The sequence below is a fragment of the Chryseobacterium sp. II3a genome, from assembly GCF_057815135.1.
In genome coordinates this window covers 288,358-403,700 of the sequence record NZ_JBYPZJ010000003.1, presented here as the reverse complement: position 1 = coordinate 403,700, position 115,343 = coordinate 288,358, and the positions used below count along the sequence as shown (strand labels likewise).

Here is a 115,343-nt window from a genome sequence, read left to right as displayed (position 1 = left end):
ACGATTATTATGAAAAATATTATGATAAGCTCTCTTTTAGCATTGGTACTCATGAACTGTACATCAGATGATGTGAATGATGATCCGAATGTAGCCTACAATATGGCCCCTGAGCCTCTCCTTACGTACGCAGAAAAAGAACTGAGCGATTATATGACCACCCCAAGTGTTAATGAAAACAATTTCCGTCTTACCATGCAATACTGGCAGGAAGTGACTTATGTGAGTGAAAGTAATTATAATTTTACGGCAAGAAATGTCTCCAATAACGTATGGACAGACAATTACGTGAATGTCTTGAACAATCTGAATAAGGCTAAAGAGCTTATAGAGCAATATCAGCCCACCGCTTCAGAACAGAACGCATGGCCCGTAAAAAAACAGAATCAATTAGCAATTATTGATATACTGTCAGTATATACTTTTCAAACCATCGTTGATACTTTCGGTGATGTTCCTTACAGCCAGGCTCTTAATTATGAAAAATATCCTCTTCCTATCTATGATGATGATACACAGATTTACGAAAAATTAATTACCCGTCTAAAAACAAATATTCATAACCTGGAAGAAGGAGAAGGCAGTTTCGGTTCGGGAGATATTATTTATAGAGGAGATATAGGAAAATGGAAAAAGTTTGCAAATTCATTGCTTTTAAAATTAGGAATTGCTTTATCAGATGTTAATCCATCATTGGCTCAATCTACTATTAATGATGCCATTAGTGGAGGTGTTATTACCGACGAAACAGATAATGCTAATTTCAGATATCAGGAAGAAACGCCGAACTTTAATCCATTGTTTGAAAATATTGCCAATAGCGGGCGGAATGATTTTTTTGGAGGAAAGCCTTTTATAGATTTTCTGAATGCAACTTCCGATCCCAGAAGGCCTCAATATTTTAAGGATGTACATGGTGAATTTATCGGGCAGGCAATTGGCGTACCTGGTGTTTTCTCAGATTTTTCCGCTCCGGGAATTTTTGCTTATATACCTATTACTCCTGGAAAAATAATGACCAGTACTGAAGTTGCTTTTTACCTTACAGAAGCCGCCGCAAGATTCGGAATTGGCGGAAACCCTGATACGCTTTACCAGAATGCTGTACAGGCCTCTTTTTTGGAATGGGGACTTTCTGCTCAGCAGGCACAGACTTATCTCTCAAATCACCCGTATGATGCTTCCAACTGGAAAAAATCTATCGGAGAGCAGGCTTGGGTTGCCATGTATAACCACCCTGTAATATCCTGGAACTTCTATCGCAGATTAGATTATCCGATTTTACAGGCTCCCCCAACTGCTGTTGCCAATGCGGGCGGAAAAGTTCCTGTAAGACTTCAATACCCAACGTTAGAAGCGACTACCAATGGAACTAATTATGCGAAAGCTTCAACGGCCATTGGCGGTGATAAGCTCACAACAAAAATCTTTTGGGATATCCAGTAAAAAAGTTTTTTTAATTTTTTCATATCAATTATTTTGTACACACTGCAAGCCTGTAATTTTTATACAGGCTTTTTATTGAATCCCTAAGAGCATTGATAGACCATAATTCTCCTTTCATAGACGTTTTTTCCTGGTTATTGTTCATTTGATCACCTTTGAAGTAAATAATAAATGATTAAAATTATGAATGTAAATGGAATTCAAAGACTGGTAAGTGTTTGTGTTGTAATGGTACTAATAGGAGGCTTATTTTTGAGTTGTAAGAACAGTGATGATAATGATGATCCTACACCCACTTCCGGACAGAGTATAGATCCGGTAGTGGGAACATTTAAAGGAACCATACGAATCGCTACTCAGGATTATTATAATGCTATTGTTGTAGTTTCAAAAGTGGATGCCTCTCATATTAAGGTTCAGCCTAAATCCGGTGAAGTGTATTCTGGTGCTACTCCTAAAGTTCTAACGGCCCAAAACCCTGTAGGTGTAGGAGTGGGGGGAAATGATCCAGAAGGAAGTGTTAATTACCTTATTTCAACCAAAGCTTTACAGATCAGTACGAAAAAGACAGCTGCCAGTGATGTAGAATTTTATTACGAGGGCACTAAACAATAATAATATAATGTGGTTGGTTTATTATTCGAATATTGAATAATGGTTTGGCTTAATGATTAGTGATAATCTTAAGCCATTTTTATTTAAAAGATCAGGTATGAATGTAGTAAATATTTTATATCAAATCTAAGTATGGATATCCGGAATATTGATACCTTTAAACAAGCAAAATAAGAACAGAACCATTTTATGTCTTCCCAATATGTTAACAGATATCATTACTTCTAACCTCGATGTTATTTTTTGTGGAATTAATCCCGGTTTGAAATCATCCAATGATGGTCATCATTTTTCAGGAAGAAGCAACCGCTTTTGGAAAGTCCTGCATCAATCCGGATTTACGCCTTACGAAATTGAGGCCGTTAATGATACTGTTATACTAGACTTCAGATGTGGCTTAACAACCGCCGTTGCCAGGGCAACGTCCCGTGCTGACGAACTTTCAAAAGATGAATTTGATGAAGCTCTTGAAGCTTTTATAACCAAAATAACGAAATTTCAACCTCAATACGTAGCTTTTCTGGGCAAGGCTGCCTATAAAGCATTCTCTAAAAAGAAGGAAATTCAATGGGGACAGCAATCAGAGGAATTTTGTGGTGCTAAAATATGGGTTTTACCTAATACCAGCGGCTTGAATCGTGGATTTTCTCTGGATGATCTTGTTGGGTATTATAAAGAATTTTATCAGGCTATTCATCCATAGTAAACCCTATATTTTATTAGGTTTACTTACATATTTATTCCCATTCACAAAAAATCTCCAGGGTAACAGAGCGTCTTCCTGTGCATAAGCTACACCTATACGAGGCCCTGCAGCAATAGTATCAGAAGGATAGTGAATCCCATGATCTTCAATCCAGATTTCACTTCCGTTCAGGTCTTTTTTATTGAAGGAACGATCAATCCCCAATGCTTTAGCAGCAGATCCAGGGCCGGCAGAAATGGCTGCTTTGGAAGCCGGCATATTTCTCCTGAATTCCATAATTTCTTTTCCTATTAATGGCTCAACAGCTCTTATCAGAACTGCATGAGGTTCATCTTCTAAAGAAGTCACAACATTGAAAAGGTGATGAATGCCATAACATAAGTACACATAGGAAATCCCGCCCTGACTATATAAAGTCTCAGTTCTGTCTGTACGCCTGCCACCATAAGCATGAGAAGCTTTGTCTGACACTCCATTGTAAGCTTCAGTCTCTACAATGATTCCTGCTGTTATTTCACCATCAATATCTGTAAAAAGCACTTTACCGATAAGATCCTGAGCCAGGAAAAGAACATCTTGATTAGAATAGTAGGAGCGTGGTAGTTTCAATTGGGTGGGTTTTAGTAGTTCATCACTCTAAATTAATAATAATTTGTTAAATGAAAGGCTGGAAGCTGGAAGAGGGAGGTTGGAAGTTACTATTTCGTTTATAACTTCTGAATGGCATTTTAAATTTCAGTAAGGCAATATTTAAATGCAATAAAAAAATAGAATTGCCCCTTGACTACAAGCACTTCCAGCTCCCGGCCCCCGGCCCCCATCTTCCTTACTTCAACAAAAAAGCCCCACATTTCTGTGAGACTTTCATTCATTATCTATCTTCCTCCCGGAGGACAGTGTTCTTTTAAATATTTCGTAAACATTGTGGCTAAGTGCAGCGATGTTCCTTCTCCTTCACTGATAGAGTGGGTTCTGTTAGGATAAGACATCAGTTGGAACTGTTTGTTGTATTTTACCAGCTCATTAATATACACTTCCGTATTCTGGTAATGTACGTTATCATCACCTGTTCCGTGAACCAATAGAAGGTTTCCTTTCAGGTTTTTAGCATAAGCCAGTGGTGAACCATTGACAAAATCTTCTCTGTTTTCCTGTGGAAGTCCCATATAACGTTCCTGATAAATATTGTCGTAGAACAATTGGTTGGCTACCGGTGCAATCGCAATTCCGGTTTGGTAGATATCAGGATATTGCCCTAAAAGGTTTAATGTAGAAGAACCACCACCGCTCCAGCCCCATACAGCTACTCTGGAAGTATCTACATAAGACCATTTTGCAAATAAAGCTTTAGCGCCCATCGCCTGATCGCGAATATTAAGCTGCCCTATTTTACGGTAGATGGATTTTCTCCATTCACGGCCTTTAAGAGCTGGTGTTCCACGGTTTTCAAGAGAAACATATAAATACCCATCCTGAGCCATATCTCCGATATATAAACCATTTTTCCCAGTATAGAAATTATCCGTTACCGTCTGTGAGCCTGGTTCACCATAGACCATGAAAACAATGGGATATTTTTTGTTGGGATCGAAATCTTTAGGTTTTACAACCCATCCGTCTAATGTAACACCATCCTGTGTGGTGATTTGGAAAAATTCTGTTTTAGCACTTGCCGGATTTGCTTTTGACACACTCTTCGCCGCCACAAGTTCCTTATGTTCCGGCAATGATACAACAGCTCCTACTGAACGAGCATTAACACTGCTGTTGCTGAACATTGCGATTTTCCCATTGGGAGAAATCATATATTGATTGGATCCCGTGTACGCTTCAGGAGTAAGTCTTTGAGCTTTTCCTCCCTGCATACTTACTTTATAGAGATATTTCTGAGTGGCATTACCAGGCGAAGCTAAAAAATAGATCTGCTTATTTGGAATATCAAAAAACTCTGGCTTTATTACATCAAAAGCATCTTTGGTAAGCAAAGTTTCTTTTCCGTTCATATCTATTTTATAAATATGTCTCCAACCATCTTTTTCTGACAGCCATAAAAATTCTTTGCCATTGTTGATCCAGTCCCAGCCGCTTGGATCATTATCATTCCATCTGGATTTGATATCAATCCATGCCGGATCTGTCTCCGTATGAATGGTTTTGCTAATTCCCGACTGAGCGTCTGCTAAAATAATTTTACTTTGGTTCTGTTTTCTGTTCAATTGCTGCAGAATAATAGATTTAGAATCTAATACCCATTCCATTCGGGGAATATAATGCTGTACTTCATCACCTGCAATATCTGCTTTTTTAGAAGATTTTGAAGCAAGATCATAGAACCAGATGCTGCATCCGGAAGGATTTTCACCCACTTTCGGATATTCTACAGGAACTGTAAATGAGTACAAACTGTCTGTATTATTAATCATCAGGAAGTTTTTAGTACCTCTGGCATCCAACTTCCAGTAAGCAATTTTGCTTCCATCAGGAGACCATCTGAAACCATCCTGAGTACCGAATTCTTCTTCATAAGCCCAATCGAAAGTACCGTTAATCATTCTGTCTGTACCATCATTGGTTATTTTAGTAAGCTGGTTATTGGAAAGATCTTCAATATAAATATTGTGCTTAGATACATAAGCTACCTTTTTCCCGTCAGGGGAGAATTTAGCAAACATTAATGAAGACGCTGGAAGATCTTTTCCAAGCTGGGTAAGTTTCTTCGTGTTCTTATCAAAGATCCAATAATCTCCACGGGTATTATCCCGCCATACTTTCTTGGTATTCGTGAAAAGCAGCAAACTTTTGCTATCAGGAGAAACCTGGAAACTCTGTACTTCTAAAGCCGTAGAACTTCCGGAAGGAATCAATTCATTATTGCTTAAAAAAGCCTGATCTTTTCCGGGATTCAGCACATCTATAATCCCAACACCATTTTGGGTAAATGAGTAATAAGCATTCCCATCAGGAGTCCATTGTGTTTTTTGCGCAGACAATGGCGACAGGCACAAAAAGTATAAGGCAATAGCCGTTATTTTTTTTATATTCTTCATACCAGATCTCTTAAGCTAAATGTTCTGCTCTGTAGGTTTCAATTTCATCAACAGTAGTAATCAATCCGTTTCCAAGAAGCCTGTACCCATCATCTGTAATCAGGAAATCGTCTTCTACACGAACACCGCCGAAGTTTCGGTATTCATTCACTTTATCGTAATTAATGAATGCTGCATTTTTATTTTCAGCCTGCCAGATATCAATAAGCTCAGGAATCATGTAAATACCCGGTTCTACCGTTACTACATAACCAGACTCCAAAGCTTTTCCTAAACGTAAAGATTTAAGACCGAATGTTTTGGTATCTTTTGGTTCTTCTTCTGTATAACCAATATACTGCTCTCCAAGATCTTCCATATCATGTACATCCAATCCCATCATATGACCTAATCCACATTGGAAGAATAGAGTATGGGCATTATTTTTAACCGCTTCTTCAGGATTTCCTTTCATTAATCCCAAATCAACAAGACCTTCTACCAGATATTCAGAAGCTTTCAGGTAAATATCTTTAAACTTAACACCAGGTTTCAAAAGATGATGAACATTATTAAATGAATTCAGAACAATCTCATAGATTTCCTTTTGTTTTGTACTGAAAGTTTTGCTTACAGGAAATGTTCTGGTTAAGTCACCTGCATATCCCATCGCCGTCTCAGCACCGGAATCATTCAGGAAAAGATCTCCTTCTTTCAACGTATTGAGACGGTAATGATTGTGAAGGATGCCTCCATTTATGGTAACAATCGGGGGATAAGACATCTGGCATTCTTTGTTAGCTGCAAGATACTGAATCGCATTGGCAATTTCATATTCTTTAACACCCGGTTTAGCCATTCTCATCGCCAGCAGATGCATTTCATTGGAAACATTCACAGCTTCTTCAATCTGTACAATTTCCTGAGCTTCTTTTACGGAACGTTGTTTTACAACCGCTTTAATCATCTCTACAGAAGGCTGTAATTCGATAATTTTAATTCCTAAAAGGTTCGACAATAAGATTTTATTGGAAGACTGATAGGGTGGAAGATAATGTACTTTTCTTCCTGATGTCTGTGCTTTTATAATATATTGGGCAAGTTCAGCATACGGGAAAGTTTCCTGTACGCCAGACTTTTGGCTCTTTTCTTTCAATGTTTCCTGTCTTCCCATCCAGACAATATCATCAATACTCAGTTCATCCCCGAAAATAATAGTCTTATTTTCATCAATATCAATAATAGCAGCAATCTTTGGCTCTTGGATTCCGAAATAATACAGGAAAGTACTGTCCTGACGAAAATAATAAGGATTATGCTCAAAATTCACAGGATTTTCTATATTTCCTAAGAATAATAGAATTCCACTGGCCACATTGCTTTGTAATACGGCTCTTCTGTCTTGATAAGTCTGTGCTGAAAACATATGTTTATGAATAGTTTTTATTTTAAAAAGTTAAAGTTACGATTTTGTACTATTTGAAGCCCTTTATTCATTAAAATTATAGAGATGTAAAGTTTGGATTTTAATATGATACTTAATGTTCATATTTTGCTTAAATTCGGCAATATTTTAACCTCCCTATTCATTTAATCCCATAAAGTATTGATTGTATGAAGAGTCTTCAGTTTTCAGTTCCTGCCGACACCAACAAAAGTATCCGTATTCAGGAAGATATTATGCCTAATTTCTATCCTTATTTCCATCGGCATACTGAAACACAAATCATGTGGATCCTTAAAGGACATGGTACTCTTGCTATAGAACAGAACCTTTTCACTTTTGAACCCGGAGATATTTTCTATCTGGGAGCCAATCAATCCCACGTTTTTAAAGGTGATTTTGCTGAAAACGAAAAACAAAAAGTTCATGCGATCTCTATTTTCTTTGATCCTGATAAAAAAATATCCGCTTTTTTTGATCTACCGGAATTTGAAGAGCTTAAAAACTTCATCGAACATTCTAAAGTGGGATTCCAGGTTGCTTCAAAATTAAAATCAAGCGTAGGAGAAAGCATGTCAGCCCTGCAAAAGACACAAGGGGTAGAACAAATCATAGATTTTATCAAGATCTTAAATCACCTCATGCAAAACAGGCATCTGCATATTCCACTATCTTCAGAAAAGAACCTTCCTAATCATATTTCCGATAATGACCAACGGATTATAGATGCCCAATCCTATATTAAGAAGAATTTCACCCAGCATAAACTTACCCTTGATGCCATCGCCAAAAAAGCATGTATGACGCCTCAGGCATTTTGCAGATCCTTTAAAAAACACACTAGGATTACTTATATCCAGTATCTTAATGAATTACGGGTACAGAGAGCCTGCAGATTATTAACCTCCAGCAGTATGTACAGCATCTCTTCTGTTGCTTTTAACAGCGGATTCAATAGTTTAACCAATTTCAACCGGGTCTTTAAATCCATTATGAAATACTCTCCCAAAGAATACCTGAAGCATTATAAAGAAGCTACTTTTGACCACGAATAACTACATGTTAAAATACGGTTAGAATACATTAAAATATTAACATTTACCGTTTTAAAATTCACTTAGTTTTGAATAAATATTATTTGATATGAGTACAAAACTAAACTGGGAAGGGATTTATCCTGCTGTATTAACTCCTTTTACAAAAGAAGGAAAGATTGATTTTGAAATGTTTGCTGTTAATACAGAAGCCCAGATTAAAGCCGGAGTTCATGGAATTATCCTTGCCGGGACATTAGGAGAAGCCAGTGCGTTGGAAACTGAAGAAAAGTTTGAACTTCTTCAATATGCAAAAAAAATTACACAAGGTAGAATTCCAGTTATTCTTAACCTTTCTGAAAATACAACCAAAAATGCGGTAAACTTTGCCCAAAAAGCAAAAGAATCAGGAGCTGACGGATTAATGTTACTTCCTCCAATGCGTTACAAGGCAGATAGCCGTGAAGTGGTAGAATATTTCAAAGCGGTTGCCACAGCTACAGATCTTCCTATCCTTATCTATAACAACCCTGTTGATTACGGAATTTATGTAACCCTGGAAATGTTTGATGAGCTTATTGAGTATCCAACCATTCAGGCGGTTAAAGAATCTACAAGAGACCTTGCCAATGTAACCAGAATGATTAACCGTTTCGGAAAAAGAATCAAAATTCTTGGTGGAGTAGATACTATTTGCCTTGAAACTTTAATGCTTGGAGCTGATGGATTGGTAGCAGGACTTGTAGATGCCTTTCCTAATGAGACCATGGCCATGTATAACTATGCCAAAGCAGGAGAATATGGTAAAGCAGTTGCCATTTACAGATGGTTTATGCCATTATTAGAGTTAGATATTCATCCAAAGCTTATTCAGTATATCAAACTGGCTGCTACTGCTGAAGGAATCAGTAATCCATACGTAAGAGCACCACGCCTTGAACTTCAGGGTGAAGAAGCCCAAAAAGTCAATAAGATTATTGAAGAGGGCAGAGCGAGCCGTCCAACATTAGATTAACACCAGAACAAAAGCTATGATTGAAGAAACATCAAAAGAAAATATTGAGGTAAGGATTAAGATGGCTTCCGAAGCCTATCAGTTCCTAAAAAATACAACCATAAAACAACGGGCAGCATTCATGAATACTGTTGCCAATGAAATTGAAGCTTTAGGAGAAGAACTTTTAGCTACTGCTCATGCGGAAACTTCATTACCTCTGGCAAGACTTACCGGTGAAAAAGCCAGAACGATAGGCCAATGGAGAAGTTATGCAAAAGCTGTAGCCTCAGGAATCTACATTGAGCCAAGAATTGATCTTGCCCAGCCTGAAAAGCAGAAAGGAGATCTCAGAAAATATAATATAGGATTAGGACCTGTGGTGGTTTTCGGAGCCAGTAATTTTCCTTTTGCTTTTTCCACAGCAGGAGGTGATACAGCAAGTGCTATAGGAGCAGGCTGCCCTGTTATTGTAAAAGCGCATCCGGCACATCCTAAGACCTCTCAGATGATGGCTGATACTATAATAAGTGCAGTAAAAAAAATTGGATGGCCTGAAGGAATCTTCAGCCATATTACTGGAAACTCTTATGAAACAGGAGCTTATTTAACGCAACACAAAGATATTCAGGCAGTAGCATTTACAGGTTCTTTCAGTGGTGGAAAAGCCTTATTTGACATCGCCAATCGCCGTGAAAACCCTATTCCCGTATTTGCTGAAATGGGAAGCATTAATCCGGTATTTGCACTTAAAAACTTGATTGAAAATAAAGCAGAGGCTTTAGCTAAAGAATACATCGGCTCATTAACATTAGGAGTAGGACAGTTCTGTACCAATCCGGGAGTATTTATTGCTGTTAAAGGAGAATCCCTGAATCGTTTTATCACTGCAGTTAAAAAGGAAATTCAGGAAGTTACCCCTGCTAATATGCTCCACAATGGTATATATGAAAGCTTTGAAAAGCATAAAGCAAATACAATAACACAACCTGACATTGAAGTAATCGCTTCAAGAGAACCTGAAGAAGGAAAAGGAAGTCCAGCCATTATCAAAACCAATGCTCAAAACTTCCTCAACAATCCTGTATTAAGTGAAGAAGTATTTGGACCTTTTGGAATCATTGTCACTTGTGAAAACAAGGAAGAGCTTATACAGATTGCTCAAAACTTAAAAGGGCAGTTAACCATTACTGTAGCAGCTACTTCTGATGATGTTCGTGAGAACTCTGAACTCATTCACCTTTTGAAAGATAAGTGTGGAAGACTGTTATTCAACGGAATGCCAACCGGAGTAGAAGTTGTTTATGCCATGCAGCATGGTGGACCATTTCCATCTACCACAGATGCTCGTTTTACATCTGTAGGGCCGGATGCTGTTAAACGATTTGTTCGCCCTATTTCTTTTCAAAACTGGCCGGATGAATTCTTACCGGAAGAGCTAAAGAATGAAAACCCCTTGCAGATCAGCAGAATCGTAGATGGAGAAGTGAATTCAGGATCATTAAAATTAGAAACCGTATGAACAGAACATTTTTTTGCGTAGACTCCCACACCTGTGGCTGCCCTGTACGTCTTGTTGCAGGTGGTGGACCTATTTTGAATGGAAACTCTATGATGGAACGCAGGCTTCACTTTATGAAAGAATACGACTGGATCCGAAAAGGATTAATGTTTGAACCCCGCGGACATGATATGATGAGCGGAAGCATTCTTTATCCACCTATTGATGAAGCAAATGATATCGGAGTTTTATACATTGAAACCAGCGGCTGCCTTCCGATGTGTGGACACGGAACCATAGGAACAGTTACCATTGCCATAGAAGAAGGCTTGGTTGTTCCTAAAATACCAGGAAAATTACGATTGGAAACACCTGCAGGACTTATCCTTATAGATTATATTCAGGAAGGCAAAAAAGTAAAATCTGTAAAACTGACCAATGTAAAATCCTTTCTTTATGCTGAAAATCTTGAAGTGGAATGCCCGGATCTGGGATTGATAACAGCTGATGTTGCTTATGGTGGAAATTTTTACGCCATTATTGATCCTCAGAAAAATTTCAGAGATATTTCTGATTTCTCGGCAAGCCAGCTTATTCATTATGGAAAAATCATCAGAAGACTGCTTAATGAAAAATATGAGTTTATCCATCCTGAAAATGAGCATATTTCCGGATTAAGCCACATTCAATGGACAGGAAACCCTACTGATCCTAAAGCTAGCGGAAGAAATGCAGTATTAGTAGGTGAAAATGCTTTAGACCGTTCTCCTTGTGGCACAGGAACTTCGGCAAGAATGGCTCAATGGTATACAAAAGGAAAGTTAAAAGAAGGTGAGGAATTTATCCACGAAAGCTATATTGGTTCTCAGTTTATCGGGAGAATTGAAGGTACTGCTACCATTGATGGTAAACCGGCTATTATTCCTTCAGTAGAAGGCTGGGCGAGAATTACCGGCTACAATCAGATTATTATTGATGATGAAGATCCTTACTGGCAAGGATTTCAGGTAATGTAAATTTTGTAACGAGTTATGACACAAAATAAAGGCAAAGCACTGATTATAGGTGCCGGAATCGCAGGATTAAGCTCAGCATATTATCTTTTACAGAAAGGCTGGCAGGTAGAAATTCTGGAACAAAATGACCTTAGTAACAATTGCTCTTATGGCAATGCTGGTATGATTGTACCCAGCCATTTTACCCCTTTGGCTGCTCCCGGAGTAGTCGCACAGGGAATCCGTTGGATGTTCGACAGTAAAAGTCCATTTTATGTGAAACCCTCGCTCAGTACTCAATTACTATCCTGGGGATTAAAATTCCTGAAACATTCCAATCAGAACCATGTAGACCGCTCAGCAGCAACCATCAGAGATCTTAATTTGGCAAGCAGCAGTCTTTACAATGAAATTGCCCAAAACCCTGAATTTGATTTTGAACTGAATCAAAACGGAATTCTGATGCTTTATAAAACAGACAAAGTAGCCGAAGAGGAAACAGAACTTGCTCATAAAGCCACCAGTTTAGGATTAACAGTTGATATTCTGGATAAAAAGGGAATTCAGAAACTGGAACCCAATGCTCAACTGGATGTCATCGGAGGAGTCAATTACAGATGTGACGGCCATATGAATCCGGTAAAATTGATGAAGCAAATGATCTCTTACCTTCAAAACAATGGTGTTATTTTCCACACACAGCACAAGGTAACAGGATATGAAATTGCAGGGAACACCATAAATGCGATCATAGCGAATGGTAAAAAGTTTTCAGCAGACCATTTTGTAATGACTGGAGGTTCATTTTTGCCGGAACTTGCCCAAAAAGCAGGGATTAAAATTCAATTGATGCCAGGAAAGGGTTATTCTTTTATGCATACTCCTGAAAACCTAATTCATAGGTTGGAACATGCTGCATTGTTATTAGAAGCAAGAGTAGCGGTAACCCCCATGAATGGACAAATCCGTTTTGGAGGCACCATGGAGCTGGCTTCCCATCAGAATAAAATTAATATGAAAAGGGTAGAGGGAATCGTACAATCTATTCCCAAATATTTGCCAGATTTTCAGGTTAAATTACCCAAAGAATCGGAAATCTGGTTTGGTTACAGACCTTGTGCTCCGGATGGGCTTCCTTACCTGGGGCAGTCTTCCAAACTAAAAAACCTGATTATTGCAGGTGGTGGCGGAATGATGGGCTTAAGTCTCGGACCTATTTTCGGAAAAACAGTTTCTGAGCTTGCCAATGACCAAAAGCCAACGGTTGAGATAAAGATATTTAACCCTGAAAGATTTAATTAGAAAACATCACATAACACACAAAATTATTATTTATGAAAACAGTAACTCTTGCAATACATTCTATGATGAAGATTGCATTTTTTAACGGGTTCTTATTTTGCTATTCCTGTGAAAGCAAAGAATCAGAACCATTGGAGATGGTAAAGTTGTTGACAAAAACATGAGAAAAATCGACTATTCAAATAATTTATTAACAAACAAATCCAAAAAATCATGAAAAAATTTAAATTACTACTACTTGTTTCCCTATTTCCAATAATAGGTTTTGCTCAGGAAAACAGACCTCATGAGTGTAAAGCAGATGAAATGATGAAAAAACATTTCGAACGGCACCCTGAATCTAAGGCTGAATATGAAAAATTTGAAAAATTCACCAAAGATTTTGTGAAAAAAATGGAATCAAACAAAACTCCATTGAATAAAAAGGCCAGCAATCCCACCTACATCATCCCTGTGGTTTTTCATGTGTATGGAGAGTCTCAGAGTAATGTAAAAGTAAATTACCAAAAAGTAGTTGACTTGCTGCAACAAATCAACTTAAATTTCAATGGAATCAATACCGATTCAAACACTATAGACCCTTACTTCCAGCCGATTAGGGGCACATTAAGTATTGAATTCCGCTTAGCTAAAATTGACCCAACCGGAAAAGCAACAAGTGGAGTGGTATTTCACCCTTTCAAAAGTGGATATGGCAACGGAGGCGGATATGATACACAAATTGGCGCAGATGCATGGGATAATACAAAGTATATGAATGTGTATATACAAAATGATCTATATGCTAATAAAGATTTATATCAATCGGGAGTTGCCTGGTACCCGGATTCGTACATGTCTTCAGTAAATACTGCAAGAGTTGTTTATAATGGCCGTTATATATATGATGCTGCAGGAACTGTGGCTTCAAACGAGTTTTCTGATACATTCACTCACGAATTTGGACATTGGTTAAATCTTCAACACACATTCAATGTTCTTTGTTCAACTTCGAACCCTGGTAATGATGGTGACGGAGTTGCTGACACCCCTGTAGAAAATAATTCTTCCGGATTAGGATGTACAACTGGAAACAATTGTCTTGGACAAAAAGTGAACGTTGAAAACTATATGGGATACAACGGTTCCGCTGGGTGTTATAAAATGTTTACCAATGGACAGGTTAACAGAATGTTAGCCGCATTAAATCACCCGTCAAGAATAAATTTATGGCAGCCTGCCAACTTAGCTGCAACCGGAGTTGCCAATACTCTGCCTAAATTAACCCTTAGCAACAGTACCTTTACAGAGAACTTAAACAATAATGGAGCCGTGTCATTAGATGGAACAGTAGCATCTGCTCCTACATCAACCATTACCCTAAACGGAGCCACATTTGCCGTACCAAATGGAACAACTCTTATTTCAGGAACACATTTCACTTCTTCATTACCAGCAGGACTAACAGCAACTATAGCAGTTACAAGCCCTACTACTGCTACACTTACCATAAATGGTGCGGCAACCAGCCATCTTAAAAGTCAGGTCCTGAATTCATCAATTACATTCTTAAATCCGGCTATAACAGGAGGCGTAACTTCATTAGGATCAACCACATCTTTGGCATTAACTTTTTCTTACAAAGATCCCTATAAAATAGTTACAGGAACTCCTCTGGAAAGTTATGCCAATCCAACACCAACAACAGTAACAACCAACTCCGGAGCACCTTGGAAATATTTTATCATTAACCCGGAGCTTAGTGATGATGCAGGGTATGGCGCTTGGTACTATGGAGCCAATCAATTAAAATTGGAAACCTATTGGAAAGGATTAGTATGTGGAGTAGGGACAAGAAATATTAGTTTAATTCCATCTTGCACCACTATAAGTAATGCAAATAATATAGGTTATCCAACGGGTACTCCCGGACAACTTGACGTGTACACCCCTACATATACTACCTGGTCTGGCCAAACCGCTTATGTTGGTTTTAGAAACCAATTCGAAGGCTACAATATTAACGGTTATTTCAAACTGAATGTTGGGGCCAATGGTTCAGGTTATTCTGTAACTGAGTTTGCATATAATACACAACCAAATGGCAGTATTACAACGCCTTGCGCATTACCATTATCATCATTATCCACTTCAGACGTTAATACAACAAATTCAGAAACATCCATCTATCCAAATCCAGTTTCTGATGTATTGAATATTAAAACAAAAGGGGAAATTAAATCAATTTCTGTTTACGATATGTCTGGAAGAAAAATGGATGCTAAAGTTATTGGGGATAAGGTTGATGTTAAACACTTCCTAGGCGGAACTTATTTAATTGATATTGAAACTTCTTTAGGGAAATCTTCCCAGAAATTCATTAAAAAATAGGATAAAACATACATTTAATGAAATAATTTAGTAGTGATATGTTAGTATTCACTTGTTGAATAAAAAATGGGCTTAATTTTTTAAGCCCATTTTTACTTTATGACGAATATTGTCAGGTTTTATCGGCAATTGTGAGTTTATTTACGTAATTTTATGTATCAATTTCAAACGTAAATTATTCTTATGTACTATAAAAACGATACGATCATTATACGAGAGTTCACTCCGCAAGAACTCAATTTATTCCTAGACCTGTTTAAAAATGAAAATGTTACCCGCTATCTGCCTTACAAATCTCCTGAAGAATTTAAAGAAATGTTTGAAAAAGCATTATCAGATTATAAAGAAGGGCCGTTCAGCAGATGGGGAATATTTAATGCTCAGAATGATGATTTTGTAGGAATTTGTTTGGCAAGAGCCTTCCATCATCATCCCGACAGCACAGAAATCGGGTATATCCTTGGAGAAAACTATTGGGGAAAAGGAATCGGAACCCAGATATGCCAGGCACTTGTGGGTCATTGCCTATCAACAGACGAAAAAAGAGATATTGTTGCCGTAACAGATCTTGATAATATCGGTTCTCAAAAAGTACTTCTCAAATGTGGATTTAACCGAAATGAAAATCTGATAGAAGAAAACAGAGAACTCGCTTATTTTTTATATTCAAAAGAATCAGAATAGAGTAAGAAACTGAAAGAAAGTAAACCAAAAGGACCTTCCGGTTTACTTTCTCTTTTATTATTTATTATTTCTTTCCAGAGAGAGAGCATTATCATCTATTCTGGAAATCAGGATATAAAACAATCCCGCATAGATCATCTGAATTCCCATAGCTTCCCAGTTTTCAACTGTACTACTGCCAAATAATAACAGTATAATTAACGAAGCGCCTGCCATCGCTGCAATTCTTGTCTTAAAACCAATGATAAGCAGTAATCCGACAATAAATTCTAAAAAGGGAAGTGTCGTACTGAACATATGTACAAACAGTTGAGGGAGCCAGCTTTTTTCAAAGCTTTTGGTCATTCCTTCAGCAAAATCATGAAGCTTGGTTAATCTTACCAATCCATGTCCCAAAAAATTGATCCCCATTGATAAACGAAGGAAAAAATAGGCAGTATTCTTATTCATAAAAGTAGGGTTGAATGTTTATTTTAATTTGAAAAATCACTTGTTAATTATTGAATTGTGCTTCACTGCTATCAACCGGAGTATCAGGATCATTCATCACCATTTTAGCAATATCATCTTTTCTCATAAAGACCACACCTTGTTTTTCTTTTGTATATTTGATAAATTCTTCCATAGCATGAACCATTGCAGGAGTTCCGCCTATTCTGTCATGGAAACTGATGCTCATCATTCTTCTTTTGGTGGCTCCTTCCTCATAAAGCCTGTCAAATTCAAACTTAAGCTGGGCAAGAAACTGATCCGGACTCCAGTGTTTTCCTTCAATATTCACAATATCATTATTCCTAAGCGTGTAAGGAATCACTACAAAATTTTTCCCCTTTACTCTGGTAATAAAAGGCTCATCATGGCTGAGATCATCAATATGATAAAGAAATCCAAGTTCTTGTAATACTTTCAGAGTATTCGGGCTTCTTCTCAACCAGTTGCAGTTGTAACCCACAGCTTTCTGTCCTGTAATTTTTGCTACGGCATCCACTCCCTGTTTTACAAACTGTAATTCTTCATCATAACTTTTATTCCACTGATTGTCCCATGAAATCCCATGAGCTGCAATCTCATGACCACCATTAGCAATAGCTTTTGCAATGTCCGGATATTTCTCAGCAGCAGTTCCTACTACATGAGAGGTTACTTTGATATTATATTTTTTCCATAAATCCAGCATCCGGTAAATCCCTTCATTTCCACCATAGCGATACCAGCTTTCTGCAGGAAGATCCCGATAACCTTTAGGAAGTGGAGTATTACTAAAAGGACTTTCCGCCCCTTCGGGCTGGCCACCTGTTTCAAACTGCATGGATACAGAAATGACCAATTGGGCACCATTAGGCCAATATTTTTTAGTTACAGGAAGTTTTTCTTCTTTTGGACTTCTTTTTCCAACATCATCATTGGCTTTAAATCCGGATACTAAAAATACTGTTGCAGCAAGCACCATTACCGATTGTTTTATATATTTCATTTTGTATGTATTTATACTGCAAAATTCACTCATAAATCATTGATTATTATTGTAAAAATTAATCTTAAATTTGTAAAAATCCATTATCAATGAAAAGAATTGTCAACTTCAATTCCTTTAACGTTTTCAGCATCGAAAAAGAGAGCTGGGACATAGAATATCACAATCATAACTTCTATGAACTGATTATCGTTCAAAATGGAAAAGGTACCCATCACCTGAATGGCATTACATTTCATTATCAAAAAGGAGATATATTTCTCCTCAGACCCAGTGATGCTCATGAATTCACCATTCAAAGCAAAACCAGATTCATCTATATAAAATTTACTGAAGGATATCTCTGGGAAAACCTTTTGATGAATAAGAAAAGTGAACTTAAAAAAATTATTCAGTTATTGATGGAAGATCGCTCTTTTGTGTATGAATCAGTGATTAAAAGTAAAACAGACAGAGAGCATCTTCTTCAGCTTTCCCATATTCTTTTGCATGAATTCACCCATAAAACTTTATACAATAAAGAAATTGCAGCAGATCTCTTTTCAACTATTTTTACCATTCTCACCAGAAATACCATGAACAATGCTAACAGTAAAAAATGGGTTTCTCAAAACTTAAGCAGAATCGACAGAATATTATACTACATCAACGTCAATTTTCTGGATGCCGACAAAATGAAAATTGAAAACCTGGCTAAAGAATTTATGCTTTCGCCAAATTACATCAGTATTTATATTAAAAAAGAAACGGGATTTTCCATCCAACAGCATATCATCCAGTATAAAGTGAAAGGTGCTGAAAAACTTCTGCTTCAAAGTAATTATAACATCAGTGAAATTGCAGATAAACTTGGTTTTAATGACGTTAGCCATTTCAATAAAATATTCAAAACCTATAAAAGCAAGTCTCCGTCTGCCTTTAAAAAAGAAAATAAAACTTTATAGGGGTTTTGAACTTCAGTTCCTTAATTGCTAACCAGGGTTTTCATTCCGTAAAAACATTTCGATAATCAGATAATTTGTTATACCTTGCGTAGATTATGATGTCCAAACGTTGCAAATACGCGCTGAAAGCAATGGTCAGATTAGCAAGAAATTACAATCAAGGCTATCTGTCCACTTCTGTTATTGCACAGGATGAGAACATTCCCAAAAAATTTCTGGAGCAAATCCTTCTTGAGCTTAAAAGAACCAAACTTGTTAACAGCAAACAAGGAAAAGTAGGAGGGTATTACCTTTTAAAATCACCCGATGAAGTATCATTGGCGGATATCTACCGTATTTTTGACGGGCCTATTGCCTTAACTCCCTGTGTGTCCCTAAACTTCTATGAAGCATGTGACGATTGTGTAGATGAAGCAGAATGTTACCTTAGAAATGAATTAATTATTGTTCGTGAAAAAACCAGAAAAAGCATGATGGAGACCACTCTGACCTCGTTTATCAACAAAAAATAATTTTTTTTCATTTAAATTCTACTATTTTGATAGGAGTTATAGAATTTTATATATATTTGCATCAACAAATTGGAATGGAAATGGAAAACAGTCTGAAAAGCGATTTCGAAAAATTGAAGGAAGAAACCTCCGGGATATCTTCTGAACAACATATTTTACAATTATTGACAGAAAGATTTCCGGGTGGAGTAGTATTTTCAACAAGCTTCAGCTATGAAGATCAGGTCATCACTCATCTGATAAAAAATCTGAACGTTGATATTTTCACTCTGGATACAGGAAGACTTTTCGAGCATACTTACGAAACCTGGGCTTCCACAAAAGCTTTCTTCAAAAAAGAGATTAAAGCTTACTATCCGGATACTGAAGAACTGAAAAAATTTGTATCAGAAAACGGACCCAATTCTTTTTATCAGTCCGTAGAACAGAGAAAAGCCTGTTGTAGTATCAGAAAAGTACATCCTTTGAAATCTGCTTTAAAAGGATATAAAATATGGATCACCGGTTTAAGGGCAGAACATTCCCCAAACAGGCAGAATATGCCGGCACTGGAATGGGATGAAGATAATCAGATCATTAAGTTTCACCCACTTCTTCACTGGAGTACAGAGCAGGTGACAGATTACGTTAAAACCCATCAACTTCCTTACAATTATCTTCATAAAAAAGGATTTGTAAGCATTGGATGTGAGCCATGTACCAGAGCGATCCAGGAAGGAGAAGATTTCAGAGCAGGCCGATGGTGGTGGGAAGATGCCAATAAAAAAGAATGCGGTCTGCATATTCATCAATAAAAAAGAAAAAATATGTCAACATATCATTTAGATTACCTGGATCAGTTGGAAGCTGAATCTATTTATATTTTAAGGGAAGTAGCAGGACAGTTTGAACGTCCGGCACTGCTGTTCAGCGGTGGAAAGGATAGTATTGTGCTGGCTCATTTAGCCTCAAAAGCTTTCCGTTACGGAAAAATTCCTTTCAAGTTTGTTCATGTAGATACTGGACATAACTTTCCTGAGGTATTGAACTTTAGAGATGAGCTTGTTAATCAGCTAGAAGTTGATCTGGTAGTTCGTAAAGTAGAAGATACGATCAAAAAGAAAAGCTTAACAGAGCCTAAAGGAAAATTCCCAAGCAGAAACTGGTTACAGACCTTTACTTTACTGGATACCATAGAAGAATTTGAATTTGATGCCTGTATCGGAGGCGCCCGCAGAGACGAAGAAAAAGCCCGGGCTAAGGAAAGAATCTTCTCAGTTCGTGATGAATTCGGGCAATGGGATCCAAAATTACAACGTCCTGAATTATGGAGCATCTTCAACGGAAAAATCCAGAAAGGAGAAAATGTAAGAGTTTTCCCAATCAGCAACTGGACAGAACTCGATATCTGGAATTATATCCGAAGAGAAAAAATTGAACTCCCTTCCATTTACTTCTCGCATGACAGGGAAGTGGTAGACCTTAACGGACAATGGATTGCCAACTCTCATCATGCAACATTAGAAACGGATGATGTAATTACCATCAAAAAGATAAGATACAGAACGGTAGGAGATATGACCTGTACCGCAGCCGTAGAATCAAAAGCAACAACCATTGACGCTGTGATTGAAGAAATTGTAGCCACCAGAATTTCTGAACGCGGAGAAACCAGAATTGATGACCGCGTGACAGAAGCGGCGATGGAAGACCGTAAAAAAGGAGGCTATTTTTAGATTAATAATCAGCAATGAGTAATAAGTAATTAGATTGACAGCTTTTTACTTATGATATTCACCATTACTCATTGCCCATTATTCATTACTCATAAACAAAACAGATGGATATATTAAGATTTATAACAGCAGGAAGCGTAGATGACGGTAAAAGTACTCTGATCGGAAGACTGCTATACGATAGTAAAAGTATTTTACAGGACCAGTTAGAAGTACTGGAAAAACATTCTAAAAACAAAAATGATGACGGCGTAGACCTTGCCCTTCTTACAGACGGATTACGTGCTGAAAGAGAGCAGGGGATCACCATTGATGTTGCTTACAGGTATTTTTCAACCTCGAAGAGAAAATTCATCATTGCTGATGCTCCAGGCCATGTACAATATACCAGAAACATGATTACCGGAGCTTCCAACTCTGATCTGATGGTCATTCTGATCGATGCCAGACAAGGAGTGATTGAACAAACCAGAAGACACTCTATCATTGCTTCATTATTAAAACTGAAAAAAGTAGCGGTAGCTATCAATAAAATGGATATGGTGGATTATTCGCAGGAAGTATTTGAAACCATCAAAGCAGATTACGCTAAAATTGCGGAAAATCTTGGAATAAATGAGGTAAGCTATTTCCCGATCTCTGCACTGAAAGGAGACAATATTGTTTCAAAATCATCTCAGACAGATTGGTATCAGGGACCTTCACTTTTAGAATATCTGGAAAATGTGACACTGAATGAAGAATTGAATACCGGAAGCCGTTTCCAGGTTCAGTATGTCATTCGTCCTCAGACTGAAGAATTACATGACTACAGAGGATATGCAGGGCAGGTTTTAAGCGGAAAATTTCAGAAAGGAGACAAAATCCACATTCTTCCCGCAGGTATTACCAGCGAAATTGCTAAAATCGAGATCAATGGGATTGAAAAAAAAGAAGCTTTTGAAGGACAACCCGTGGTTATCCATGTAACAGATGATGTGGACATCAGCAGGGGCGATATTTTTGCTACGGAAGAACAGCTTCCTGTCATTGAAAAAGACCTTGAAGTTTTGCTATGCTGGCTGGATCAAAAATCATTACAACCGGGTAATAAATATCTCTTACAGCAAAACAGCAGACTGATAAGAGCCGTCGTAAAAGAGATTGATTACAAGATTGATGTGAATACGCTTACCCAGGAAAAAGCAGAAGGCGATATTAAGCTGAACGAAGTGGTAAAAGTAACCCTCCGAACGGCACAGCCTTTGGTCTATGATAGTTTTATCAATAACAAAAGAACAGGTTCTGCAATTTTGGTAGATGAAACATCCAATTCAACGGTTGCAGCCTGCATAATTCAGTAAAGAAAATGTCAGTTTCAAACCAATTTATAGAAAGAATTCAACAGAGTAAAGAGCATAAAACCCATGGATTCTTCGACAGAGCAAGAGTAAAGGCTTTTGTAAAAGAATTGTATAAAGTATTGTTTCTTCCACAGCAAGTCAATACTCCCGATCAGCTGAAACAGGATTTTGCCCAACTGCAGGATCATCTTTCAATCCTGATTAACACAATAACAAGAGACCAAGATCTTACCGAAGTACAGGTGAATGCTTTTTTTGAGGCTTTGCCCCAGATCTACAGCCATCTCGTTCAGGATGCACAGTCCATCCTTGAATTTGATCCGGCAGCAGCCTCGCTAGAAGAAATATACCTTGCATACCCGGGATATTTTGCAACCTATGTTTACAGAATTTCCCATCAACTCTGGAACCAGGAAATACCGGTTTTACCTCGTGTCATTTCAGAATATGCACACAGCAAAACTGGAATAGACATTCATCCCGGCGCAATAATCGGAGAATACTTTTTCATCGATCATGGAACCGGAATTGTCATTGGAGAAACCACCATTATTGGCGATCATGTCAAAATATACCAGGGAGTAACCCTTGGTGCATTGAATGTCTCCAAAGAAAAAGCCAACCAGAAAAGGCATCCCAATATTGAGGACCATGTCATTATTTATTCGGGAGCAACCATTTTAGGTGGAAATACAACCATAGGCAGGGACAGTATTATTGGTGGAAATGTGTGGATCACACAGGATGTACCACCCAATTCACTTGTCTATAACAAAAGTGAAATAAGAATAAAGGATAACAATCCGTTACCGGAATCATTAACCTTTGTAATATAAAAACAGAAAAAACAAAAAATTGTATTGATATGAAATTTCAGAACGCACTAGAAACCATTGGAAATACACCAGTCGTAAAGATCAATAACTTATTCAATTCAGACCATGAAATCTGGATTAAATTAGAAAAAAGCAACCCAGGCGGAAGCATCAAGGACAGAATTGCCTTAGCCATGATTGAAGATGCGGAAACTAAAGGATTATTAAATAAAGACAGTACCATCATTGAACCTACCAGTGGAAATACAGGAATAGGATTGGCATTGGTAGCTGCAGTAAAAGGATATAAGCTTATTCTGGTAATGCCGGAAAGCATGAGTATAGAACGTCGTAAAATCATGGAAGCCTATGGAGCTGAATTTGTGCTTACGCCAAGAGAAAAAGGAATGAAAGGAGCTATCGAAAAAGCTAACGAATTAACAGAAGAAACTTCCAATTCATGGATCCCGAGACAGTTTGATAATCCTGCTAATGTAAAAATACACGTAGAAACTACAGCACAGGAAATTCTACAAGATTTCCCGGAAGGGTTGGATTATGTGATTACCGGAGTAGGAACCGGCGGACATATCACAGGAATTGCTAAAGCATTAAAGGAAAAATATCCTAACCTTAAAGTGATTGCAGTAGAGCCGGAATTATCTCCTGTGTTAAGCGGCGGAAGTCCTGCACCACATCCATTGCAAGGTTTAGGAGCTGGTTTTGTACCTTCCATATTAGATATTACCCTTTTAGATGGAGTGATTACAGTAGGGAAGGATGAAGCGTATGAATATGCCATTAACGCTGCTAAAAAAGAAGGACTTTTTGTGGGAGTTTCCACAGGAGCCGCCTTAGCCGCTATTGCAAAACATTTACCGCAAATACAGCCTGGAGCAAAAATTCTTACCATTAATTACGACACCGGAGAAAGGTATCTTTCTCTTGAGGGACTCTTCTAAAATCCTTTAACTAACACCGATTTCAATGAATCCAACTATAAAATCACCTAAGGTTTACCTTATCGGTGCAGGGCCCGGCAACCCTGATTTAATCACAGTAAAAGCCGTAAAAGCCATCGCCAAAGCAGATGTTGTTCTGGCAGACCGTCTCGTAAGTCCTGAAATTTTAGAAACTTACGTCAACAAGGACACAGAGCTTATTTATGTAGGCAAAGAATGCAGCAAAAATGCATCTACACCTCAGTCTCTTATCAATACTTTAATGGTTGATTATGCTTTGCAGAACAAAACCGTTGTAAGACTTAAAGGCGGAGATGTTTCTATTTTCTCTAATATTCTGGATGAATTACAGGCCTTGAAGGAAAATCATATTCCTTTTGAAATTATTCCGGGGATTACAGCTGCTTTGGGAGCTGCTGCTTATGCGGGAATGCCTTTAACAGCCAGAGGATATTCAACATCTGTTCGTTTTCTTACGTATTATAAGTCTGAAATTCTTACTGAAGACTATTGGAAAGATCTTGCCAACACTCAGGATACCCTTGTATTCTATATGTCTAAAGGAAACCTGACCAGTCTTGTAGAAAAATTCATTGACCTGAATGTTTCAAACGAGAAAAAAATCGCTGTGATTGAACAGGCTACCACACCTTACCAGAAAGTGTATACCTCGTCTTTTGAGGATTTCAGCAAAACACTGGGTGACAAATCCTTCGCCTCACCCTCATTGGTGGTGATAGGAAAAGTTGTGAATCTTCATGAAGAATTCTCCTGGCTTGAAAATGCCGAGCAGGAAGGTCTTTATTTTAAATCAGTTGAAAACGGAAGCTTAGTCCCTAAAACTCAAAATTTCTTCGAATATGCTGTCTGAAACTAAATTAAATATCCTTAAACAAATCTCCAGCGATTTTTCCAGAGATGAATCCATCTGGGCAAGCGGATATCTTGCAGGATTGGCAGGATCACCGCTTACCGCTGTACAGCCACCTTTACAGGTAACTCTTCCGGAACAGAATACCGTGAAGAAAATTACCTTAGCTTATGGTACAGAAACCGGAAACAGTAAAAAATTAGCCACATCACTTGCTGGAATCATCAAAAAGAAAGGAATTCAGGTGAAATTAGCAGATCTTTCTCAGTATAAACCTAAAGATCTTTCAAAAGAAGAGTTTTTCTTTGTGGTCATCAGTACTCAGGGAGAAGGAGATCCACCGGTATTGGCCAAGAAGTTTTATGATTATATTTATGAAAATGAAATCAATCTTAGCGCTTTAAAATTTGGAGTGCTTGCGTTAGGAGATACCAGCTATCCTTTATTCTGCAAAACAGGAGAAGACGTAGATTCCCGTTTTGAACTCCTGGGAGCACAGCGTATTATTCCACTAAAAAAATGTGATATTGATTATGAGCAGGATGCTCAAAACTGGATAGAACATGTTTTTGAAGCGGTAAATAAAACCTCAGCCGGCAGTACACCTGTTCAAAAGGCTTCAGCAGGAAGGAAAAAATACCAGGGAAAAGTATCAGCCATCATCAATCTGAATGATATTACGTCTGAAAAGGAAACCTATCACATTGAAATAGAAACGGAAGATGCTTTAAACTATCGACCTGGTGCAGCATTGGGAATTATCCCTTTCAATTCTAAATCTGTGGTAGATGAAATTATTGCCGTAACAGGAATTGATCCTAAAAAACAGCTCGAAACCACAAAAGTTACAGACACCGTAGAAGAGCTTTTACACAAACATCTTAATATTAGCTATTTATTGAAAACCGTTGTGGCTCAATATGCTAAGATTACAGGACATTCTATTTCGGAAGTTCGTTTAAGCCTTTTGGATCTTTTAAGAATTTATCCTGTGAAAAATGCAGATGAATTTGAAGAAGTAGTTCAAATATTAACCATACAAGCACCACGTTTATATTCCATCTCATCTTCTCCGGAAGCCCATGGCGAAAATGAGATCCATATTACCGTTGCCAGATCGGAATTCTTTATTGACCACCAGAAATACAACGGTCTGTGCAGCGGTTACCTCAGCGAATTCTCTGAAGGCAGTGACGTTGAATTCTACATTCAGGATGCAGGGCATTTCCGATTACCGGAACCAGATAAAGATATTATCATGATTGGTCCGGGAACCGGGATTGCTCCTTTCAGATCATTCCTTTGGGAGCGTGATGCCCTGGGTGCAGAAGGAAAGAACTGGCTGTTCTTTGGAGACAGGAATTTTGTATCAGACTTTATTTATCAGGCTGAGCTTCAGGATTTCCTTAAAACAGGAAGCTTAACTCATCTGGATCTTGCCTTTTCAAGAGATACTGCTGAAAAAGTATATGTACAGCACAAACTGGAGCAAAAAGCACAGGAAGTCTTTTACTGGCTTGAAAACGGAGCTTCAGTGTATGTATGTGGCACAAAAGATCCTATGAGCCGCGATGTAGAAAATACACTGCTCAATATTATTCAACAACATGGAAAACGCAGTCAGGAAGAAGCTGTTCATTATCTGGAAGAAATGGAGCTCAACGGCCGATATGCCAAAGATGTTTATTAAAAACCCACACCCTTAAAAGAAAACAATTATGAGCCACAAAGATAATCTTTCCCCAGTTGAAAGAATTAAAACCCAAAGCAACGGACTCAGAGGAACATTAAAGGAAAGCCTCGCGGATGATTTTACCGGAGCCATAAGAGAAGACGATCAGACCTTAATCAAATTCCATGGAATGTACCAGCAGGATGACAGGGACAGAAGGGAAGAGCGTGTAGCTAAAAAATTAGAATGGCTGTATTCCTACATGATAAGACTAAGGCTTCCGGGGGGATTTTTAACATCTGACCAATGGATTGGAGTGAATGATATTGCGAATGACCATTCTACGGGAACCATCAAAATAACAACCCGACAGACGCTTCAATTGCATGGCATTTTAAAATCCCATCTAAGACCTACCATTCAAAGTTTCAACCTGAATCATTTGGATTCTATTGCAGCTTGTGGTGATGTAAACAGAAATGTGACCTGTACGGCAAACCCTTCAGAATCTCCACTACACCAACAGACTTATGAGCTGGCAGGTAAAATAAGTGAAATGTGTCTCCCAAAAACCAAATCCTATTATGATGTATGGATTGATGATGAATTGCTTGTAGACCGAAAAACAGAAGAAGATCCTTTATATCAGGACAGATATCTTCCCAGAAAGCTAAAGATCGGAATTGCCGTTCCACCCAATAATGATGTAGATGTATTCATTAATGATATTGCTTTGATCGCCATCATTGAAAATAATCAGATTGTAGGATATAATATTGCTGCGGGAGGCGGATTAGGAGCTACCCATGGTAATGAAGCCACTTATGCAAGATTAGCTTCTGTGCTTGGATTTGTAGATTCTGAAGAAAAAGCTTTGCAAGCAGTCTATGAAATTATTACTGTACAGCGTGATTTCGGGAATAGAAGTGACAGAAAGCTTTCAAGATTAAAATATACCATTGATAAACTTGGCATCGATCAGTACAGAACCGAAGTAGAAAAAAGAACCGGATTCAGGTTTGAACCTGCCAGAGAATTTAAATTTGAACAGAGAAAAGACCGTTATGGCTGGACTCAAAATCATGAAGGGAAATGGTTTTACACCGTGTTTGTAGAACATGGAAGAGTACTTGATATTGAAGGCTATCCTTTAAAATCCGGATTGTTAAAGATTGCTCAGACAGCACCCGTAAATTTCAGGTTTACCTGTAACCAGAACCTGATTGTTGCGGATATCGATGAAAAAGATAAAACAGCTATAGAAAGTCTTTTACAAGAATATGGAATTTCAGAGGCTACTGAAAAAGCAAGTGCCCTGCGCAAAAACTCCGTTGCCTGCGTTGCCTTGAATACCTGTTCACTGGCTTTAGCAGAAGCACAGCGATATTTACCTTCGTTAGTAACCAAAATAGAACCTATTCTTGAAAAACATGGTCTTAGAGAAGATGATATTACCATCAGAATGACCGGATGCCCTAACGGATGCGGAAGATCTCCCAACGCTGAAATCGGGTTTGTAGGAACAGCTTATGGAAAGTATAATCTTCACATTGGAGGAGACCGCTTGGGAATGAGATTAAATACAAAATACAGAGAAAACATTGGTGAAGAAGAAATTCTGACTACTCTGGATGAACTTTTCGGAATCTATGTCCAGGAAAAACAGTCAGAAGAAACCTTTGGTGATTTTTCATACCGTTACTTACAAACCTTAAATTGAAAATATGACTAGCCTTTTTTATAACCCTAAAAAACTAAAAAAACATCAACCATTTCTTCCAGGTGAACGAATGTGTATGTGCTGTTGATTTTAAATACGGACAACATATACAAGCTGTTTGAATTCTATTTAAACCACAAAAGTCACAAAAGCTCTAAAAACTTAAGTCTTTTGAAGTAACAAGCTTTGCGGGGATGAAGTACACTTTAGCACTATGAAAATCATAGATTTTCATCTTATGTGAACTTTTATACCACAGCATTTTAAACTTTCTTAAGTGTACTAAATAATAACTTTTGTGCCTTTTGTGGTTAAGAAATAAAAGTTTCCAAAAAACATATTAGTTTCAAACAGCTCCATTCTTACTCACCTAAAATAGAAGAACAATGAAAAACAAAAGACAGGGCTATTTCCTGCCTAAAACAGGAGTTATACTATTCACATTTTTATTCTGCAATCTGGCAGAAGCACAGCAGCTTATAGAATTAAGCGGAATTATCAGAAATACAGGAACCCAGAAAGGACTTGATGCTGTAAAGGTTCAGGTGGAAAACACACAGGACACCGCATCAACAGATCAACTTGGAAATTTCAAAATAAGAACAAGAGTCACAATCCCTTTCCGGTTGATTATCAATAAAGACGGATTCTCCAGCCAAACGGTAGAGATTCTTTCTCTTTCCAATAAACTTACCATCGGACTTAATCCTCAGAATACCATTATTGATGATGTGGTGATTTCTGCATCCCGTATTCCGGAAAAAATACTGAAATCTCCAATCGCTATTGAAAAGATTGATATTAAAACGATCAGGGAAAGTCCGGCTGCATCTTTTTATGAAACGCTGGAAAATGTAAAAGGACTACAGCTCCTAACTTCCAGTCTTACACTGAAAATACCTAACTCCAGAGGATTTAACTCGCCTAACAATTTCAGATTTATGCAGTTGGTAGATGGAGTAGATGTACAATCTGCCACCTTAGGAGTTCCACTGGGAAATGCCATTGGCCCTACAGAATTGGATATTCAATCTATGGAAGTTACTCCAGGAGCCGCTTCCGCATTGTATGGAATGAATGCCATCAATGGACTGGCAAGTCTCCAGACCAAAGATCCCTTTACTTCTGAAGGAATAAGCGTTTACTTCCGTGGCGGCGTGAATCATGTAGATAATTACAATCACAAAATAAGTTCTTTGGGTGAAAGTGCCATCAGATTTGCCAAGGTATTCAATAAAAATTTCGCAGTTAAAGTGAACGCTTCCTATTTTACAGGAACAGACTGGATTTCAAATAATCAGACTGATCAGAATCCTAATTCATTAATCACTGCCAATCCTAATTTTTCTTTAGCCAATAACCCAGCAGAAGACCTTTGGAACAAATACGGCGATGAAAGAAACAACAGGGTAGCGGTAAAAGTAGATTATAACGGAAAACCTACAACCTTCAATGTATCCAGAACAGGATATCTGGAAAAAGATCTCGTAAGCCCAGAAGTAAAAAATATAAAATTTGATGCCGGATTATACTACCGTTTCGGAGATCAGTGGAAAGCTTCTTACGTGTACCGTTACGGATTGCTTGACGGAACTTTTCAAAGAGGAAATAAAATCCGTTTACAAAATGCTACCGTTCAAAACCATAAAGTAGAACTTACCGGCAAAGAATTGACGTTCAGAGCATATGTCTCTATAGAAAATACAGGAGATTCCTATAATCTGAAACCTCTGGCAGATAACCTGGACCTAACCAATCTTTCCAACAATAATTGGAAAAACATTTTCCAGACTACATTACAAAATACTCTCAATGCGGGCACCAATCTAAATGATGCTCTTACTCTTGCCCGTCGTGAAGCTGATAAAAATAGAGCAGTACCTGGAACAGCAGCCTTTGAACAGTTAAAAAATACCATTATCGGAATCAATAATTGGGATTCTGCCAATGCAGGAATCGCCGGAGCTCCCGCAACAGGAGGAGCAAAACTGGAACAGAAATCCAGATTTTACCAGGGAGAGCTTACTTATGACTTCAGCAGATTTGTAAAGATTTTTAACCTTTTAGCCGGTATTGATTATCGCTTATACAGCATAACACCTGATGGAAACAACTTCGTAGATTTCAACAGACCGGTTACTGAAAGAAATATTCCTTTATCTGATGGTACTTTCGGGAAAGATGTTATCTATCAAAAATATGGAGCTTTTGCCCAGGTTACTAAGCTTTTCTTTGATGAAAAACTAAAAATTAATGCAGCACTCCGCATCGACAGAAACCCTGAATTTGAAGCCAAGCTGAATCCGAGAATCAGCATTGTCTATTCTCCTGTGAAACAGCACAATTTCAGAGCCTCTTTTCAAAACGGATATCGTTTTCCATCTTTGTTTGAAGCCCTTTCCTTTGTCAATAACGGAAATGTAAGAAGAGTAGGTGGACTGACAAAAGTAAATGATGGATTAGGCTATCTGGAAAACTCCTACACTTTAGCATCAATCGATAGGTTTACATCAGCAGTAAATGCTGATGTAGACAGTGGAAAAAGTCAGAACCAGGCTGCACAGGACAATAAACAGCTTTTAGCCGTTGCCAATCTGCAGAAATTACAGCCGGAAAAGATCAATTCCTTTGAAATAGGCTATAAATCTGTGTTCTTTAATAATAAACTGGCCCTGGACTGGGATTTTTACTACAATATTTATGAAGGCTTCCTGGGGCAAGTGGAAGTAGCCGTTCCTAAAAACAGCCAGATAGGAAGCAATACAGCCGTTCTTGCCATGCTTGACAGAAGCAAACAGGACAGATACAGAGTGTATACCAATAGCAACAGTACTTACAAAAGCTATGGAACTTCCTTTGGAATCCGATATAATGTTGTTAAAAACTATAATGTAAACGCCAATGTATCTTATAACGATCTGGCTTCCAACAACACTTCAGATCTGTTTATTACGGCATTCAATACCCCAAAATGGATGGTGAATGTAAGCGTAGGAAACAGGGAAATTATTAAGAATATTGGATTTACAGTAGTAGCCAGATGGCAGAATGCTTTTGATTGGGAAAGTCCATTAGCTTCAGGAAAAATTCCTGCTTATTACACCATAGATGCCCAGGCTAGCTGGAAGATTCCTGAAATTCACGCCAATGTAAAAATTGGAGCAACTAATCTCCTGAACAGACGTTACTTCCAATATGCAGCAGGGCCTGAAATTGGAGGTTTATATTATCTCGCTTTTACGTATGATTTAAAACTGTAATCAAGATGAGCAATTCTTTATATCCCGTATTTTTAAAACTTGAAACTTTATCGTTACTCATCATCGGAGGTGGAAAAATTGCCCTTGAAAAACTGGAATCAGTATTGGGTAATTCTCCTGAAACCTCTATAAGACTTGTAGCCAAGGAAATTAGTTCTGAAGTTAGAGCCTTACAGAGTCAGTATTCAAATATAAGATTATACGAAAGAGCCTATCATGATGATGATTTTAATGATACCGATGTGGCCATTATCGCTGTAAATGATATTGAATTAGCTGCACAGATTCGTGAAAACGCTCATCAGAAGAATGTATTGGTCAATATTGCAGACAAGCCCGAACTCTGTGATTTTTACTTAGGTTCCATTGTGAAAAAAGGAAGTCTTAAAATCGCCATTTCTACGAATGGAAAATCACCAACCATTGCCAAGAGACTCAGAGAAACCTTTACAGAAACCATTCCGGATGAAATGGACCTTGTGCTGGATAATATGCAGAGTATACGCAACCAGTTAAAAGGAGACTTCAATCATAAAGTAACGGAACTTAACAAGATTACAACTCAATATCTGTCTGATGGAAAAATAACTCCTGCAAAACAAGATTTGGAGATAGAAAAACTCATCAGTATTACTAAAATTGCCCAGAGAAAAGCCAATATTTATCTTGCCATCATAGGAGTTCTGCTTATTTTGGGAATTTTTGGTGTTGTGGTATATCAGTTTGATCTGGCTGGTGATATTCAGGGTTTCCTCAGTAAAGATGGCCATATTTTTTACTGGATGCTGTTTGCCGGTTTCATGGCTGAAATTGTTGCCGGATCAATGGGAATGGGATATGGCGTTATCTGTACCACTATATTGCTGCTGCTGAACGTTCCGCCGCCTGTTGTAAGCGCAAGTATTCATTCGGCAGAGTCTTTTACAACAGCTGCCGGAGGATTTAGCCATTACAAGTTGGGAAATGTCAATAAAAAAATGGTTTGGGTATTATTTCCGCTGGCGATCGTAGGGTCTATCATTGGAGCATTAACCCTGTCTCATTACGGAGAGCATTATGCACATATTGTAAAGCCCATCATTGCCTGTTATACTTTGTATTTAGGAGTAAATATTCTCAGAAATGCTTTTAAAGACAAAAACAAAAGCCGTATCAAAACCAAAAAAAGAACCAATCTGAGAGTACTGGGACTTGTGGGAGGATTTATAGACTCCTTTGCTGGAGGCGGTTGGGGTCCATTAGTTACTGGAACGTTAATTAAAGAAGGCAGAATTCCCCGTTATGTTGTGGGAAGCTCCACAGTGGCCAAGTTTTTGTTGACAGTAACCAGTGCCATCACTTTTATTTTTACCATTGGAATTCATCACTGGAATATTGTTTTGGGACTTCTGTTAGGTGGAGTTTTTACCGCTCCGTTTTCCGCTATGCTTACCTCCAAACTTCCTACAAAGAAGATGTTTGTGGTGGTTGGTATAGTTGTTATTCTGATGAGCCTGGTAACTATTGTCAAATCTTTTCTAAAGTAAGGAAGCCTGAAGCTGGAAGAGGGAAGTTATTAAAGCCGGAAAAACACTTGATATAGGAAAAAATAGATCGAAGTGTCTATAATCGACGCAAACGTAGAGATATTTATCTTCTGAAATTCAAATTGATTTGTTCAATTACGTACACATTGAATTGAACCCCTAAGAGAATAAATCAAAAAGATTATAAACCACAGTTTTATCTTTTCAAAAAACAACGTAAAAGAATTGAGACACTTTTCTCATAACTTTTTGATCAATTTATGATTAGACGCAATTATGTAAAGAGTTTTGAAGGCTTTAAAACCAGATCATTAGCTAAAATGACAACTTTAAACATTTGTAATTTATAAACAATGTTTACTTCAATAAAATATTAATAACTTAAAAGTAAATATTATTTAAAATGTACAATGTTTTTTAGTAATAAAGATACCTATTATAAACAACCTGCTTAATGGCTCGCTCATCAACATTGTCATATATATAAACAATTGTAGGATTACTGTGTTCATCATAATTTTTTGAAACCTGTATCAGGTATCTCGTCAAGATTTCTCCATCTCTGTTTTCAGTAATCTTGCTTTTAATTTTTTGTATTTTATCGTTTTTGGAAGTGTATTCCAGCTCCTCGGTTACCTGCAATTTATCTTTATTTTTCAAAACACTTTTTATCAATAGATAATTTTTATCCAGCGTAATGCTAGTGGTGTAACCGCTGTTGTTCTGCGGTGTAATAGTACAATGGTAATTATCCGCCCAAACGTATTTATAGCTGCTTTCGTCTGCGGGATTATTGTCACAAGTTAAAATATCTTTATAAGAGATACTTTTCCCTTTCCCTGAAAACAGGCCTCTATACGTGCACGACTGGATACTGCCGCTCACGTCCATCCTAATTATTTTATTAGTCTCCAGAGCATTGCCAGCATTATCAAAAGTCTTGGTATATTTTACCATATAGCCGCTTGAATCTTTCGGAATTTTATCATCCTTTACATCGCAGAAATAGGATGTCATTTGTTTTACTTCGCCTTTCAGTCCGCATTCAGCTTTTGCAGAATAAGTTGCAGGTTTGCCACAAGAACATATTGTTTGCAAAATGATAAAGGTTACTAAAAGTTTTTTCATTGTATTTTATTTTGGTTCAATATTTTTAAAATCAATCGGATTTTCTGTACCATTAACGTCTAATCAAATACATTTACAACGGAATCTCAAGTATAAAACTTATAACAGCAGTAAGACTTTAGCCTATTGAATTTTGTCTAATTCCTATATTATAAAACAAAAGTATTAAATACTATAAGTAAAATATATCCCCGATAACAGGGTTTTTATCCGTGTTATTTGCTTTATGCTTATTGATTTTATTCTTAATATATCATAGGTGAAAGCTTCAAAACCTTTAACACTTTTCTGTAAGATTAAGTAAAACTACTGTATGGTCTTCATAAAAGGATAGTTACCTTTGATCTGTTCATACATTGAATAACCCGTATGATCCAAATGAAAACAATAACTTTTTAAAACGAAGACCATGAAAAAATTAAACAGAAAAGCATTAAAAAACATTGCCGGGGAGATTGGCATTGAGATTAATTTACCTCTTCCTGTAGGTATCTGTATTGGAAATCTTATTGGATTGTGCCCACCCAATACCCATTGCAGAGCAGATGAAAAATGTTATCCGGATGTTGCAGGACCTTGCATAAATGGAATGTGTCCTTCAGGATATCAATGCCGTTCCGGAGAATGCGTAAGATAAAATTATTTAAATACAGAACCTTTATCCAGTATTGATAAAGGTTTTTTTGTATCAATTTCCATTGAATAAATGGGTACAATAATACATCCGCCTCATCCAATCGATTGAAAATCGCTTATCTATTTGCTCACTTAAAATTCAGCTACAATAAGAATAATCGTTGCGTTTAAAAAAAAGATCTTATATATTTTGAATTTGCCGCAAAGGTTTTATAAACTAAAACATTCATCTATGTATCCATGCGGTAAAATAAAAATCTTTCAAAACCACAAAGGGCACATAGTTTTTTATGTAAAAAAATGATGAAAAACAAAAACCTGGATAAGAATAACCGGATTTATATATTGATGTTTTAAGGAATAGATAGGTTATTTTCTATCCTTTATCCCGATCAGCTTCAACGCGCTTGAAGTTAAAAAAATATCGTCAAAAACAGTCAAAGATTCCACATCATTGAAACCTGTAGGAATCAGGTCGTTTTTATTGAATGACAATTCTATGGAAGTATCATAAGAAGCCACAATTCTTACTTTTGAATAGCCGTTATAATCTACTCTGAAACCTTCAAACATACAATTACGTTCAGCTTTCTGATATTCGCCATATTCTTCAAAACCTGCCATATCTGTTCTTTCGTCATCACTGTCATTATGCTCCAATGATTTCCATGAAACATAATTTTTCGGTTCCTTTAGTACATTTCCATTAGGGTCTACAGGAACAAACATTCCCAAAGTAAGGGATCGTTTTAAAAAATTAGCATAATTATTCATCAAACTCAGGGTTTGAAGATCGGCATATCCTTCGTGGGCATAATATTCAAGCACGAAGGTAGTCATCGGAATCAGCTTATGAGAAGCATCAGTCGGCATACTTGGTCTTTTCTTTTTAGCCGATAAAAATAGTATTTTTATTTACGTTTCCCAACGTTACCTGAGCAATCCAACGGTATTTATACCCATTCTGAATAACAATAAGGAAAGATTGCCATGCATTTTTCGTAACTTCGTCCCATAACAGGAATAATGATAGTGAATACTTCTTTACAGGATATGGAGGCGGTCCTTAGCTTATACAAAATGGCTTCCGATTTTAAGAAAACCGTGTCTGGTATACAATGGCCAGAATTTGATCGCAACATGATTGAAACCGAAATCAATGAAAGCCGTCATTTTAAAATTACAGTGGATGAGCAGGTAGCCTGTGTCTGGAGTATCACTTTTGACGACCACCAGGTTTGGGCAGAAAAGAATGAAGATCCTGCCATTTATATACACAGAATTGCTACCAATCCTAACTTCCGCGGACAAAAGTTTGTTGAACAGATTGTAGAGTGGGCCAAAGAATATGCTCCTCAGCATAATAAGTTATATGTAAGAATGGATACTACCGCTGGAAATCAAAGGTTAACGGATTATTATGTAAAATGTGGTTTTACTTATCTGGGAGACAAGAAAATGACTGATACAGAAGGCCGTCCGGATCATTATCATAATGCTACGATGGGGCTTTTCCAGCTGGCAATATAAACTTCTAGGATTTTACATACTCTTAATATAAACCTTTCTGTTAATACAATAAAACTCGGATTGCATTAAACCTTTTTCAGAATTATTGACAATTTTCACAAAAATCTCTATACAGAGAATTAAAAAAATAAAAGCAATACTCTAAAAACCAAATCAATAGCAATGATCTAGGTCATTGTTAGGAATAAAAAATGTATTTTTTTAATAAAAGACTGTTTATAACTAAAAAATGACATATTATTTGATAAATTTGTTTTAATAATTACTTATGAAACCAAATTACACAAAAATATTCATTGTGGAAGATGATATGTTTTTTAGTGAAATGTTAAAATATCATCTCTCCCTTAATCCTGATCATGAAATCATTGCATTTGATACAGCCAAGGATTGTTTGTCAAGCTTATATCTCAATCCGGATATTATCTGTATTGATTTTGGCCTGCCTGATCTGAAAGGAGATGTTCTGTTTAAAAAGCTCAAGGAAGCACAGCCCTCTGTCCCAATCATTATTATTAGCGGCCAGGACGATATAGAGACGGCAATCAATTTTCTGAAATCAGGTGCTCATGATTATATTGTGAAAAATGAACACACCAAAGAAATGTTATGGAACAGCATTCTCAAGGTGAAAGAAACTATTTCTTTAAAAAAAGAAGTAGAGGAGCTGAAAGAAGAACTTGAAAAAAAATATTCTTTTGAAAAAAACATTATAGGTCAAAGTGATGCCATAAAGGAGGTTTTCAAAAAGATCAGTAAAGCTGTAAAAACCAATATTAATGTATCTATTACAGGTGAAACCGGCACCGGAAAAGAAGTAGTGGCCAAAACCATTCATTATAATTCTGACCGTAAAAATAAACCCTTTGTTGCCATCAATATGGCCGCCATTCCGAAAGAACTTATTGAGAGTGAATTTTTTGGACATGAAAAAGGAGCTTTTACAGGAGCTTTATCCAAAAGTTCCGGAAAATTTGAACAGGCAGATGGAGGGACTATTTTCCTCGATGAAATTGCAGAATTGGACATTAACCTCCAAAGCAAATTACTAAGAGCTTTACAGGAAAGAGAAGTGACAAGAATAGGAGGAACACAGAAAATAAAATTCGATGCCCGACTTATTATTGCGACTCATAAAAACCTAGCAGAAGAAGTAAAAAAAGGAAACTTTCGTGAGGATCTTTACTATAGAATTGTAGGTTTACCTATAGAATTACCTCCTCTCCGTGACAGAGATCAGGATATTATTATTCTGGCCAGACATTTCATCAAATTATTTGCTAAAGAAAACGGAATGAATCCCTTTGCACTTAGTAGCGAAGCAATGAACAAGCTTACAAAATATCCGTTTCCTGGAAATGTCCGTGAGCTTAAATCTGTTATTGATCTGGCTTGTGTAATGGCAGATGACAATGAAATACAACCCCAGGACATTCATTTTAATCCCATAGGAAATAAAGAAGACCTTTTCATTTCTGCAGAAAAAACGCTTAAGCAATTTACTACAGAGATTATTCTTTACCACCTTAAGAAAAACAATAATGATGTTATGAAAACTGCACAGGTTTTAGATATTGGCAAATCAACCATTTATAATCTTTTACAGAACAAATAATCTTTGCACTCAAGATCATGATTTTCTAACAGTATAACCAATCCCCAAAAGACATCATGGAATTTCATCAATTACTTGAAAGTCAAATAAAAATGTATCTTACACAAGATCATCTTTCAGATCCGGATCTTACTCGGTTTATTCAGGCTGTTAATCTATCTTATCAATCTTTCGATAAGGATAATACAGCAACTGAAAAAGATATCCCGCAGGAGTCTATTGAATATATTTATAAGGAAACAGAACATTTAGATAAAGATATTAAAGCCATTTCTTTACGTAATAGCTCCCAGCTTATTGATTATATTTCCCGCCAGATCCAGGCAAAAAAAGAAATAATGGCAACGCTGACTGAGCAGAATAAACTGAAAAAGCTATTGATGGAGATTTCATCAGACTATATCAATATTTCTTTCGAAATGATAGATACTGCCATGAACAGGTCGCTCAAAGAAATGGCAGACTTTGTAAAAGCTGACAGAGCCTATATATTCAGTTATAATTTTGAAGCAGGAACATGCTCTAATACCTATGAATACTGTTCTTCCGGAACTATACCTCAGATGGATGATCTGCAGAATGTACCTCTTGAAGCAATTCCAGAATGGGTAGAAGCCAATAGGGAAGGAAAAAGCATTACAATACCCAATGTAAAGAATTTAAATGACGGAAACCTTAAAGAGCTTCTTTCTTCACAGGATATCAAAAGTCTTATGGTAATACCCATGATGTCAAAAGAAGCATGTACAGGATTTATTGGCTTTGACTGGGTAAGAAAACTTCATCATTTCAGTGATACCGAAACAGAACTACTTACTCTTTTTTCAAAAGTTCTGGTGAATGCTCAGGAAAGGTTTACAATTAAAAGCAACCTTACCCAGACTCTGGAGCTTCTCAAAACCTTTATTTCTAATCTTCAATATGGAATATTGATGGAGGATCCCCAAGGACATATTCTTTTCACCAATGATCTTTTCTGTAAAATATTTAAAATCAACCGAACTCCTTCAGAAATTATAGGCAAAAAACTGTCTGAAATAAAAATAAATGACCACTTCAAAGAAGATGATCTTTTAGAAAAAATAATTGCAGAAAGCCAAGATCAAAAGGTCATGGGAAGACTTGCTGAAACATGGGACGGAAGGTTTTTAGAAATTGATCATTTTAATTTTGAGACTAGAAATAAACAGGATGGCCATATCTGGAAATTTGGAGATGTTACAGAAAAAATAACTAACCAGAACCTTTTACAGCAGAGTGAACAAAGAAGCCGACTGATTATGGATTCTGCTATTAATGCCATTATCACCATAAACTCTGTTGGTGAAATTATATTCTGGAATAAAAGCGCAGAAACCATATTTGGCTGGCAGAAAAATGAAGTCATAGGCAGAAATATTTTTGAGACCATTATTCCGCAAAAACATATAGAGAACTATAAAAACTATGTAGCAGACAAAAAGAACTCGGTTCTTAACAGACAGATTGAGCTTCCGGCTATCAGAAAATCCGGCGAAGAATTTCCTATGGAAATATCCATCATTTCATTTCAACAGGAGGAACAAGAGTTCTATTGTTCTTTTATTCAGGATATTTCAGAAAGAAAAAGAGTTGAACATACTATGAAGCTTCAGGAGCAGAAATACCGGAATATGATTGCCAATATGAACCTGGGACTTCTTGAGGTAGATATGAATGAGGTTATACAATATGCTAATCAGAGCTTCTGTAATGTCTCCGGTTATGAAATAGAGGAAATTCTGGGCAGAAACCCTGCAGATCTTTTTATACATCATGAAAAGGATGTAGAATTGGTAAAAAAACAAATCCAGCTGCGAAGAAGCGGAGTTTCCAGTGTATATCAGGTACCCGTAAAAAATAAAGCGGGAGAACTGAGATGGTGGGCAATAAGCGGAGCTCCTAATTATGATGATAAAGGCAATCTTATAGGTTCTATAGGAATACACCTGGACATCACAGATCAGAAAAGACTGGAAGAAGACCTTCAAAAGCAAAAAGATAAAGCTCAGGAAGCCTCAAAAGCCAAGGAAGTATTTCTTGCTACGATGAGCCATGAAATCAGAACACCACTTAATGCCATTATCGGATTTTTACGTGAACTGGAAAGGCAAAAGTTATCTTCATCTCAGGCTGTCCTGGTAGAAAACAGTACCCAGGCTTCCCGACATCTTTTATCAATTATTAATAACATCCTAGATATTTCTAAAATTGAATCAGGCGAAATGTCCCTCGAGGTGAAAGATTTTTCTTTAAAAGACTCTGTTAACAATATTATTAATATACTCAGTCCTAAAGCAAAACAAAAAAAATTAAAACTCTATTCACAATATTCACCGGATATGGCTTCTGCTTTCAAAGGAGATCCGCTAAGAATAGAACAAATCCTTTTCAACCTGGTCGGAAACTCGTTAAAGTTTACCCAGAAAGGTGAAATCAAAGTAGAATGTAGGGTATTGGAAGATCACCCATCCACGCAGAAAATTAGCTTGACTGTTTCTGACACCGGAATTGGAATGAGCAAAGGCTTTGCCGACAAAATTTTCAAAAAATTCTATCAGGAAGATGAAAGTATTGCAAGAAGATTTGGTGGAACCGGCCTTGGAATGGCTATTACCCAGGAATTGGTAAAGCTAATGCATGGAAAAATAAATATTGAAAGTGAAAAAAATAAAGGTACCATCATACAAATTACTTTATCTCTCTATAAAGGGTTTCTTGAGCACACTACTGATAAAAAAGAAAATTACCCTGCCACTTCTGTTGCCGGGATTAAAGTTCTGCTCGTAGAAGATAATGAGATGAACAGGGTAGTAGCCCAAAATACACTCCAGAATTTTAAATGTAATGTAACGGAAGCTGAAAATGGTAACCAGGCAATACAGATCTTAAAGAAAGAAAAGTTTGATATTATTCTGATGGATATTCAGATGCCGGAGCTTGACGGAATAGAAACCACTCAAATCCTTAGAAAAAAATACCTTTTAACCACCCCCATTATTGCCCTTACAGCCAATGCATTTAAAACAGAAATTGAAAAATGTAAATCAGCAGGCATGAATGACTATGTTACCAAACCGTTTTCGGAAGAAATACTTCTGGAAGTGCTTTATAAGTATACTAAGCTTTCAAAAGCCTCGGGCTATAAAAATAAAACTACGGAAACTTCAGATTCTCATCTTTATGATCTTGGCGGCATTCGTACCTTAAGCAGAGGTGATGAGGAATTTGTAAAAAAAATGATTTCCATATTCATTAGCCAGACCGAAAATGCCATTACACAGATGCATACCTGCTTTCAATCGGGAAATTATCATGAAATGGCTAAATTGATGCATAAAATAAGACCTGGTGTAGAAGCTATGGGCATTCATTCCATTGTTGAAGATATCAGAACACTCGAAACAAAAGCAAAAGAGGAAGATTTAACCTCTGAATTACTTTTAGAAATACAACAACTTTCTGATACAATAGAAAAAACTCTTTCTGAAGTTATAAAGCTTTTAAAAGCAAATGAATAATTAACTATTCCCAAAAGCAATACAAGCCTCATGTAATAAAAACATGAGGCTTTTTTGTTGATTTCATTCTTATTATTTTTTTCCAAAAATCAGCTTATTTTCCATAAAATGGAAATAGTAAAAATACAAACAACTGATATTCAAATAATTAAATCGAGGCATTGTATATGATTTTATATTTAAAAATTATACACAATGAATCCTAATCAATTAAAATTCTTTATTGTAGACGATGATCTGTTCTGTGCAAATGCGTATGAGCAGTATCTCAAAAACCTTAATTATACTGACATTCTCTACTTCGGTACAGGAGACGAATGTCTGAATAGTCTTGATCTTAAACCTGATATCATCTTTCTGGATCATAGTATGGATGACATGAATGGTTTTGAAACTCTTAAAAAAATTAAAAGGTATAATCCTAATATTTATGTCATTATGGTTTCCGGACAAAAGGAAATCAATATTGCAGTAGACGCTCTGAAATACGGAGCTTTTGATTATCTGGTCAAAGATAACACTGTATGTCAGAAAATGCAGAGTGCAATCAGCAGAATTCTAAAGATACAGGAAGAAATTGATAAAGGCAACAGGAACAATGGCATCTTCCGTCTCTTTTCTATGTTTTTTTAAAAAATTAGTTATGAAAACCAGAATCAGCATCCATCCGGTTATTTTACTTTTCCTGCTCTTATTGCTTTCTGCATGCAAGACACAAAACCTTTTTGAAGAAAAGAGACCTACTGAAAATAAAGCAGACTTTAAGTATCAGGATACATATCAGTATCAGATCAGAAAAGATGATAAAATTACGCTTTCTGTCTGGGGGCAGGACGACCTGAGTGTAGGCTCTGTATATGGCATTTACAATTCCAATGAAGTATATGGAAAATGGCTTCTGGTAGATAAAAACGGAAATATAGAATTGCCAAGATTAGGAACCACTTATGTTGTAGGAAAAACAATCCCTGAGCTGAAAGAGGAAATAAAGGATAAACTAAAAAGATGGCTGGTAACTCCTATTGTTGATATAAAGGTTGTGAATAAAGAAATTACAGTCCTTGGAGAGGTTAAAAGCCCTGCTGTAATACATGTAGATAAAGATCAGAATACCCTGATGGAAATTATATCTAAATCAGGCGGATTTGAATCTTATGCCAATCTGAAATCGGTAAAGATTCTCCGTCAGGAAGGTGAAAATGTAAGAGTTACCAATATAGATATGACCACTCCCGGAGACTTCAGTTATCAGAATACCCAACTTCATCCCGGAGACTTTGTGATTGTACCTTCTAAGAAAAGTAAAGACTTTGATAAACGTATTTCTACGATTATTCCTTTTGCTACAGCTGCTACAGCCGCTACACTTCTGATAGGACTTCTTTAAAAACTAAAAAAATGAACGAGAACATTAGATTTATAAGACCATTGTATAGAGGGCTTCCCTTTATTATTCTGGCCATAGTACTGTCTGTACTGGCAGCGAAAAAATATCTTGGATATGTTACTCCCATTTATGAGAGTACAGCCATGCTTAAACTTGCAGATACTCAGGAAGGAGTTCCAAGCGCCAATTTATTTAAAGATTTCGACGTTTTTGCGTCTGCCAATAAAATCAATACAGAAATTGAAGTTCTCAAATCCTCATCACTTATTGAGAAAACACTTTCAAAACTTCCATTTTCCACAGAGATTTACAGAAAAGGAGATCTGCATTCAGCAGAATTGTTCAAAAATACTCCCTTTTTTGTAGAAGGGACCTTCAGTTCAGATAAAAATTATGATAAAAAATTCTCCCTGAAAATTCTTTCACATAACAAATTTCAACTTACTCTTCCTGGAAAAGAAACCGCTGTAGAAGGAAATTTTGGAGAACCTATTACTATTTCAGGAGGGAAATTACTCATTACTCTTAATAAAAATTTTATTCTTTCTAAACCGGAACTCAAGATGATTGATGAATATGAATTTGAATTTCTAAGTCATGAAAAACTTCTGGAGAAAATCAATAAAAATCTGGACATTGTTTCTGTAGATAAAGATGTACCGGTTATCAGAATCAATTTTAAAAGTAATGTGCCTAAAAAAGCAGAATTATTTGTTAATACCCTTGCTGAAACCTACATTCAGGATTATATCGAGAGTAAATATAAAGCAGCAGATACCACCACGGTTTTCCTTAAAAATGAAATTAAAGAGGCAAGGTCTAAGCTTACCAGTACAGAAAACCAGATTCAGAATTACAGAGATCACAACAATATCATTAATATTCCTCAGGAAACAGAAACAGATCTCAGAAAAATTTCCCAGCTGAAAATTCAACAAAGCAATATAAAAATGAATCTGGACGCCGCTAATTATCTCAACAGTTACATTTCACAAGGGAAAAGTAATTATCTTGAACTGGCCCCAAACTTTGAAGCATTCAACGACTTACTTTCTACAGAAATGGTAAAGAATATGAAAAATTTACAGGCTGAGAAAAAAGAATTATTGCTTACCTATACTCCAGAACATGAAAAAGTAAAAATAATTGATGCTAAGCTGAAAGATCTTACGGATTATCAGACCGAAAGCATCAAAAATACCGCTAAAAATTTACAGATCAAATATAGAGATATCAATAGAGATATCGGAGTTGCAGAGCAGGCTTTTGTAGGACTGCCTGAGAAAGAAAGAATCCTCAATGTATTGAACAGAGAGTTTAATCTTTACGAAAAGAATTATAATTTCCTGAATGAGAAACGCATTGATGCGGAAATAGCAAAATCTGCAAAAATTTCCTTCCACAAAGTAATTACTCCCGGAGAAGTTCCTAAAAGTCCTGTATCACCTGTACGATCTATCATCATTATTGTAGCAGCAATTATAGGTATGATTACATCCATTGCAGCTATTTATTTGGTACATTATGCAAAAGCAAAGGTAAATGATGTGTATACCATAGAAAAAAACAGCAGCATTCCTATAGCATTTACCACCCCTTACATCAAGAATAAAAGCGAAAATATTTCACGCCTTTTGCAAAATATTACTGAAATGGAGCTTAAAGGTATTCTTAAAGATCATAATACCATTACTGTGACTTCCTATGATAAAGAAAAAGATCACCTTTTTCTCATAGAAAACACAATGAAAGCTCTTGAAAAGCAACACCGAAAAGTGATTCTGATTGATATTGCAGGAAACTTTCCTTATCAGTCTGATCACATCATTGATCTTTCCGGAAATGAAATCCTTTTTCAGCCTAGAAAACAGCTTGAACATTTCATTCATGAAGCATCTCAAGGATACGAATTATGTATCATCAATAATGTTGCAGTTAAAAAAAATACACTCGCTCTTCTTTTGATGAGCCTGGCCAATCAAAATCTTTTTATTCTGGATAGCAGAAAAACAGCAGAAAAAAGAATATTGGAAGTTGAGATACTCAATGAAGAATATCAATTTCCAAAGCTATGGTTTGTACTGAATAAAGCAGGCTACACCCCAAGTATCATCAAATATCTCATAAAGTGTATCACTTCATTGAAAAACAAATGAAATCATTAGCCACCATAAGAAAATCCAGTGTCATGGTCTTTACAGATCAGGCCCTATATAGCGGAAGCAATTTCCTGCTCACTTTTCTCTTGGCCAGAACTCTGAATATACAGGAATTTGGGATGTACTCTTATGTTTTGATAGGATCTTATTTTATTCTGAATATAGGGAACGCACTCATCATACAGCCTTACCAGATCATGGTATCCAAAAACCCGCACAGTGAATCATTAGGCTTTATCAGTAAAGTATCAGCCGGATTTTTATTGTTTCTCATTATTCTGCTGAGCCTGATTTATCTTTACTTAAAATTTCTTCAAAAACCAGTGCTATCTTTAGAAAATTCAGAATTCTTTGCAGCACATTATGGAGAAGCGGCTATTTTTATTCTTGGTTATTTTATTCAGGATTTTTTCAGAAAATCATTGCTGGCTATACAGGAACTTTCTACTGTACTTTGTATTGATCTTCTCTTTTTATGTGTATTTCCTCTTATTATCTGTACATCGCTCGCATTGGGAAAGGCGTTATTAATTATTGGAATGGGTAATCTCTTATCTTCACTTCCAGGGGTTTTGTACTTCTTAAAAAATGCAGTATTCCCTGTTTCGGATAAGCCCTATCTGCAATACTATAAAAGCAATGGGAAATGGTTTTTATATTCAGCTTTACTCCAATGGTTTTCAGGAAATTTCCTTGTACTGATTTCAGGTTTATATTTAGGATTAGAGGCATTAGCCGCCTTAAGACTGGCACAGTCTTTCTTTGGAGTTTTTAATGTTATCCTACAGACTGTGGAGAATTTTTTTCTTCCTAAAACAGCCCGTCTTTATCACAAAGATACAACTGAAGCCAAAGAATTTTTACTCTCCATCAGACGTTATGGCTTTTTCATTTTAGCACCTGTTCTCCTTGTAATATTTATTTTTTCAGAGGAAATCATGATTCTTTTTGGGGGTACTCAATACCAGCATTTCGGATATGTAATTAAGCTGATGTCTCTGCTTTATCTGCTGATCTTTTGGGGATATCCGGTACGGATTGCTGTGAGAGTAACGGAGCTCAATAAAATATTCTTCTACGGCTATATTTTTTCAACGGTATTTATTCTGACTATATTTCATTTTCTTTTAAAATATACCGCATTATACGGTGCTATTACAGGACTTATGATGAGTCAGATCATCCTCATCCTGTATTGGAAACTACAACTTCGTAAAAACAATTCTTCATTATGGAAATAATACATATCATATTGGGAAAGGCTAATCCTGAACGGATGAACGGGGTGAATAAAGTCGTACATCAGCTTGCCTCCAAACAGGCTGCTGCAGGTATAAAAGTATCCGTATGGGGTATTACAGATACCTTGGAAAAAAATTATCCTGAAAGAAATTTTGAAACATTACTTTTCAAAAAAAGTATGAACCCTTTTCACCTTAATGAGCAATTAAAAACAGAAATTCTGATGAAAAACAAACAAACTATCTTTCATCTTCATGGAGGCTGGCTTCCGTTGTATTCCTCATTAGGGAATTTTCTATCCAGCAACAAGAGAAAGTTTCTCATCACAGCTCATGGCGCTTACAACACAATTGCCATGCAAAAAAGCCATTATCTGAAAAAAATATACTTCCATTTTTTTGAAAAAAAACTTCTTGAAAATGCAGGCAGAATTCACTGTATTGGAAACTCAGAAATCTATGGACTCCAGAATATGTATGAAAATAACAAAACGGTACTCATTCCTTACGGTTTTGATTCTGAAAGCATGAATTCCCACAAAAAAAATGATAATGCAAGAATAATATTCGGTTTTCTAGGAAGATTAGATATTTATACTAAAGGACTCGATCTGATGATTGACGCTTTTGATAATTTTCAGAAAGAAGTTCCCGATTCAGAACTCTGGATAGCTGGCAGCAGTAACCAGGCCAAACAAATTGAAAAGACCATCAGAACTAAAAAGCTACAGAATAAAATACAACTATTAGGACCCAAATTTGGTGCAGAAAAAAATGAAATTCTTCAGCAGATGGATATTTTCCTCCATCCTTCCCGCAACGAAGGACTTCCTGCGGCTGTACTGGAAGCAGCAAGCTTCGGAAAACCCTGTATTGTGAGTACCAATACCAATATTGGCGAACAAGTTGAAAAATATAATGCTGGAATTGTTTTTTCTCAAATGACTCCCCAAAAACTCACCCTCGCCATGCATCAGATCTATAAAACATGGCTTGATAAAGAACTTTTCCACGAAATGGAAAGTCAGGCCATTAAAATGGTAAAGTATGAATTTGATTGGGACATCATTTTAAACCGATTAAATACGGAACTCTATGAAAACATCTAATCTTTCTATCGAGAACAGACATCAGAGGTTTCTAAAAAACACCAACCTATTTCTTTTTATCATTCTTCTGCTGATGATTGCCGGATTCTTTACCTGGAGCGAAAATATTATCATTACCAGAATCATAAAAGTAGTAGGAAGAATGGGAGTTATGTTTTCATCAGTTTTCATTTACTACCGTATTCTCAGATACGGTGCAGCATCTACCCTTGGATATAAAAATATATTCTCTCCCGTTTTTTATCTGGGCTATCTTATATTGGGATTAGCATCCTTTGCATGGAGTACCAATCCGGGTTTTAGTGCATTGCAATGGCTGATGGTTTTTCAAAGCTTTGTCTTCGCTTATTTTTTTATCAAAAGCCTTACTACACTGGATATTTATTTTCAAGGGCATCCTATCCGGCTGTATAACCTTCTGGGAAATGTTGTATTCATTTTACAGACGGTATTTGTTGTGGGAATGTGGGTGGATCCCGAGACTTTTTTCAGACTTACCAACGGTGGTGAAGAAGCACGCCTGGGAGGAATCATCATGAATCCTAACGAATTGGGAATGCTGGCAGGAGTGGGTATTGCATGTCTGATCTTTGATTTGTACCGGAAAAAAAATAAGCTTTGGATCATCATAAAAATTGCTGTCATTTTTTATGCTCTGTTTATGACCGGCTCCCGTTCCTCGTTAATAGGTGTACTGATTATTATATTTTTTCATATCAATCAAACTAAAAGAAAAGGTCTCAAAGCCATCATTATTATGGCAGTGCTGGCAGTAGCTCCATTTGCGGTCTATCAGGTTATTTTAAAAGGTGGAGACAAAGACAGACTTGAGGAAATTATGAGCCTTACCGGAAGACTTCCTTTCTGGAAAGCTCTCATCACTGAGGGATTACCCAGAGAACCATTATTCGGATTTGGTTTTATGAGAATTGATTATGGAGAATTCTTTAAAAGTACCCACACTTATCCGGGAAAAATGACTCACAATACTTTTATGCAGGTATTAATGAATCTAGGTTTTGTAGGTCTTATCATTGTTATTGGCCAGGTATTCTTTACCATAAGGGCTATTATTGCTCAAAAAAAAGAACAAAAACTGATGCTGATCGGAATTCTTATCCCCGTTCTTATCAATTCTTTTACAGAGTTTGGAATTTTTGGGGAAAGTAATTATGGAATTCTGTTCTTTCAAATCATTATTTTCTCTATAGCATTTGAAAACAGGAAATATCTTACCTCATTTCAAAGGATAAAACTCTACAGAAAACGGCCGGATTTATTCCAGAAATAAAATTCTCATTCCAGAATTTGGAATAAAAGCATAAGTAAAAAATATTTAAAATACTAATAATCAATGTTTTAAAAATTAGGTTCAATTTTATCTTATACTTTGGTACAGACAACTTATTATCATGGAAAATGTATTTAAAAATTTAGGATATCAGGTTTCTCTACATCCGGATGAATACCAAAAAAAAATAACCGTATTGTCTATCAAAAATACAGATGGAACATTGCGATGGATTTGGAATGCTAAAAATGTAAATCCTTTATTTCTGAAATTTTACTCCACATCTTCTTTCTCTTCATTATTAACAGCAGCATTAATCAGACTAGTTTTCTTTATGAAATTACAGCATATTCTGTTCAAAAAAGTAAAGCTGTATTATGATGATCCTATCCTTGCTCCCATTTGTAACCTTCAGAAAGAATGGGCTCTATTTACAGGGACAGCCGGACCTAATAATAAGCTTATTTTATATTATCAAAAATATTTTTATAAAATAGCAAATTCAGAGACATCCCATCAGCTTATTCAGCAGGAATGGGAGATATTAAAGACATTACCGGCAGGAAAGTTTTACGAAATCCCTATGGCCAGTCTTCTAAATGATAGAGTCTTAAAGACTGGTGATATCTGTAAAAAACAAAATCAGACTGCAGCTTTGGGAATATTGCATATAAAAGCTCTTAAAGAATTGGATTCTTTTTTTTCAGGGAAAATAAAAATAGGAGAGTGGAAACTGCTTAAAGATTTGAAAAAGCAGTTTTATGAAACTCAGGATAAAAGGTTTTCTCCGAATTTTTTCCAAAAGGTCAAAGATATTTTAAATTCTTTACCTGAACAGGAAGAAATCAACCTAAGATTCTCACACGGTGATTTTACAGCATGGAATACTAATATCGGAAATGAAAAACTGGGAATTTATGACTGGGAACTGGCTGCTTTTAATCGCCCGCAAGGTTTTGATTATTTCCACTTTATCATTCAAAACAATATTTTGATTGGAAAAAAATGCTGGAAAGAAATCTACAGAGAAATAACGATCAAAAACAACTCTGTATTCAATTTTGAAATAGAAACCCTTCATAAATATTTAAAATTATACCTTCTGATCAACATCCTGCAACATATCACTATCTATTCGGAACAGAAAAAATGGCATCAACAGGTATACTGGCTGCTCTCCGTATGGAACGAATCTCTGAATACATTTCTGGAAGACCAATACAGCCACAGAGAACTCATCATTTTAGACCTTTTCAGTAGAATTAATCATAAAGAGTATGCTGCATTGAAATTTCCTGATCAATCTCCGGAAAAACTTCCTGAATATTCAGATATTGATCTTATCTGCAGTAAATCTGTAGCACAGGATCTCTATTCCTACTTCAGCCATCATATATTCACTCACAAAATTATTCTGGAAAAAAAATCATTCTTAACCCATATAAAAATTATTACCAAAGATTATGAAATTCTGTCTATTGACTGTATCCACCAGCTAAAATGGAAAAACATTCAGATACTTGATGCTAAAAAGCTCATTTCAAACAGCTATATCAACAACTTTGGAATCAAGAAAGTTTCAGAAGAAGACACTGCCAAATATATCCTCCTGTTTTATAAATTAAACAAATCTGACGTCCCTAAAAAACACAATTCTATTATAAATATCAACTTCAATCAAACGTCAGAAAATAATGTAGACAAAGTATGGTTTGGCCTTTTATACAATGATGAAAAAGTAATAATAAAAGCTTTAAAAAAAGAAAAGTCCAATAAAGGATTAAGTTATTTCCTCAACACCATCCACTATTTTATGGATCTGTTTTCTGGAAAAGGATTTATTATTACACTAAGCGGGGTAGATGGTGCCGGGAAATCTACGGTCATCTCGGATTTATCCTTAATTATCGAGAAAAAATTGAGAAAGCCCTCGGTAATATTGCGTCATCGCCCCTCTTTTTTACCCATTCTCAGTGTATGGACAAAAGGGAAAGAAAAAGCACATAAAGAAGTTATAGAATCTTTACCCAGACAGGGAAAAAACAGAAGTTTTATGTCTTCATTATTCAGATTTGGATATTATTATACAGATTATCTTCTGGGACAATTCATTATATATTTCAAATATATTCTGAGAGGGTATGTGGTGATCTACGATCGATATTATTTTGACTTTATTATCGATGGGAAAAGAAGCAATATCATTCTTCCTGAAAAGATTTTCAGAGCAGGCTATTTTTTCCTTCTGAAACCCGATTATAATGTTTTCCTATACGAAGACTCACAAGTCATTCTGCAAAGAAAAAAAGAACTTTCAAAGGATACCATAGAATTTCTAACCCAAGAATACAAAAAATTATTTGAAGTATTGGCAGAAAGAAAAAGAAAGAACATCTACACCTCATTAAAGAACAGCGATCTTTCTATCACACTCCAGACATTAACACACATGATTCTAACTACACAATGAAAAAGTTTATTTTAAAAATTTTACAAAAGAGAAATCCCTCTTTCTCTTTTGATAAAGATCTAAGTTCCCGCATCATTCTACAATTTATTCTCATTCAGGGAATGAGCTTTTTACGGGGGATGAAAGTACTCTTCTCATTAAGAAAAAGCAAAGGATTGTTACTTGGAAGGCAGGTTCATTTTTTCTGCCTTTCAAGAATAACCTGGGGCCGGTTTCTCCGGCTGGGAGACAACGTTTATATTTCTGCATTGGGCAGAGACGGCGTTCATTTAGGTAACAATGTATCCATCGGGGCATTCAGTAGAATTATCATTTCTACCTCACTCAATCATATGGGAAAAGGGATAAAGATCGGAAATAATGTAGGTATTGGTGAATATGCCTACTTAGGAGGAGCCGGAGGGCTGGAAATAGGAGATGACTGCATAACAGGTCAGTACCTGAGCTGCCATCCTGAAAATCATAATTATGAAGATCTCACTTCTCCCATAAGGCTTCAGGGTGTGAACAGAAAAGGAATAAGAATAGGAAAAAACTGTTGGATTGGCAGTAAAGTAACCATTCTGGATGGTGTTGAAATTGGAGATGGCTGCATCATTGCTGCCGGAAGTGTAGTCAACAGAAGCTTTCCTGAAAATTCTGTCATAGGAGGTGTTCCTGCAAAAATTATTAAAACAAGAGATGGCCATGAAAACAACAACCATTTTAGCAACCTGCTATGCCGTAAATCCGTATAAAGGATCGGAAGATGCTATGGGATGGAATTTTGTATGTCAGATTGCAAAGTTCCGAAAAGTAATCGCCATTACCAGAGAAAACAACCGTTCTTCCATTGAAAAATACATGAACGAAAATCCTGATGAAATTTTTGAAAATATACAGTTTCTTTATTTTGATCTTCCTTATTGGGCAAGATTCTGGAAGAAAGGCAGTAGAGGAGCCATGTTTTATTTTTACCTGTGGCAGAGAAATATAATTGGTTTTATTAAAAGTAAACAACTTGATTTTGATATTGTCCATAATCTCAATTTCCATAACGACTGGACTCCCACATTTTTGTGGAAACTTCATAAACCTCTTGTTTGGGGACCTGTAGGGCATCATCCTAAAATTCCTAAACAATATCTCAGATTTTATAGTTTCAGAACTCTTCTGAATGACAGACTAAAATGGATTATTAAAAAGATCTCTTGGAAGTTTTCTCCAGCCCTGAAAAATTCTGTGAAAAATGCAAACCATATCTGGTGTATGAATTCCAGTGTTCCAGAGTCTCTGCCATTGAGCAAATCACATTATTCTATTTATCCTTCCGTAGCTACAGAAGATTTTTTCGAAGGTTTCAAACCTAAAAAGAGTTTTCAGATTCTTAGTGTAGGAAGATTTGTTCCATTAAAGGGCTTTGATCTCACTATCAATGCATTTGCTGAATTTTTAAAACATATCCCTGAGAAAAGCCGTGCTTCCTGCAGATTAACACTTGTGGGAACCGGTCCGGAGAAAAAGCTTTATCAACAGTTGATCTCAAAGCATCACATTGAACCTTACGTACAAATTATAGAATGGATTGACCGTAAAGAACTTATGAATATCTATAAAGAATCTTCCGCTTTTCTATTTCCCTCTCATGAAGGAGCAGGGATGGTAGTTGCAGAAGCTTTATCATTTGGACTTCCTGTGATAGCACTGAACAATGTAGGTCCTGGCGAATATATTCATTCAGAATTCGGATTTACGGTGAGTGAAAGTTCTTACAATACAACTGTAGATACCCTCTGCTATGATTTATTAAAACTATTTCTTGAACCTTCTCTGACAGAAAAAATGAGTAGAGAAGCCAGAAAATATTATGAAGAAAAGTTTTCATGGGATAAGAGAGGTGATTATCTGAATACCATTTATCAAAACTTTGAGCCATGAGAATAATAGCCGTACACTTATTAAACGATTACAGCGGAAGCCCAAAAGTACTTATGCAGCTGTTGAAAATATGGGCAAAGAACGGAAAAGAAACCCATCTTTTTATCGGTGGAAAAAATAAAGGTTTTCTTTCCGGTATTCCAGGTATACATTATCATCAATATGAATACCGTTTTTCAGGATATCCAATAATCAGACTTTTATTTTTTATCATCAGTCAGTTTGCATTAGCCATCCGGTTATTATTTTTTCTGAAAAAGCAGGATATTGTTTATATCAATACTGTATTGCCTTTTGGTGCTGCGATTATTGCAAAATTAAAAGGCTGCAGGGTAATCTACCATGTGCATGAAACTTCCGTAAAACCTCAAATATTGAAAAGATTCCTATTTGGAATAGCTTCTGTAACTGCTTCTGAAGTAAAATATGTATCTCAATTTCTTGCTTTACAAGAACCAATCTGTAAAAAATCAGAAATTATTTACAATGTTCTGGAAGAGGACTTTATTAAGAAGGCAGTTCCAAAAAACCTACAAGCCAATGAACGAAAAATAGTCCTGATGTTATGTTCTTTAAAAAAATACAAGGGAGTAGATGAGTTTGTGACACTATCAGAGCAAAACCCTGAATTTATCTTCAAGCTTGTCCTGAATGCGTCAGTGTATGATATTCATTCCTATTTTGAAAAAAAACAGCTTCCTGAAAACTTATATATTTATCCTACCCAGCAAGACACACATCGGTTTTACAAAGAAGCGGATGTGATCCTGAATCTTTCTGATACAAAACTTTGGGTAGAAACATTTGGGCTTACCATTCTCGAAGGTATGGCTTATGGCCTGCCTGCTATTGTACCACCGGTAGGAGGTGTAACAGAATTAATAGATGATGGTAAAAACGGTTTCTGTATCAATTCTAAGGAAATTACTGTGATCTCACAGAAACTGAAATTATTGCTTAATAATCCCAACCTTTACCAACAATTCAGTCTGTATGCCCAGCAAAAAAGGAACCTTTTTTCTATCGATAACTTTGAGAAACAATCCCTTCAGATATTTTCCAAATTCCATCAATAATTCCATAATCTGGAAATCACAAAGCAAATAAAACAACATAAATATTTGATTATCAACGATTAAAAACAAAGGCACACCGGTGGATTTATCTTTTAAAAATTAAAAAAATGAAAACAAAAATAGCCATTATCGGAACGGTTGGACTTCCTGCTAATTATGGAGGTTTTGAAACCTTAACTGAACATCTTATAGAAGAATTATCGGATCAGTTTGATTTTACGGTATATTGCTCTTCAAAACGATATAAAAAAGAAGAAAGAAAGCCTCTTTATAAAGGAGCAGAACTGAAATACATTCCTCTAAATGCCAATGGAATACAAAGTATCCCTTATGATACGCTCAGTATTATCCATGCACTATTTTTCAGTAAAGTTTTAATTATATTGGGAGTTGCCGGATCATGGATCCTCCCTTTTGTAAGACTTTTTACCAACAGAAAAATTATCATTTCTATTGATGGAATTGAATGGAAAAGAGAAAAATGGAGCCTCCCTGCAAAACTGTATCTCTGGTGGGCTGAAAAAATTGCCGTCAAATTTTCTCATATTGATATTTCAGATAACGAAGCCATACAGGATTACACAGCATTACGATATGGAACACTGAGCAGAATTATCGAATATGGTGCTGATCATGCCACTCCGGATGGAATCATAACCCGCGAAGACCTCGATAGATATCCTTTTCTTACAAGCCCATATGCGGTAAAAGTTTGCCGAATAGAACCCGAAAATAATGTTCATAAAATATTGGAAGTTTTTCATGCCGTTCAGCACAAAACTCTTGTGATTATAGGAAACTGGCAAAACAGTGAATACGGAAGAAACCTCAAGGCTCAGTATAAAGATTCCCCTAATATCTGTATTCTGGATCCTGTTTATCAGCAAAGAGAAATTGATCTCATCAGAAGCAATGCCGAAATGTATATTCATGGTCATTCTGCCGGAGGAACCAATCCTTCATTAGTAGAAGCAATGTATTTGAAACTGCCTGTTTTTGCATTTGATGTATCATATAATAGAGTTACGACAGAAAATGCCGCATTTTATTTCCATGATACAGAGACTCTTACTTCTTTACTTCTTACTACAACTTCTTCAGAATTGGAGACCTGTTCCTTGGCGCTCCGAAAAATTGCTGAAAGAAAATACATCTGGAAAAAGATTGCAGGTAGATACAGAAACCTGATCCGGGAATCCTGTGAGATTAATGCCAAGCAAGGAATATTTTCCCAGGCATCTGCACTTAAAGAAAAAGTTCTGTCAGAATATGAGGCCGTTCATCTCAAAAACAATCAGATTTTTCAATCAAAATATTAAAGCTATGAGAGCCATTTTAGAATTTTTTATAGGTGGAGTACTGGCATATGTATTGTCTGTTATTGTAACTCCTTTGGTGTCTAAACTTTCTGTTAAGTTACATTTGGTTGATTATCCTAATTACAGAAAGGTACATCGTAATCCTATCCCTTTAATTGGAGGAATTGTTATTGTATGCATTTCTATCCTTACAGGTTGTATCATGCAGGCTGTATTCGATAAAGAAATATTTATTATAATGACTGGAGCTGTTATCTTATTTATTCTGGGAGCTATTGATGATAAAAAAGATGTAAAAGCACAACACAAATTGCTTATCCAGCTTTGTATAAGCTTCGTAATGGCTCTGTACGGCATCAGAATCACTTCATTATTTGGTTTTTTAGGAATATATGAACTTCCGGTTTATGGGCAGTATGTGATTACTGTGCTTTTAATTACCGGAGCTGTGAATTCATTTAACTTAATGGATGGAGTAGACGGGCTTGCCGGAATCATAGCATTATCAGGCTTTACTTTCTTACTATTCAGCAGCCTTTACAGTCACCATATAATGCTGGCTAAAATGAGCATCATCCTTATCGGCTGCCTTATCAGTTTTCTTAAATATAATTTTTCTGAACATCAGAAAATATTTCTGGGGGATTCCGGTAGCCTGTTTCTTGGATTTCTCCTTGTCAGTCTTGGAATTTACTGTCTCAGATACAATTTTGAGAAAGAGCAGAAAACACAAGTCCTGTATTTTCTATTTGTTTTTTTGCTTCCCGTTTTTGACTTTATACGGGTCTGTATCGGAAGAATGATCAAAAGAATATCACCTTTTACTGCTGACAGAACTCATCTTCATCACTATATGACAGAAATTGGATTAACCCCTAAGAAGATTGGATTTTCTGTTCTTTTAATTCATCTCAGTCTTCTGGCTACAGCTTATTTATTAGGTTCCTTTAATCTCAATTTAGTTTTCATCATTTGTATTGCTGCGGTTTTATCCTATTATAAAATTCTGCATATGATAAGAACTTTTAACATCTGGAAACACAAAATAAAAGAAATGGAAACTTCATTTTAATCCAGGTCTCCCAACCTGAATGAAATTTACATTTTCACCTTCATTAACCATTAAAAATACGATCATGAAAAAAATTAGCTTACTTATCAGCGTTATGTATGCTGTTCTTTTATCAGCTCAAGTAGGGATAGGAACTACAACTCCTGATCTGAACTCTGATCTTACCTTAGGATCTTCCAACAAAGGTTTGCTTTTGAACAAGGTAGCCCTTACCTCCACCACAGCCAGTGTATACAGTGAAGGAATGTTTCTTTATAATACTGCCACTACCAATGATGTAACACCCGGCATCTATCTAAGTAATGGTACTTCATGGAGTAAAGTAATTGATGCCCCTACTTTAAACGCAATACTATCTACCAGTTGGAAGACAACAGGTAATAATCTATCTGCTGCAGACTTTATAGGAAGTACCAATGCACAGCCTTTCGTTTTAAAAACCAATAATAATGAAAGAGTAAGAATAGATTCGGATGGAAAAGTTGGAATCGGAACCAATTCCCCACAAGGAATTGTTGATATCAATTCGGCAAATTCAACACTCATACTACCCAGAAATGCCAATCCGCCAGCCAATATAACCAATCCTGTAGCAGGCATGATTATATACGACTCTTCCAATAAAACACTACGTTATTATAACGGAAGCCAATGGAGTACAATGATCTCCTCACAAACGCTTACAACAGCCAATGAAGGGGTTGTAAAAATGAACAGTGGGGCAGGAATAAAACCTTCATTTGCCTTTAGAACCTCAGGAGGAGTTTCTTTAAACAATTATCAAAATATCATCTATCAGACTCCTGTTAATATTGTAACAGATTTTTCACCAACACCAGCCACAAGCTGGCCAGAGAACATAGCTTCTCCAACCGTAGCCAATATATATGATCAGAGTAATGGTAAGTTTCTTGATAATTCAGTAGCAGGGCAGGTTCATACCTGGAGAATCATTGCCAAGTATGAAAACAAAAATAATGGTTCGGTAGCATTTGTAACGGTTAATATGTCTAATATGAATAATACATTTTCAATAGATCAGACGGCCGTTGCACCTAACGGAGTTACGACGGGAAATCTTGTTTTCTATCTCACCACTGTGGCAGATTCCTCTTCCTTTACTAATGGATATACTATTAAAATCAAATCAGATACAGCAATGGACGTTATTATTGATAATATTACAAGGGTTTCACAGGCAAAAGACTAAATAACAGACACTTCCATAAGGGCCTGATGCCGAGAAAATGTAAGTTTGGATAAAAAAGACTATCTTTACAGTAACCAAACAAAATATTCTTAATATGTCAGTAACACCAGAAGGAGCCAGGAAGGCTCAGTTATCTTTATCTGAAAGGGCGCCTGTAGCTCACGCTGTTCTTTCAGGAGCAGAAAATATTTCGAAGTACAGTAACGGAGTATGCCATGATGTGGTTGCTTATGCCCTTTACATGAGAGGAGCCAGCATCAGTCCTGATCAATTAGCAGGGTCAGCAGGTCAGAAATGGTTAGAAACCTTCAACTATACCGGAGGAAAAAAATGGGATGGATATTCTCCTATTCCTAAAGGAAAAGCCATTGGTTTCTACAGACCTATTGACAAAACATGGTTTCATTCAGCCATTACCACAGGAAATGGTAATGAAATCAGGTCTGTTAACGGATTTGCATTAGGCTCTGCATGGTCTGTTCCGGTAGATATGAAATGGGTACTTGGAAAAATCAATTCCGATGGAACGTTCAACTATGACGGAACTAAAATAGAAGTGTATATATCTCCTTTATAGCGGATATAAAAAAATAAAGCCTCCTTAAAACAACTTTAAGGAGGCTTTTTTATGGTCTGCAAATATATTTCTATTATTAATATTCTGCCCTCATCAGATGAGTAGAGTTAGTATTGAGTTCAATTCCTTTTTCACTGCCAACAATTACAGTTCCGCCGATATTGGCAAGATGATTTCCAAAAGCACAATTGGGTTCAAAGGCAAAGCACATCCCTTCCTGTAGGACTAAATCTCTACCAGGGTTAGGCAGTCTACCAACATTTCCGTATCGGGCAGCTTGTGGCAATTTTTCAATTCCCGGAGCGGTTCCAAATCCAATCGGGCCATAAGGATTTATACTATGTATCAAAGGATGTACATGCCATCCACCAGCTTCTAAAAGTGGTTTTTCCATGACATCAACAACTTCTCCAAATGTTTTTCCCGATTTCAAAACATCAACACCTGCTTCATAACACTCGCGGGCAACAAGAGCTGCACGTTCAAGATCCGGATGTATATTTCCAACTGCTACTGCTGCCTGATGCTGAGTTTCATACATTCCATACAGCGCAAAGATCTCAGACAAAACAATATCTCCTTCTTTAATGATTCTAGGAGGTTGTGACCGGTATTGCCAAGCCGGCGGCCCCCAGCCAATATATTCAGGTCCTGATCCCATTAATATTTCAGCCGTAAATCCTCCCATTGAAATACAGGTCGAAGTAATCACTGCAGCTACTTCAGCTTCACTTACTCCAGGCTTAATTGTCATTCGCATCGCTTCACTCATTGCTTCCCCGATGTGGGCCGCATGTCTGATTAAAGCCAGTTCTTCATCACTTTTGGGAGCAGTCAGTTTGAAAAAATCCATATATACAGGCTTTAATTCGGCGTTTGGAAAGGCTTCCATGATGCCTTTCCAAGTGCGATAGGGAAGTGCTCCGTCAAAATAGAAGGGTGGATAAGGCTCTAGCCCGATTATTCCAATCCTGGGTGTATTTGAAAGTCCCATTTTCTTAAGGATATTTCCAATACCGGCTCCGGTTTTACCAACATAGATTTGCTCAGGCTCAATCCATTGCTGATCTCCACGATGGGAAGCCTGCATATGGTCGGCCACCATCATTGAAGCAAAAGTTACAACAATTGGCTTTTCTTCTTTGTGAAATATCACCACAGATCCAAGTCTGTCATTGGTAAAATAATGATCAATACAAAACGGAGCTGGTGCTGCAGATTCTCTGTCTCCATAGATAACAAGAGTGTCCAGTTCATTTTTTCTCATGATAGTGCGTGCAATATCCCAACGACGGTCACGCTCTTTTAACGATAGAGGTAATGGTATTTCCATTTTTGTTTTCATAACTCATTCTTTATTAATTATTAAAGCTGATGCAAAGTAAGTAGATCGGTGAGCGAAGGATATTATCCCAAAAGAATAATAAATGTGCAATACGTTTGTTTTGCTAAAAAATAAGTATCTTGTTTATCTTTAAATTTAATTTACAGGATGAAAACCATGGAAGATGTTGAAAGTTACAGTATACCTTATGTATCTGAGAAGATAGGATTACAAAATGTAGAAGGAATTGTGGTGAACAGAGCAGAAGATTCTGTACGAAAGGGATTAACAAATTATCCACATACTGTTAATGGTTTTATCTGTGCCATCTGTATCAAAGGAAGAGCAGAACTGAAAATAAATTTTCAGAAAAGATTGTTGGAACCCCATACCCTGATGGTTGTACTTCCCGGTTCTATGATGGAGCCGATAGAAATATCAGAAGATCTGCATATAGATACTGTTTTTTTCGATCCTGATTGTATTTCCAGCAATTCTCTTTCCAATAACTACATGCTTTTCCATGAAATAAGACAAATACCATGTATCAGGCTGAATAATACCGGTTTTGAAATCTTTAGCCAACATCATACAAATATTTCTATGCATTATCATAGAGAAGAAAGCAGGAGTAAGACAGATATACTTCAGTTCCTCTTATTAGCTCTTTTAGCAGAAATAAAAGATGTATATAATACGAATAATGAACAGGTTCAAAAACATACAAGGGCAGCAGAATTAACTACTATTTTTTTTGATTTATTATATCAGCATCATAAAGAAGAAAGAAGCGTTTCCTTTTATGCACAGAAAATGCATCTTACCAGTAAATATTTAACAACAATAATCCGTAAACAGACAGGGAAGTCTATCCTGATTTGGATCAATGAAGCAGTTATAGCACAATCTAAATCTTTATTGAAAACAACCAATCTTTCAGTCATGGAAATTACTGATGTACTAAATTTTGCTGAATCATCCCTCTTTTGTCGGTTTTTCAAACGATACACCGGTATGACGCCTTCTGCTTACAGAGGAAATTAAAAATGAATCTGGAAGCTTATTTATGCCTTTATCGTACATTTTGGGCACACTCCGCTGATAATAAAGTTATATTCTTCCGCAATAAAATGCTCCGGTAAGCTAATTTCAGGGATTTCATTCTCAATACATGTCACTGAATGGCATTTTTTACAGTTAAAATGCACATGATTATGAAAATGTTGTTCATGACTACATTTTCCACTGCATTTCGCAAAATTTACGACACCATCCACATTAACAATCCTGTGAATAGCTCCCTCATTTTCAAGACGTTCTAAAACCCTGTAAATCGTAACTCTATTACATAGCTCTCCTAATTTCTTCTGAATATCAGAATGGCTCAATGCTACCTCAGAGCCATTAATAAGGTTTAAAATTTCAGTTTTGGCGTGGGTATTTCTAACCTGTTTCATATTTTTAATGCAACAAAGTTGCGTTATTTGATTTTTTATATATACATTTGCAACAAAGTTACAATAACAATTTTAAATCCTAATCTTTTTATGAAGTCAAAAATTCTTGATGCAGTAGGAATATCAGCCGCCGTTCTGTGCCTGGTTCATTGTATTATTTTCCCTTTGTTGCTTATTATTCCTTTAGGGATATCACATAATCCTTATATCGACCTTGCATTCCTTATTATCGGAACCTTTGTGGTATACAGGCAAACAAGACATATGACCAATAATTGGTTACGAATTTTATTCTGGGCTTCCATTGGATGCATTGCTATTTCAATATTGATTGACTTTCTGTTTGAAATTCATTTGCCCTTCATCTATGCAGGTGCAGCAGGACTGATTACAGCACACCTTATCAACTTTAAAAATCATAAACATTAAGAAGGTATGAAAAAGAAACTCCCTGTAACAGTACTCAGCGGTTTTTTAGGGGCTGGAAAAACGACTTTACTAAACCATATTCTGCATAATAAACAAGGCTTAAAAGTAGCAGTCATTGTCAATGATATGAGTGAAGTTAATATTGACGCCCGATTGGTTGAAAATCAGAATACCCTTTCAAGAACAGAAGAAAAGCTGGTTGAAATGAGCAATGGATGCATCTGCTGTACCTTAAGAGAAGATCTTATGATAGAAGTGGAACGCTTGGCGCATGAGGATCGTTTCGACTATCTTTTAATTGAAAGCACCGGCATCAGTGAACCTATTCCTGTAGCACAAACCTTCACGTATATAGATGAAGAAAGCGGAATAGACCTTTCCCGTTTCAGCTATGTAGATACTATGGTAACTGTAGTGGACAGTTTCAATTTCATGAAAGATTTCGCTTCGAATGAACGATTAATGGATCGCAGCCTTACTGATATTGACGGGGATTACCGTACCATTGTCAACCTTCTTACGGACCAGATTGAGTTTGCCAATGTCATTATTCTAAATAAAGCCGATCTGATTGATCCGGAAACGCTTGGATTTTTGAAATCTGCTATTAAAAAACTCAACCCGGAAGCCAGTATCCTGGAATCAGAATTCGGTAAAATTGATCCAAAACAGATCTTAAACACCAAACTTTTTGATTTTGATAAAGCCCAACATTCTGCAGGCTGGCAAAAAGAACTACAATCAGAACATCATACCCCTGAAACAGAAGAATATGGAATAAGCTCTGTGGTATTCAGAAACAAACGTCCATTTCATCCGGAAAGGTTATGGGAGTATCTTAATCAGTATCCTGAAGGCATATTAAGAGCCAAAGGACTTTTCTGGCTAGCTTCCAGATCAAGCGATGCCCTTAACTTTTCTCAGGCAGGGGGTTCATTTCGTTTGGAGAAAGCAGGAGTCTGGTGGGGCAGTATGCCAATGAGCCATAGGGTACAATATCCTTCTTTTTTAGAAAATCAGGAATTTATTGAGAGCAGATGGGATAAAAACTGGGGTGACAGAATTAATGAATTGGTTTTTATTGGCCAACATCTCAACAAGGAGCAAATCTTACAGGACCTTACAGATTGCTTAATCAATGACTATGAAAAAGAATTATTCGATAGAAAAGCAAATTTTGAAGACCCTTTTCCTGAACATATCTAAAATTAACTTTCAATTAACGCAACTAAGTTTCATTAATTGAAAATATGTAATAATTTAGTGCTTTATTGATACAATATATGGATAGAAGAAAATTTTTAAAAGGTTCAGCATTGCTGTCAGGTTTATTATCCCTATCACCATCTGAACTTTGGAGCTCCAGGAGGAATATTGAATCTCATGAAAACGGTAAAGCCAAAAACATTATATTCATGATCAGTGATGGAATGAGCTTGGGAACTCTTTCAATGGCCGATCTTTATTCAAGAAATATATTGGGGAAAGATAGCCATTGGCTCAGTTTATATCATCACAAAAAAGTTTCACGGGCATTAATGGATACAGCTTCTGCAAGCTCAATTGTTACAGACTCCGCAGCAGCCAGTTCAGCTTTTGGAGGCGGAATAAGAGTGCAGAACGGAGTATTAAATATGGGGGCTAATGGTGAAAGCCATGTTCCAATATGGCAGAAATATAAAAAAGCAGGAAAAAAGGTGGGCTGCGTTACAACTGTTACTGTTACCCACGCTACACCTGCGGGATTTTGTGTGAATTCCTCAAAAAGAAATGCTGAGCCCCAAATTGCTGAAATGTATGCAGAGCTGGGAATAGATGTTCTGATGGGAGGAGGAGATGAGTTTTTTAATCCATTAAAAAGAGAAGATCAGAAAGACCTCTATTCTGCTTATAGAAAAAGAAATTATCAAATTATAAACAATCGTGCAGAACTCAAAAGTTTCAATAAGGGAGACAAGATTTTAGGAATCTTCACTACAGGAGCTTTGCCTTATAGTATTGACAGAGCTCACCTGCCTGAGCTTAGGGATACACCTACACTGGCAGAGATGGCCAACGCTGCTATTGACCAGATGAAAGAACATCCGGAAGGTTTTGTTCTTCAGATAGAAGGCGGAAAAGTAGACTGGGCCGCTCACGCCAACGATATAGCCGCATTGATTCATGATCAGCTGGCATTTGATGAAGCTGTGAAGACTGTAATGGACTTTGCTGAAAAAGATGGAAATACCTTAGTTATTATCACTACAGATCATGGAAATGCCAATCCAGGAACCATTTATGGAACTGATGCCACTAAGAACTTCAATAGCATTTCAAACTATCAATATACCAATGAATATATTCTGAATAAAATTCATAAAGATCATTCTGCAAAAGATATTAAAGACTGGATATTTGAAGCGAACAAGCTTGTTTTAAGTGATGATGAAGCCAAACATTTGCAAAGTTTTTATAACAGGCTTGAAAAAGAAGAAGGGCTTTATAATTATAAAAAATTACCATTCAGACTGTATTCAGAAATTCAAAAAAGTAGAAATTCTGTAGGCTGGATCAGTATGGATCACTCAGGAGATTATGTAGAAGTAGCTGCTTATGGACCTGGAAGCCAGCTGCTACACCCTTACATTAAAAATACGGACCTGCATCACCTTATGCTGAATGCAGCTCATTTATAAACAAAACGTGTTTTCATATCATATTTTTATTTGGTTTTAAAACAGGCTCTCCAAATGATTTGAAGAGCCTGTTTATTTTGTACCACGAAATATAATATCCCTCTTATTGTGAAGACTTTCTACGGCGTGTAGAAACCTTTTTATCCAATTCTTTGATATCCTTTCTCAGCTCCCTGAACATTTCTTTGAAATTGTAACTTTCATAATCTCCCGGTTCAAAATCTTCCGGGAAAATACCTGAAGCATATTGCCAGATCTCTACAATATCCTCAAACGGAATATCATAAGGTTCATAGAAGGAATTATCTGCAGTTACACAAATCGCATTTCCTTTATTTTCTTTAAAACGCTTATAAGTAATCCCATCATTTTGGGTGATAAAAACATAAGTTTTTCCTGGTCTCAATTCATCAATTCCCTCTACATATTTTCCTACAATATAGGAACCGTTCCTAAATGGTGGCATTGAATCTCCGTCTGCAGGAAATGCTCTGTATTTTCCATTATTCAGAAAGGGCAGGGCAATACGCTGGAGACTTTCAATATATCCAACATCACTATACCCTTCAAGATATCCCATAGAAGCTTTCTGTGGAATAATTTCAATGGTATCATTTCCAAGGTCATCCACTGCTACAGGAAGAACAATTCTATTGTCCGGAAGTTTCAGCATATCTTCTGTTGAATATTTCTGAAGATCTACAGATAATAAAAGATCTATGCTCACGTGAAAGTATTTTGAAATCTTGATTAGAAGCTCAATAGGAGGTTCTGAAATTCCGTTTTCATATTTAGAATATCTCACTCGCGAGATGGTAAGGTCATCAGCTACATTTTGTTGAGAAAGCTTTCTCTTGGCTCTCAGTGAGCGTATATTATTTGAAAAAATTGACATTGATAGAAGTATGTCCACAAAAATACGAATTTTGCTTTCTCTTATCAATAATAGAAAGGTCTTTTACCATAAAATTTGGAGAATTTTATCATTTCTTAACTAAAGTGATGAATACAGGTCAATAACACCCTCATTTTTTCTCATTTTACCCTTAGATTTTCCCCAATAAACCCAGGTTTTAACAAGATTTTAATATTAACCATAAAAAACTTCGTTTATCTTAAAAATATTAACTCTAATATTTAAAATTTGAAATATGTTTTTTAAAATTTAGTAAATCAAACAGATACAAAGTGAAAATGATTTTCATATTATTATACATTTATATTAACGAAATATTAAATAATAAAATTGTTTAATTATTTTTTTGAAAACAATATGAGTTTATTATTATTTATCATATATTTGTGATGTATTAATCATATAAAATTTTAATCATGAAAAATTTCAAAAAACTAGACAGAAACGAACTAAAATCTATTTCAGGAGAAGGATTACTTGATCCAATCGGAAACTTATTAGGAGGTCTAGGTGGCGTTGTTGGTGGCGTTGTCGGAGGAGTAGGTACTATCGTTGGTGGTGTTATCGGCGGTGTAGGTTCTACAGTAGGTGGTGTTATCGGCGGTGTAGGTACCGTTGTAGGAAACGCTTTATGCCAAACACAGTGTGTAGTTAATGGTGTAATCCACATCAAATTATTAGAGTGTGGTTCTACTTGCTAATCAGCAGCTCCATTAAAAGTTAAAAAAGTATGCCGCTCTTTTCAGAGCGGCTTTTTTATGATGTGATACTAAGCACCTACAACCTAACGGATTTTTGAAACCTGTTAGGTTTAGTTCAATACCATCATTTTCAATAAAAACATTTCTATAAAGTCAATCCGTGATTATTCTTTACTTCAGCCATCACAAAGGTACTATGTGTACTTCCTATAGAATCTACAGATCCAAGTTTATTGAATACAAAATCCTGATAATGCTTCATATCCCGAACCTGAACTTTCAATAAAAAATCAAAATCCCCAGAAATATTATAGCATTCAGCCACTTCTGGAATTTCCAGGATTTCTTTTACAAAATCATAGCCCACAGAACGGTCATGAATCTTTAATTTAATCTGGCAGAATACCGTAAACCCACGATTAAGTTTTTCAGCATCCAAAATTGCCGCATATCTCTTCACAAAACCTTCCTGTTCCAGCCTTTTTACTCTTTCAAAAACAGGAGAAGGAGACAGATTGATTTCCTTAGCAAGTTCTTTAACGGTTAGTTTTGCATTGTTCTGAAGCAGTTTAAGCAGTTTTACATCCTTATCATCAAGTTGTTCCACAGAATATTATTCTTTTATAATTTATAATCTTCCAAATTTACAGAATTATATTCTGTAAAATAATATGTGAAAAGCTTAATTTATCAAATACCATACACTTTGTTGATTATTTATTCTGTATGATTAATTTTACACAAAATTAAAATCTTTTACAAAGCTATTTTTGTTAAAAGATCAGTTCTTTACAATCTTCATCAAACAGCAAAGGTTTTACTTAAGGTAGATTAATAGGGAATCGTGTGAGAATCACGAGCTGTCGCGCAACTGTAAGTAACACACCAAAGGTTTCTGTCCTTGAATATCCACTGCAAAAAGCGGGAAGGATGACGGAAACTGTTACAAGTCAGGAGACCTGCCTTTACTGAATGGACGATGCTTTCGCGGTCTGAAGCTTTTGAGTCATACAGATGATATATTGCAGTACATTTTTATCTCCGGATGAAACTGTACCATCTGCTTATATCATTGATTTCAAAAAATTCTATTCCAAATCAGCATTCTGAAGCTTTAAAAGAGCATTTAAAATAAGTTTAATTTAAAATTTGTAAAAATGCAAACTCACATTCTGGGCTATCCGCGTATTGGTAGCAAAAGAGAACTTAAAAAAGCCTGCGAACAGTATTGGTCAGGTAAAATCGTTTTGGAAGAACTTCTTACCGTAGGCAGAACTATCTGCAGCCAAAACTGGAGCCTTCAGAAAGAAGCAGGAATAGATCTTATTCCGTGTAATGATTTTTCTTATTATGATCAGGTATTGGATATGAGCCTTGTAGTAGGCGTTATTCCTACACGCTATCATGAAGTTGCTCTTAAAAAGAACAATTCTGAACTGGACCTTTATTTTGCCATGGCAAGAGGTTATCAGAAAGACGGATTGGATATCACCGCTATGGAAATGACCAAATGGTTTGACACCAATTACCATTATATTGTTCCTGAATTTTATAAAAACCAGCAATTCAAACTTACTTCAGATAAGATATTCAATGAATTTTCCGGTGCAAAACAGGCGGGAATCAATGCAAAGCCTGTGATTATCGGCTTGGTTTCCTATTTATTGTTAGGAAAGGAAAAAGAAGAAGGATTTGATAAACTGGATCTTGCCCATCATCTTCTTCCTGTTTATATGGAGATCTTATCAAAGCTACAAAGCCAGGATGCTGAATGGATTCAGTTTGATGAACCTTTCCTAGCTTTAGACATTACTGAAAAAGCAAAAGAAGTATATACTTTTGTCTATGCTGAACTTAGAAGATTGTTTCCAAAGCTTAAGTTTATTGTAACCACCTATTTTGAAGGTTTAAAAAATAATGCGTCTTTTGCCGCTTCACTTCCTGTGAATGTTCTGCATATTGACCTGGTAAGAAACCCTGAACAGCTTGAAGATGTTCTTCATTCTATTCCTGAAAATCTGAGTCTATCACTTGGAGTGGTAGATGGAAGAAACATTTGGAAAAATGACTATGAAAAATCTTTGTCATTGATTACAAAAGCAGTCGAGAAGCTTGGTTCAGAAAGAGTTTTCATTGCTCCATCATGTTCTTTACTGCATTCACCATGCGATTTAGATTTTGAAACCAATCTTGATCCTGAAATAAAAAACTGGCTGGCTTTTGCCAAACAAAAAGTAAAAGAAGTGGTTACCCTTAAGGAATTAGCTTCAGGAACAACAGATCAACAGATGATCCAGGATTTTGCAGACAATAAAAAGGTTATTTCCGCTAGAAAAACATCTCCACTTATTCATAATGAGGAAGTAAAACTAAGAGCAGTGTCTGTCACAGAACAGGATTCGCAAAGAAAAAATCCATTCAGTATCCGTAAACAAGAGCAGCAAAAAGCATTACAGCTTCCATTATTTCCAACCACTACGATCGGATCATTCCCACAAACTGCTGATGTAAGGAGCTGGAGAGCGAAATTCAAAAAAGGAGAACTGACAGCAGAACAATATGATACTTTATTAAAAGAGGAAACCCAGAGGACCATCCGCTGGCAGGAAGATATTGGGATTGATGTTCTTGTGCATGGTGAATATGAACGTAATGATATGGTGGAATACTTCGGTGAACAGCTGAAAGGTTTTATTTTCACTAAAAATGGCTGGGTACAAAGCTACGGTAGCCGTTGTGTAAAACCACCAATCATTTTCGGAGATGTTTTTCGCCCGGAGCCTATGACTGTATACTGGTCTCAATATGCTCAGTCTCAAACCAATCAATGGGTAAAAGGAATGCTGACAGGTCCTGTTACCATTTTACAATGGTCTTTTGTACGGGATGATCAGCCTCGTTCCGAGACTTGTAGACAGATTGCTTTGGCCATCCGTGATGAAGTTCAGGATCTGGAGAAAGCTGGGATCAGAATTATTCAGATTGATGAACCGGCTATCCGTGAAGGGCTGCCATTGAGAAAAACAGACTGGCAAAACTACCTGAAATGGGCGGTAGAAGCGTTTAAGATCTCATCAAGTGGAGTAGAAGATGCTACCCAGATCCATACCCATATGTGTTATTCAGAATTTAATGATATCATTAAGAACATTGCAGATATGGATGCTGATGTGATTACAATAGAATGCTCAAGATCTCAAATGGAACTTTTACACGCTTTTGCAGACTTCAAATATCCTAATGAAATCGGGCCGGGTGTGTATGACATTCATTCACCAAGAGTTCCTTCCAAGGAAGAAATGATTGAACTGCTGAAAAAAGCTCAGGATGTAATTCCTTCGAATCAGCTTTGGGTCAATCCGGATTGTGGTTTAAAAACCAGACATTGGGAAGAAACGGAAAAAGCATTAATTGCTATGGTTGCTGCTGCCAAAGAAGCGTCTGTAGAATATGCATCTTAAAATGTTTCACCCGTATAGAAATCAAAAAGCATCCGAGTCGGATGCTTTTATTTTTAAATTATTATAAGCGTGAAAACATTCACAAATTCAATCTGTTATTACCTTTAGATTCCTCCCATCACATACATATTTTCCATAGTAGGAACCGGGCTTCCACCTTGTTTTTCAAGAGTAATAGCAAAAGCTTGTGCTTTTGAAATGGTAGCCAAAGCAGTCTTACTGTCTTTATCTTCGGTATACATTCCTGCATTTACCGGTTTTCCATCTTCAAGAGCCCAAAGCTGGTATTGCATTCCCGTTGGCGCTTTAGGAAGATCTTCACCATTAAGATACACTTTCTTTGTTTTTTTATCCCAGAAAACCATGGCTTTGGCATCCTGGTGCTTTTCTACTCCTTTGAGCATCACCATTTGCATATCCGGATTGGAGAACATGTCCAGTTTTCTATCCATTTTTTCCATAGCAGCATCCTGAGATTGTTTTTCTGCTGCCAATTTTGTCATTTCTTGCTTTGTTGCAGACTGGCTGTTCATCCAAAACAAATTCCCGGCAATACTGATAAGGAATAAAGCAGATGCTGCAACGGCAAAAGCTTTCCAGTTTGTTTTCCCTTGTATCTGTTCCGGATGTTTGATATCTCTGTCATCATTAGTTTCCTGAGTCTCTATAGAAAGAGGCGGTTTTATTTCCACAATAGGAGACTCTTCTTGTTGAATTTTATTCCAGATTTTAGATTTCAGGTCACTTGGAGGCGTTACAGCCTGAGCTGTAGCAAGATGTTCCAAAGTTATTTGTGCCTCTTCAAAAGCAGCTTTTACTTCAGCATTATTCTTCATCACACACTCCAAAATCCCTGCTTCCTCAGGAGAAGCATGGCCTAGAATATAAGATTCTATAATTCCGGATGATATGTATTCTTTAGTGTTCAATTTAATTTATTGATAATCTTTTAGCAAATCTTTTAATTTCATCAATGCATTCCGCATCTTCGTTTTTACCGTTCCCAGCGGTATCTTCAGTTTTTCGGATATTTCATGTTGGGTATATCCCTGATAATAAGCAAGATTAATAAGTTCTTGCTTGTCCACTTCCAGATTCTCAAGCACATTGTTAAATCCAATATAATCTGATGAGTTATTAGTCGTTGAAAGCTCTGTAGTGTTATATACGAAATCGGGAAGTGATTGGTTTTTAAGCTCGTTCTGGAATCCTTTAGATTTTAAATAATCAATTGCTGTATTGCGGGCAATATTAATCATCCAGGTATAAAACCTTCCTTTAGAGGCATCATATTGATGAATAGAATTCCATATTTTAACAAAAACATCCTGAATGACTTCTTCAGTGTATTCTTTAGACTGAACAATACGAAGAACAATACCATACAACGCACCGGAATAGTGGTCATACAGATAATGAAAACCATTTTCGTTTCTTTCTTTTAATAAAACGATAAGTTCTTCTTCAGAATGGGTTGTTTTAATAGCAATTATTTTTCTATCCAAATTTAATAAAATAAAACATATACCCAATAAAATCCAAAAAAACTTTTACATCATCTAGCATTTTAAGAAAATATTTAAAAAATATTAAATATGAAAGGCTTAATATCAAAACAGCACTTATCTGTTGTATTGCCAGTGTATAAAACACAACAGGTTATTTTAAAATCAAAAATCCTTATTAATTCACTATAGCAATCAATCTGTTGTGAATAAGTAATTCTCTGAATGAAAAAAGATTTTAAAACCCTGAAATCTTTCATTTTAATAAAAAATAATAAATTGATTTACAGTCGTTTAAATAAAATTTCATTTTTTTTCAATCTAAAATACAACCAAGCTCGTAAATGACATTAAAAGCACAAATTAACTACAATTAATTTAAAAAAATATTACAATGAACACACGAACACACATCACAGTTTTAGCAATGGTAGCTTTATCATTTGCTTTCAGTGGAAAGGTAAATGCACAAATGATGAAAGAAAAAACAGTAATGGTAGGAGGAGCTCCTATGTATCCTTCCAAAAACATTATTGAAAATGCTGTAAACTCTAAAGATCACAAAACTTTAGTAGCCGCCGTAAAAGCAGCAGGATTGGTAGAAACATTAGAAGGAAAAGGTCCATTTACTGTATTGGCTCCTACTGATGCTGCATTTGCGAAACTTCCGAAAGGAACAGTAGAAACTCTTGTAAAGCCTGAAAATAAGGCGACACTTACAAGTATATTGACCTATCATGTCTTACCAGGAAGATACAGTGCTAAAGAAATCTGGGCTGCCGTGAAAGCTGGAAATGGTAAAAGTATGATGAAAACCGTACAAGGCGAAGAACTTACTTTCTGGACAAAAGGAAAAGATCTTTATATAAAAGATGCAAAAGGAAACAGTGCTAAAGTAACTATTGCAGATGTAAATCAATCCAATGGCGTCATTCATGTCATTGATACGGTTTTAATGCCGTAGAAAACAACAGAATCTAAAACAGCATTTTATGTGCTGTTTTTCTTCTTTTTATCATGTAATCAAACACTTTAAAGATTAATATTATGAAAAATACAATTCATGTTTCTAATCAGGGAGCGACGCTGGATACCAGCAGAAGAAATTTTTTAAAATTAGGTGGAGTGGGACTGGCAATTGCCGGCCTTACGATGATAGGATGTAATGATGATGATGATTTTCAGATGATAAATGACGGTCAAATCTTTGATTTAGGATCTGGCGATGTAGGAGTCTTAAACTATGCTTACGCTCTGGAGCAACTGGAAGCCGATTTTTACACCAAAGTTGTCAACAATTTTTACAGCGGGATTTCCAGTATTGAAAAAGAAGTTTTTACCGATCTTTACCATCACGAAGTAATCCATCGGGATTTTTTTAAGGCAGCCATCACCGGTGCTACTCAAAATGTACTTCCGAAACTTGATTTTCAATATCCCAATGTGAATTTTAATGACAGAAACTCTGTATTAGCAACAGCTAAAGCACTGGAAGATACCGGAGTGGCAGCCTATAATGGTGCTGGTAAATATATTACCAATTCCGCTTATCTTGTGATTGCAGGAAAAATAGTTTCTGTAGAAGCCAGACATGCCTCTGCTATCAGAAATCTTATCAATCCGGGATCTGCTGACTTTTCAGGGGATGATGTGATCGATGCTAATGGTCTCGATCTTGCTAAAGAGCCGAAAGATATTGTAGCGGCAGCAGGAGGATTTATCAAAACCCGCTTTACATGGAAAGAAAGAGGTATTAATTAAATTATTCATCTTCAAAAACTTGTATTATGAACATTCTTAGACTACTAGATAAGCTTTCTCATGATAAATTTTTCACAACGGAAGCTTCCCGATTAGAAACGATTACCAATCTATCAGTATTTGGAAAAAAAGCAGCTACAGCAGCTGTTCCCCTTGGACTAGGTGCACTCATGACGACTCCTGCAAAAGCAGAAACACCCCATGCAACAATGACAGGAGCTGCCCTTAAAAGCACTTTAACGGATGCTTTACAGCTCGCTTTAGTTCTTGAATATCTTGAAAATGAATATTATGCTATAGGATTATCCACAGCAGGTTTAATTCCCAATGCAGACAGAACGGTTTTTATGCAAATTTCCAAACATGAATCAGCCCATGTCAGTTTTCTCAAAAGTACACTTACTTCCTTAGGGTCAACTCCAGGATCTAAGCCTACGTTTGATTTTACCGCTAATGGAAATTTTTCCCCGTTTACCGATTACAATCAATTTCTGATTCTGGCACAGGCTTTCGAAGATACCGGGGTAAGAGCCTATAAAGGACAGGCTGGAAACGTAATGTCAAATAAGGTTGTTCTTCAAGCCGCATTACAAATTCATTCTGTGGAAGCAAGACATGCCTCGCAGGTAAGAAGAATGAGAGCCAATAAAGGCTGGATTGAGCTTGCTAATGGAGGAAATATGCCTTCAGCAACTAATCCTGTATACGCAGGAGAAGATAATGTTAATCAGGCAGGGTATAATACCGGAACCGCATTCGGAGCAGCAGCCGGGTCTGCGGCATATGATGAAACATTAAGTGGAAGTGATGCACAAGCCATTGCATCATTATTTATTGTATAGTAATCAGGTATAGGTATAAAAGTATTTATATTATAAAATTCAAAAGCATCCATCTGGATGCTTTTGCTATATAAAATTATAATTCCATGTGTAAAATAGGGTATTCTTTACCCTGTCCATCTAATGCTGACCTGTTCAGGATTTTAAATCCAATATGCTTATAAAAACCAACACCCTGGTCATTCTGTTCATTCACATCTACTTTCGTAATGTTTAAATTATCAATTCCATACTGAATCAGCTTCTTACCAATCCCTTTACCACGGTGATCATTATGAATGAACAACATTTCAAGACTTCCGTCAGCAACTCCCATAAATCCAACTAAGGAACCTTCTTCTTCAAATCCGAGTAAGCTAACGTGTCCAAAATAGCCTGGAATCTCTTTTTTATAATACTTAAAATCTTCCTCTTTCAAAAAATCATGGGTATTGAGTACAGAACTTTCCCATATTTTCATTAATTGAGGGTAATCTGTTTCATGTATTTCTCTGATCATAATCGTAAATTTTAAGCAGCAAAATTCGTATTTTCCTAATGGTAAACGCTGAACCTGGGTTAAAAAATCCGTTTCCGTATTCGGCTTAATGCCTGAGGAGTAATTCCCAGATACGAGGCAATATCCTTTAAAGGAATATCATTGAAAGTATTTCCATATTCAGCCATCATCTCTAGGTAATATTGCTCAGGGGTATATTTTATCAGATCTATATTCCGGTTTAAAAGTTTATTTAGCAATCTAGCGGTAAGATCATCAAAAACAACTTTTAAACCAGGAATTGCTTCATACAACTGAACTGCCTGTTCCTGATCAATTCTATAAATTTCACATTCTGTAAGGGTCTGAACATTAAAAGTTGATTTTTCCTTTAGTGTAAAGGAGATATTGGATAAAGAAAATGAACCTTCCTTACAAAACCAGAAAGTTTGTTCTTCTCCTTTGTGATTTAAAGTCCAGCATCTGGCTATTCCATTGAAAATAAAATAGCTGTATTGCTCCAATTCACCTTCTTTGATAAGGAATGTATTCTTTTTAACCAAGATTCGCTCAAAATATTGGTCAAAAAGCGCAGAATCAGCTGAATTGAATGTATTGACATCTACATTAAATTCCTTGAATAATTTTTCTAACAGCATAATCTATAAAATAGCATAGGAATAGGAGAGTACAATATACATTTTATCTAGAATATCTTACTTGGACTAAATGATAAGAAATATTTAAAGCTTTTTTAACCACAGATAGCACAAATTTTCACAGATAATTATGCGTTGTTAGGCTTTATTTGAAAAAGTCTTTTTGATTTGAAGGGAAATTAGGCAATTACACTACTCAATCGCTTTCATTTTACTGATAATCAACAAGATAAACCCAAGTCTTTTAAAGAAAAATATTAAAAAAAAATGCATAATAATTTTAATACGACAAGTTCTGTCGCTACGCGTCTATATCTTTGTATTAGAGATAAGATACAGAATCCCGGGTAGTTATCATCTTATTAAAACCAATTTTAACCTTAAAAATTATTATTTTAAATTATGTACAAAAAACAACTAGTAATCATTTTTCTTTTTCTTTTTTTCATTTCCTATGCACAGAACGAATTTATTACTTTGTGGAAACCTAACATCAATGGAACCATAGATAATTCGATATCTTTTGGCGGTACAGGAACCAACTATACTATTAGCTGGGAAGAAGTAGGGTATCCGCAGCATCATGGAACTCTTTCTGTAACTTCTAATAGCAGTAATTTTACGACGATTTCTTTTGGCACATCTTTACATCCTAATCCTATCCAGGCAGCCTACAGAGTGAAAGTATCCAATGGTAATGGATTATTTTATGGATTCAGAGGCAGCCCTTATATGAATGCCAGTGGAAATCCGGAACTCTTCGAGGTGAGCCAATGGGGAAATATCCTTTGGCTTCAGCAATTTGACCAAGGATTTTCGAACTGTCTAAACCTTGATGTAACCGCTACAGATGTTCCTAATCTGACACAAATCAACAATCTATCACAAATGTTTCTTAATTGTCCGTCTTTGATTGGTAATCCTTCATTTGCTAACTGGAACACAAGCAATATTACGAATATGAGCAGTATGTTTAGCAAAGCAAAATTGTTTAATCAGCCTATTGGAACCTGGAATACAGCAAAAGTTACAGATTTTCGGGATATGTTTTCTTACGCATCTTCTTTTAATCAAAATATTTCTGCCTGGAATACCTCGTCCGGAACCAATTTCATTTCAATGTTCCAGGATGCGGTAGCGTTCAACCAGCCATTAAATTCATGGAATACAAGCAATGCCACGAATTTCCGTTATATGTTCTCTAATGCTAAATCTTTTAATCAGCCTCTTAATAATTGGAATACCAGTAAAGTAGTAAATTTTGACCAAATGTTTACCAATGCATCATCATTTAATCAGCCTATTGGGAACTGGGATGTTAGTAAAGTTGGGGGTGCTTATGGTTTTATGATGTTTAATGGGGCTTCGCTTTTTAATCAGGATATTTCTACCTGGAATATCAAGTTTCAAAATGTTCCTTCGGCCTATGTGTATTTCGGATTTAACAATTCCGGTTTATCATGTATTAATTATAATAAATTTCTAATTGCTCTCAGCAATAATCCTACATTATCAAACTTAGGATCCGCAATTGGAGTCATAGAAGCAGCAGGATTAACTTATTCTACAACACAAGCTATTATGGCAAGAGCTCAATTGGTAAACAAAGGTTTTAATATTAATGGAGATTCTTATAATCCAAGTTGCAACTCAAATTTATCAACCGCTGAAACAACAAAACAAGTTAAAGCTCAAGCTTATCCGAACCCAACAACAGGAGTAGTAACCATTGAGTCTGCTACCAACGAAAGTGTTTATTTATATGATATCACAGGTAAACTCATTAAAAATATGATTTTAAATAAAGGAAACAACCGTATCGACCTAACAGAATATCCATCAGGAAATTACTTGTTAAAAGGCAATACAATTTCCACTAAAATAGTTAAGAAATAGACTATTATTCTTTAATACGACGACACTAGATATCTAAATTAAGCCCCAAAGTGCCTTGCTTTGGGGCTTTTTAGACTAATGATAGTAATCACGCAATTCATTCAACAATAGGAGAGTACAGTATAAGCTTAAAAAATATTTTTACTACAGATTTTTCAGATTTTTATAGTGCTTACTTACAAGTTTTCCTTACATAAATTGTAAAAAATATTTATATTCGTCAATAAATAAGCGATTAATAACCAAGCAAAATTGAAAATATAAAAAACCGATGAAAAAAGTTTTTATACTTCTGGCATTTTCTTTTGCCTTACAATCTTGTAAAAATGAAAAGCCGAATTCAAAAGAAAGCAAGGACACAGAAGTTCAAAAAGTTCAGGAAAATGACATTAATATAAATAATTCTCCACAAAACATTGAAGGAAAGAAAAATCCAAGTGACTTTATTCCGGAAGGTTATGTCATCAATAAATATGAAGGGGGAGTTTCAGCTGAAGGTTGGGACGAAATAAAAGGAGACCTGAACAAAGACGGATTAGATGACGTTGTACTCATCATCAAAGGAACAGACAAAAGTAAAGTTATAAAAGATGAAAATCGCGGTGAATTAGACCGAAATCGAAGAGGGATTATTGTATTATTGAATAAAGGCAATTATTATGAGTTGGCTTCTAAAAATTACAATTGTTTTTCCTCTGAAAATGAGGATGGCGGTGTATACTTTGCTCCTGAGTTAAGCGTAAGCATTGAAAAAGGAAACTTACATATTGACTATGGACATGGAAGGTATGGATCTTGGGGATACACTTTTAGACATCAAAATGGAGATATGGAGCTCATTGGCTATGACTCCTATTCAAGCAGAGGACCAGTACCTCAATATGAGGTTAGCATTAACTTTCTGACCAAAAGGAAACTTACAAAAGACAATTTAAATAAAGATGATGATGGAGACAATTATGAAGTCAAATACAAAGACAGCTGGGAAACGATTAAAGTCAACAAATTGTTAAAACTATCTGAAATAAAGGATTTTGATGAGCTTGAGTTTACTTAACATAATGAAATTACAGAATAAAAGTAGGAGAGTGCAGGATATATTATATACCCGAGATACATTTAAAAAAATTTAGAATAGATAAAAATGACTCATTTGCTTATGATCTGGATTTATTTTTAACGGATCCTACATGGGGAAAAATTCATTTGGCAACCACTGGTGGGCATCTTAAAGATGAAATATTGAATTAAAATAAAAACGATACTATACGCTAATTGATTGCGCAGTAAGAATATACCTTTGAGGGATTGTTAATAAACATTGATATGAAATTCTCAAGTGATTTAGTCATTTACGATTTAGAAGGAAGTTGCAAAACTTTTGGAAAAAATGAAATACATAAATCAACGTTAGCAGGGTGGGGATTGTACTATGATTTACCACTTTTGAGGAAAGAATTTACGGAATTTGGATTAGATTATAATCAATATTTTGTTGGCGGAGGTTTTGATATCAGAGCATTGGGTGTTTATTGGCTGGCAAAGAAAAATATTTCTACATCTGGAATCTCCCTAGAAAGAGTTTTACAAAAAATGAATATAAAAGAAGATTTTAAATTTCATAGAGCATTAGACGATGCTAAGGCAACAGCTTTAATATTACAACAGATTCTTAATGAAAAATAATTGCCTGATCTTTATTTCATACAAAGAAATAACCAATCTAAAACGTAATGACAGAAAACTACATACAATATGCTGAAGGCTATCAAAAAGACAATATTGATGAAAAGGATATAGTAAAAGCGATAAAAGATATTCAATTAATGGATAACGAGCATGGAGCTTTTTGGGTTTCTGTTATAACTAATGATGAAAAGGTAGTTGAAGTACATAAAGATCTTTCACTTTCTGTAATTTTTGAAGAAAAAGAAATTAAATATCAAGCTAAAGATTGGAAAGAAGTTGCTGAACTTTACAAGCTATTGTTGCTTGAAAAATTCGATGAAATAATCTCGAGAATAAAATAGCAATATGGGGATATGTTTTATAAATTCTATAGAATCAATTAGAATCAACGAAATGGAATTCAAAATGAGAAGAAATTGAAATCCTGAAATACATACAATTTAACATAATATAAATTATAGGAAAAATATATTATTACAGAAAAGAGTGCATAACAACCTCACTTATTGCTTGATAAGCCTTTCTACTGTATAATCCAAAGCTTTTTCTGCTTCAACCTGTATATCATCAGGCATTACACCATGTCTGTCATGCTCTGTGGTTACAATATTAAAATCTATTGTAGTTTTCCCAGCTTTAAAAATTTGAATGCATTTGCGAAATCTGTTGCAGATGAAAAAGTCTGGCCACTTGTCAAAAGATAAACATTTCCTGTAAAACGTTCAACTCTTATCCTTAGGCTCAATTGTATTTTTTAAATGATTTATAACGCCTAAAGTTCCGGATATTCTGCTTAAATAATTTTTTAATTCCGTAGAATCGATCCCTGAGGATTTCTTCAAAAATTCTTACGGGTATCCCTGTATATGACAACCGTCTTTTTCATACAGTGAAAATTTCTTGGATACCAATATTTTAAAAGCTCATCACCAAACTCAGAATTACCGCCACCATTGCCTTCAGCTTTTAATTCTGAAAACATTTGCTCTAAAAAAGGTCTGAATTTTTCTATATCAGCAAATTGCCTGAAAGTAAAAATTGTATAGTTTTTCTCTTTTAGGATCTCATAATAGCAACTTTTATATTATGTTAAATTAGCAGGATGGAAGCTGGAGGCTGGAAGTTACTTTTAGTCAGATAACTGTTGGTCCCTGCAAAACTACTGCATAAAAGGTTAAAAAAGAGATATTCTTCTTCATAACACTTCAAGGGCTTCCCTCTTCCAGCATCCAGCTTCCTGCCCAAAAAACTATTCCCCTAGCTTCTCCGTCAAATATTCTCCAACGACTTCCCGGAACTCATCTTTCGTCATAAACCAATCCAGGAATTCTTCAAGTTTACCTTTATTTTCAAGCTCATCAAAATAGACTTCATGATCTGTACTGTAAACAGTTGGATTAGATTGATCCGGATCTTCCGTACAGATGAAATAATGATCAGGATATCCGTAAGAATAAAATATACAGAAAAATTCAGGTTTAGAAATCCCTACAATATCCTGCACATAATCTTCATCAATTAAATCATCGAATTCTTCCTGATCTTCAGAACCTTCTTTAAAAGGCGTAAACATCCAATCTTTCACAAAATACTGTCCATACGCTGAATCATGCGCTGAAAAATAATGCGACATCAGATTCTCATAGAATTTGTTCTTTTGATTCTGATACAATTCCTTATTCGCTTCATAAAACTGGTCAATCCCATAAACATCCCAGTCTTTATCATACAAATAGTGAGGAAATTTAATCTGTTTCCAATTCTCCATAAAGCTTTGATCTGCATGTACAGCATCTGTATTTCCACCTAAAGCTTTGATTTTATTAATGATTGTATTGTTCATTTTTTATTTTTTCACGGGTTATTCAGTCCTCCATTCCATAGTCTATCTGTTATTTCTTCCTGACTATACTCATTATAATTACCCTCTTTATCTTTGTGAGACTGAAATAATTTAATATCATAGCCTTTAAAATTCAATTTTAAAAAATCAGGAAAATAGCTGCTGCCAAAACAGATATAATGATAAAACAGCTCTTTAAAAGATGAATCATCAGGATTCGGAACTTCAAAAGTTTTTAATCTTCTTATAATCTCAGACAGCTCATCTTTGGTAATATCTTTTACAATTTGAGGATCTGGTAAGCTGATATCAAAAGACAGATGCTCTGCTCCATCACTCTCCCACCATTCCCAAAGATTAAACCGGGACATTTCTTTTCCTGTCATGGAATGAAGCTTATTTTCCAGCTTTTTATATTCACCGGAATCTTCATCTCCGTGCTCATCACAGTAGTCTGTATATTCCAAAATAAGCTTTAAAACTTCGGGATATCGTTTTTCTGCAATTTCAAAATCTGGCTCTATTTCATTTCTTAACTTCATTATTCATTGATCTTCAAATATATTATGTTAAATTACCCAGCCATAAACTTCTTAGGAAAGCCTTTTCTACTTTCAACAGTAAAAAATTCATCAAATTCACCTGAATGATTTTCGTAATATTGATTTAACTGATTCAAAAAGTCTTCAAGACTGTCAGCAATAACGTTTCTGTCATTATCTCTGTTCCAGAATTCAAGAATTTGACCTTTATTTCCGGTAAAAATTCCTTTTAAATCATAACAAATATAATCCCCGCCACCATTATGGAAAATGGGAAGCCAGTTTTCATTCCACCAGTTTTCAATCTCAAAATCGGTTCCGATCATCGAAGTCAGTTCCTGAGCAATGTCTAGAACCTCTTCCAAAGGAATCAACATAGAATTATTCACAAAAGAATCATAACAGTCACTCGCCTGCCCGTTTTTCCAACCGTAAAACAATCTCAGATCGTCAGGAATTTGGATATCATATTGTTTTTCTAGCTTTTGAATATCCTTTTCAGTCAATGATGCGTTTAAATGGCTATACAATTCCGGTCTTAATTTTTCAATATGTAAATCTAATGTCTCAAGTATTTTTTCCATTGATTTCTTTCTGTCCATTAAAAATACAAAATCTTGCCACATGACAAGCTTTGTATTGGTAAAAGGAAGTAATTTTATCCTCACCCAAAAAATAAAATATATGAAACCTAAAATGATCTGGGCCAACCTAGCTGTTGCAAACCTGGAGCGTACCCAAAAATTTTATGAAGCCATAGGATGCACTCCCAACAATCCTCACACTTCTAATGAGTTAGTAAGCTTCTTTTTCGGAGAAAATAATTTTGTTATTCATTTCTTCCTGAAAAATATACTGGAAACCAATGTAAAAGGTGTTTCCTTTGGCGATTCCCAAACTTCAAATGAAATCATATTTACCGTTTCAGCTGAGACTAACGATCAGGTTGATCAATGGGCTGCAGAAGTTAGGAATGCCGGTGGAACCATTGTTTCGGAACCTGAAAGTTTTGGAAACAACTATTATGGTTTTGTCTTTGCAGATCCTGACGGCCATAAATTTAATGTCTTCAAAATGTAAAAACTCCAACATTTTAGCCTAAAATGAAATTGGTCCATAAATCGCCTGTAATTTCAGTCAGATAGCATAGGTACTGGATTGAAAACAGGGCTTATTTGGGCTTCCTATCACTTTTTGTATTTCAGGGATTTTCTGTGATTTTTGAAAGATTTTTTAGAAAAACATGCTGATTTCGTTGGAGAAAACAAGATGAAAATTTAAAATACCACATGTAAGTCAATTCAATAGAGATTGGCTATAACCCATCCGATAAAAAAATACAATCAATTTGGCTTTAGCCAAACTTATTAAAACTGTTTAAACATTTTAAAGTAAACCGGACACTTAAGCTAACTCAAGAGTCCGGTTCTGTGTATTATAGATCGAGAAATAGAATTTCATTTATCACATTAGTTTAATTTTAATGCAAAGATTTATCATTCTTCATGGATATTTTTAAGGAAGCAAAGATGGGATCAATTTCATTGATTCTTTCTAAGCGAACGCATAATCATACAGCTTCATCAGCGACGAAATCGCTCCTTTACTCACTTAAAATAAAACGGTTTAATAAATATTTCTTTGCTTTAAAAAAATTGAGGATATATTTCTTGAGATTATTACATAGTCCCAAATTAATTCCTTATCCTTTAATAGAATATTATTTATTCATCCCCAAACTGTTATACAACTGTACCTGCCATATTCCCACTACTTCTTTCAACATCACAAAGGTAAATGCTGCATTATAACTGTTAGGAAATACCGTGATTTCTGTATCTATAATATCTGAAGCCTCCGGAATAGGTTTTAATCCAAATGTTTGAAACAAAGCAACAGATCTTTTCATATGAAAGCCAGAAGTCACCAGATATAAGTTGTAAGTTCCCATCTTCTTCAATATCTCGTTAGAAAATTTTGCATTCTGATAGGTATTCATGCTTTGATCTTCTTTAATAATATCAGCATCTTCTACCCCCATTCTTTTAAAATTTTCACTGAAAAGTTCTGCCTCACTTTTCTTTCCCCTTCCTTTTCCGGAAATTACTATTTTACAAGGCTGATTATTTTTCTTAAACTCATGATACAGTTGATAAGCTGTTACCATTCTTGAATAAGACATGGTGTGTAATTTTTCTGTATGGTCAATATCTACAACACCGCCACCCAATACAACAATAACAGGAATCTGACCCACTGTATTTTTTACATCAGGTGTATTGAGGTAGCTTTCCTGCAGATATCCGGAAGTTAGTTTCCCCAGAAACCCATTTCCTATAAAAATAATCATCAATACGGTTGTTATAAGAATTCCAATTCTCCATTTTTTACTCTTATTCTTCCTTCTCAAAAGAGCAATAATAACTACTGCAAGAAATACTAAAAAATAAGGTTCTGTAAAAAGTTGTAAAACACGAAATAAAAAGTCAAGTAAAAATTTCATTGATGATAATATTGATTAATGCTCAGAAAACATTGGGCTTTCAAAGATAAGATTATTTCATGACTAGTCCTTTTCTCACTGCATTTCAATGGTTTATTAAATGCAAGTCAACTTGCCCATACTTAGCTCTCTAAAATATCCAGCTACCGTCATAAAACTTTGTGTTAAAAAAACTCTCGCAGATCAAGCTGATGACGCAGATCTCAATACTTTAAAAAATCTGCTTAATCTCCAAAATCTGCGAGAGATCTCAAAAGCCTTCGAATCACTAGCCATACCTTCATCAGGCAAGTTCGCTTGCCCACTCTTAGCTTCCTAAAAATATAACAGCTACCTCCATAAAACTCTGCATCTAAAAAACTCTCCCACAGATCACACAGATTACGCAGATTTTTTTGCCACGCACTAATAAAAAACATTTCGTTCATTTTAAAGCCTATACAATGATATCTTATAAAATTTATAAAAAAGGGGCCATTATTTACCATAACAAAATATCCTATTCGTGCATTAGTGGCAAATAATATTTTTAGTAGATAAAATGTTTTGTTTACACATCCTCATAAAACATCTCCTTTTCCAATACAATTCTGTTTCGGCAAACCGTCACCACCACATGATCCCCCGGTTCAAAACCAGACTCCAGCAACCACTTCCCTGCCAACCGGATTTCCGGGAAGAAGACCAGCCTTCTATACGCTCTTTCAAATGATTTATGGGAAACCGTAAGGTTACGAATGGAGACCATCTTATATTTGCCCCGAATAATTACTTTTCTCATATCGTTGTTTTTCAACAAAGCAAGAAATATCATGACAGCTATACCAGTTAAAAATGAATATTTTATGCCGTAGAATGGATATTTTAGAAGATAATTTATTTTGAACAGGGGCTTTATTTTTACCTTTTAAAGCTTTATATTTGTTATTATGATTGACACAGATATGCAAAATAAAAAAATACATCAGGGTAGAAATATAAAACGTTTCCGTGAAATGCTGGGCATCAAGCAGGAAGCCTTAGCTTTTGAATTGGGTGACGACTGGAACCAAAAGAAAGTTTCTCTTTTAGAACAAAAAGAAACCGTAGAATCTGATATTCTGGCGCAGGTAGCGAAGATTTTGAAAGTTCCGGCGGAGGCGATTGAGAATTTTGATGAAGAACAGGCAGTGAATATTATTTCTAACACAGTTAATAACAATGATAATGCTACAGGTAATTCATTGTATAGTTACCAACCTACTTTCAATCCTATTGATAAAATGGTTGAGCTTTATGAGCGTATGCTGCAGCAACAGAAGGAGATGATTGAGAAGTTGGAGAGGTTAATACAAAATAAAATGTAATTGATTTTACTATCTTAACAAAAAACATAAACTATAACTAATTAAATAATTCTTTTTGATGAAAACATTAAACATCAATAATAATGAAATAAATAGACTACTGCAATTGCATGAAGATCATTTTAATGATTTTAAGAGTAAGTTAATCACTCCAGCCAAGCTTCAAGAAACTTTCGTTGCATTTGCTAACTCCGACGGTGGAGATATTTATATTGGTATTGAAGATGACTCTTCTAAAACTGAACGTATTAATGGCTTTAATGACCAAGAAGAAGCAAATGCCCTGATATCTGTACTCTTAGAATTAACAACTCCAGCCGTTGAAAATGTTATTACAGAATTTTTAGATACAGGAGATAAAGGTCTTATTTTACATTTTAATATACCTAAAAGCCCAAAAGTACATTATACTGCAAACGGCGATTGTTTCATAAGAATTAATGCCTCCAAAACAAAAATAAAAGGTGAAAGAATTACTTTCTTATCATATGCAAAAGGAGCAGAACCATATGAAAAAAGAATAGTCGATGATGCAGATATTGAAGATATAATCCAAAGTAATTCTTTATCAGATTATATGAATCGTATAGCAACAAGTATAACACCCGAGTTGTTTTTAAAAAAACAACAACTATTAACTAAAAAAGGGGCAGAACGACTACCAAATGTAGGTTGTATTTTACTTTTTGATGAAGATGCTCAAGCTACAATGAATACTCGATGTGCAGTAAAAGTTTACAGGCTTAGAACCACCGAAAAGGAATATAAACGTGAGCAACTCCAAGAACTACCAGTGACAATTAATGGAACAACTGAAGACGTAATAAAAAAAACTGTCAATAAAGTTGAAGAATATATTAATGGAGCTTCATTTAGTGATGGAGAAAAGCTGATAAAACTTATATATCCTTCTGAAGCATTAAAAGAGATTCTTGTAAATGCTGTTATACACCGTGATTATAGCTTAAATGATGATATTCATGTTAGAATTTTTGATAATAGAATAGAAATCCAAAGCCCAGGAAAGCTTCCTGGTTATATGACAATCGAAAATTTATATACAGAAAGATTTTCAAGAAATCCAAATATTGTTCGAATGTTACATAATCTACCCAACCCTGTTAATCATGATATTGGTGAGGGATTAGACACAGCAAAGAATGAACTAAAAAAAGCCGGTTTAGTAGACCCTTCTTTTGAAGAAACAGAAAATGCATTTATTGTAACTATAAAACATCAAAGATTAGCTTCCATTGAAGATGTAATTCTCAATTATATTGATGAGAATACTAATGCTGTATTAACTAATAAATTAGTTAGACAACTTAGTGGCGAAGATGATATGCAAAAAGTAAAAGTAGCTTTACAAAAACTGCGTTCAATGGGCAAAATAAAGGTTGAAAATGAAAATGTTAACGCTTTTAATTATAAATATATTAAAGCATAATTAAAAATAATACTTCATCCTCTTGTAAAAATTTACAGGAGGATTTTTTTTAAATTTTTGTTAGAAAACTTGCGTAGCTAAATAACTACACATATATTTGTAGTCAAATAACTACACAATGAATTTAAGAAGAGATGTATTCCAGGCGATCGCAGATCCTACCAGAAGATCTATATTGATGCTGGTGGCTGCTCAATCCATGACTGCAGGAGCCATTGCTTCCAATTTCGATACCGCAAGACCTACCGTTTCCAAGCATCTTCAGATCCTTACAGAATGTGAACTGTTGAGATCTGAACAAAACGGCCGTGAAATCACTTACCACCTTAATCCCCATAAAATGAAAGAAATAGCCGATTTTATAGAGCCATTCCGCCAAATGTGGGATGAGAAATTCAATAAGCTGGAAAGTGTGATGAAAGCATACCGAGACTTACATAAGACAGATAGATAATAGACGAAGAGATGAGAGACTATGAGTGCAAAGTTTAAATTGTGGGTGTCAATAGTCAATTTTGCTTCGCAAGTGAATCGTCAATCATCAAGGAAAGGATACCAACCTTAAACGTTCCTACTCTAATACTCTCAAACCCTAAAACACCAACCTTAAAATATGGAACTAAAAACAAAAATCCAGGCAGAAGATGGTAAACAGGAAATCTTCATTATCAGAGAATTTGATCTACCTGTAGAATTGCTCTTCAAAGCGTATACAGAAGCTGAACTTTTTGAACAATGGATGGGAACCAAAGTCACCAAGTTTGAAAACAAACAACATGGAAGTTACCGTTTCGAAACTTCAAACCCTCAGGGAGAAGTAATGTTCAGCGCCAATGGAACCATTCATGACATTGTTCAGAATGAGAAGATTATAAGAACTTTTCAGATGGAAAACACACCTTTTCCGGTTCAGATTGAGTTTTTAGCATTTGAAAAACTAACGGATACTACCAGTAAAATCACCATTCAAACCATTTATAAATCCGTAGACTTCAGAGATCAACATCTGAAAATGCCTTTTGCGCAGGGAATTAATAGGGCACATAATCGTTTACAGGAGCTGTTTAAAGACCAATAGATAATAGACGAAGAGATGAGAGACGATGATGTCAAATTTTAATTTGTGATGTCAATAGCGAATTTTGCTTCGCAAGTGAATCGTCAATCATCAGTAAAAGGATAACAACCTTGAACGTTATCACGCTCCCACTCTAATACTCTAATACTCTAATACTCTAATACTCTAATACTCTAATACTCCCAAAACCCTCAAACCCAAAAACATGAATCCAAAAGTTAATTTTTTCTTCGAAAACGCCACACAGTGGAGAGAAGAATTTGAAGCATTAAGAACCATTGCTCTAAGTACCGAATTGGTAGAAGATTTAAAATGGGGCTGCCCATGTTATACCTATGAAGGGAAAAATATATTCTTAATTCACGGATTTAAAGAATATTGCGCCTTGCTCTTCTTTAAAGGTGCTTTGATGAAAGATCCTGACCAGATTTTAATTCAGCAGTCTGAAAATGTACAGGCGGCAAGACAGATCCGTTTTACAGAGGTACAGCAGATCCATGATCTGGAAAAAGAACTTCGGGCATATATGTTTGAAGCGGTTGAGATTGAAGAATCCGGAGTGAAGGTTGAAATGAAGAAAACCAAAGATTTTGAAATGGTTGAAGAGTTTCAAAACAGATTGGATCAGGATGCTGTATTAAAAGAAGCTTTTGAAGCCTTAACACCAGGCCGACAAAGAGCTTACCTACTCCACTTTTCCTCCGCCAAACAATCCAAAACCAGGGAAGCAAGAATTGAAAAATGCATTCCTCAAATCCTTGAAGGAAAAGGCCTTACCGACTAATCACAAAAACAAAATTACTATGGAAACATCAAACAAATCAGAAAAAAGAAAAAGAATCATCTATTGGATCTTTACCCTTTGGATGGCCTTAGGTATGGTCTCAACAGCCATTGTTCAGCTTATGAAAAATAAAGATGAGCTTGCCAATTTTACCAATCTGGGCTATCCAGCTTATCTTATGACCATCATCGGCGTATGGAAAATTTTGGGAGTCATTGCCATTCTCATCCCGAAACAGCTATTATTAAAAGAATGGGCTTATGCGGGATTTTTCTTTGTGATGTCCGGTGCTGTGATCTCGCATCTTATTGTCGGAGATATTGCCGGAAGAATCTTTCCTGCTATATTGCTCTTTGTGTTGGTTATTATTTCATGGTACTTCAGACCTGCAAACCGAAAAATCTCTCTCAACAACAACTAACACACAATTAAAAATTTTATGCAGATAATTACATTAATTTTGTTGGAATATCGCTAAGACGCTAAGAATTAAAACCTAATGTTATTTTTAAGGCGCAAGAAAATCAAAGATTTTCAGCAAATATGAGATAAAACTATGTAGCATTCAATTTTATCGGAGATAAAATCATTGCGCCCTAAAAATATTATCAGCCTCAAAACCTATTGCGCCTTTGCGATTGCCAACAAGAAAAACCAATTCATTCAAAAGAACAAACAAAATTTAACATGAAAAAGAAATCATTAACTCCCGAACAAAGCGAAGCCCTTTTAAAAGTACTGAAAACCCGTTTTGAAAAAAATATGCACCGCCACAAAGACCTGAAATGGGAAAAGATTCAATCCAAACTGAAAGCCAATCCCGAAAAACTTTGGTCTTTACATGAAATGGAAGAAACAGAAGGTGAACCTGATGTTGTGGATTATAACCAAAAAACAGACGAATATATCTTCTTCGACTGCTCCCCGGAAAGTCCAAAACGCAGAAGCCTTTGCTACGATTACCCGGCATGGGAATCAAGAAAAGCCAACAAACCGGAAAGCAACGCCATTGATAAAGCATCAGAAATGGGTATTGACATTCTAACCGAAGAACAATACCGCCACCTCCAGGAATTAGGAAAATTTGATCAAAAAACTTCCAGCTGGATACAAACACCAACTTCAATCCGGGAACTCGGAGGTGCTGTTTTCTGTGACAGACGCTACAATACTGTATTCTATTATCATAACGGCGCAGATTCTTATTATGCAGCAAGAGGGTTTAGGGGGAGCTTGCGGGTTTGAGAGTGTTAGAGTGTTAGAGTGAAAAATCTTTGATTTTTCAAAACTTATGTGGACTTCTTACCTACAATGCTTGTAACCTCAAATAACTAAAGTGTTCCCAAAACTTTTGCAACATTTGTGGTTAAATAAAAAAGGTTCTGTTTATTGTAGTAAACAAAACCTTTTCTTTAAAACACAATAATATGATTATTCTGCTTTATTTTTCAGCATCATCAAAAGACTGTAAGCACCTTTCTGGACGATCTTTTTATTTTTCAAAAAATCTGCTTTTAGAATTTCTGTAAACTGATCGTCTGAAATTCCTGTTACTACAGGGATCATCTTATAATTTGATTTTCCCAGATCTTCAAAAACATAATTTTTACTTTCAAAAGAGACCACAGCATCATTAGGCAGTCCCTGAGTAGAGCGGTTGCTGATATTGACTTCAGCATTGATATACATTCCTCTTACAAATTCGGAATTCACAGATGATAATTGGGCTACAGCGGTTGCAGAACCTCCGGTTTCAATGCTGGGAACTACGCTTACAATTTTAGCATTAGATTTTACCTCAGGATTTTGATTGGTATATACCAGGATTTCCTGCCCGACTTTTATATCATTAACATCGTTTTCAAAGACCTTCAATTCTAAAAGGAGTCCAGCTGGATTAATCAATTCAAATAAAGTATCTGCCGGGTTGATATACTGTCCGTTATTCACAAGAATTTTGCTCACAAAACCACTGAATGGTGCATAAACATTAATTTTGCTTCTTATATTTCCTGTATTTAATCCTTTAGCATTAATCCCGATGATCCGAAGTTTTTCTTCAAGACCTCTTAAAGTGGCATTCAACGTAGAATACTCTGCCTGTGCCGTTTGCAGGGTTTTATCACTGCTTGCTTGGCTGGTATTAAGATCTTTCTGACGGTTAAAATTCAATCTTGCGGCTTCCAGCTGTGCTTTAGTTACCAGGTAATCCTGCTGAAGCTGTATAAATTGCGGATCTTCTACCACAGCCAGCACCTGACCTTTACTGAAACGGCTTCCATTAATGATATTGATGGATTTGATATGTCCGCCCATAATGCTTGAAACAGAACTGATATGAGAGGGGGCAATCTCTGCTTTCCCATTCAGCCGCACCAGCTTTTCCATATTTCTGTCCTGAATGGATGTAATCGTAATTCCTACAGACTGAATCTGCTGTTGGGTAAGATGAACAGTATTCTCAGTTCCTTTTGCAAATTTTGTGTTCTCATAAACTGATTTTTCCTCTTCTTTTTTGCCTGAACATGATGATAAAGCCAATATTAAAGCAAGACTGTATATTGATATTATTTTAAATTGCATGACGCTGTTATTTTGAAATTAAGAAATTGAGTTCTGCTCCGATCTGATTCAGTCTTTCCAGGCTGTCGATGTAATCTGCTTTGGTCTTTACAGCCTGGTTCACCAGGATTACCCAGTTCAGATAGTCGATTTCTCCTACATCCATCTGTTTTTGAGCCGTTTTTAAGATGGTTTCAGATTTTGGAAGCTGTTTTTGCTCATAATTTTCAATGATTCTCTGTTGATTCATATAGTTTTTCAACTGTTGTCCCAACCTGTTTTTAAGCTCAATTTCTTTTCTTTGATATTGATTTTCAGAGATCGCAATTTTTGCTTCGGCAGCTTTAGCCAATGCTCTTTGGCCTTTAGTAAACAGAGGAATACCTACTCCCACCTGCACTGAATTGAAACGATTGTTATTAATATTTTTCATGCTCTGGTTAGTGTAACCGATCAGAAGTTCAGGAAGCAATCTGCTCTTCTCAAGCTGTACTTCAGCCTCTCCTACTTTGATCTGCTGCTGCAGGTATTGAAGTTCAGGATGTTGTTTTACCATTTCCTCTGAAGCCTGGAGTCCCACATTCATAGTTAGTTTATCTGCTACAGGCTGGTAAGGAACATCGGACTGGAGCAGTAACTGAAGCTGGAGTTTAGCAATATTCAGATCATTTTCCAGGGAATTCAGCTGTACGTTCATCTGTTCTTTTTGAATTTCAGCAGTAGATTCCTCCAAAATGTTGGCTTCTCCTTTTTTTAATCTCAACCCTGCCTTATTTGCAAAGCTGGTGTATAACCGGCTGATGTATTCCAACACTTTTCTCTTTTCCTGGAGCACTAAAATTCTGTAAAAAACATCTGTAACTTCCTTCGTTAGCTGTGTTTTTGTAAGATTCTGATTAATAACACTTGCCGTCCATTCTGCATCCAGCATCTGCTTTCTTTTTGAATACACTGTTGGAAAGCTGAACCTTTGCGAAATTCCGAATGAATTGTCAGTTTCTTCTCCCTGTATCTGGCCAAATGCTCCGGTAACTTCCAATTGGGGAAGATCCAGGTAACTTGCTTTTAATTTTTCCTGATAATCAGAGATTAATTTTGAACTTTTCAGTGTTCCGTTTTGCTGGTACGCTTTTTCCAAAGCCTGTTCAAAAGTGATGTTTTCCTGGGCCTGAAGACCTCCGAAAGAAGCCAATAGTAAGAAAACAGACAGTTTTTTATAGTTTATTTTTTTAGAGAATTTCATTTTATCTTTATTAATATGTTCAAATAAGACATAGAGAATTGGAAGCACAAATAAGGTTAAAAGGGTTGCCAGCATCAATCCGCCTATCACTACTGTTGCCAAAGGTCTCTGCACTTCAGCCCCGGCACCATTGCTTATAGCCATAGGAAGGAACCCTAATGAGGCTACAAAAGCAGTCATCAGAACAGGACGTAATCTGATTTTCGTCCCCATCAAAACAATTCTGCTGGTATTCGTTATTCCGTTTCTTTTTAGCCGGTTAAACTCTGATATCAAAACAATTCCATTAAGTACGGCAACCCCAAACAAGGCAATAAATCCAACCCCTGCACTGATACTGAAAGGCATCCCTCTTAAAGCAAGGAAATAAACTCCCCCAATGGCAGATAGCGGAATAGCCGTGTAGATTAATAAACTGTGTTTTACAGAACCAAAAGCAAAGAATAACAATAAGAATATCATCACTAAAGAAATAGGAACAGCAATACCCAATCTTGCCTTCGCTTCATTAAGATTTTCAAAAGTTCCTCCATAAGCAATGGTATACCCTGGCGAGAATTTCAATTTTTGTCCAACTTTTTGCTGAAGCTCTTCTACAATACTCTGAACATCCCTATCTCTTGCATTAAACCCAATAATGATTCTTCTTTTGGTATCTTCTCTCTGAATCTGGTTTGGGCTTTCCTTCAGTTCTACTTTCGCCAGCTGAGATAATGGAATCTGTTCTCCTGAAGGTGTCGGAACCAAAAGATTCTGAATGCTGGTGATGTCTTTTTTATAATCGTTATCCATACGGACCACAATGTCAAACTTCTTTTCTCCTTCATATAACGCTCCGGCAGTTTGTCCTGCGAAAGCCATATTAATGACTCTGTTAATTTCTGCAACAGAAATATTGTACCTTGATAATTCCGAACGGTTATAATCTATAACGACTTGCGGAGCCCCTTCAACAGGCTCTATGTAAAGATCCTGAGCCCCTTTAACCGTATTGATGATACTACCTAGCTTTTTAGCATATGTAGTAAGACTGTCAAGATCTTCCCCATAAATTTTACAGACTATATCCTGTCTTGCCCCTGTCATAAGCTCATTAAAACGCATTTGTACAGGGAATTGGAAGCTCGTTGTTAATCCTGGAATGACACTTAATGCTTTACTCATTTTTTCTGAGAGTTCAGGGAATGATGAGGCAGAAGTCCACTCCTTTTTAGGTTTCAAAACAATAATCATATCACCTGCATCCATCGGCATTGGTTCTGTGGGGATCTCAGCACTTCCAATCTTGACAACGATTTTCTGTACTTCCGGAAATTGTTTCAAAAGAATACCAGATGCCTGAGTGGTTACCTTTTTGGTTTCATTGATATTACTTCCCTGAAGAATTCTCATCTCCACCGCAAAGTCCCCTTCTTCCAGAGAAGGTATAAATTCCCCACCCATTCTGGAAAGAGTGAAAACAGCACCGGCAAAAAGGATAAGCACACTCAGAATGATCGTTTTCCTATACTTTAAAGCCTTCATCAGGAACTTTTGATGGCCGGTTTCCACTTTGGCCATGACCCTGTCTGAGATGTTCTCTTTTTCTTTTTTCTTTCTGCTTAATACCCATGAACTCATCATAGGAATATAAGTAAGGGAAAGAATAAACGCACCAATGAGCGCAAAAGCAACCGTTTGAGCCATCGGCTTGAACATTTTTCCTTCAATTCCCTGTAAAGTAAAGATCGGAAGGTATACAATAAGAATAATGATCTGTCCAAAAACAGCACTGTTGACCATTTTGGAAGCAGAATTGGAAACCTGATCATCCATTTCCTTTTTACTCAGCATATTATCCCTGCCAAAATGTTTTTTATGAGCCAGCTGATGCAGAACAGCCTCTACAATAATAACTGCACCATCTACAATAAGACCAAAGTCTAACGCTCCAAGGCTCATCAGGTTTCCTCCGACCCCGAAAATATTCATCATGATAATAGCAAACAGCATGGCTAAAGGAATTACAGAAGCCACCAGTAATCCGGCTCTGAAGTTCCCAAGAAATACAACAAGGATGAAGACCACAATTAAAGCTCCTTCCATCAGGTTTGTTTTTACAGTACTGATGGTGTTATTCACCATTTTAGCCCGGTCAAGGAAAGGTTCAATCACAACACCTTCCGGTAAAGATTCCTGGATTTTTTCAAGTCTTTGCTTAATATTGGTAATGACCTGATTGGCATTTTCTCCTTTAAGCATTAAGACAATCGCTCCAGAAACTTCTCCCGTGTCATTGTAGGTCATAGCACCATATCTAGTAGCATATCCGATCTTTACAGAAGCTACGTCTTTGATATGAACCGGAATACCTTCTTTAGTTTCTGCTACCTGCGTGTTCCCTATATCTTCCGTAGTTCCCAGAAGCCCTTCACTGCGGATAAAAAGAACAGTTTCTTTCTTTTCAATATATGCTCCGCCGGTATTCTGGTTATTCTTTTCCAAAGCAGCAAAAACATCATTGATATTGATATTAAAAGCCTGAAGTTTATTAGGATTTATGGCAATTTCATACTGTTTCAGTTTTCCACCGAAGCTGCTGACATCGGCTACTCCTTTGGTCCCCAATAGCTGTCTTCTGACCACCCAATCCTGGATAGTTCTCAGCTCCGTTTCGTCATAGATATTTTCATAGCCTTTTTTAGCCCTTACCACATACTGGAAAATTTCGCCCAAGCCTGTAGAAATAGGTCCCAGTTCAGGTTTTCCAATTCCTGCAGGGATATTCTCCTGAACAAGCTGTAAACGTTCCTGAACCTGCTGGCGGGCCCAATATACATCGGTTTTATCATCGAAAACAACAGTTACTAATGATAATCCGAACCTGGAGAGGCTTCGAAGCTCAGTGATTCCACTGATGTTACTGGTAGCCTGTTCAATAGGAAATGTGACAAGCCGCTCGATATCCGCTGCTCCGTATGAAGGTGCGGTAGTGATAATCTGTACCTGATTATTGGTAATATCAGGCTGGGCATCAATAGGAAGTTTGGTTGTTTCATATACTCCGAAAAGAACCAACCCTATGGTGAACAGAGCAATGATGAGTTTATTCTTTACAGAAAACTCAATAATTTTGTTTAACATGAAAAATGATTAATTAGATACCCTGTACTGTTTTATAAACTGTTTTCCTTATAACTTTGAACTACAAGTCGAAGATTCTAAGAAGTCACAAAAACTTTTAAATGCTTATTTAGTTTAAAATAAAGCTGTAAGAATCTCATAAATTTAAAACTATTATGAAACTAAAAACATGTCGTTTAATAACTCAAACGTTTAAATTACAAACAGAAAATAATACGTTACAAGATTGATTGATAAACAATAATAATGTATCACTTCAAGTAAAACTTAAAGCAATGTTTTTTTTAATTAAATCAATTAAGAATGCCGCGGAGGCTGAAAAATATTGGAAAGGTAAAGGTTCGAAAAGTCCTTTTCCTGATAAATGCTGTTTTTCTGAGGAATTCTGATTTCCTTAGGTTTTTTAATCTCAAAGGTATAATTAGGAAGCTGGGCATGTACAGTGAGTACAATGGGTGGATTGATAAACGGTAGTTTTTGATCCAGATCCCAGTCAGCATCTTTCTTATGATTATCATAATGTTCCATGACAAATTCTGAAAGACTTCCTTGATATTCCATAAAATGTTCTACAAACATAGGCACTTTCAGTACTTCCCCCGCATTGGTGGTAGCCAGCACATACATCATTGAACATATTATGGAGAACCATTTTAACATCCCTGCAAATATAAGGCTTAAATTTTTCCTGAGAAAAGAGTAAAAGATTAATTTTTGTTTAATAATGAGGTTTCTGGTCAATTACCCTTTGAAGAGCCAAAAGAAATTAAAGCTTAGACTTCAGCCTGCTCAGGGTCTCCTGCGAAATATTAAGATAAGAAGCCACCATTTTATTGGAAAGCCTGCGGACAATAATAGGATTTTCTGCCAATAACTGACGGTATTTTTCCAATGCATCCTGAACAAGGAAGGACATTAATCGTTTCGTATTGGTTACGTACGCAATTTCAAGATAGATTCTGTAAAATTTTTCCCATTTTGGCACAATCTCCAGAAGATGATAGAAATTTTTGTGGGTAATGTAATAGACTTTGGTATCTTCTACGGCCTGGATAAATTCTTCGGAAGGCTCAGAGGTTATAAAGCTGACCAAAGCAGTTGCAAATTGGTTTTCAAAAGCAAAATAGCGGGTGGATTCCTGCCCTTCTTCATTAATAAAAAATATTCTCAGGCAGCCATTAGCCACAAAGAATGTTCTTTGACTGGATTGTCCATTGGTAAGAAGTAATTCGTTCTTTTTGAATGTAATCGGTTTAAAATAAGACAGAATGGTTGCCATCTCATCATCAGTCACCGATATTTTATCTTTAATATATGAAACTAATTGTTCTTCCATGTAATTGAGTCAGTCCACACAAATGTAGTGATAAATGCTCTATACATCTATGTTTTATACACATTTAATTGAAAACGGATTCGAAGTAAAATCTTTATTTTCAGTCAAAATCTAAAAGTCCGTCAGCGAGCTGCTTCCATTGAATTTTGGCGACCCCGAGCATCCCTCCTATTGCCACTATCAGATTCCTGATCATATCAATGATAGTTGCATTATAATTAGGAGATTCATTCCGGCCGTATACAGCAGCTTTTAAATGAGTTGCATTTCTTTGAATCATAAAGGTAGAAGTCGCTTTCGAGCTATAAAAATGAGCTATATGACTGCTTTTATTTTCTGGATCCCTGGAGGGCCTGCAGGTCATCGTGATACTTTCGGAAACAGTATCCTCATAATAGCAAATATCTGTGATTTCTACCCAGTCATACCCTTTAGCTTCCGTTTCTCCCGGTCCGGGAATGTTGATCCTGACGAAATCTCCTTTTTGGGGATCCCGATGCACTGGATTCCCTTTGAGATCGTAAAGCTTAAAAGCTGCAAAGGGTTCTCCACAGTAACTTTTCCATAGATTGACCGAGAAAAATCGGGTTTTCAATATTTCATATTGTGACGGTAGTAATGCCTTCTCAAACGCTACATAAGTTTCTGTATCGTGGAATCCGCCTGACTTTTGTTCAGGAACTCCCTTGATTTGTTTTGGCTTCATACTCTTTTTAATCAAATTAAAAGAATTTGTTTCTCTTTTTTTATGACCAGAGTCATTTTGTTAATTGGGATTTAAAGTACTAAGATAATGAATAATACTTTTTCATTTCTGTATTATTCCTTTATGCGGAGTTTTTATTCCGTTCTAAGGAGTCGCTCTATTGTCATTAACTGTTAAGTTTGTAACACTTTTAACTATTTAGAACAATTCTTAATAACAACAATGAAGCTATAGTTAAAATGAGTGTTGATTGGGAGTTGGAAGAAAGAAATTTGAAATTATTAGTTGGTTAATGAAGAGTTAGATTTAATTGATCTTGTAAAATTTATTTATTTCATTTTCTCTATTTCAGCTTCCTTTTACTTTCAAACAATTTACAATCATAGCAATGGAACAACAGAAACAGCTTATTTTAAACGGAAAAATGCATAAGGTCATGTGGCAGATGTCTTGGCCGGCCGTTATTGCAATGGTGCTTTATGGATTGAATAATTTTCTCGATGGAATTTTTGTAGGCCACCTGATCAGCAATACAGCACTGGCAGCGGTAGGAGTAGCTTACCCTTTAGCACAGTTTGCACAGGGATTCGGGACCTTGATAGGAACGGGTATAGGATCTGCAGTGAGTATCTGGATCGGTGCAGGAGATAAAAATAAACTGAATAAGGCTATGGGAACAGTCAACTTCCTTACCTTACTGTTTTCTGTCGTGATCACTATTCCATGTTATATTTTCGCTAAAGAATTAGTATACATGATGGGCGGAAGAGATGAAATTCTGACTTTAGGAGTAGAATATTTCAGAGCAACTATTCTTGGAAGCTTTTTCTGGATTCATGGGCTGGCGCTGAATATGCTGATCCGGGCAGAAGGACAAATGAAAACTGCCGCCTGGATGATTGCTGTAGGCCTGATTGTAGATGTGGCTTTAAAACCGTTCTTTATTGATTCTTTTGGTGGCGGAGTAAGCGGCGCTGCATGGGCTACCAATATTTCTATGATCATTTATACGATATTGGGAATTTGGTATTATGCCTCCGGAAAATCTTCTTTTAAAACCCATTTTTGGTCACTGCAATATGATAAAGCGATTATTAAAGAAGCGATTTCTTTGGGGATGCCCGGTTTTATTATGATGGTAATGATTGTCATTCAGAATATTGTGGTCTTCAATGTGATTGCCAAATATGGAAAAGATACGGATGTAACCTTTTTTACAGCAGTCAACCGATTTTATATTTTATTGAATACTCCGTTGTGGGGATTAATGCGAGCCTTACAGCCTGTATCAGGAATGAACTTTGGGGCTGAAAAATATGAAAGAAGCATCAAAGCATATCGGCTTTTTTCTTTTACAGGACTTATTATTCTTATTCCTTTTTTGATTTTTGTCATGGTATATCCATCAGAAGTTTTATCTGTAATGATTCCTAATGTATCTTTTCAACCCGCTCAATTAACTGATTTCAGAATTTACATGAGCGTTTTACCTGCACTCCCATTTATTTTTATGGCCATGGTCTGGTTTCCTTCTGTGGAGAACGCACGGCCAGCTACGGTAATCAGTATTTTAAGGCAAATAATCTTATACATCCCTGCTCTTCTCATTATTCCGATGCTGTATGGAATTCACAGTATTTACATTGTAAGTGCAATTATTGAATGGATTGTGTTTGGTGGAGTTATTTATACGATTGGATTAAATTTCAAAATGTTAAAGGAAAAGCAAAATATGTTGATGAATGACTATTTTTAATTAAAATAAATAATTTTTAAAAAAAATACACATATAATGCAATGCATAATATAATTTTTGCTTATATTTGTGAATCGAAATAATTTTTTTTCATCATTTGTGTTTTTTTAAGGTCTCCTCACTGGAGGCCTTTTTTGCTTTTACAACGTTAATAACAGGTATTTTTTTAATTAAATGATAAATGATCAAAAAGGGAATTATTTATTGAAATACAATTAAAAAAACCTTTATATAAAGGGATAATTGATTTTTTAAAATTAATAAATCCCTTTTCCTATATTTAAGTTAATGTTTTTCATAAAATCCGTAGGTCTGAATTGCATCACAGACTGAAAACTCCTGGTATATGCCTGTACACTCTTGTACCCCACTTGATATGCAGTTTCTGAAATGGTTAAATTTCCTGAACTCAAAAGTTCAAGACTTTTAATGATGCGGAGCATTTGCTGGTATTTACTTAGTGTAAGACCGGTTTCTTTTTTGAATATCCGCTCCAAGCTTCGTGAAGAAAGCAATGCCAGTTCACCAAGACCCTCTATTTTGATTTCTGTATTGTAGTAATGATGGAGGTATTCAATGACTTTTTCAAGGCGTTTGTCTTTCGGAAGGCAAATGTGCAGCTTCAGAGAATGTTCCACAAAATGGGGCAATTCATTAAAAAGAGCTTTTAAAAATACCATTTCGTCCGGATCTTTTTTCATCAGTTTAGACCATTTTTCAGCATATTTTATCATTTCCCTCAGTACAGGAGGAACGGAAAAAACATTCACTTCATCATAAAAAGAGTCTTTTCGGTCTGTATCCGCAAACATAATCATGAGTTTGATTTTCTCCGAATGGGAATTGGTTTTATGAATGGCATTGGGAGGAATCCATGCTGCATGATTTTGAGGGAGAAGATAAATACGCTCTTGAATAGTAATATACTGAAATCCGCTTTCTACATATACCAATTGTCCTTTTTCATGCTGATGGAGAACATTGTCATGAATCCAGTTTTCCTCGAACCAGACAAAATACGGTTTCTGAAGCTCATCTATTTTTATACTGTCGTTGGCATTCATGTCGTTTCAGGTTAAAACTTTGGCAAAATTAAACAAAATTACTATGCTAATTTTGTACAAAAGTTTTTAATATGATGAAGAGCGAAGTAAAAAAGAATGCTTCTTATGTTTTAATGATTCTGAATGTGCTGGTGGTTATATTGATTTCCAGCAATCTCCGGTCACCTATTGTTGCTGTATCTCCGGTCCTTGGAGATGTAAGAGAGGCTCTGAAACTGGATAATTTCCAGGTAAGCCTTTTGACCTCTATTCCACTTTTTATGTTTGCGGTTTGTTCTGTGCTGGTGAGTAGGTTTTCCAATAAGTTCGGAATCAGTAAACTATTGATGTATTCATTGATTATTCTGAGCTTTGGATTGTTTCTGAGAATTTCAGGTTCTCTTTGGCTGTTATTTATCGGTTCAGTGTTTATTGGATTGGGAATTTGTATCGGAAATGTGGTAACTCCCGGATATGTTAAGAATAACTTTCCGAAACAAATTGGATTAATGACGGGAATCTTTGCTGTTTCCATGAACCTTACTGCTGCTCTGGCTTCCGGTTTCAGTGTAAGAATTGGAGAATGGACAGGATTCGGATGGCGCGGTTCTCTTGGAATCTGGCTGGTGATTGCAGCGCTTGGATTTGTGGTATTAATCCTTGAAATGATCTTTAATAAGAAGAACACTGAACAGCCCAAAACGGCTTTAGGGACTTCTGATTTTAATATGTTTAAATCTTCCCAGGCCTGGAATATCAGTATTTTCATGGGGTTACAATCCTTATTTTATTACTGTATGGTTGCATGGCTGCCTTCATTTCTTACGGATTATAATATGCCTGGTGAAAGTTCGGGATGGGTGCTTTTTGTAATTCAGATTACCATGATCCCTATTACATTCTGCTGCCCGATTATTGCCAGTAAAATGAAAGATCAGAGAATAATGATCCTTTTTATATGCGCTCTGATGTTTGGGAGTACCATGATGTTTGTCTTTCTGAAATCGCAATGGATCTATGTAAATGCTGTTATTATTGGGATTTCCAATGGACTGTCTTTCAGTTTATCCATCCTGTTTTTCTCTACAAGAACGAAAAGCAGTATCAATGCCGTAAAAATCTCCGGAATGGCACAATCTGTAGGCTATCTGATTGCCGCATTCGGGCCTCCTGTATTTGGTAAGCTTCATGATTGGGATATTTCCTGGAATACTTCATTCTACTTTCTGAGTATTGCAGTATTGATCATGCTTTATTTTGGGTTGAGAGCGGCAAGAAATAAATGTGTGGAAGATTAATCAATTATACTTAGCTTTAATTTTAAATAAAAATGAGACCGTTTCTGGATGAAAGGTCTCATTTTTTTGATTATTATTCTGTATTCTCCAAACTTTATAGGTTTAAAGGGAGTAAACAAAAGTTACTAAAGACTTACTCTGAAAAGAAAATTTACAAGCGAGTGTATTTTTAATCAAAGAACAAATCTACTTCCTCCCCATCTTTTGGAATAAAACATTGATGACCATATCCTTTATTATCAATATTTTCCTGGATAAATTTTCTGTCTTCCTTGCAATGGCTTACGGCTTCCAGGTGGGTTACCCAAATTTTAGCTCCCGGAGCATATTCACAGACTTTGGTAATATCTTCACTTGTCATAATAATAGGATCTCCCACAGAAAATGTTGCAGCTCCACCTGCTACGACAATATGTTGCGGCTGATGTTTGTCTATTTCCTTTGCAATATCATCGTACCAAATGCTATCTCCAACAATATACATTGACTGGCCGTCTTTTTTGAAAACAAATCCATTGACTATTCCCATTTTATCACCAATTTCTCCTGTTCCATGTTGTCCTTTTGTGATAGAAATATCAATAGTATTCCAAAGAACATGATCATTGATTATTATAATATTCTGAAACCCCTGTTTCTCAATTTGATCTGAAATTGCAGAAGGACAGAGAATCGTTGTTGTTTTATCAATAAGTTCCATAGCTGTAGAATCCCAATGATCAGGGTGTAAATGGGTAATGGCTACAGCATCTATCTCCTGTAGTTTTTTCACAACATCTTCCTTGTTGAAAGGGAGATCCAACAAAGGATTCAGTAACTCATTATCTGTCATTGGAAATTTACCCAAAGATCCTTTTTCTCCAAGCATTGGATCAATTAAAATAGAGATTCCGTCTATATTCAACAGCAATGTTGCATTGCGCCATAATTGTAATTTCATTTGCTTAAGTTTGTAAAACAAATCTATTGGTTAATCCTGGTAAAACAATCGAAGGTTACCAAAAGGTTATCTATTTATATTAAAGTAACCTATGAATTTTGAAGAGTTTAAAAATTGCGGATTAAGAAAAAGCCTGGATATTCTTTCGGGAAAATGGAAACCATTAATCCTGCATAATCTTTTTGAAGAAGACCGAATACGTTTTGTAGAATTGTGGCGGAATATGCCCAGAGTATCTAAAAAGGTTCTTGCTGAACAGCTTAAACAACTGGAGGAAGATCATATTATTCGACGGATTGAAGTCTATAATTTTCCTCCGGAAGTTTATTATGAGCTTACAGAAAAAGGACACAAACTAGGCCCCATTCTTTCTCAACTTCATCTCTGGGGAAATGAATTAAGCTCTTAGAATGTTATTTATTGTTTTGGAAATGAAGATTTTCAATCTTTAAACTGATCCAGCACCTCCAGAATATTCTGATACACAACATTCAGTTCTTCAGAACTAATGCAATATGGCGGAACCAGATAAAGAACATTTCCTAATGGGCGCATAATGATTCCTCTTTGTAAAAACTCATTATAAAGTCTTTTCCCGATTTCATTAAAATAGGAAGTACCATGTCCGGTTTTAAAATCAAATGCCAGAATAGTTCCGATCTGGCGGGCATTTTCAACTTGTGGATGAGAAGCCAGCACTTTAATAAACGTTGAATGCTGCTGAGAAATACGTTTGATATTCATTTGGGTATCTTCTTGAAGTAATAAATCCATACTTGCCAATCCCGCCGTACAGGCTAAAGGATTGGCTGTAAATGAATGTCCGTGAAAAAGTGTTTTGTATTTATCATCAGACCAGAAAGCTTCATAGATCGTTTTGGAGCATGTTGTAATCCCCATTGGCATTGTTCCGCCTGTCAGGCCTTTTGAAAAACACATAATATCTGGCTTTTCAGTAAGATAATGAGCCGCGAAAAGTTTTCCGGTCCTTCCAAATCCAGTAAAAACCTCATCCTGAATCATCAGCACTCCCTGCTCCCTGCAGAATTTCATTAAGCGGTTCAGATCTTCTGCCTTATACATCAACATTCCCGCAGCTCCCTGAACTAAAGGTTCATAAATAAAACAAGCTACCTCATCAGCAAGATCTTTAATTTGCGATTGCAGGCTTTCAATGTTTTCAGTATTAGGTGTATCAATGAAAATAACCTCAAAGAGCCTGCTTTCAAAGGGTTTAGTCCAATAGCTTTTTCCGCTTACAGACATCGCCCCAAAGGTATCGCCATGATATGCATTTTTAAAAGCAAGAATTTTCGTTTTCTCTTTTCCCTGGTTATGTGCATACTGAATACACATTTTCAAAGCTACTTCTACAGCTGTAGATCCATTATCCGAATAGAAAACCTTGTCCTGATTATCAGGCAAAAGCTTTAATAGTCTTTCCGAAAGCTGAGTGGCCGGTTCATGAGTAAACCCTGCAAAAATAACCTGTTCGAGAGTATTGAGTTGTTCAAATATCCGTTGAGCGATATAAGGATGTGAATGTCCGTGCAGGGTTACCCACCATGAAGAGACGACATCCATATATTTTTTACCTTCATTATCAAAAAGGTAAAGGCCTTTCCCTTTTACAATGGGAATAATATTGTCAGCCGTTTTCATCTGGGTATAAGGATGCCAGTTAACGGATTTATCCCTTTCCTGAAGACTGGTTGGTGTTATTGTATCCATATTTGATATAAATGTATTGATGCTTTTTTGAAAGCAGTACTATTTTCTGTTTTTAACGCAGTGTCGCTAAGGTTTTATAATCTTGTAGTATAATCTTCAAGATTGCTAAGGCGTTTCACTCAGCTAGAAGCCGTTGATTGATATACTTTTCTCTGCTGAATGCAATGCCCTCGCGGACAAAAAATATGCAGCTTCATTATGCTTCTCATTGCGGTTTTGGCGTTTAAATCTATAAAAACTAAGAATCAAGGAGCTTAATAAGTAATTCTTGAACAAAGCTCAAAATATACATAATTACAATCCAGAAACTCATGACTCATTATTTATAATCATTTAGCAGCAGCTTTCTTTTTTCATCATCGGTTTTAATCCAAGCGTTTCCAGCATCTGCATATCTTCAGACACCCCTGGATTAGGCGTAACCAAAAGCGTTTCTCTTTCTCCTGTGAAAATGGAGTTAGCTCCTGCCATAAAACACCATGCCTGTTCTGTTTCTGTCATTTCTATACGCCCTGCACTTAATCTTACCATAGAAGCCGGCATCACAATTCTTGCTGTAGCGATCATTCTTACCATTTCCCATGGATCTACCTTCTCATTATCCTCCAGTGGAGTTCCTTCTACTCTTGCCAAAGCATTGATAGGAACAGATTCCGGATGCTTAGGCATAGTAGCTAACGTTAATAGCATGGAAATTCTGTCTCTATGGGTTTCACCAAGGCCAATAATCCCACCGGAACACACTGTAATTCCTGCTTTGCGGACATTATTGATGGTATTGATTCGGTTGTCAAATGTTCTGGTGGAAATAATCTCTTCATAATACTGTTCAGAAGTATCAAGATTATGGTTGTAGGCATATAATCCTGCCTCCTGAAGCCTCACAGCCTGTTCTTCAGTAAGCATTCCCAAGGTGCAGCATACTTCCAGTCCAAGTTCATTAACTCCTTTTACCATATCAATGACCCTGTCAAAATCACGGTTGTTACGAACTTCACGCCAGGCAGCAGCCATGCAGAAACGGGATGAACCACTGTCTTTTGCTTTTTGAGCATGAGCAATTACGGTTTCTGTAGGAAGCAAGGCCTGCACTTTGATATTGGTGTGATAGCGGGCAGCCTGTCCACAGTATGAACAGTCTTCCGGGCAGCCTCCTGTTTTAATAGATAATAAAGTAGAGATCTGCACCTCAGAAGGATCATGCCATTCACGATGTACAGTTGCTGCCTTATAAATCAACTCCATAAGAGGCAAATGATAAATTTCTTCTATTTCTTCTTTAGTCCAGTTGTTTCTGGTTGTAGTTCTATCCATTATCTTAATTTTGTTTTTTTTAATTGTTGTGCAGCCAGTGCTACATGTTCTTGATCCGTACTTTTTATTTCAGGAATCTTGATAATTTTTGTTTCTTTTTTAATATAATTACAGATAACCCTTTCGGTATCTTCAGGAAATTCTCCATTGAGAATAAGGTACTCAAGCTTGATATCTCTTTGTTGAAGCGCCATAATGGAGAGCAATGTATGATTGATGCATCCTAAATAATTTCTTACTACGAGCGCAGCAGGAAGTCTTAGTCTTTCAAGCAGATCAATCATAAAAGTGTCATCAGAAAGCGGAACCATAAGCCCTCCTGCTCCTTCTACGATCAGGGAGTTTTGTGTTTCCGGCAGTTTGAAATCATTAAGATGAATCTGTATGTTTTCCGCTCTTGCCGACTGATGCGGTGATGCAGCCAGTTGAAGACGGTAAGTTTCGGGATAGCAAACCGTATCATCTGTCCAGTTTGCAATTTTATGGCTGTCTGTATAGTGAAGATCTCCTGATTGTACAGGTTTCCAGTAATCAGCTTTGAAATGTTGTACTAAAATGGCAGAACAAACAGTTTTTCCTATTTCGGTTCCTATGCCTGTTATAAATAATTTCATTAAGTTTTGTAAATCAATATTTTATCACATCTTTTTACAGAGAATCTTTGATGATTTCTGTAAGTTTAATAATTTCTTCTTCTGTATTGAAGCTGTGCAGGCATATTCTGAGTCTTTCAGCTCCTTCTTTTACAGTGGGACTATATACAGCATAGGTTAAGAATCCTTCTTTTGATAATGTTTCCTGTAAAGCTTTCAATTTCTGGTTGTCAGGAATAACAATAGCCTGAATGGGACTTATTACCGAAGATGGTGATACCAATCCTTGCTTTCGGAATATTTTAATATTTTCCTGGAGCAGTAAAGACAATTCGTGATGGTTTTCCAAAAAATCATATCCCGTTTTTATACCCATCCATTGAAAATCTTGTGCAGCAGTGGTATAAATAAATGGAGAGGCAAAATTGACCAGATAAGATTTTATACTCTCATGACAAAGAATTGCAGCCCCGTGAGCTCCTAATGCTTTACCATAAGTGACTACATTGGCTTTAATCTCATCCTTTAAGCCATATTGTTCTACCAAGCCATATCCAAAAACACCGAAAGCATGAGCTTCATCCACAATCAGCTCAGCTCCGTACTGTTTTGCCAGTTCAGCAATTTCCCTGATCGGAGCCAGATCCCCTTCCATAGAATAAAGACTTTCAATAGCAATATAGCAATGCCCTTCCTGCCTTTTTAAAACATTTTCCAGATGTTCAGGATCGTTATGGTTGAATTTTAATTTCCTTGCATTTGACATTTTGCATCCATCATGTACCGAACGGTGGATCTGCTCATCCACAATCACCGTATCATGACGGCCAGGAAGTGTTGAAAACAGAGCTAAATTAGCCTGGTAACCGGATGGAAAAAGCAATGCAGACTGACACTGATGCTTTTCAGCAATAAAGCTTTCAACAGAATCTGCAACTGTACTGTTTCCACTAATCAACCGGGAACCTGTACTTCCAGAAAGCAGCTGGGGGCTTGCATTGAGTTCCTTTAATAACTTATTACGAAGTTCTTCATTCCTTGCTAATCCGAGATAATCATTAGAATAGAAATCAACGCCATCAGTTTTAGGTTTTAAAGTCCTTAAAATTCCCTCCTGTTTTCTTTTGCGGAGTGCTGCCTGAAAATAACTAATGTTTTTAAGCATAGTTCAATTGAGCTACTTCTTCTGCGATTGCACTGATCCATTGGTCATGAAGCTCTTTTTCAATTTTCAGAATATGATCTGCATGCAGCTGCCAATCTTCAGAGAATTCATTAAGCTGATTAATCATTTCCTCAAGATGGCCTTCTTCTTCAAGAATAATAGACTTGACCATAATTTTAGAAGATTCTTCTGTAAGAATTTGTTGATAAACAGGATAAAGTTCATCAGCACGAACTTCAATAGCATATGTAACAAATAGATAAGCTGCATATTTGAGATCTTCTTTGGAAAGTTTAAATACTTTCTGGAGATATCTGCAAGCCTTGATATCTAATGAATGTAAATATTGTCTGGTTGCTACAGAAGCAAGCAGCTCATGGCTTTCATAGGTTTTGCAAAATTCAGAATCTATTTTCCCAATCTGTTTTTTAAGGTAATAAGCGTGTCTATGCTCTTCTGCAGCATGTTTCAACTGAATTTGAGTAACCAGCACCGGATGTTCACACTTTGATATTTTTCTTGCACCGGCATTTTCCATAAAAGAAAGAGTATTTAACCACTTGGCATGGGTTCGTCCCTCCCGTACTATTTTTTTAAGCAGATGATGAAATTCCATAGATTTTTATTTTGATGTCAAAAGTAGTATATTGCCGGATGGTTACACAGTACCAGTTTTTACATTATGGATAGTCCGGTTAAGATTCCTTACCAAAGTTTTATTAAAATAGATAGAAAATCAGAAACTTCTATCTATTTACAAATAGCCAATCAATTGGTGAATGCCATCCAAAGAGGTTTTTTACCTTTTGGAACCAAACTTCCGGGAACCAGAGCATTTAGCGAAATACTGGAAGTACACCGGAATACAGCTGTAGCAGTATATGATGAACTTTCTGCACAAGGCTGGGTGGAAAGTTTTCCGAACAAAGGAACGTTTGTGATTGGGAAAGATCAGGAAAAACCTATAAAAGTGAAGGATTTTAAAGAAAATAACCTTCAAAACTACCCTAAAGCGACCGGGTTTACTTTTAAAACCTCTAACATTTTAGATAATCCTTTTGAGCATTCGGATTGTGAATATGTCTTTAATGATGGGGTTCCGGATATCAGACTTACCCAGATCGGGCAGCATTCTAGGTTCTACAGTTCCATCCTTAAGCGTAAATCCAATCAGAAAGCATTTGGCCACTACAACCATGACGGGAGTGAGTTTTTTAAGGAACATTTATCACAATATCTTAATCTATCCCGCGGATTGCCTATTTCCAAGGGCAACCTTCTGATCACCCGAAGTACAGAAATGAGTATTTATATTGTTTCTGAAATCCTATTGTCTGTAGGAGACACAGTATTGGTCGGAGATCTGAGTTATTTTTCTGTGAATATGATTTTCCAGAAGGCTGGAGTCAATATTGTCACTCTTCCGATTGATGAAGAAGGAATTATCGTAGAAAGCGTTCGGGAAGCTTGTAAAAAACAGAAAATAAGAATGCTTTACCTTACTCCACACCATCACTACCCTACCACTGTAGCTTTAAGTGCACAGAGAAGGTTGGAATTGCTGGAGTTAGCCAATGAATACGGATTTATTATTCTTGAAGATGACTACGATTATGAATTCCATTATGATAAAAGTCCGATTTTGCCACTGGCCAGTGCCGATACGAATGGAATGGTCATCTATATAGGATCTTTCGGAAAATCATTAGCGCCCGGATTCAGAACCGGATTCATAGTAGCCCCTGAAAATCTGATGGTGGAAATGAGAAAGTATCTCGGTATCATTGACCGCCAGGGAGATATTCTGATGGAAAGAACGCTGGGTGAAATGATTGAAGAAGGTGAAATTAACCGTTATCTGAAAAAATCGTTAAAAGTATACCAGGAAAGACGTGATCATTTCAGTGTTTTGCTTAAAGAAAATCTTGGTGATATTATCAGATTTGAAAAACCTTCCGGAGGCCTTGCCGTTTGGATAGAATGGAATATTCCTATTAATCTGATGCAATTGAGCCGGAGCTGTGCCCAGGATAATCTTTTTATTCCCAAAACCTTACTCTATCAGAATAAAAATCTTATTGCAATGCGGTTAGGTTTTGGTGATTTAAATTTTGATGAAATGGAAAAGAGTATTGAGGTTCTTTCCCAGAATACTAAGGATTTTATATAAAATTTACAAATTTCCATTCAATGTTATTTTTCACCCATTTATCTATGTTCTTCAAGCAACAGCTCTACTTTTTTCATTGAATTATCTACAGCTTCAGGAATGGTGAAAACTCTAAGTTTTTATAAAATGAAAAACCCTTTCTAAGAATAATGCCTAGAAAGGGTTTAATAAGATTTTTAATGATATGTATTATTTAAAATACTTGTCAAATAAGGTTAATTGCTCAGAAAGTGAACGACTCCAGTATTGCGTATCATGAGCTCCTAAAGATTCTATATACAGGTGTTGTATCTTTTGCTCAGTAAGCTTTGTATGAAACTTTCTATTTTGCCCGATCATCTGAACATCTTCCGTTCCACAATCGAAAATATAACGCTGTCCGGCCGCTGCCATTATCTTTATTTTACTATCTGTAAAGGAATTGGGATTTATTGATTCTAAAGGTCCCAATACTTTATTTACCATATACTTATTATATCCTTCACCAAACGAATTAAAGTCTAAAGCGCCACATGAACTTCCTACAATTCCGAATGTTTTATTATAAGTTATCCCAATATTTGCAGCTCCATAACCGCCCATACTCCATCCCAGGATTCCTCTGAACTTTTTATCAGCTTTTACTGGATAATTTTTATCTATAAATTCAACAAGCTCTTTCCCGATAAAGGTTTGATACTGGGAATCTTTTACAATTGGACTGTCTACATACCATGAACTGTAATTCCCATCAGGCAGTACATAAATGGTTTTATACTCCTGGGCTTTCTTAACGATATCGGGAATATCTTCTTTGATAATCCTGTCAGGATTGCCACTGAAACCATGAAGAATATATACGGATGGATACGTTGTATTGGGCTGTAGGTTGGGAGTGATGATAATGGTTTTGATCTTTTTATTCATTTTGGGACTGAAAACTTCCTGATGAATAATTTTTTGTGCAGAAAACTGTGCAAAGGCGGTAAGAACAACAACAATGTTGATTAACTTTTTCATGCTTTAACGATATTTAATTAATAATAAGCAGATCATGAAGTACATCTCATCTCAATGTAAGAATTAAAACTTAATATACCTATGATCTTCTGACAATGCAAAGTTGCAATGGAAAAAACTGAAAAGCCTCAACAAATGTTGAAGCTTTTGTTAATTTATTTTTTACACTCTTAAAAGTATCAGTATTTCCAAAGCATTAATCCTGCCTGATAACCTGCTCCCAGTGTCCATATCAGAATATACTCCCCTCTTTTGAGCTTTCTTACCTTCTGCTGATATTGGTGTAATGCCAGAAAAGGGCTTGAAGAGCCTGTATATCCTACTTCTCTTGAAAAGAACGGAACCTTTTCCGGGGGTAAATTAAAATGCTCACAAATAGTATTAATATTTTTTAGTGAAAATTGAGAAAATAAAAACAGATCTATTTTTTGTATATTTAAATCATTACGTTCTAAAAATTCCTCCATATCATCTAATGCAAAATTGACACTGCCACTTCCATCAAAACTACTATCCCATAAAGTGACATCATTAAGATTATAACATGAATATCCTTCAGGAGGAAATATAACTGTATTGCAAACACTACTGTCCGTATGATACAGAACATCCATTAATCCCGAAGAAGAATCATCTTTTTCTACAATAAAAGCAAAAGAAGAATCTGAAAAACAAAATGCAGTGACCGGATTTTTAGGATCTAATATACCGGATAGCTTTTCTGAGCATACAACAAGTGCTTTCTGAGCAGTGAAAGATCCTTCAAGATATTTTGAAACCTGGTCCAGGGCTACAAAGGCCCCGATACAATTGACATTGATATCATAGCATAAAGTATTAGGCTTCCCTCCTAATGCCTGATGTATCTTAATAGCATCACAAGGAATATGATGTTCAGGCGTAGAAGTTACAAATACAATCATATCGATATTCAGAATCGAAATATTACTTTCCCTGAGAACTCCTTTTGCGGCTTCGATTCCCATAGAAAGCGTTGTTTCTTCAGATTCTTCTGCTACAATAAAGCGATTGCTGCGTCCCAGTGCATTCTGAATCTTCTGCATAGAAATATTTTGCTGCTCAAATTGCTCAATAACGAATTGATTTGTTTCCGCATTTTCCGGATGATAGAAATAAGTGTGATGAAGTTTCATAATTAATAGAATGTTGATTAATTTTTTGTGGCTTTTATTTAATTCCCAACAATGAGAATTATTGTAAATTTAGGAAAACTTACGTGAAAAAAAATAAATTAATCATGAAAAATTATCGTGCAAATAAGAAATAGAGGAAAAATTGAAACTGTTACTTATACTTTATTATAATAGATAGGTCTTCAGGATAATTTGTTGATTTCTTTTTTTATCCGGCTAAGCTGAGTGGGAGTAATCCCCAGATAAGATGCAATATGATGCTGTTTTAATCGGTCATGTAAAGGTTTATGATCAAGCAATGACAAATACCTTTGTTTGGCGGTTTCAAATTTTAAGGAAACTTCGAGGGGTTCTTTTTTTACTACCCAGTTTTTTTCAAGATACCGGAGATGAAACAGGGCCAAATCATGGTGCTTTTCTAATAATTCCCGAAAAGCTTTTACCGGATATTTAATGACTGAACAGTCTTCAAGCGCAATGATGCTGAACTCACTGGGTTCATTTTTAATAATGGCAGAAGTAGAAGCCACAAAGCTATTCTCTTCAAAAAAAATCTTGTAAATGTAGTTCCCGTCTTCATCTATTGTATAATATCCTATCAAACCGGATTTTATAAAATAGTAATACCTTGCCATATTTCCGGCTTCCAGAAGAAGTTCATTCTTTTTGTACTGTTCTTCACTACAGATATCCAATAAGGCTGTAATCGTTTCCTCTGATAGCGGATAATAAGTATTGACTTGTTTTAAGAATTCTGAATTGTTCATTGTATTGATGCTGGGATAAGCTTTTATTTAAGGTACAGGAAAATGAAAATTTCAATAAAAGTGACCCTTCTTTTTTTGCCACAAATGCACTAATAAAATAATTCGTGGCAATTAAAATTCTACGTAATTTCCAAAACATGTGAGTAAATAATTCATTTCCGTGAATACTTTGAGATCATTTTACTCCAGAATTTTCTTCATCATCAAATCTGTCTGCTCCTCATCTCCAAGTCTGAAAATATGCTTGCCAAACTCCACGAAACCATTCTTTCTGTAAAAGTTTAAAGCCCTCAGATTTTTTTCCCAAACACCCAGCCACAAATATGATTTATTGAGCTGATGAGCTATTTTCAAAGCCTGGTCATACAGCAGTTGCCCTACTTTTTGACCATGATGGCTTTTCTTTACATAAATTCTTTCTATTTCAAGGCTGGTTTCATCCTGCAATTCAGTCTGTGCTTTACCACCGTTAACTTTTAAATACCCTACCGGATTATCTTCTTCCCATGCAATATAGAAATGAGAATCAGGATTATTGAGCTCGGATTTTACTTTTTCTGTATTGAAACTTTCTTTTAGGTATTTCTCCATGGCCTCTTCCGTATTGTCTTTTGCAAAGGTTTCAGAAAATGTCTGAACAGCCAGTTTCTGTATACTATCTGTATCTTCAGCAGATGCTTTGTTAATAATAATAGATGCCATTTTTATATAAGTTTTATGAAAATAATATCTTTTTGAATGCTTCAGAAGCCAGATGTACCTGTACACTCCAATCATCTGCAGCATCACTTCCGGCATCATCTGAAATATATTTTAGGCATAGGAACGGAATATTTTCTTTTTGTGCAATCAAGGCTAAAGGATAAGCTTCCATATCTACAATATTGTAGTCTGTTTCTGAGTGATTCATTTCAAAACTGTCTCCACTCCCACAGATTCCTTCTTGTAAAGCATCCATTTTCAAACCATATTCCAAAACGGGTGGAATTCCGGATAATGGTGTTTCATACATTTTAAATCCGAGACCTCTTACATCCATATCCCGCTGGATGAATTTTGTGCAGCAAACCACTTCTCCTTTATGAAATCCTTTGCTTCCTGCTGAACCCAGATTGACAATTAATTTAGGTTTTCTGCTATGAATTTCTTTGGTAAGTTCTATGGCTGCATTTACCTTCCCGATTCCTGTTATTAATTTATTTTTGTCATCAAATACTGTCCCTGCTTCAGAATCCAGTGCAAAAACAAATAGAGTATCTGCAATAGGATAATGATGTTCATTGCTAATTTTTATCATTGAAGAATATAGATTTATCTGTATTACAAAGATACAAGAGTTTTATGGTATTTGGATCCCGATAATAATTTTCATCAACTTTTAAATACTCATTACACAGATAACGCTACAAAATAATCTTAATTTGTTGTTTGGATATAACATTCAGCTTTGCTGTAAATACAAACTATCTAAAGATTAATAGAGAATAAATTATATATTTAAACAAAACCCCAAACTAAAATAGCCTGGGGTTAAATTATTAAATGCTGCATCCATCAGCATCACAGGAAGCACCATTACTTCCCGAGAGATCTTTAAAAGGACTTACTGTCTCTTTATAGGTCTGTTGTAATGCATTTTCAAACACTTCTACAGGTTGTGCTCCGGAAACCGCATATTTTCCATTCAGAACAAAGAAAGGAACTCCGGAAACACCGTTATTTCTTGCCTCCATAATATCCTGATTCACTTCATAATCAAATTGCTCAGAAGTTACCGCTTCTTTAGCTTCATTCTTATCGATTCCTAAACCTTCAGCAAGGGAAATCAATACTTCTGGGTCACCTACATTTTTGCCATCTATAAAATGAGCAATAAACAAGGCTTCTTCCATTTCATTTGATTTATTATGCTTTTTTGCCAAATGAAGGAGTCTGTGAGCACTAAAAGTATTGATGATGAGTGCTTTTTCAAAATCAAAGTTAATACCAGCTCCTTTTCCCATCTGCATAACCTGATTAAGCATTTGAGAAGCCTGAGATTCAGGAACTCCTTTTTTCTCTCTGAAATACTGAAGAGTATTCTGAGTTTTGTTTGAATCTAAAGTTGGATCAAGCTGAAAACTCTTCCACTCTACTTCTACCTCATCTTTAAATGGCAACTTTTCTAAAGCCTGTTCAAAATTATTTTTACCTATATAGCAAAACGGACACATCACATCCGACCATATTTCTATTTTCATTGTATTTAATTTTAATTCAAATTTAATAGATCAAAGATACGGAATTATTTTAATGTAATAAAATTTGTTACATTTATTTTAAACAACCTGAAAGAACACTTCTATTTTTTTCCAATACACTTCTCAATATCATCATCAGGAAGGCTAAAATCCCAAAAACGAACCCTATCCATGGAGTATATTCTACTCCCTTACTCATAATAATCCAGCCTCCAATAGTCGTTCCTAGCGTGACTCCCAAATTGCCGAATGAGGTAGCGAGACTGTTGGCAAACTCCAACGCATCCGGCGCTGCAGATATCATATAAGTAGATGCATTCAGAAAACTTGGTGAATATAAAAATCCCCACACTCCAATGACAATAATCGTAGTCATTGTATTCCTACCTGAAAAAGATAACAATACAGGAATCAGTATCGTTCCGGAGAGGAAAAATGCCAATGTAGCCGTTATATTTTTATTAAGCATTTTACCTGCAATTCTATTGGCAATAATGCCTATAATTCCAAATAAAAATAACATATAACTTACCATAGAAGCATCCATTCCTTTAGCCTTACCCAAATAATCTGCAAAGTAGCTGTAGGTTGAAAACCAGGCTGTAATCATAAAAAAGTTTGTGAGGGTACTCAAAATAAACACGGGCTGCTTTAATATCTTGATCTGGCTTCCGTAAGATTTTTTCTCTTTCACAGGCATAGGCGGAAGGAGAAAATGAATGATCATCAAAGCAATTAAACTAATTACAGCTTGTATCATAAAGGAATATTCCCATGAATAGAGGGCCGAAATCCAAGTAGCAAAAGGAACTGTAGTCACCATTGCTATGGCTACTCCGCTGAAAACAATACTCATTAGCTCATTTTTATGATTGGTGTCACTTCCTGATACTGCTACAGACAATGCAGTGGCTATATATACAGGCTGCAAAAATGCAGGAAGAATTCTTACCATCATCAAGAGCCAGAAAGGAGGTGAAAAGGAAGAGACAATTCCAGTGAACAGGAACATAAAGATAGCAGCCGTCATTATTTTCTTTCTATCCATTCCTGAAGTCAGCAACGTCATAAAAGGTCCCGAAAGAGCAATGACCAAAGCAAAAGCACTTAAAAGATACCCGGCCTTGTCTATGCTGATTTTATAATGTTCCGCAACCTGGGGAAGAATTCCAATAATTCCAAATTCTGTAGTAATAACGGCTATAAATCCTAAACATCCAATGTATGCATACTTTTTCATAGTTTGCTAAAAATTGGTTATTTAAAATGCTGCTGAGCAAAACCACCCATCTCATTCACTGCCAATTGAGTGTCTTCTAAAATCTCTCCCATATGCATAAAGCCATGAACCATATCTTTATAAAAGCTTGTGGTAACAGATACTCCGGCATTTTTCATATTTTCAGCAAGATTCTTCGCATCATCAGCCAAAGGATCATGCTCAGCAATGATGATTAAGGTAGAAGGAGTATTTTTAAAATCTTTAATTAAAATAGGAATGGCTAAAGGATTATTAGCTTCTTCCTTGGGAAGATACCAGTTCCAGGCATCTACTCCGCCTTGTTTATTCAGTACAGGTCCGTTTTCATAAGTTTCCCATGATTGGGTATTAAGCTGATTATCCACTGCAGGATAAATCAGAACCTGAAACTTAAAA

The 115,343-nt window shown here is 36.0% G+C and carries 105 protein-coding genes, 1 pseudogene and 1 riboswitch (1 of these 107 running past the window's edge); of the genes and pseudogenes, 66 read left to right on the top strand and 40 right to left on the bottom strand.

Translation table 11 applies throughout. The features are described 5' to 3' along the window. Positions 1-9: 9 nt before the first annotated feature. From AC3HD6_RS10365 to mug, 3 genes are all read left to right on the top strand, one after another. Positions 10-1,446 (top strand): SusD/RagB family nutrient-binding outer membrane lipoprotein, encoded by a 1,437-nt coding sequence (locus AC3HD6_RS10365; RefSeq protein WP_488896269.1) that lies wholly within the window; start codon positions 10-12, stop codon positions 1,444-1,446. 183 nt (positions 1,447-1,629) lie between these two features. Further along, positions 1,630-2,061 (top strand): hypothetical protein, encoded by a 432-nt coding sequence (locus AC3HD6_RS10360; protein WP_488896268.1) that lies wholly within the window; start codon positions 1,630-1,632, stop codon positions 2,059-2,061. Between the two features lie 202 nt (positions 2,062-2,263). Beyond that, a complete protein-coding gene (gene mug / locus AC3HD6_RS10355) occupies positions 2,264-2,764 on the top strand; it encodes a G/U mismatch-specific DNA glycosylase (protein WP_488896267.1) in 501 nt (166 codons plus the stop codon). A gap of 6 nt (positions 2,765-2,770) precedes the next feature. On the opposite strand, the gene AC3HD6_RS10350 is transcribed toward mug, so the two are convergent. The 3 genes from AC3HD6_RS10350 to AC3HD6_RS10340 all read right to left on the bottom strand — a co-directional run bounded on the left by AC3HD6_RS10350 (position 2,771) and on the right by AC3HD6_RS10340 (position 7,219). After that, positions 2,771-3,376, bottom strand: coding sequence for a DNA-3-methyladenine glycosylase (locus AC3HD6_RS10350; RefSeq protein WP_488896266.1), 606 nt, complete (start codon positions 3,374-3,376; stop codon positions 2,771-2,773). A gap of 266 nt (positions 3,377-3,642) precedes the next feature. Then, positions 3,643-5,814, bottom strand: a complete 2,172-nt coding sequence (locus AC3HD6_RS10345; protein WP_488896265.1) for a S9 family peptidase — start codon at positions 5,812-5,814, stop codon at positions 3,643-3,645. A gap of 10 nt (positions 5,815-5,824) precedes the next feature. Next, positions 5,825-7,219, bottom strand: coding sequence for an aminopeptidase P family protein (locus AC3HD6_RS10340; protein ID WP_488896264.1), 1,395 nt, complete (start codon positions 7,217-7,219; stop codon positions 5,825-5,827). Between the two features lie 188 nt (positions 7,220-7,407). On the opposite strand from AC3HD6_RS10340, the gene AC3HD6_RS10335 reads away from it, so the two are divergent. The 7 genes from AC3HD6_RS10335 (at position 7,408) to AC3HD6_RS10305 (ending at position 16,117) form a co-directional block, all read left to right on the top strand. Next, positions 7,408-8,292 carry an AraC family transcriptional regulator gene (locus AC3HD6_RS10335; protein WP_488896263.1) on the top strand — a complete coding sequence of 295 codons (885 nt, stop codon included), beginning with the start codon at positions 7,408-7,410 and terminating at the stop codon, positions 8,290-8,292. A gap of 88 nt (positions 8,293-8,380) precedes the next feature. Continuing rightward, positions 8,381-9,286: a dihydrodipicolinate synthase family protein gene (locus tag AC3HD6_RS10330; protein WP_488896262.1), complete on the top strand. Its 906-nt coding sequence runs from the start codon at positions 8,381-8,383 to the stop codon at positions 9,284-9,286. A gap of 16 nt (positions 9,287-9,302) precedes the next feature. Then, complete coding sequence (locus tag AC3HD6_RS10325) at positions 9,303-10,787, top strand: aldehyde dehydrogenase (NADP(+)) (protein ID WP_488896261.1); 1,485 nt, start codon at positions 9,303-9,305, stop codon at positions 10,785-10,787. Continuing rightward, on the top strand, positions 10,784-11,782 hold the full coding sequence (locus AC3HD6_RS10320; RefSeq protein WP_488896260.1) for a 4-hydroxyproline epimerase: 999 nt from the start codon (positions 10,784-10,786) through the stop codon (positions 11,780-11,782). Before AC3HD6_RS10325 ends, AC3HD6_RS10320 begins: the two co-directional genes overlap by 4 nt. Before the next feature lie 15 nt (positions 11,783-11,797). Then, positions 11,798-13,063 (top strand): NAD(P)/FAD-dependent oxidoreductase, encoded by a 1,266-nt coding sequence (locus AC3HD6_RS10315; protein WP_488896259.1) that lies wholly within the window; start codon positions 11,798-11,800, stop codon positions 13,061-13,063. A gap of 213 nt (positions 13,064-13,276) precedes the next feature. Beyond that, entirely contained in the window at positions 13,277-15,433 is a 2,157-nt protein-coding gene (locus AC3HD6_RS10310; protein WP_488896258.1) for a M43 family zinc metalloprotease, read from the top strand. 183 nt (positions 15,434-15,616) lie between these two features. Further along, entirely contained in the window at positions 15,617-16,117 is a 501-nt protein-coding gene (locus tag AC3HD6_RS10305) for a GNAT family N-acetyltransferase (protein ID WP_488896257.1), read from the top strand. A 57-nt stretch (positions 16,118-16,174) separates the two neighbouring features. Here the strand turns inward: AC3HD6_RS10305 and AC3HD6_RS10300 are convergent, their stop codons facing one another. Further along, complete coding sequence (locus AC3HD6_RS10300) at positions 16,175-16,567, bottom strand: DoxX family protein (protein WP_488896256.1); 393 nt, start codon at positions 16,565-16,567, stop codon at positions 16,175-16,177. A 43-nt stretch (positions 16,568-16,610) separates the two neighbouring features. Then, positions 16,611-17,591: a polysaccharide deacetylase family protein gene (locus AC3HD6_RS10295; RefSeq protein ID WP_488896255.1), complete on the bottom strand. Its 981-nt coding sequence runs from the start codon at positions 17,589-17,591 to the stop codon at positions 16,611-16,613. Positions 17,592-17,680: 89 nt separating this feature from the next. On the opposite strand from AC3HD6_RS10295, the gene AC3HD6_RS10290 reads away from it, so the two are divergent. The 13 genes and pseudogenes from AC3HD6_RS10290 to AC3HD6_RS10230 form a co-directional block, all read left to right on the top strand. Further along, complete coding sequence (locus AC3HD6_RS10290) at positions 17,681-18,535, top strand: AraC family transcriptional regulator (RefSeq protein ID WP_488896254.1); 855 nt, start codon at positions 17,681-17,683, stop codon at positions 18,533-18,535. Between the two features lie 95 nt (positions 18,536-18,630). Then, positions 18,631-19,047, top strand: coding sequence for an RrF2 family transcriptional regulator (locus tag AC3HD6_RS10285; RefSeq protein WP_488896253.1), 417 nt, complete (start codon positions 18,631-18,633; stop codon positions 19,045-19,047). An 80-nt stretch (positions 19,048-19,127) separates the two neighbouring features. After that, complete coding sequence (locus AC3HD6_RS10280; RefSeq protein WP_488896441.1) at positions 19,128-19,841, top strand: phosphoadenylyl-sulfate reductase; 714 nt, start codon at positions 19,128-19,130, stop codon at positions 19,839-19,841. Between the two features lie 12 nt (positions 19,842-19,853). Next, positions 19,854-20,762 (top strand): sulfate adenylyltransferase subunit CysD, encoded by a 909-nt coding sequence (gene cysD, locus AC3HD6_RS10275; RefSeq protein WP_488896252.1) that lies wholly within the window; start codon positions 19,854-19,856, stop codon positions 20,760-20,762. Positions 20,763-20,866: 104 nt separating this feature from the next. After that, positions 20,867-22,105: a sulfate adenylyltransferase subunit 1 gene (locus AC3HD6_RS10270; protein ID WP_488896251.1), complete on the top strand. Its 1,239-nt coding sequence runs from the start codon at positions 20,867-20,869 to the stop codon at positions 22,103-22,105. A 5-nt stretch (positions 22,106-22,110) separates the two neighbouring features. After that, positions 22,111-22,941, top strand: coding sequence for a serine O-acetyltransferase EpsC (gene epsC, locus AC3HD6_RS10265; protein ID WP_488896250.1), 831 nt, complete (start codon positions 22,111-22,113; stop codon positions 22,939-22,941). 29 nt (positions 22,942-22,970) lie between these two features. Then, the gene (gene cysK, locus AC3HD6_RS10260) at positions 22,971-23,882 is read left to right on the top strand and encodes a cysteine synthase A (RefSeq protein WP_488896249.1); all 912 of its coding nucleotides are present in this window, start codon (positions 22,971-22,973) and stop codon (positions 23,880-23,882) included. 25 nt (positions 23,883-23,907) lie between these two features. Continuing rightward, complete coding sequence (gene cobA, locus AC3HD6_RS10255) at positions 23,908-24,753, top strand: uroporphyrinogen-III C-methyltransferase (RefSeq protein ID WP_488896248.1); 846 nt, start codon at positions 23,908-23,910, stop codon at positions 24,751-24,753. Beyond that, complete coding sequence (locus tag AC3HD6_RS10250) at positions 24,743-26,443, top strand: diflavin oxidoreductase (protein WP_488896247.1); 1,701 nt, start codon at positions 24,743-24,745, stop codon at positions 26,441-26,443. The genes cobA and AC3HD6_RS10250 overlap by 11 nt, the downstream gene beginning before the upstream one ends. A gap of 28 nt (positions 26,444-26,471) precedes the next feature. Beyond that, positions 26,472-28,145 (top strand): assimilatory sulfite reductase (NADPH) hemoprotein subunit, encoded by a 1,674-nt coding sequence (gene cysI / locus AC3HD6_RS10245; RefSeq protein ID WP_488896246.1) that lies wholly within the window; start codon positions 26,472-26,474, stop codon positions 28,143-28,145. 386 nt (positions 28,146-28,531) lie between these two features. Further along, positions 28,532-31,405 (top strand): TonB-dependent receptor, encoded by a 2,874-nt coding sequence (locus tag AC3HD6_RS10240; protein ID WP_488896245.1) that lies wholly within the window; start codon positions 28,532-28,534, stop codon positions 31,403-31,405. A gap of 5 nt (positions 31,406-31,410) precedes the next feature. After that, positions 31,411-32,931, top strand: a complete 1,521-nt coding sequence (locus AC3HD6_RS10235) for a TSUP family transporter (RefSeq protein WP_488896244.1) — start codon at positions 31,411-31,413, stop codon at positions 32,929-32,931. A gap of 100 nt (positions 32,932-33,031) precedes the next feature. After that, a pseudogene (locus AC3HD6_RS10230) lies at positions 33,032-33,333 on the top strand (transposase); the annotation flags it as partial. Between the two features lie 15 nt (positions 33,334-33,348). On the opposite strand, the gene AC3HD6_RS10225 reads toward AC3HD6_RS10230, so the two are convergent. Beyond that, positions 33,349-34,059, bottom strand: a complete 711-nt coding sequence (locus AC3HD6_RS10225) for a hypothetical protein (RefSeq protein ID WP_488896243.1) — start codon at positions 34,057-34,059, stop codon at positions 33,349-33,351. A 409-nt stretch (positions 34,060-34,468) separates the two neighbouring features. On the opposite strand from AC3HD6_RS10225, the gene AC3HD6_RS10220 reads away from it, so the two are divergent. Next, complete coding sequence (locus AC3HD6_RS10220) at positions 34,469-34,696, top strand: hypothetical protein (RefSeq protein ID WP_488896242.1); 228 nt, start codon at positions 34,469-34,471, stop codon at positions 34,694-34,696. Positions 34,697-35,064: 368 nt separating this feature from the next. Here AC3HD6_RS10220 and AC3HD6_RS10215 read toward each other — a convergent pair whose 3' ends face one another. Then, a complete protein-coding gene (locus AC3HD6_RS10215) occupies positions 35,065-35,568 on the bottom strand; it encodes a hypothetical protein (protein ID WP_488896241.1) in 504 nt (167 codons plus the stop codon). A gap of 153 nt (positions 35,569-35,721) precedes the next feature. On the opposite strand from AC3HD6_RS10215, the gene AC3HD6_RS10210 reads away from it, so the two are divergent. The 17 genes from AC3HD6_RS10210 (at position 35,722) to AC3HD6_RS10130 (ending at position 58,207) form a co-directional block, all read left to right on the top strand. Then, complete coding sequence (locus tag AC3HD6_RS10210; RefSeq protein ID WP_488896240.1) at positions 35,722-36,225, top strand: GNAT family N-acetyltransferase; 504 nt, start codon at positions 35,722-35,724, stop codon at positions 36,223-36,225. Between the two features lie 268 nt (positions 36,226-36,493). Then, complete coding sequence (locus AC3HD6_RS10205) at positions 36,494-37,840, top strand: sigma-54-dependent transcriptional regulator (protein WP_488896239.1); 1,347 nt, start codon at positions 36,494-36,496, stop codon at positions 37,838-37,840. A gap of 56 nt (positions 37,841-37,896) precedes the next feature. Beyond that, the gene (locus AC3HD6_RS10200) at positions 37,897-41,379 is read left to right on the top strand and encodes a PAS domain S-box protein (RefSeq protein WP_488896238.1); all 3,483 of its coding nucleotides are present in this window, start codon (positions 37,897-37,899) and stop codon (positions 41,377-41,379) included. Positions 41,380-41,574: 195 nt separating this feature from the next. Then, positions 41,575-42,012, top strand: coding sequence for a response regulator (locus AC3HD6_RS10195; RefSeq protein ID WP_488896237.1), 438 nt, complete (start codon positions 41,575-41,577; stop codon positions 42,010-42,012). Between the two features lie 10 nt (positions 42,013-42,022). Beyond that, positions 42,023-42,766: a polysaccharide biosynthesis/export family protein gene (locus tag AC3HD6_RS10190; RefSeq protein WP_488896236.1), complete on the top strand. Its 744-nt coding sequence runs from the start codon at positions 42,023-42,025 to the stop codon at positions 42,764-42,766. 11 nt (positions 42,767-42,777) lie between these two features. Continuing rightward, positions 42,778-44,922, top strand: coding sequence for a GumC family protein (locus AC3HD6_RS10185; RefSeq protein WP_488896235.1), 2,145 nt, complete (start codon positions 42,778-42,780; stop codon positions 44,920-44,922). Continuing rightward, positions 44,919-46,166 (top strand): lipopolysaccharide biosynthesis protein, encoded by a 1,248-nt coding sequence (locus tag AC3HD6_RS10180; RefSeq protein WP_488896234.1) that lies wholly within the window; start codon positions 44,919-44,921, stop codon positions 46,164-46,166. The genes AC3HD6_RS10185 and AC3HD6_RS10180 overlap by 4 nt, the downstream gene beginning before the upstream one ends. Then, the gene (locus AC3HD6_RS10175) at positions 46,157-47,275 is read left to right on the top strand and encodes a glycosyltransferase family 4 protein (protein WP_488896233.1); all 1,119 of its coding nucleotides are present in this window, start codon (positions 46,157-46,159) and stop codon (positions 47,273-47,275) included. The genes AC3HD6_RS10180 and AC3HD6_RS10175 overlap by 10 nt, the downstream gene beginning before the upstream one ends. After that, positions 47,262-48,566: an O-antigen ligase family protein gene (locus AC3HD6_RS10170; RefSeq protein WP_488896232.1), complete on the top strand. Its 1,305-nt coding sequence runs from the start codon at positions 47,262-47,264 to the stop codon at positions 48,564-48,566. Before AC3HD6_RS10175 ends, AC3HD6_RS10170 begins: the two co-directional genes overlap by 14 nt. Positions 48,567-48,687: 121 nt before the next feature. Then, positions 48,688-51,036, top strand: coding sequence for a nucleoside/nucleotide kinase family protein (locus AC3HD6_RS10165; RefSeq protein WP_488896231.1), 2,349 nt, complete (start codon positions 48,688-48,690; stop codon positions 51,034-51,036). Beyond that, positions 51,033-51,773: an acyltransferase gene (locus tag AC3HD6_RS10160; protein ID WP_488896230.1), complete on the top strand. Its 741-nt coding sequence runs from the start codon at positions 51,033-51,035 to the stop codon at positions 51,771-51,773. The genes AC3HD6_RS10165 and AC3HD6_RS10160 overlap by 4 nt, the downstream gene beginning before the upstream one ends. Continuing rightward, positions 51,724-52,953 carry a glycosyltransferase family 4 protein gene (locus tag AC3HD6_RS10155; RefSeq protein WP_488896229.1) on the top strand — a complete coding sequence of 410 codons (1,230 nt, stop codon included), beginning with the start codon at positions 51,724-51,726 and terminating at the stop codon, positions 52,951-52,953. The genes AC3HD6_RS10160 and AC3HD6_RS10155 overlap by 50 nt, the downstream gene beginning before the upstream one ends. Continuing rightward, positions 52,950-54,029 carry a glycosyltransferase family 4 protein gene (locus AC3HD6_RS10150; protein WP_488896228.1) on the top strand — a complete coding sequence of 360 codons (1,080 nt, stop codon included), beginning with the start codon at positions 52,950-52,952 and terminating at the stop codon, positions 54,027-54,029. Before AC3HD6_RS10155 ends, AC3HD6_RS10150 begins: the two co-directional genes overlap by 4 nt. A gap of 107 nt (positions 54,030-54,136) precedes the next feature. Then, positions 54,137-55,348, top strand: coding sequence for a DUF1972 domain-containing protein (locus tag AC3HD6_RS10145; protein WP_488896227.1), 1,212 nt, complete (start codon positions 54,137-54,139; stop codon positions 55,346-55,348). Positions 55,349-55,352: 4 nt separating this feature from the next. Continuing rightward, entirely contained in the window at positions 55,353-56,420 is a 1,068-nt protein-coding gene (locus AC3HD6_RS10140) for a glycosyltransferase family 4 protein (RefSeq protein WP_488896226.1), read from the top strand. Between the two features lie 64 nt (positions 56,421-56,484). Further along, positions 56,485-57,630 (top strand): hypothetical protein, encoded by a 1,146-nt coding sequence (locus AC3HD6_RS10135; protein WP_488896225.1) that lies wholly within the window; start codon positions 56,485-56,487, stop codon positions 57,628-57,630. A gap of 94 nt (positions 57,631-57,724) precedes the next feature. Beyond that, positions 57,725-58,207 carry a hypothetical protein gene (locus AC3HD6_RS10130; RefSeq protein ID WP_160137866.1) on the top strand — a complete coding sequence of 161 codons (483 nt, stop codon included), beginning with the start codon at positions 57,725-57,727 and terminating at the stop codon, positions 58,205-58,207. A 76-nt stretch (positions 58,208-58,283) separates the two neighbouring features. Here the strand turns inward: AC3HD6_RS10130 and AC3HD6_RS10125 are convergent, their stop codons facing one another. Beyond that, positions 58,284-59,552, bottom strand: a complete 1,269-nt coding sequence (locus AC3HD6_RS10125) for a M24 family metallopeptidase (RefSeq protein ID WP_488896224.1) — start codon at positions 59,550-59,552, stop codon at positions 58,284-58,286. Positions 59,553-59,699: 147 nt separating this feature from the next. Between AC3HD6_RS10125 and AC3HD6_RS10120 the strand changes: the two genes are divergently transcribed. Beyond that, positions 59,700-60,575: a helix-turn-helix domain-containing protein gene (locus tag AC3HD6_RS10120; protein ID WP_488896223.1), complete on the top strand. Its 876-nt coding sequence runs from the start codon at positions 59,700-59,702 to the stop codon at positions 60,573-60,575. Positions 60,576-60,595: 20 nt separating this feature from the next. Here the strand turns inward: AC3HD6_RS10120 and AC3HD6_RS10115 are convergent, their stop codons facing one another. After that, positions 60,596-60,988 (bottom strand): Fur family transcriptional regulator, encoded by a 393-nt coding sequence (locus tag AC3HD6_RS10115; protein WP_488896222.1) that lies wholly within the window; start codon positions 60,986-60,988, stop codon positions 60,596-60,598. A 90-nt stretch (positions 60,989-61,078) separates the two neighbouring features. Here AC3HD6_RS10115 and AC3HD6_RS10110 point away from each other — a divergent pair, with 90 nt between their 5' ends. The 3 genes from AC3HD6_RS10110 to AC3HD6_RS10100 all read left to right on the top strand — a co-directional run bounded on the left by AC3HD6_RS10110 (position 61,079) and on the right by AC3HD6_RS10100 (position 64,095). Beyond that, on the top strand, positions 61,079-61,417 hold the full coding sequence (locus tag AC3HD6_RS10110) for a MerC domain-containing protein (protein ID WP_488896221.1): 339 nt from the start codon (positions 61,079-61,081) through the stop codon (positions 61,415-61,417). 6 nt (positions 61,418-61,423) lie between these two features. Next, positions 61,424-62,623, top strand: coding sequence for a GTP-binding protein (locus AC3HD6_RS10105; RefSeq protein WP_488896220.1), 1,200 nt, complete (start codon positions 61,424-61,426; stop codon positions 62,621-62,623). Positions 62,624-62,700: 77 nt separating this feature from the next. Further along, positions 62,701-64,095: an alkaline phosphatase gene (locus AC3HD6_RS10100; protein ID WP_488896219.1), complete on the top strand. Its 1,395-nt coding sequence runs from the start codon at positions 62,701-62,703 to the stop codon at positions 64,093-64,095. Positions 64,096-64,198: 103 nt separating this feature from the next. On the opposite strand, the gene AC3HD6_RS10095 is transcribed toward AC3HD6_RS10100, so the two are convergent. Continuing rightward, positions 64,199-64,990 carry an XRE family transcriptional regulator gene (locus AC3HD6_RS10095; RefSeq protein WP_488896218.1) on the bottom strand — a complete coding sequence of 264 codons (792 nt, stop codon included), beginning with the start codon at positions 64,988-64,990 and terminating at the stop codon, positions 64,199-64,201. 437 nt (positions 64,991-65,427) lie between these two features. On the opposite strand from AC3HD6_RS10095, the gene AC3HD6_RS10090 reads away from it, so the two are divergent. Further along, complete coding sequence (locus tag AC3HD6_RS10090; RefSeq protein WP_068943346.1) at positions 65,428-65,712, top strand: bacteriocin-like protein; 285 nt, start codon at positions 65,428-65,430, stop codon at positions 65,710-65,712. A 145-nt stretch (positions 65,713-65,857) separates the two neighbouring features. Here AC3HD6_RS10090 and AC3HD6_RS10085 read toward each other — a convergent pair whose 3' ends face one another. Continuing rightward, positions 65,858-66,319: an Lrp/AsnC family transcriptional regulator gene (locus AC3HD6_RS10085; RefSeq protein WP_488896217.1), complete on the bottom strand. Its 462-nt coding sequence runs from the start codon at positions 66,317-66,319 to the stop codon at positions 65,858-65,860. Between the two features lie 188 nt (positions 66,320-66,507). Beyond that, a riboswitch (cobalamin riboswitch) is annotated at positions 66,508-66,693 on the top strand. A 176-nt stretch (positions 66,694-66,869) separates the two neighbouring features. Between AC3HD6_RS10085 and metE the strand changes: the two genes are divergently transcribed. Beyond that, complete coding sequence (gene metE, locus AC3HD6_RS10080; RefSeq protein ID WP_488896216.1) at positions 66,870-69,173, top strand: 5-methyltetrahydropteroyltriglutamate--homocysteine S-methyltransferase; 2,304 nt, start codon at positions 66,870-66,872, stop codon at positions 69,171-69,173. A gap of 104 nt (positions 69,174-69,277) precedes the next feature. Here metE and AC3HD6_RS10075 read toward each other — a convergent pair whose 3' ends face one another. Both AC3HD6_RS10075 and AC3HD6_RS10070 read right to left on the bottom strand, forming a co-directional pair. Continuing rightward, complete coding sequence (locus tag AC3HD6_RS10075) at positions 69,278-70,102, bottom strand: anti-sigma factor (protein ID WP_488896215.1); 825 nt, start codon at positions 70,100-70,102, stop codon at positions 69,278-69,280. Between the two features lie 6 nt (positions 70,103-70,108). After that, positions 70,109-70,678 carry an RNA polymerase sigma factor gene (locus AC3HD6_RS10070; protein ID WP_488896214.1) on the bottom strand — a complete coding sequence of 190 codons (570 nt, stop codon included), beginning with the start codon at positions 70,676-70,678 and terminating at the stop codon, positions 70,109-70,111. A gap of 394 nt (positions 70,679-71,072) precedes the next feature. Between AC3HD6_RS10070 and AC3HD6_RS10065 the strand changes: the two genes are divergently transcribed. The 3 genes from AC3HD6_RS10065 to AC3HD6_RS10055 all read left to right on the top strand — a co-directional run bounded on the left by AC3HD6_RS10065 (position 71,073) and on the right by AC3HD6_RS10055 (position 73,281). Further along, the gene (locus tag AC3HD6_RS10065) at positions 71,073-71,642 is read left to right on the top strand and encodes a fasciclin domain-containing protein (protein WP_488896213.1); all 570 of its coding nucleotides are present in this window, start codon (positions 71,073-71,075) and stop codon (positions 71,640-71,642) included. A gap of 83 nt (positions 71,643-71,725) precedes the next feature. Continuing rightward, on the top strand, positions 71,726-72,439 hold the full coding sequence (locus AC3HD6_RS10060; protein WP_488896212.1) for a ferritin-like domain-containing protein: 714 nt from the start codon (positions 71,726-71,728) through the stop codon (positions 72,437-72,439). A gap of 26 nt (positions 72,440-72,465) precedes the next feature. Then, positions 72,466-73,281: a ferritin-like domain-containing protein gene (locus AC3HD6_RS10055; protein WP_488896211.1), complete on the top strand. Its 816-nt coding sequence runs from the start codon at positions 72,466-72,468 to the stop codon at positions 73,279-73,281. A gap of 76 nt (positions 73,282-73,357) precedes the next feature. Here AC3HD6_RS10055 and AC3HD6_RS10050 read toward each other — a convergent pair whose 3' ends face one another. Further along, complete coding sequence (locus tag AC3HD6_RS10050) at positions 73,358-73,780, bottom strand: GNAT family N-acetyltransferase (RefSeq protein WP_488896210.1); 423 nt, start codon at positions 73,778-73,780, stop codon at positions 73,358-73,360. Positions 73,781-73,839: 59 nt separating this feature from the next. Continuing rightward, complete coding sequence (locus AC3HD6_RS10045) at positions 73,840-74,418, bottom strand: Crp/Fnr family transcriptional regulator (RefSeq protein ID WP_488896209.1); 579 nt, start codon at positions 74,416-74,418, stop codon at positions 73,840-73,842. A gap of 402 nt (positions 74,419-74,820) precedes the next feature. Between AC3HD6_RS10045 and AC3HD6_RS10040 the strand changes: the two genes are divergently transcribed. The 4 genes from AC3HD6_RS10040 (at position 74,821) to AC3HD6_RS10025 (ending at position 78,344) form a co-directional block, all read left to right on the top strand. Beyond that, the gene (locus AC3HD6_RS10040; RefSeq protein WP_488896208.1) at positions 74,821-76,314 is read left to right on the top strand and encodes a BspA family leucine-rich repeat surface protein; all 1,494 of its coding nucleotides are present in this window, start codon (positions 74,821-74,823) and stop codon (positions 76,312-76,314) included. A 271-nt stretch (positions 76,315-76,585) separates the two neighbouring features. Beyond that, a complete protein-coding gene (locus AC3HD6_RS10035) occupies positions 76,586-77,371 on the top strand; it encodes a hypothetical protein (RefSeq protein ID WP_488896207.1) in 786 nt (261 codons plus the stop codon). A 269-nt stretch (positions 77,372-77,640) separates the two neighbouring features. Next, a complete protein-coding gene (locus AC3HD6_RS10030; protein WP_488896206.1) occupies positions 77,641-78,000 on the top strand; it encodes a hypothetical protein in 360 nt (119 codons plus the stop codon). Positions 78,001-78,047: 47 nt separating this feature from the next. Continuing rightward, a complete protein-coding gene (locus tag AC3HD6_RS10025; RefSeq protein WP_488896205.1) occupies positions 78,048-78,344 on the top strand; it encodes a hypothetical protein in 297 nt (98 codons plus the stop codon). 908 nt (positions 78,345-79,252) lie between these two features. Here AC3HD6_RS10025 and AC3HD6_RS10020 read toward each other — a convergent pair. Genes AC3HD6_RS10020 through AC3HD6_RS10010 form a run of 3 tightly spaced genes read right to left on the bottom strand, consistent with a single transcriptional unit; the run spans position 79,253 to position 80,972 of the window. Next, positions 79,253-79,846: a hypothetical protein gene (locus AC3HD6_RS10020; protein WP_488896204.1), complete on the bottom strand. Its 594-nt coding sequence runs from the start codon at positions 79,844-79,846 to the stop codon at positions 79,253-79,255. An 11-nt stretch (positions 79,847-79,857) separates the two neighbouring features. After that, positions 79,858-80,388, bottom strand: coding sequence for a hypothetical protein (locus tag AC3HD6_RS10015; protein WP_488896203.1), 531 nt, complete (start codon positions 80,386-80,388; stop codon positions 79,858-79,860). Between the two features lie 32 nt (positions 80,389-80,420). Continuing rightward, positions 80,421-80,972 (bottom strand): SMI1/KNR4 family protein, encoded by a 552-nt coding sequence (locus tag AC3HD6_RS10010; RefSeq protein ID WP_488896202.1) that lies wholly within the window; start codon positions 80,970-80,972, stop codon positions 80,421-80,423. Between the two features lie 40 nt (positions 80,973-81,012). On the opposite strand from AC3HD6_RS10010, the gene AC3HD6_RS10005 reads away from it, so the two are divergent. Next, positions 81,013-81,468: a VOC family protein gene (locus AC3HD6_RS10005; protein WP_488896201.1), complete on the top strand. Its 456-nt coding sequence runs from the start codon at positions 81,013-81,015 to the stop codon at positions 81,466-81,468. A 640-nt stretch (positions 81,469-82,108) separates the two neighbouring features. Here AC3HD6_RS10005 and AC3HD6_RS10000 read toward each other — a convergent pair. Both AC3HD6_RS10000 and AC3HD6_RS09995 read right to left on the bottom strand, forming a co-directional pair. Next, positions 82,109-82,891 (bottom strand): YdcF family protein, encoded by a 783-nt coding sequence (locus tag AC3HD6_RS10000; RefSeq protein WP_488896200.1) that lies wholly within the window; start codon positions 82,889-82,891, stop codon positions 82,109-82,111. Between the two features lie 550 nt (positions 82,892-83,441). Next, positions 83,442-83,639 (bottom strand): SymE family type I addiction module toxin, encoded by a 198-nt coding sequence (locus tag AC3HD6_RS09995; RefSeq protein WP_488896199.1) that lies wholly within the window; start codon positions 83,637-83,639, stop codon positions 83,442-83,444. A 181-nt stretch (positions 83,640-83,820) separates the two neighbouring features. On the opposite strand from AC3HD6_RS09995, the gene AC3HD6_RS09990 reads away from it, so the two are divergent. From AC3HD6_RS09990 to AC3HD6_RS09960, 7 genes are all read left to right on the top strand, one after another. Then, positions 83,821-84,237, top strand: a complete 417-nt coding sequence (locus AC3HD6_RS09990) for a helix-turn-helix transcriptional regulator (protein WP_488896198.1) — start codon at positions 83,821-83,823, stop codon at positions 84,235-84,237. A gap of 58 nt (positions 84,238-84,295) precedes the next feature. Next, positions 84,296-85,684: an ATP-binding protein gene (locus AC3HD6_RS09985; RefSeq protein WP_488896197.1), complete on the top strand. Its 1,389-nt coding sequence runs from the start codon at positions 84,296-84,298 to the stop codon at positions 85,682-85,684. A 118-nt stretch (positions 85,685-85,802) separates the two neighbouring features. Then, positions 85,803-86,138, top strand: coding sequence for an ArsR/SmtB family transcription factor (locus tag AC3HD6_RS09980; protein ID WP_488896196.1), 336 nt, complete (start codon positions 85,803-85,805; stop codon positions 86,136-86,138). A 159-nt stretch (positions 86,139-86,297) separates the two neighbouring features. Next, positions 86,298-86,762 (top strand): SRPBCC domain-containing protein, encoded by a 465-nt coding sequence (locus tag AC3HD6_RS09975; RefSeq protein WP_488896195.1) that lies wholly within the window; start codon positions 86,298-86,300, stop codon positions 86,760-86,762. 205 nt (positions 86,763-86,967) lie between these two features. Continuing rightward, on the top strand, positions 86,968-87,546 hold the full coding sequence (locus tag AC3HD6_RS09970) for a YdeI/OmpD-associated family protein (RefSeq protein WP_488896194.1): 579 nt from the start codon (positions 86,968-86,970) through the stop codon (positions 87,544-87,546). Positions 87,547-87,565: 19 nt separating this feature from the next. Then, complete coding sequence (locus AC3HD6_RS09965) at positions 87,566-87,967, top strand: DoxX family protein (RefSeq protein ID WP_488896193.1); 402 nt, start codon at positions 87,566-87,568, stop codon at positions 87,965-87,967. 266 nt (positions 87,968-88,233) lie between these two features. Then, positions 88,234-88,791: a DUF4256 domain-containing protein gene (locus AC3HD6_RS09960; protein WP_488896192.1), complete on the top strand. Its 558-nt coding sequence runs from the start codon at positions 88,234-88,236 to the stop codon at positions 88,789-88,791. A 186-nt stretch (positions 88,792-88,977) separates the two neighbouring features. Here AC3HD6_RS09960 and AC3HD6_RS09955 read toward each other — a convergent pair whose 3' ends face one another. The 5 genes from AC3HD6_RS09955 to AC3HD6_RS09935 form a co-directional block, all read right to left on the bottom strand. Further along, positions 88,978-90,129: an efflux RND transporter periplasmic adaptor subunit gene (locus tag AC3HD6_RS09955; RefSeq protein ID WP_488896191.1), complete on the bottom strand. Its 1,152-nt coding sequence runs from the start codon at positions 90,127-90,129 to the stop codon at positions 88,978-88,980. Positions 90,130-90,136: 7 nt separating this feature from the next. Next, entirely contained in the window at positions 90,137-94,474 is a 4,338-nt protein-coding gene (locus tag AC3HD6_RS09950) for a CusA/CzcA family heavy metal efflux RND transporter (RefSeq protein ID WP_488896190.1), read from the bottom strand. Between the two features lie 297 nt (positions 94,475-94,771). Then, positions 94,772-95,104 carry a hypothetical protein gene (locus AC3HD6_RS09945; RefSeq protein WP_488896189.1) on the bottom strand — a complete coding sequence of 111 codons (333 nt, stop codon included), beginning with the start codon at positions 95,102-95,104 and terminating at the stop codon, positions 94,772-94,774. A gap of 136 nt (positions 95,105-95,240) precedes the next feature. Next, positions 95,241-95,810: a Crp/Fnr family transcriptional regulator gene (locus AC3HD6_RS09940; RefSeq protein WP_488896188.1), complete on the bottom strand. Its 570-nt coding sequence runs from the start codon at positions 95,808-95,810 to the stop codon at positions 95,241-95,243. A gap of 100 nt (positions 95,811-95,910) precedes the next feature. Continuing rightward, a complete protein-coding gene (locus AC3HD6_RS09935; RefSeq protein WP_488896187.1) occupies positions 95,911-96,516 on the bottom strand; it encodes a hypothetical protein in 606 nt (201 codons plus the stop codon). 388 nt (positions 96,517-96,904) lie between these two features. On the opposite strand from AC3HD6_RS09935, the gene AC3HD6_RS09930 reads away from it, so the two are divergent. Beyond that, a complete protein-coding gene (locus AC3HD6_RS09930) occupies positions 96,905-98,272 on the top strand; it encodes an MATE family efflux transporter (protein ID WP_488896186.1) in 1,368 nt (455 codons plus the stop codon). 257 nt (positions 98,273-98,529) lie between these two features. On the opposite strand, the gene AC3HD6_RS09925 is transcribed toward AC3HD6_RS09930, so the two are convergent. Then, positions 98,530-99,336, bottom strand: coding sequence for an AraC family transcriptional regulator (locus AC3HD6_RS09925; protein WP_488896185.1), 807 nt, complete (start codon positions 99,334-99,336; stop codon positions 98,530-98,532). Between the two features lie 71 nt (positions 99,337-99,407). Here AC3HD6_RS09925 and AC3HD6_RS09920 point away from each other — a divergent pair, with 71 nt between their 5' ends. Next, positions 99,408-100,613 carry a CynX/NimT family MFS transporter gene (locus AC3HD6_RS09920; RefSeq protein ID WP_488896184.1) on the top strand — a complete coding sequence of 402 codons (1,206 nt, stop codon included), beginning with the start codon at positions 99,408-99,410 and terminating at the stop codon, positions 100,611-100,613. A gap of 169 nt (positions 100,614-100,782) precedes the next feature. On the opposite strand, the gene AC3HD6_RS09915 is transcribed toward AC3HD6_RS09920, so the two are convergent. Beyond that, on the bottom strand, positions 100,783-101,553 hold the full coding sequence (locus AC3HD6_RS09915) for an MBL fold metallo-hydrolase (protein WP_488896183.1): 771 nt from the start codon (positions 101,551-101,553) through the stop codon (positions 100,783-100,785). Positions 101,554-101,644: 91 nt separating this feature from the next. On the opposite strand from AC3HD6_RS09915, the gene AC3HD6_RS09910 reads away from it, so the two are divergent. Then, positions 101,645-101,962, top strand: coding sequence for a winged helix-turn-helix transcriptional regulator (locus tag AC3HD6_RS09910; RefSeq protein ID WP_068943389.1), 318 nt, complete (start codon positions 101,645-101,647; stop codon positions 101,960-101,962). A gap of 32 nt (positions 101,963-101,994) precedes the next feature. On the opposite strand, the gene bioA is transcribed toward AC3HD6_RS09910, so the two are convergent. From bioA to AC3HD6_RS09885, 5 genes are all read right to left on the bottom strand, one after another. Continuing rightward, a complete protein-coding gene (bioA, locus tag AC3HD6_RS09905; RefSeq protein WP_488896182.1) occupies positions 101,995-103,284 on the bottom strand; it encodes an adenosylmethionine--8-amino-7-oxononanoate transaminase in 1,290 nt (429 codons plus the stop codon). 333 nt (positions 103,285-103,617) lie between these two features. Beyond that, positions 103,618-104,598 carry a biotin synthase BioB gene (gene bioB, locus AC3HD6_RS09900; RefSeq protein ID WP_390881142.1) on the bottom strand — a complete coding sequence of 327 codons (981 nt, stop codon included), beginning with the start codon at positions 104,596-104,598 and terminating at the stop codon, positions 103,618-103,620. Then, entirely contained in the window at positions 104,598-105,212 is a 615-nt protein-coding gene (gene bioD / locus AC3HD6_RS09895) for a dethiobiotin synthase (RefSeq protein ID WP_488896181.1), read from the bottom strand. Before bioD ends, bioB begins: the two co-directional genes overlap by 1 nt. 34 nt (positions 105,213-105,246) lie before the next feature. Beyond that, entirely contained in the window at positions 105,247-106,356 is a 1,110-nt protein-coding gene (locus tag AC3HD6_RS09890) for an aminotransferase class I/II-fold pyridoxal phosphate-dependent enzyme (protein ID WP_488896180.1), read from the bottom strand. After that, entirely contained in the window at positions 106,349-106,972 is a 624-nt protein-coding gene (locus AC3HD6_RS09885; protein WP_488896179.1) for a hypothetical protein, read from the bottom strand. Before AC3HD6_RS09885 ends, AC3HD6_RS09890 begins: the two co-directional genes overlap by 8 nt. A gap of 66 nt (positions 106,973-107,038) precedes the next feature. On the opposite strand from AC3HD6_RS09885, the gene AC3HD6_RS09880 reads away from it, so the two are divergent. Then, complete coding sequence (locus AC3HD6_RS09880; protein WP_488896178.1) at positions 107,039-108,526, top strand: aminotransferase-like domain-containing protein; 1,488 nt, start codon at positions 107,039-107,041, stop codon at positions 108,524-108,526. A gap of 189 nt (positions 108,527-108,715) precedes the next feature. Here the strand turns inward: AC3HD6_RS09880 and AC3HD6_RS09875 are convergent, their stop codons facing one another. From AC3HD6_RS09875 to AC3HD6_RS09840, 8 genes are all read right to left on the bottom strand, one after another. Then, complete coding sequence (locus AC3HD6_RS09875) at positions 108,716-109,525, bottom strand: alpha/beta hydrolase (RefSeq protein WP_488896177.1); 810 nt, start codon at positions 109,523-109,525, stop codon at positions 108,716-108,718. A 179-nt stretch (positions 109,526-109,704) separates the two neighbouring features. Beyond that, complete coding sequence (locus tag AC3HD6_RS09870) at positions 109,705-110,679, bottom strand: 3-oxoacyl-[acyl-carrier-protein] synthase III C-terminal domain-containing protein (RefSeq protein WP_488896176.1); 975 nt, start codon at positions 110,677-110,679, stop codon at positions 109,705-109,707. A gap of 182 nt (positions 110,680-110,861) precedes the next feature. Then, complete coding sequence (locus AC3HD6_RS09865) at positions 110,862-111,446, bottom strand: Crp/Fnr family transcriptional regulator (protein ID WP_488896175.1); 585 nt, start codon at positions 111,444-111,446, stop codon at positions 110,862-110,864. A 180-nt stretch (positions 111,447-111,626) separates the two neighbouring features. After that, positions 111,627-112,148, bottom strand: a complete 522-nt coding sequence (locus tag AC3HD6_RS09860) for a GNAT family N-acetyltransferase (protein WP_488896174.1) — start codon at positions 112,146-112,148, stop codon at positions 111,627-111,629. 13 nt (positions 112,149-112,161) lie between these two features. Next, on the bottom strand, positions 112,162-112,743 hold the full coding sequence (locus AC3HD6_RS09855; protein ID WP_488896173.1) for a 5'-methylthioadenosine/S-adenosylhomocysteine nucleosidase family protein: 582 nt from the start codon (positions 112,741-112,743) through the stop codon (positions 112,162-112,164). A 241-nt stretch (positions 112,744-112,984) separates the two neighbouring features. Then, positions 112,985-113,686, bottom strand: coding sequence for a DsbA family oxidoreductase (locus tag AC3HD6_RS09850; RefSeq protein ID WP_488896172.1), 702 nt, complete (start codon positions 113,684-113,686; stop codon positions 112,985-112,987). A gap of 73 nt (positions 113,687-113,759) precedes the next feature. After that, on the bottom strand, positions 113,760-114,926 hold the full coding sequence (locus AC3HD6_RS09845) for an MFS transporter (RefSeq protein WP_488896171.1): 1,167 nt from the start codon (positions 114,924-114,926) through the stop codon (positions 113,760-113,762). A gap of 17 nt (positions 114,927-114,943) precedes the next feature. Then, positions 114,944-115,343, bottom strand: partial view of an alpha/beta hydrolase gene (locus tag AC3HD6_RS09840; protein ID WP_488896170.1) — the 3' portion only. The gene runs 521 nt beyond the window's last position; the window shows 400 of its 921 coding nt (coding positions 522-921); the start codon falls outside the window, past its right edge — the gene reads right to left on this strand; it ends in the stop codon at positions 114,944-114,946.

Excerpts from the sequence above, each read along its gene's own strand:
- AC3HD6_RS09885 (WP_488896179.1), bottom strand. The coding sequence starts at position 106,972 with ATGGAATTTCATCATCTGCTTAAAAAAATAGTACGGGAGGGACGAACC.
- AC3HD6_RS09940 (WP_488896188.1), bottom strand. The coding sequence starts at position 95,810 with ATGGAAGAACAATTAGTTTCATATATTAAAGATAAAATATCGGTGACT.
- AC3HD6_RS10360 (WP_488896268.1), top strand. The coding sequence starts at position 1,630 with ATGAATGTAAATGGAATTCAAAGACTGGTAAGTGTTTGTGTTGTAATG.
- AC3HD6_RS10305 (WP_488896257.1), top strand. The coding sequence starts at position 15,617 with ATGTACTATAAAAACGATACGATCATTATACGAGAGTTCACTCCGCAA.
- AC3HD6_RS09875 (WP_488896177.1), bottom strand. The coding sequence starts at position 109,525 with ATGAAAAAGTTAATCAACATTGTTGTTGTTCTTACCGCCTTTGCACAG.
- AC3HD6_RS09950 (WP_488896190.1), bottom strand. The coding sequence starts at position 94,474 with ATGTTAAACAAAATTATTGAGTTTTCTGTAAAGAATAAACTCATCATT.
- AC3HD6_RS10325 (WP_488896261.1), top strand. The coding sequence starts at position 9,303 with ATGATTGAAGAAACATCAAAAGAAAATATTGAGGTAAGGATTAAGATG.
- cysI (WP_488896246.1), top strand. The coding sequence starts at position 26,472 with ATGAGCCACAAAGATAATCTTTCCCCAGTTGAAAGAATTAAAACCCAA.
- AC3HD6_RS09965 (WP_488896193.1), top strand. The coding sequence starts at position 87,566 with ATGGAAACATCAAACAAATCAGAAAAAAGAAAAAGAATCATCTATTGG.
- epsC (WP_488896250.1), top strand. The coding sequence starts at position 22,111 with ATGTCAGTTTCAAACCAATTTATAGAAAGAATTCAACAGAGTAAAGAG.
- AC3HD6_RS10250 (WP_488896247.1), top strand. The coding sequence starts at position 24,743 with ATGCTGTCTGAAACTAAATTAAATATCCTTAAACAAATCTCCAGCGAT.
- AC3HD6_RS10285 (WP_488896253.1), top strand. The coding sequence starts at position 18,631 with ATGATGTCCAAACGTTGCAAATACGCGCTGAAAGCAATGGTCAGATTA.
- AC3HD6_RS09845 (WP_488896171.1), bottom strand. The coding sequence starts at position 114,926 with ATGAAAAAGTATGCATACATTGGATGTTTAGGATTTATAGCCGTTATT.
- AC3HD6_RS09935 (WP_488896187.1), bottom strand. The coding sequence starts at position 96,516 with ATGAAGCCAAAACAAATCAAGGGAGTTCCTGAACAAAAGTCAGGCGGA.
- AC3HD6_RS10235 (WP_488896244.1), top strand. The coding sequence starts at position 31,411 with ATGAGCAATTCTTTATATCCCGTATTTTTAAAACTTGAAACTTTATCG.
- AC3HD6_RS10165 (WP_488896231.1), top strand. The coding sequence starts at position 48,688 with ATGGAAAATGTATTTAAAAATTTAGGATATCAGGTTTCTCTACATCCG.
- AC3HD6_RS09980 (WP_488896196.1), top strand. The coding sequence starts at position 85,803 with ATGAATTTAAGAAGAGATGTATTCCAGGCGATCGCAGATCCTACCAGA.
- AC3HD6_RS09865 (WP_488896175.1), bottom strand. The coding sequence starts at position 111,446 with ATGAACAATTCAGAATTCTTAAAACAAGTCAATACTTATTATCCGCTA.
- AC3HD6_RS10130 (WP_160137866.1), top strand. The coding sequence starts at position 57,725 with ATGTCAGTAACACCAGAAGGAGCCAGGAAGGCTCAGTTATCTTTATCT.
- AC3HD6_RS10090 (WP_068943346.1), top strand. The coding sequence starts at position 65,428 with ATGAAAAATTTCAAAAAACTAGACAGAAACGAACTAAAATCTATTTCA.
- AC3HD6_RS10205 (WP_488896239.1), top strand. The coding sequence starts at position 36,494 with ATGAAACCAAATTACACAAAAATATTCATTGTGGAAGATGATATGTTT.
- metE (WP_488896216.1), top strand. The coding sequence starts at position 66,870 with ATGCAAACTCACATTCTGGGCTATCCGCGTATTGGTAGCAAAAGAGAA.
- AC3HD6_RS10135 (WP_488896225.1), top strand. The coding sequence starts at position 56,485 with ATGAAAAAAATTAGCTTACTTATCAGCGTTATGTATGCTGTTCTTTTA.
- AC3HD6_RS10220 (WP_488896242.1), top strand. The coding sequence starts at position 34,469 with ATGAAAAAATTAAACAGAAAAGCATTAAAAAACATTGCCGGGGAGATT.
- AC3HD6_RS10000 (WP_488896200.1), bottom strand. The coding sequence starts at position 82,891 with ATGAAATTTTTACTTGACTTTTTATTTCGTGTTTTACAACTTTTTACA.
- bioB (WP_390881142.1), bottom strand. The coding sequence starts at position 104,598 with ATGGATAGAACTACAACCAGAAACAACTGGACTAAAGAAGAAATAGAA.
- AC3HD6_RS10030 (WP_488896206.1), top strand. The coding sequence starts at position 77,641 with ATGAAATTCTCAAGTGATTTAGTCATTTACGATTTAGAAGGAAGTTGC.
- AC3HD6_RS10200 (WP_488896238.1), top strand. The coding sequence starts at position 37,897 with ATGGAATTTCATCAATTACTTGAAAGTCAAATAAAAATGTATCTTACA.
- AC3HD6_RS10175 (WP_488896233.1), top strand. The coding sequence starts at position 46,157 with ATGGAAATAATACATATCATATTGGGAAAGGCTAATCCTGAACGGATG.
- AC3HD6_RS10180 (WP_488896234.1), top strand. The coding sequence starts at position 44,919 with ATGAAATCATTAGCCACCATAAGAAAATCCAGTGTCATGGTCTTTACA.
- AC3HD6_RS09955 (WP_488896191.1), bottom strand. The coding sequence starts at position 90,129 with ATGCAATTTAAAATAATATCAATATACAGTCTTGCTTTAATATTGGCT.
- AC3HD6_RS10335 (WP_488896263.1), top strand. The coding sequence starts at position 7,408 with ATGAAGAGTCTTCAGTTTTCAGTTCCTGCCGACACCAACAAAAGTATC.
- AC3HD6_RS10340 (WP_488896264.1), bottom strand. The coding sequence starts at position 7,219 with ATGTTTTCAGCACAGACTTATCAAGACAGAAGAGCCGTATTACAAAGC.
- mug (WP_488896267.1), top strand. The coding sequence starts at position 2,264 with ATGTTAACAGATATCATTACTTCTAACCTCGATGTTATTTTTTGTGGA.
- AC3HD6_RS09960 (WP_488896192.1), top strand. The coding sequence starts at position 88,234 with ATGAAAAAGAAATCATTAACTCCCGAACAAAGCGAAGCCCTTTTAAAA.
- AC3HD6_RS10125 (WP_488896224.1), bottom strand. The coding sequence starts at position 59,552 with ATGAAAACAAAAATGGAAATACCATTACCTCTATCGTTAAAAGAGCGT.
- AC3HD6_RS09870 (WP_488896176.1), bottom strand. The coding sequence starts at position 110,679 with ATGAAACTTCATCACACTTATTTCTATCATCCGGAAAATGCGGAAACA.
- AC3HD6_RS10065 (WP_488896213.1), top strand. The coding sequence starts at position 71,073 with ATGAACACACGAACACACATCACAGTTTTAGCAATGGTAGCTTTATCA.
- AC3HD6_RS10320 (WP_488896260.1), top strand. The coding sequence starts at position 10,784 with ATGAACAGAACATTTTTTTGCGTAGACTCCCACACCTGTGGCTGCCCT.
- AC3HD6_RS10035 (WP_488896207.1), top strand. The coding sequence starts at position 76,586 with ATGAAAAAAGTTTTTATACTTCTGGCATTTTCTTTTGCCTTACAATCT.
- AC3HD6_RS10050 (WP_488896210.1), bottom strand. The coding sequence starts at position 73,780 with ATGATCAGAGAAATACATGAAACAGATTACCCTCAATTAATGAAAATA.
- AC3HD6_RS10270 (WP_488896251.1), top strand. The coding sequence starts at position 20,867 with ATGGATATATTAAGATTTATAACAGCAGGAAGCGTAGATGACGGTAAA.
- AC3HD6_RS10115 (WP_488896222.1), bottom strand. The coding sequence starts at position 60,988 with ATGAAACAGGTTAGAAATACCCACGCCAAAACTGAAATTTTAAACCTT.
- AC3HD6_RS09995 (WP_488896199.1), bottom strand. The coding sequence starts at position 83,639 with ATGGTCTCCATTCGTAACCTTACGGTTTCCCATAAATCATTTGAAAGA.
- AC3HD6_RS10100 (WP_488896219.1), top strand. The coding sequence starts at position 62,701 with ATGGATAGAAGAAAATTTTTAAAAGGTTCAGCATTGCTGTCAGGTTTA.
- AC3HD6_RS10365 (WP_488896269.1), top strand. The coding sequence starts at position 10 with ATGAAAAATATTATGATAAGCTCTCTTTTAGCATTGGTACTCATGAAC.
- AC3HD6_RS09945 (WP_488896189.1), bottom strand. The coding sequence starts at position 95,104 with ATGATGTATGTGCTGGCTACCACCAATGCGGGGGAAGTACTGAAAGTG.
- AC3HD6_RS10290 (WP_488896254.1), top strand. The coding sequence starts at position 17,681 with ATGAAAAGAATTGTCAACTTCAATTCCTTTAACGTTTTCAGCATCGAA.
- cysK (WP_488896249.1), top strand. The coding sequence starts at position 22,971 with ATGAAATTTCAGAACGCACTAGAAACCATTGGAAATACACCAGTCGTA.
- AC3HD6_RS10315 (WP_488896259.1), top strand. The coding sequence starts at position 11,798 with ATGACACAAAATAAAGGCAAAGCACTGATTATAGGTGCCGGAATCGCA.
- AC3HD6_RS10280 (WP_488896441.1), top strand. The coding sequence starts at position 19,128 with ATGGAAAACAGTCTGAAAAGCGATTTCGAAAAATTGAAGGAAGAAACC.
- AC3HD6_RS09970 (WP_488896194.1), top strand. The coding sequence starts at position 86,968 with ATGAATCCAAAAGTTAATTTTTTCTTCGAAAACGCCACACAGTGGAGA.
- AC3HD6_RS10145 (WP_488896227.1), top strand. The coding sequence starts at position 54,137 with ATGAAAACAAAAATAGCCATTATCGGAACGGTTGGACTTCCTGCTAAT.
- AC3HD6_RS10020 (WP_488896204.1), bottom strand. The coding sequence starts at position 79,846 with ATGAACAATACAATCATTAATAAAATCAAAGCTTTAGGTGGAAATACA.
- AC3HD6_RS10015 (WP_488896203.1), bottom strand. The coding sequence starts at position 80,388 with ATGAAGTTAAGAAATGAAATAGAGCCAGATTTTGAAATTGCAGAAAAA.
- AC3HD6_RS10170 (WP_488896232.1), top strand. The coding sequence starts at position 47,262 with ATGAAAACATCTAATCTTTCTATCGAGAACAGACATCAGAGGTTTCTA.
- AC3HD6_RS09910 (WP_068943389.1), top strand. The coding sequence starts at position 101,645 with ATGAATTTTGAAGAGTTTAAAAATTGCGGATTAAGAAAAAGCCTGGAT.
- AC3HD6_RS10010 (WP_488896202.1), bottom strand. The coding sequence starts at position 80,972 with ATGGAAAAAATACTTGAGACATTAGATTTACATATTGAAAAATTAAGA.
- AC3HD6_RS09920 (WP_488896184.1), top strand. The coding sequence starts at position 99,408 with ATGATGAAGAGCGAAGTAAAAAAGAATGCTTCTTATGTTTTAATGATT.
- AC3HD6_RS09975 (WP_488896195.1), top strand. The coding sequence starts at position 86,298 with ATGGAACTAAAAACAAAAATCCAGGCAGAAGATGGTAAACAGGAAATC.
- bioD (WP_488896181.1), bottom strand. The coding sequence starts at position 105,212 with ATGAAATTATTTATAACAGGCATAGGAACCGAAATAGGAAAAACTGTT.
- AC3HD6_RS10345 (WP_488896265.1), bottom strand. The coding sequence starts at position 5,814 with ATGAAGAATATAAAAAAAATAACGGCTATTGCCTTATACTTTTTGTGC.
- AC3HD6_RS10295 (WP_488896255.1), bottom strand. The coding sequence starts at position 17,591 with ATGAAATATATAAAACAATCGGTAATGGTGCTTGCTGCAACAGTATTT.
- AC3HD6_RS10055 (WP_488896211.1), top strand. The coding sequence starts at position 72,466 with ATGAACATTCTTAGACTACTAGATAAGCTTTCTCATGATAAATTTTTC.
- AC3HD6_RS10330 (WP_488896262.1), top strand. The coding sequence starts at position 8,381 with ATGAGTACAAAACTAAACTGGGAAGGGATTTATCCTGCTGTATTAACT.
- AC3HD6_RS10060 (WP_488896212.1), top strand. The coding sequence starts at position 71,726 with ATGAAAAATACAATTCATGTTTCTAATCAGGGAGCGACGCTGGATACC.
- AC3HD6_RS10160 (WP_488896230.1), top strand. The coding sequence starts at position 51,033 with ATGAAAAAGTTTATTTTAAAAATTTTACAAAAGAGAAATCCCTCTTTC.
- AC3HD6_RS10240 (WP_488896245.1), top strand. The coding sequence starts at position 28,532 with ATGAAAAACAAAAGACAGGGCTATTTCCTGCCTAAAACAGGAGTTATA.
- AC3HD6_RS09985 (WP_488896197.1), top strand. The coding sequence starts at position 84,296 with ATGAAAACATTAAACATCAATAATAATGAAATAAATAGACTACTGCAA.
- AC3HD6_RS10110 (WP_488896221.1), top strand. The coding sequence starts at position 61,079 with ATGAAGTCAAAAATTCTTGATGCAGTAGGAATATCAGCCGCCGTTCTG.
- cobA (WP_488896248.1), top strand. The coding sequence starts at position 23,908 with ATGAATCCAACTATAAAATCACCTAAGGTTTACCTTATCGGTGCAGGG.
- AC3HD6_RS10155 (WP_488896229.1), top strand. The coding sequence starts at position 51,724 with ATGAAAACAACAACCATTTTAGCAACCTGCTATGCCGTAAATCCGTAT.
- AC3HD6_RS10095 (WP_488896218.1), bottom strand. The coding sequence starts at position 64,990 with ATGTCAATTTTTTCAAATAATATACGCTCACTGAGAGCCAAGAGAAAG.
- AC3HD6_RS09855 (WP_488896173.1), bottom strand. The coding sequence starts at position 112,743 with ATGATAAAAATTAGCAATGAACATCATTATCCTATTGCAGATACTCTA.
- AC3HD6_RS10185 (WP_488896235.1), top strand. The coding sequence starts at position 42,778 with ATGAACGAGAACATTAGATTTATAAGACCATTGTATAGAGGGCTTCCC.
- AC3HD6_RS10040 (WP_488896208.1), top strand. The coding sequence starts at position 74,821 with ATGTACAAAAAACAACTAGTAATCATTTTTCTTTTTCTTTTTTTCATT.
- AC3HD6_RS09850 (WP_488896172.1), bottom strand. The coding sequence starts at position 113,686 with ATGAAAATAGAAATATGGTCGGATGTGATGTGTCCGTTTTGCTATATA.
- AC3HD6_RS10300 (WP_488896256.1), bottom strand. The coding sequence starts at position 16,567 with ATGAATAAGAATACTGCCTATTTTTTCCTTCGTTTATCAATGGGGATC.
- AC3HD6_RS10140 (WP_488896226.1), top strand. The coding sequence starts at position 55,353 with ATGAGAGCCATTTTAGAATTTTTTATAGGTGGAGTACTGGCATATGTA.
- AC3HD6_RS10005 (WP_488896201.1), top strand. The coding sequence starts at position 81,013 with ATGACAAGCTTTGTATTGGTAAAAGGAAGTAATTTTATCCTCACCCAA.
- AC3HD6_RS09915 (WP_488896183.1), bottom strand. The coding sequence starts at position 101,553 with ATGAAATTACAATTATGGCGCAATGCAACATTGCTGTTGAATATAGAC.
- AC3HD6_RS10045 (WP_488896209.1), bottom strand. The coding sequence starts at position 74,418 with ATGCTGTTAGAAAAATTATTCAAGGAATTTAATGTAGATGTCAATACA.
- AC3HD6_RS09890 (WP_488896180.1), bottom strand. The coding sequence starts at position 106,356 with ATGCTTAAAAACATTAGTTATTTTCAGGCAGCACTCCGCAAAAGAAAA.
- bioA (WP_488896182.1), bottom strand. The coding sequence starts at position 103,284 with ATGGATACAATAACACCAACCAGTCTTCAGGAAAGGGATAAATCCGTT.
- AC3HD6_RS10215 (WP_488896241.1), bottom strand. The coding sequence starts at position 35,568 with ATGCCGACTGATGCTTCTCATAAGCTGATTCCGATGACTACCTTCGTG.
- AC3HD6_RS10210 (WP_488896240.1), top strand. The coding sequence starts at position 35,722 with ATGATAGTGAATACTTCTTTACAGGATATGGAGGCGGTCCTTAGCTTA.
- cysD (WP_488896252.1), top strand. The coding sequence starts at position 19,854 with ATGTCAACATATCATTTAGATTACCTGGATCAGTTGGAAGCTGAATCT.
- AC3HD6_RS09860 (WP_488896174.1), bottom strand. The coding sequence starts at position 112,148 with ATGGCATCTATTATTATTAACAAAGCATCTGCTGAAGATACAGATAGT.
- AC3HD6_RS10190 (WP_488896236.1), top strand. The coding sequence starts at position 42,023 with ATGAAAACCAGAATCAGCATCCATCCGGTTATTTTACTTTTCCTGCTC.
- AC3HD6_RS10105 (WP_488896220.1), top strand. The coding sequence starts at position 61,424 with ATGAAAAAGAAACTCCCTGTAACAGTACTCAGCGGTTTTTTAGGGGCT.
- AC3HD6_RS09925 (WP_488896185.1), bottom strand. The coding sequence starts at position 99,336 with ATGAATGCCAACGACAGTATAAAAATAGATGAGCTTCAGAAACCGTAT.
- AC3HD6_RS10025 (WP_488896205.1), top strand. The coding sequence starts at position 78,048 with ATGACAGAAAACTACATACAATATGCTGAAGGCTATCAAAAAGACAAT.
- AC3HD6_RS09880 (WP_488896178.1), top strand. The coding sequence starts at position 107,039 with ATGGATAGTCCGGTTAAGATTCCTTACCAAAGTTTTATTAAAATAGAT.
- AC3HD6_RS10310 (WP_488896258.1), top strand. The coding sequence starts at position 13,277 with ATGAAAAAATTTAAATTACTACTACTTGTTTCCCTATTTCCAATAATA.
- AC3HD6_RS10225 (WP_488896243.1), bottom strand. The coding sequence starts at position 34,059 with ATGAAAAAACTTTTAGTAACCTTTATCATTTTGCAAACAATATGTTCT.
- AC3HD6_RS09990 (WP_488896198.1), top strand. The coding sequence starts at position 83,821 with ATGATTGACACAGATATGCAAAATAAAAAAATACATCAGGGTAGAAAT.
- AC3HD6_RS10150 (WP_488896228.1), top strand. The coding sequence starts at position 52,950 with ATGAGAATAATAGCCGTACACTTATTAAACGATTACAGCGGAAGCCCA.
- AC3HD6_RS09930 (WP_488896186.1), top strand. The coding sequence starts at position 96,905 with ATGGAACAACAGAAACAGCTTATTTTAAACGGAAAAATGCATAAGGTC.
- AC3HD6_RS10120 (WP_488896223.1), top strand. The coding sequence starts at position 59,700 with ATGAAAACCATGGAAGATGTTGAAAGTTACAGTATACCTTATGTATCT.
- AC3HD6_RS10195 (WP_488896237.1), top strand. The coding sequence starts at position 41,575 with ATGAATCCTAATCAATTAAAATTCTTTATTGTAGACGATGATCTGTTC.